Origin of the sequence: Kluyvera genomosp. 3, assembly GCF_011765685.1 — a bacterium.
Lineage (GTDB): Bacteria > Pseudomonadota > Gammaproteobacteria > Enterobacterales > Enterobacteriaceae > Kluyvera > Kluyvera georgiana_A.
On sequence record NZ_CP050321.1, the window covers coordinates 3,716,701 to 3,831,085 of the forward strand.

Below are 114,385 nucleotides of genomic sequence, written 5' to 3' on the forward strand. Positions count from 1 at the left end.
GCTGTTCGCCAGCGTCTCCTCGCTCGTTAATGGCCGCTACGGCTTGCATGGCGCGCTGAATACCGCCACGGTGTCCTATATCGTGCTGCTGGTTGTGCTGGTCACGGCTATCTTCTGTAGCCGGGCTGAGCGCCTGCATACCTCCCCGTCGGCGGCGGTTTGACAAGGCAAAAGGAGGGGGGCATGATGGCCCTCCCTCCCCTTTATCCCGAACGAACCATGACCGACGCTCTGGCCAACAACCGCATTAACATTCGCGCGCTGCGTTACTTTCAGGCTCTTGCTGAAGAACTGCATTTCGGGCGAGCAGCAGCGCGGCTGAATATCTCCCAGCCACCGCTGAGCATGCAGATTAAAGAGCTGGAAGAGACGCTGGAAACCAAATTGTTCGAACGAACCAGCCGGAGAGTGGCGCTGACCCGCGCCGGGCTGGTCCTAAAAACCGAGGTTGACCGCATCCTGAGCGCCACCGAGCAGTCGTTGAACTACGTGCGGCAAATCGGTCGCAGCGAGAACCTGCATATCACCATCGGTATCGTCGGCAGCGCACTGTGGGGCACCCTACTGACGCGGCTGAAAACGTTTAAGGCGAAGAATCCGGGGGTCGACTGGAGTCTGCGCGAGCTGTCGCAGCATCAGCAAATTGACGCGCTGCGCGCCCGCACTATCGACATCGCCATTAACCGCAACGTCCTGCCTTATGCCGAAACCAACATCCGTAACCAGCTGATTGCCCATGAATCTATTGCTCTCGCAGTGCCGGAGAACGATCCGTTGTGCCAGCTAAGCTCGGTTCCCTTAACCGCGCTGGCCGCCAGACCACTGATTTAGCTCTCCTTTGAACAGAGCGACTTCGCTCGTCAGCTGCACGACCGCTGCGTGGAGGCAGGGTTTTATCCGTTGATTACCCATCAGGTAAACGAGCCGCAAACGGCGTTAGCGCTGGTGAGCGCGGGAATGGGGCTATCGCTGTTGCCGGAAACCTGCGGGTTGATTCACTGGCCGGGCGTACGTTTTCTGCCGCTTGCACAAGCGGTACCCGCCGATCTTTATGCATTGTGGTACGACGAACCGCTGTCAGAGCTGATGACGGCGTTTGTGGAGGGGCTACAAGGGCGGGAAACCCCTCTCTCTGGCAGAGAGAGGGGTTAAAGCTTACTTACGGCGCCAGGTTGTGCCCTGCGGGCCATCTTCCAGCACGATGCCCATCTCGTTGAGACGGTCACGCGCGGCGTCGGCCGCTGCCCAATCTTTCGCTTTACGCGCGTCCAGGCGCTGCTGGATTAACGCTTCAATTTCAGCCACTTCGCCGTCGTCTGCCTGCGCACCGCTTTGCAGGAAGGCTTCCGGCTCCTGCTCCAGCAGGCCCAGCACGGCAGAAAGCTTACGCATATGCGACGCCAGCGCGTTCGCGGCCTGCATATCTTCAGCCTTCAGGCGGTTCACTTCACGCGCCATATCGAACAGCACGGAGTAAGCTTCCGGGGTATTGAAATCGTCGTCCATCGCTTCAATAAAGCGCGCTTCGAACGCTTCGCCGCCCGCCGCCGGGACGGATTTGTCGGTACCGCGCAGCGCGGTGTACAGACGCTCCAGCGCGGAACGCGCCTGCTTGAGGTTCTCTTCGCTGTAGTTCAGCTGGCTACGGTAGTGGCCGGACATCAGGAAGTAACGGATGGTTTCGGCGTCGTAGTACTTCAGCACATCGCGCACGGTAAAGAAGTTACCCAGCGATTTGGACATCTTTTCGCGGTCAACCATCACCATCCCGGAGTGCATCCAGTAGTTCACGTACTCGCCGTCGTGCGCGCAGGTAGACTGGGCGATTTCGTTTTCATGGTGCGGGAACATCAGATCCGAACCGCCGCCGTGAATATCGAAATGGTTGCCCAACTGCTTGCAGTTCATCGCGGAACATTCAATATGCCAGCCCGGACGGCCTTCGCCCCACGGGGACGGCCAGCTCGGCTCGCCTTCTTTAGACATCTTCCACAGCACGAAGTCCATTGGGTTACGCTTCACGTCAACCACATCGACGCGCGCGCCGGCCTGCAACTGGTCCAGATCCTGACGCGACAGCTTGCCGTAGTTTGGATCGGTCGGCACCGAGAACATCACGTCGCCGTTGTCCGCCACGTAGGCGTGACCTTTAGCGATCAGCTGCTCGGTGATTTCAATGATTTCGTGGATATGGTGCGTGGCGCGCGGCTCCTGATCCGGACGCAGAATATTCAGCGCGTCGAAATCGTTGTGCATCTCGGCGATCATACGATCCACCAGCGCGACAAAGCTTTCACCGTTCTCGTTGGCGCGTTTGATAATTTTGTCGTCAATATCGGTGATGTTACGCACGTACTTCAGCTTATAGCCGAGGAAACGCAGATAACGCGCCACCACGTCAAAGGAGACGAAGGTACGGCCATGGCCGATATGACAGAGATCGTAAACGGTGATACCACACACGTACATGCCCACTTCTCCGGCATGAATGGGCTTAAATTCCTCTTTTTGGCGGGTCATTGTGTTGAAGATTTTTAGCATCGAGAATTCCATGTTTACGTGTGTGAACCGGGCTTTCGCCTGAAACGGTATATTCTACCCGTAATTCAACCCGGAAGCAGCACACAATGCAAGGTGATCGATGTTCCGGGTTATGCTATAACAGACGCCTATATGCCGCCCACAGGCGGGCTAAAGCACCACTTTAAACGGAACAGGATGCAGAAATGGTTACTTTCCACACTAATCACGGCGACATCGTCATCAAAACTTTCGACGACAAAGCGCCGGAAACAGTCAAAAACTTCCTGGACTACTGCCGCGAAGGTTTCTACAACAACACGATTTTCCACCGTGTTATCAACGGTTTCATGATTCAGGGCGGCGGCTTCGAGCCGGGCATGAAGCAGAAAACCACCAAAGAAGCGATCAAAAACGAAGCCAACAACGGTCTGAAAAACACCCGTGGCACGCTGGCCATGGCGCGTACCCAGGCTCCGCACTCCGCGACCGCTCAGTTCTTCATCAACGTAGCAGACAACGACTTCCTGAACTTCTCCGGCGAAAGCCTGCAGGGTTGGGGCTACTGCGTATTTGCTGAAGTGGTTGAAGGCATGGACGTGGTTGACAAGATCAAAGGCGTTTCTACCGGCCGCAGCGGTATGCATCAGGACGTTCCAAAAGAAGACGTTGTGATTACAAGCGTGACCGTCAGCGAGTAATCGGTGGCGACACTCTTTATTGCAGATTTACATCTGCAAACAGAAGAACCGGCGATTACCGCCGGTTTTCTGCGTTTTTTGCACGGTGAAGCTCGTCAGGCCGACGCGTTGTACATCCTTGGCGACCTGTTTGAAGCCTGGATTGGCGACGACGACCCCAACCCGCTACATCGTGAAATGGCCGTTGCCATTAAATCGCTGGTTGATTCCGGCGTCCCCTGCTTCTTTATTCACGGCAACCGTGATTTCCTGATTGGCAAACGCTTCGCCCGCGAGAGCGGCATGCAGTTGCTGCCTGAAGAACAGGTACTGACGCTTTATGGCCGCCGGGTGCTGATTATGCACGGCGACACGCTATGTACCGACGATCCGGGCTATCTCGCGTTTCGCGCCAAAGTACACACCCCGTGGATCCAGAAGCTATTCCTCGCCCTGCCGCTGTTTATCCGCCGCCGTATTGCGCAGAAGATGCGCAGTGACAGCAAGGCCGCCAACAGCAGCAAATCGATGGAAATCATGGACGTCAACTCGCAGGCGGTGGTGGCGGTGATGGAAAAGCATCAGGTGCAGTGGCTGATTCACGGCCATACCCATCGCCCGGATATCCACACGCTAAGCGCCAACGGCGCGCAGGCGCATCGCGTGGTGCTCGGCGCATGGCATACCCACGGTTCAATGGTGAAAGTGACCGCGGAAGATGTTGAACTGATCCCCTTCCCGTTTTAAATTTTCCGCCGTAATCAGCCGTCCCACGGCGACGCAACCGTTTTCCTTGCCCATTTTCCGTGTTATTCTCTGTGGCCTCTAACGTCGTGTGCAGCACACCCACAGGAGTTTTCAGACGCATGTCTTCCCGCAATAATCCGGCACGTATCGCCATCGTGATGGGGTCCAAAAGCGACTGGGCTACCATGCAGTTCGCCGCAGAAATCCTCGATATTCTGAACGTACCTCACCATGTTGAAGTGGTTTCCGCCCACCGCACGCCCGATAAACTGTTCAGCTTCGCCGAAGACGCCGAAAGCAACGGTTATCAGGTGATTATTGCCGGTGCCGGCGGCGCTGCGCACTTACCCGGAATGATTGCCGCCAAAACGCTGGTCCCGGTATTGGGTGTCCCCGTCCAGAGCGCCGCATTAAGCGGTGTCGATAGCCTCTACTCCATCGTGCAGATGCCGCGCGGAATTCCGGTCGGTACGCTGGCGATTGGTAAAGCCGGTGCCGCTAACGCCGCCCTGCTCGCCGCGCAGATTCTGGCTCAGCACGACGCGGAACTGCATCAGCGCATCGCCGACTGGCGTAAAGCGCAAACCGATGAAGTGCTGGATAACCCGGACCCGCGAGGTGCCGCATGAAGCAGGTCTGCGTGCTGGGCAACGGGCAGCTAGGTCGTATGCTGCGCCAGGCCGGTGAGCCGCTGGGTATCGCCGTCTGGCCGGTCGGTTTAGAAGCCGACCCTGCCGCCGTGCCGTTTCAGCAGAGTGTGATCACCGCTGAAATCGAGCGCTGGCCGGAAACCGCCCTCACTCGTGAGCTGGCGGAGCACACCGCGTTTGTGAACCGTGACGTTTTCCCGATCATTGCCGACCGTCTGACGCAAAAGCAGCTGTTCGATAAGCTCAATCTGGCAACCGCGCCGTGGCAACTGCTGGCCCACGCCGATGAGTGGCCTGGCGTTTTTGACCGTCTGGGCGAGCTGGCGATCGTTAAGCGCCGCACCGGCGGCTACGATGGCCGCGGCCAGTGGCGTCTGCGCAAAGACGACACCGCGCAGCTGCCGGACGAATGCTATGGCGAATGCATCGTTGAGCAGGGCATTAACTTCTCCGGCGAAGTGTCGCTGGTGGGCGCCCGCGCCCACGATGGCAGCACCGTATTCTATCCGCTGACGCATAACCTGCATCAGGACGGCATTCTGCGCATGAGCGTCGCCTTCCCGCAGGCCGACGCCCAGCAGCAGGCGCAGGCGGAAGCCATGCTCAGCGCCATTATGCAGGAGCTGAACTACGTTGGCGTGATGGCGATGGAGTGCTTCGTCACCCCTGGCGGTCTGCTGATCAACGAGCTGGCGCCCCGCGTACACAACAGCGGCCACTGGACGCAAAACGGCGCGTCCATCAGCCAGTTCGAGCTGCATCTGCGCGCCATTACCGACCTGCCGCTGCCACCGCCGGTGGTTAACAGCCCGTCGGTGATGGTCAACCTGATTGGTTCCGATCTGAACTACGACTGGCTGAAACTGCCGCTGGTGCACCTGCACTGGTACGACAAAGAGGTACGGCCGGGTCGTAAAGTGGGCCATCTCAACCTCAACGACAGCGACACGGGCCGCCTGAGCGCGACGCTGGAAGCGCTGGTGCCGCTGCTGCCGGGCGAATACGCCAACGGCATTGCCTGGGCGCAAACGCGTCTGAAATAGGCCTTTCGTGCCGGGGAAAGTATCTAACGCTTCCCCGGCCCCCTCCTTGAAGCGTAAAATCCTGCCCTGACCGCCTTACCCCCACTTTGTTAGAGAAGGATTGCCCATGAAAAATGGGACGGATTACTGCGCTATTCTGCGCGCAGAAACGCCCATCATTGACGTTCGCGCGCCGGTTGAGTTTGCGCATGGCGCGATGCCCGCCGCCGTCAACCTGCCGTTAATGAACGATCAAGAGCGCGCTGCCGTTGGTACCTGCTATAAACGTCAGGGGCCGGAAGCCGCACTGGCGCTGGGGCACGAACTGGTCTCCGGCGAAACGCGCCAGCAGCGCATCGCCGCGTGGCTGGAGGCCTGTCGGCAGGCGCCGCAGGGCTATCTGTGCTGCGCGCGCGGTGGGCAGCGTTCGCATATCACACAAAGCTGGATTAAGGCCGAAGGCATTGACTATCCGCTGATCGTCGGCGGCTACAAGGCGCTGCGCCAGGCGGCGATGCAGGCCACGGAAGAGCTGGTGCGCCACCCGATCGTGCTGATCGGCGGCTGCACCGGCAATGGCAAAACGCCGCTGGTCCGCCAGCAGCCGCAGGGGATCGACCTTGAAGGGCTGGCGCATCATCGCGGTTCATCGTTTGGCCGCACGCTTGATGCGCAGTTTTCACAGGCCACCTTTGAGAACCATCTGGCCACGGCGCTGCTCAAAGGGGCACATCAACAAGAGCGCGTTCGCTGGGTGCTGGAAGATGAAGGCCGGATGATCGGCGCGAATCATCTGCCGGAGTGTCTGCGGGATCGGATGGCCGAGTCGCCGATCGCGGTAGTGGAAGATCCGTTCGATCTGCGTCTTGAGCGCCTGCGTGAAGAGTATTTCACCCGTATGCATCACGATTTCCTCGCCGCCTATGGCGAAGAAAAGGGCTGGCTGGAGTACTGCGAATACCTGCATCACGGCCTGTTCGCCATTCGCCGTCGTCTGGGGTTACAGCGCTTTGCTGAACTGACGGCGACGCTCGACGACGCGCTGGCCGAACAGCAGCGCAGCGGCTCCACCGAGGCGCACTTCGCCTGGCTGGTGCCGCTGCTGAACGAGTATTACGACCCAATGTACCGCTATCAGCTAGAGAAAAAAGCCGACAAGATTGTCTTTCGCGGCACATCGGAAGCGGTCGTCCACTGGCTGGCTACGCACGCTTAAGCTTTAAATAGCCAGCAGGCCGCAAAGTGACGCGGCGCGATCTCCTGCATTGGCGGCTCCTGCTGCTGGCACTGCGGCATGACATGCGGGCAACGGCTGCAAAATCGGCAGCCGCGAATGTCCGCCGTCGGGCTCGGAATCTCGCCCTTCAGCCCGCCTTCCTCCAGTTGCCGCACGCGTGGATCAGGCACCGGTACCGACGCCAGTAGCGCCTGAGTATACGGGTGCGTGGGCCGCTGATACAGTTCTCCGGCAGGCGCGACTTCGACCAGCTTCCCGAGATACATCACCCCAATGCGGCTGGAAATATGCCGCACCATCGACAGATCGTGGGCTATGAACAGATAGGTCAACCCCAGCTCCTGCTGGAGATCCTGTAGGATGTTGACCACCTGCGCCTGTACCGATACGTCCAGCGCCGACAGCGGTTCGTCGCACAGCACAAACTCCGGATTCACCGACAACGCGCGGGCAATGCTGATACGCTGGCGCTGGCCGCCGCTAAACTCATGCGGGAAGCGCGTCAGATGCTCGGATTTCAGGCCGACTTTGTCGAGCATTTCCGCCGCGCGTTCACGCTGGGTCTGCGCATCATAGCCATGAATCTTCATCGGCTCCGCCACCAGCTGCTGCACCGTCATGCCGGGGTTCAGCGACGACCACGGGTCCTGAAATATCGCCTGCATCCGGCGGCGTAGCGGCTTAAGAGTTTTCTCCGACACCTGGGCAATCTCCTGCCCGGCAAAGGCAATGTCGCCGGAAGTAATGTCGAACAGGCGTAAAATGGCGCGCCCCACCGTCGATTTGCCGCAGCCGGACTCCCCCACCAGGCCAAATGTCTCCCCCGGCTGAATATCAAAGCTGACGCCATCCACCGCTTTCACCAGCCGTTTGGGGCCTAACAACCCACCGTTCAGCGCATAGTGTTTACGTACCTCGCGCAGACGAATTAACGGTAACTCGCTCATGCCGATGCCTCCTGTTCCAGCCATAACCAACATGCCACTCGATGCCCCTCACCGCAGGAATAAAACGCGGGCGGACGCGCGCACTGCGGCCGACGATGCGCGCAACGCTCGGCAAACGGGCAGCCCGGCGGCGGGTTTAACAGACCGGGCGGTGAGCCTTCAATGGGCGACAGCCGATGCTCCGGGTCGTCGGCACGCGGTAAAGAGGCCAGTAGCCCTTGTGTATAGGGATGCGCCGGGCGCAGGAAGATATCGTCGACCTTCCCTTCTTCCATCACCTGCCCGCCGTACATCACCACCACGCGGCTGCACATTTGCGCCACCACGCCAAGGTCGTGGGTGATCAGCAGGATAGCGGTCTGCGTCTGTTGCTGTAGCGACTTCAGCAGCCGCAGAATTTGCGCCTGGATGGTCACATCCAGCGCGGTGGTGGGCTCATCGGCAATCAACAGCTGCGGGTGACAGGAGAGCGCGATGGCAATCATCACGCGCTGACGCATCCCGCCGCTGAACTCATGCGGATACTGTTCAAAGCGTCGCGCCGCATCGGCGATACCGACGCTATCGAGCATCGCCAGCGCTTTCGCTTTTGCCGCCCGGCGGTCCAGCCCCTGATTGCGCATCAGAATTTCGCTCATCTGACGGCCAATGGTCAGCACCGGATTCAGCGCCGTCATCGGGTCCTGGAAAATCATCGCAATCTCACTGCCGCGAATCCGCCGCATCTGTTGCGGCGTTTTCTCCGCCAGGTCATCGCCGCGAAAACGAATGCTGCCGCCGGTAATTTTGCCGTTATTACCCAGCAGCTGGAGAATCGATTTACAGGTGACGCTCTTACCGCATCCGGATTCTCCGACAATGCCGACCAGTTCCCCGGCGTTCAACGAAAAACTGACGCCACGCACCGCGTGTACTTCACCCTCGCGGGTGAAGAAAGAAGTGTGCAGGTTGGTAATCTCCAGCAGGTTACTCATCGCGGTTGGCTCCCGGTTCAAAGGCGGTACGGAAAACGTCGCCCAGCACGTTAAAGCTGAACACGGTCAGCAGAATCAGAATCCCCGGGAACATCGCCAGCCAGGATGCTTCGCCAATATACGACTGCGCATTGTTCAGCATGCTGCCCCATGATGCCGCGGGCTGCTGTACGCCGAGGCCAAGGAAGCTCAGCGTCGACTCCATCAGGATTGCCGAAGCGATGTTTAGCGTGGCGGCCACAATAATTGTCGGCAGCACGCCGGGAATAATATGGCGGGCAATAATACGCAGCGGATGTTCGCCGGAAGCGCGCGCGTAGAGGACATATTCACGCTCCTTAATCGACAGCGTTTCCGCACGCACCAGCCGCGACATATTCATCCACGTCAGCAGGCTGATAATCAGAATGATGTTGTCCACGCCCGGCTTCAGATAGGCGTTCAGCACCAGCAGCAGGAAGAAAGCGGGAATCGCCATCAGAATATCAACGGCGCGCATCAGCAAATTATCCAGCCAGCCGCCAAAGTAGCCGCTAATCGTGCCCACCAGCGTGCCAATCAGCGTGGAAAACAGCATCGCCAGGAAGCCGACCAGCAGGGAAATTCGCCCGCCCCACAGCGCACGGGTAAAATAGTCGCGGCCATATTCATCGGTGCCGAACCAATGGCTGGCATCGGGCGGAAGCATCCGCGAGGCCAGTGACATCTGGTCCGGGTCGTAAGGGGTCAATCCCGCGCACAGCGCCGCGAGAATAAAAATAAACAGTACCAACAGCGAAAACTGCGCCGGACGATTGCGGCGAAGCTGATGGCGTACGTTTTGCCAGCGTCTGTTCATCGTGGCTACCTCAATGTACGAATGCGGGGATCGGCGAAGCGATACAGCAGATCGGCCAGCAGGTTGCCAACGATCAGCATCAGTGACGACAGCAGAATAATCGCCATGATCAGCGGGTAGTCCAGCGAGGTGATCGCCTGGATCCCAAGCAGCCCCATCCCCGGCCACGAGAAGACGCTCTCGGTGACATAGGCTCCCACCACCAGTTCGCCAAACGACAGGCCAAACAGCGTAATCACCGGCAGCAGCACGTTTTTCAGCACATGACGGAACAGAATCGTACGGTAGGTCGCCCCATAGGCGAGCTGCGTTTGTACATAATCCGCCGAGAGCTGGCTAATGGTGTTGGAGCGTACGTAACGCACGTAAGTCGAGAGGTTGTAAAAAGTCAGCGCAATGCACGGCAACACGCCGTGGCGCGCCACGTCCAGCCAGCTGTCCTCAATGCCAATAGTGCGCATCCCCATACTGGGAAACCAGTTGAGCTGGACGGCAAACACGGTAATCAGCAGGATACCAAACCAGAAAATGGGTACCGAAATGCCGATATAGGCAAACAGGTTCAGCACGTAGTCCAGCCAACGGTGCTTAAATGCCCCGGCCAGCAGTCCCAGCGGCACCGCCAGCACGATAGCCAGCAGCAGCGATGCTCCCATCAGACCAAGGGTGGCGGGGATCCGTTCGACAATCATCTCCAGCACCGGGCGATGGTATATCAGCGAATAGCCCAGATCGCCACGCAGGATATTTTTCAGCCAGATGAGATACTGGGTGACCAGCGGTTTATCCAGCCCCAGGCTGTGGCGGATATGCGCAATGTCTTCCGGCGACATGCGCGGCGTTATGTAGGCCGCAACCGGGTCACCAGGGGCGAGTTTAACCAGCAAAAACGCCACCAGCGAGATAAAGAAAAGCATCGGCAACAGCTGCAGCAGCCGACGAGTCAACATAGTGTTCACGACATTCCCTTCACAAAAAGCCCCCGCAAGCGGGGGCTAAAAATACTTATTTTTGATAGAGCTTCGATAAATCCTGGAACATATAAACCGGCTTCGGCTCTGCTTTCTGAGTGCCGCCGAAACGTTTATCAACCGCCACCACCGCGTTGGTGTAGGCAATCGGATAGTAGGTCATGTCCGTCGCCACCACCTGCTGGATTTGCTTATAGATTTCACCGCGTTTGGCGCTATCGGTTTCAATGGCGCCTTTATCCCACAGGGCATCGAACTGTGGATTTTTATAGTGCGCGTAGTTGTAGGCTTCGTTGCTCATAAACAGCGATTTGTAGCCATCCGGCTCGGCACCCATGATGTAACCGCCCAGGCTCAGTTCATAGGCGGTGTTGTTCATGTCCAGGCTGCGCTGGGACATAGCGTTGGCGTCCAGCGGCATCAGCTCGACGTTGATCCCCAGCGCTTTCAGCTGCTGCTGGATATACAGCCCCATGCTCTCCTGGGTTTTATTGGTGTTGATATAGGCTAAACGCAGCTTCAGGTCGTTCGGCGCGCCGGACGCTTTCAGCAGCGCTTTCGCTTTATCCAGATCGTAAGCGTACTGATCCACATCGTCAGAATGGTACAGCGTGTCCGGCGTCAGGAATGAGGTTGCCGGTTTAGCGTAGTCCAGCGACGTGAAGGCCGTCGTCACCAGATCGTTTTTGTTGATGGCATAGGCAATGGCCTGACGCAGGTCTTTGCTCTGCATCGCCGGTACGTTCTGGTTAAAGGTCATGTAAGCCAGACGCCCTTCCGGGTAAACCACGAAGTTAAATTTATCGGTTTTTTGCAGGCGGGTGACGTCCTGTGGGTCGACCATCTTCAGGTTGATCTCGCCGTTTTGCAGCGCAAGGTTTGCCGAATTGCTGTCTTTCGCAAAGCGATAGGTCACCGAATCGAGCTTCGCTTTGCCGTTCCAGTAGTCGTCAAAGCGGGTGAGCGCATAGTACTGACCCGCGCGGTACTCTTTGAATTTGAACGGCCCGGAGCCTACCGGCGCATCGTTTTTCGCGCTTTTTTCCAGATCGCTTTCGTTAGCGAACACGTGCTGCGGGATCGGGTAGATCTGCACCAGCGTGCCAACAAACGCGGCGCTGACCTGCGGCAAGGTAAATTTCACCGTTAAATCATCGACCTTGCTCACCTGCACCGGCTTGCCGCCGAACATAAACATACTGCGGAAGAAGCTGTGCTGCTTTTCATCCAGCAGTTTGTTGAAGGTGAAGACCACGTCGTCGGCGGTGATCGGCTGACCGTCCTGCCATTTCAGGTTAGGCTTGAGCTTCAGGGTATAGCTGAGGTTATCGGCGGAAGGCTCAAGGCTTTTAGCCAGGCCCCACTCGACTTTCCCGTCGTTGTAGCTGTAGAGCGGCGCGTACAGCGCCTGCATAATAGTGAGGGTCGTGCGATCGCTGGCATAAATCGGGTTCACCGCCAGCGGATCGCCGCTGGTAATACCGATAATCAGCGAACCGCCCTCTTTCGGCGCGCTGTCGCTGCTGGCCGCGGGAACCGCGGCGGTTTCTTTATTTTTTGCATCATCACAGCCGCTTAAACCCAACGCGAGTGAAATTAACGCCGCGGGAACAAATAAATTACGCATACCTCATTAACTCCTTACCCTTAAATTTTTAATTCTTTCAAAGAAATAAATAACTGGACTGGCGCATTTAAGATATTTCACAAGCTTTTCATTACGCAGGATTTTATTTGCATCCCGTTTTATTTTTAACGCGCTATATTTGCTCGGACAATCATTGCCAGGCAATTGAATTCTATTCACTTTGCCAATCTGTTCACACTTCCAACAGCACGAAAATAAAGCCAGCATTATCAAGAAGATAATTCCGGTAAGAGCCATTAAAAACGAATAAAAACAGGAAAATGAACGTTGGGGATTATAACCAGCTGATGTGTAACAAAAAAGCGGGAAGCGCGGCGAGAGTTAGATGTTATTTAACTAAGGAAAGATAAAAATAAACTAAGCAAAGGGCGGCAAGGCCGCCCTTTTGACGATTAGAAATCGTAACGCAGACGGACCAGGTTCATATCGCCCAGATCGTCGGTGCTGGAGGTAAACACGTGTTCGTAGTCCACGCGGAAACCGTAATCCAGTTGGAAGCTGATACCCACGCCGTTATCGATGCGCTGGTAGTTGCGGCCATTCACGTATTCAATACGGTCACCCATAAAGTAGGGCTGAACGGATTTAAGCGCGTACTGGCCCACCGGGATTTTGTAGCCCGCGAAGTATTCAATACCCCACGCATCGCCCGCGAAGTAATCGTGAACGGAGGATTTTTTGGTGGTCATAAAGTTCTGATACCAGCCGCCGCCAACGGAGAACGTCCAGTTATCCGGCGTCCAGCTCAGCGCCGTACCCACGATGTTCTGATCGTAAGTTTTACCGTCGTTGTTGTAGGTGGTATTCATATCCGCACGGGTATAGTTCCATGCCGTACCCCAGGAGAGGTCGTCGGTGATATGGTAATCCACACCCAGTGAACCGCCGCCTTTACGTTTGTACAGCAGACCGTTGTTGAGGTTCAAATCATCGCTGAACAGATAAGACGCGTAGAGATCAACATCGCCTACCGTTTTCTTATACTTCAGCGATTTACGGGTACGATAAGAACCATCGTAGTCGCCGTTGATACCGTTACCCGGCGCCTGACCAATCATGTCATAGTCCCAGATATCGGTTTTCGCACCAACCACATCGTAGTAGATGCTGTTTTGTTGACCGAAGGTCAGCGTACCCCAGGTATCGCTCTTCAGGCCGGTGTAGAGCATACGACGAGTCGTGTCGTTGGCGCCTTCAGCGTAGTGGTTATCCCAGTCGAAGACTGCCGGAATGTTCACGCCCAGTTCGTAGTAGCTGATCCAGCTAATGTCATCGAACAGGTAGTAATCCGCGGCGAAGCGGAAACGCGTGCCGCCGTCAAAACCGTTACGTTTGTAAGAGCCTTTGTCACCATCGCCGGTCATCATGTTGAACTGCGGACGAATACTCCCGCCCACGGTGAAGTTCAGACGGCTAAGCGGGTTCCCGGCCTGCGGATCCTGCTTGAGCAGGGTAATTTCAGCCTGGGATGCGAAAGACGTTAAAGCCACTGCAGCACCGATCGATAACGCCAGTGCTTTCATTTTTATAGTCATTATTTTTCCTTGATAGATTTATAGCCAACTATCTGGCTAACAAATATTATCGTTTATTAATAAATTCCACCTCGCTGATTTTTAATGAAACGTGCGCTTTAGGTTTCCAGAATTACCGAAAGGTGCCGTAAAACAGGCAACATGATGAAAGGATGAGCGATTTCGACGAAAAACGAGGAAGCGTGATGGCGGTTACCCGGCATTGCTGCGCTCCGCCGGGTAACGTCAGGACAGAATTAGCTTGAGAACTGGCGGAACAGCGCCCGCCCCTTCAGCAGGCGCAGGCCCAAACCGCCGCCGCACAGAGACAGCAGGAACGCCCCGCACAACGGCAACGATACCCACAGACGCCAGTCCGGCGACCACGGGAAATCAAACACGTGAGTTTGCAGCATCGCCAGCGCGGTTTCGGATCCGATGGCTGCCACCAGGCCGGAAATCGCCCCCAGCAGGGCAAACTCGGCCCACAGCGTCATTCGCAGCAGCGACTTTCCTGCCCCGAGGGTGCGATACACCACCAGCTCCTGATGACGCTGACGCATCCCCACCTGCACCTGCGCCAACAGCAGCAGCACGCCGCAGGCCGTCACCAGCACCACCATCACCTCCAGTGCGCGGCTTACTTGGGCCAGCACCTGGCCGATCTGCTTTAATATCGCCCCAATATCCAGCAGGCTGACCGTCGGGAACTCGCGGTTAAGCTGCGTCAACAGCGTGTTGCCGCGATCCCAGCGGAAGCTGGTCAGCCAACTCTGCGGCTGACCGTCCAGCGCGCCGTCGGGGAAGATAAAGAAGAAGTTTGGCCGCAGGCTTTCCCAGTCAACTTTACGAATACTGCTCACCTTCGCGGTGAAGTCCTGAGTGTCGCCGGTAAAAGTGACGTTATCGCCGAGACGAATCTTCAAGCGCTGCGCCAATCCCTCTTCAATCGAGACCTCCCCGGCCTTTGGCGGCCAGATTCCGGCCACCAGCGGGTTATGTGCCGGTCGCTGGCTTTGCCAGGTCAGGTTCAGCTCGCGATTGAGCGACTCATCCTTATTGCCTTCGGTACTCTGACCGTTAATCTGCGTCAGCCGTGCGCGGACAATCGGGTAGAACGCCGCCGGTATCACCTGGTGCTCGGCAAGGAACGTTTTCACCTCACTGACCTGCTCCGGCGCGATATTGATCAGGAAATAGTTCGGACTTTCCGGCGGCAACTGCTGTTGCCAACGATCCAGCAGATCGCCGCGCAGCACCAGCAGCAGCGCCAACAGCATAAACGACAGCGAGAAAGCCGCCAGTTGGCTCAGCGTCGACCACGGTTGACGCAGCAGGCGGTTCACCGCCAGACGCAGCGGCAGCGCGCGCAAGGTCAGGCGTTTCAGAACCTTCAGCAGCAGCCAGCCCACCAGGCCGCACAGCGCCGCCAACACCACCGCGCCGGCCAGCACCGACCACAGCAGCGGGCTGCCGCCCATCAGCCAGGCGAGCAGCAGGACAGTGACCCCGCTCACCAGCGGCAGGTAAATTTTCAGCGGCCAGACGTTGGCGACAATATCCTGGCGCAATACGCGCAGCGGTTGCGTCGCCAGCAGCAATCGGTACGGGCGCAGTCCCACCAGCAGGGAAATCACCGTCATCGACCCCACTGCCCACAGCCACGGCCAGGCGCTGGCGGCGGGCAGCGCCGCAGGCAGCACCGGCTTCAGCAAGGTCAGCAGGATAGATTCAAACAGCAGCCCCATCGCGCCGCCCGCCAGCGCGGAGAGCGCCAGCAACAGCAGCCACTGGCCGATAATCAGCTTACGCAGCTGCGCCCGCCCGGCCCCCAGCGTTTTGAGGATGGCCACCAGATCGTAGCGGCTGCGGCAGTAGTGCCCCATCGCCACCGCCACGGCAGCCACCGCCAGCAGCAGCGTCAGCAATGCCGACAACAGTAAAAATTGCTGGGAACGCTGCAACGATTTGCCCAACGCGCCGTCGTCCTGATCCGGCCCGATCCAGCGGTTCTCAGGTTTGAGCTGCGGTAGCAGCCAGCTTTCATAGCTCGCCAGCTGCGCCGCGTTGCCAGCGAACATATAGCGCCAGCTCACCCGGCTACCGGGCTGCACCGCGCCGGTTTTCGCCACGTCGGCCAGGTTCATCATCAGGCGCGGAGCCATCTGGAACGGGTTAAAGCCGCTGTCCGGCTCCTGCACAATCTCCCCGGCGATACGCAACGTGGCATCGCCAACATCGATATTGTCGCCGGTTTTCAGGTTCAGCAGCGCCAGCAGACGCGGCGCCAGCAGTACCGTGCCGGCGGCGGGCTTCAGGCTGGCCGGGGTGGTTTCCAGAACGCCATACAGCGGGTAGCTATCGTCTACCGCCTTCACATCCGCCAACTGCGGGGTATCACCCGCCCAGGTCATGGTGGAGAAGTTAATCTGCTCACCCACCGTCAGCCCCAGCGCACGGGCTTTTTCCAGCCATTCTCGCGGCACTTCACGCGAGCTGCGCAGCACCCGGTCGCCCGCCATATATTCGCGGCTTTGCTGATTAAGCCCTTTGTCCATTCGGTCGCTGATACTGCCCAGCGCCAGCACGCAGGCCACCGCCAGGCTTAGCGCCAGCCAGACAATCAGCAGCGACGGCGAGCGCCATTCTCGCCAGAACCAGCGTAAAATCATGCTTCCTCCCGGAGCTGCCCGTCGACCAGACGCAGACGGCGGTCACAGCGGGCGGCCAGCTGAGCGTCATGGGTAACCAGAATCAGCGTGGTGCCGTGTTCGCGGTTGAGCGAAAACAGCAGGTCGGCAATTTTGTCGCCGGTATGGCGGTCGAGGTTACCGGTTGGCTCATCGGCGAACAGCAAATCCGGGCGGCCGTTGAACGCGCGGGCCAGCGCCACGCGCTGCTGCTCGCCGCCGGAAAGCTGGGCGGGAAGATGCTGTAGACGTTTGCCAAGCCCGAGCTGTTCCAGCAGCGCTTTTGCCCCCTGTCGGCTTTGCGCGTCGCTTTCACCGCGCAGCAGTGCCGGTAGCTCGACGTTTTCCAGCGCGTTGAGGGTCGGTATCAACATAAAAGATTGAAACACAAAGCCGATATGCTGAGCGCGCAGGCGTGCCCGAGCCTCTTCGTCCATGTTATCCAGCGGCTGGCCTAACAGCTTCACCGTGCCGCTGCTGCCATCGTCCAGCCCGGCAAGAATCGCCAGCAGCGTCGACTTGCCGGAACCCGACTCGCCAATTAAAGCAAGGGTTTGCGCCGGTTTGACAATCAGGTTAACTCCGGTAAGGATGGAAAGCTCATGCTCCCCCTGACCGACGGATTTCTTAAGATGATGCACTTCAAGTACGTTTTCCGCTGGCATTTGCCTTTCCTGTTTTTAATACTGTTTAGCCTTCGCGCCGCGGCGGCGGACACGCTGTTAGTTCTTGGCGATAGCCTGAGCGCGGGCTATCGCATGGCGGGTACTGCCGCCTGGCCTGCCCTGCTTAACGACAAGTGGCAGCCTGATATCACGGTCATCAACGGCAGCATCAGCGGCGACACCGCCCAGCAGGGGCTGGCGCGCCTGCCCGCATTGCTGAAACAGCACCAGCCGCGCTGGGTGCTGGTCGAGCTTGGCGGCAACGACGGCCTGCGCGGATTTCCACCGCAGCAGATTGAACAGACCCTGCGCACCGTTTTGCAGCAGGTCAAAGCCGCTAACGTCCAGCCACTGTTAATGCAAATTCGTCTGCCCGCAAACTACGGACGCCGCTATAATGAGGCGTTTAGCGCGGTTTATCCGAAACTCGCCAGCGAATTCACTATTCCACTGCTGCCCTTCTTTATGGAAGAGGTCTACCTTAAGCCGCAGTGGATGCAGGATGACGGCATTCATCCCAACCGTGACGCCCAGCCGTTTATTGCCGACTGGATGGCGACACGTCTGGCTCCATTAGTTAATCACGACGCCGGAAAGTAAAGCGGTGTCTTCAGGTAAAGTTATGCAAAAATCGGTCTTAATTACAGGATGTTCCAGCGGCATTGGCCTGGAAAGTGCGCTTGAGCTGAAGCGTCAGGGGTTTCGCGTGCTTGCCGCCTGCCGTAAACCTGAGGATGTGAAGCGGATGAACGGCATGGGCTTCACCGGCGTGCTGCTCGACCTCGACAGCCCGGAAAGCATCGATGCCGCCGCCGAAGAGGTCATCGCGCTCACCCATAATCGCCTGTTCGGCCTGTTCAACAACGCGGGCTATGGCGTCTACGGCCCGTTGACCAGCATCAGCCGCGAGCAGATGGAGCAGCAATTTTCCGCCAACTTCTTTGGCGCTCATCAGCTTACCATGCGTCTGCTGCCCGCCATGGTGCCTCACGGCGAGGGGCGCATCGTGATGACCTCCTCGGTGATGGGGCTGATTTCCACGCCGGGCCGCGGTGCCTACGCGGCCAGCAAATATGCGCTGGAGGCGTGGTCCGACGCGCTGCGCATGGAGCTGCGTCATTCCGGCATCAAGGTCAGCCTGATCGAACCCGGCCCGATTCGCACCCGCTTTACCGACAACGTGAACCAGACCAGCGACCAGGCGGTGGAAAACCCGGGTATTGCGGCTCGTTTTACGCTCGGCCCGGACGCGGTGGTAGAAAAGGTGCGTCACGCCTTCATCAGCGATAAGCCGAAATTACGCTACCCGGTCACCCTGGTCACCCATGCCGTATGCTGGCTAAAACGCCTGCTGCCGGGGCGCGCCATGGACAAAATTCTGCAGGGGTAACGTTGAAGCGTGCGCTTTTGCCCCCATCTCGAATACAAACCGACTACAGAGAATGACTCATGTCCGTACAGAATATTGTAAACATTACTGAAGCTAACCTGCACCAGACGCTGGAACAATCCGTTGCCACGCCGGTGCTGTTCTACTTCTGGTCCGAGCGCAGCCAGCACTGCCTGGAGCTGACGCCGGTGCTGGAAAATCTGGCGGCGCAGTATAACGGTCAGTTTATTCTGGCGAAGGTCGACTGCGACGCCGAGCAGATGGTCGCCTCACAGTTTGGCCTGCGCGCCATCCCGACCGTCTACCTGTTCCAGAACGGCCAGCCGGTTGACGGCTTCCAGGGCCCACAGCCGGAAGAAGCCATTCGCGCGCTGCTCGATAAAGTGCTGCCGCGTGAAGAAGAGCTGAAGGCGCAAGAAGCGCTGGCGCTGATTCAGGAAGGTAACCACGCCGAAGCGCTGCCGCTGCTGAAAGACGCCTGGCAGCTTTCCGGCCAGGACAGCCAGATCGGCCTGCTGCTGGCGGAAACTCAGATTGCGCTCAATCGCTCTGAAGACGCGGAAGCGGTGCTGAAAACTATTCCGATGCAGGATCAGGATACCCGCTATCAGGGGCTGGTCGCGCAGATTGAGCTGTTGAAGCAGGCAGCGGATACGCCGGAGATTCAGCAACTGCAACAACAAGTAGAGCAAAACCCGGACGACGCGGCGCTGGCCTCGAAGCTGGCGCTGCAGCTGCATCAGGTTGGGCGTAACGAAGAGGCGCTGGAACTGCTGTTCAGCCATCTGCGTAAAGATTTAGGCGCGGCCGATGGTCAGGCGCGCAAAATGTTGCAGGAAATTCTGGCCGCGCTGGGCACCGGCGACGCGCTGGCGTCGAAGTACCGCCGCCAGTTGTATTCGCTGCTGTACTAACAGCGAGCGTTATCTTGTCGGCCTGATGGCGCTACGCCTGGCAGGCCGACGTTTCACTATGCGCTACGCGCGCTTCTTCAACGACGTCACCACCAGTTGGTGACGGGCGTTATAAAACTTCCGATAGGTCAGATAGCAGGCAATAATGGTCGACAGGCTGGCGGTCGAAAGCAGCATAAAAGTGACCATAATCTGATACTTAATCGCCTTCACCGGGTCGATACCAGCAAAAATCAGCCCCGACATCATCCCCGGTAAGCTCACCAGCCCCACGGTTTTCGCCGAATCCACGGTCGGAATTAACGACGCGCGAATACTTTCGCGAATCAGCCGCGCGGAGGCCATTTTCGGCGTCGCCCCCAGGCTCAGTTTTTCCTGAATTTGCTGCTGCTCGGCGCTAAAGCGCTGGCCGAGGTTGTTGTAGCACAGCCCCACCGCAATCATGGCGTTACCGGCGATCATCCCGGAAATCGGGATCACCTGCATTGGCACGAAGGCAATCGAGCCGGAAAAAACCAGTACAGCCAGCGTCAGCCCGGCCCCGGTGGTAATGGCGATAAACGAGGAGACAAAGGCTTTATCGATATACTTACTGCGCTTTTGCGCGTTATAGGCGGCGTTAAAGCAGATAAACAGCACCATCAGCAGCGTCAACACCGCATGGTTAACGTTGAAAATATACTTCAGCACGTAGCCGACAATGATCAGCTGCACCACCGCCCGGCAGATACTCCAGATGATGTCTTTTTCCAGCGCCAGCTTTTCCCGGTAGCTCACCAGAATCGCCACCAGCACCAGCACCATCGACAGCGCCAGTGATTGGTTCGTAATAATATGTTCGTTATTCATGACGTGACTCCCTGACGCTCTCCTGATGGGATGGCAGTGTAATCACTTCATCCGCATGACTAATTTCATCTTTATCATGGGTGACCCACAGCACGGCGACGTTTTGCTCGCGGACATACTGATGAATAATCTCATTCACGTTCTTTTTATTTTGCTCATCCAGCGCGCTGGTAATTTCATCGAGCAATAAAACCTTGGGCAAAAATTGTAGATTGCGAATCAACGAAACCCGCTGTTTTTCCCCACCTGACAGATCATTAATCGATTTTGACAGCGTATCTTCCGCCAGATCAAAGCGCGACAACTGGCCCAGAAAACGATCGGGATCCGGCTGCTGATTACGGATTTGCCAGGGGAAAATCAAGTTGTCGTAAACCGTATCGCCAAACAGCGCGGGCGTCTGCGCGCAGTAAGAAACCTGCTGGCGATAGGCTTCCGGCGACAGGGTATTGATATCCTGCCCGGCAAACAGAATTTGTCCGCCGCTCGGTGAAAGGAGCGAAGCGATGATTTTTAATAAAGTGCTTTTACCGCAGCCTGACGGGCCGGTGATGAGCTTAAATTCACCGGGGGCCACGCTAAGATTGATATTCTCAAGGACCGTTTTCTCGCCAATATGAAAGCTTACCTGCGTAAGCTGTAGAATCGCGCTATTTTCCTTCATTGCCTTTCTTTGCCCTGTTTTTTCTTTTATCTCTTGTAGTGTAACGCCAATTAATTTCAGGGGGCGAATTTCACCGCCAGAGCCGATATACTTATTGCAGTTACGGACAGTAAAACAGGAGGTTTTATGCTGGTGTTTATTCCTATTCTTATCTTCGTCGCCCTGGTGGTGGTTGCCGCGGGGGTCAAAATCGTGCCGCAGGGTTATCAGTGGACGGTTGAACGTTTTGGCCGCTACACCAAAACCCTGCATCCAGGCTTAAGTCTTGTCGTGCCGTTTATGGATCGTATTGGCCGCAAAATCAACATGATGGAGCAGGTCCTCGATATTCCATCGCAGGAAGTTATCTCTAAAGACAACGCCAATGTCGCCATCGACGCCGTGTGCTTTATTCAGGTGATCGACGCGCCAAAAGCGGCGTACGAGGTCAGCAACCTGGAACTGGCGATCATCAACCTGACGATGACCAACATTCGTACCGTGCTCGGTTCCATGGAGCTCGACGAAATGCTCTCCCAGCGCGATAACATCAATACCCGCCTGCTGCATATTGTCGACGAAGCCACCAATCCGTGGGGGATTAAAATCACCCGTATTGAGATTCGCGACGTGCGCCCACCGGCAGAGCTTATCGACGCGATGAACGCGCAGATGAAGGCCGAGCGTACCAAGCGTGCCTATATCCTGGAAGCTGAAGGGATCCGCCAGGCGCAGATCGTCAAAGCCGAAGGTGAAAAACAGGCGCAGATTCTCACCGCCGAGGGCGAGCGTCAGTCCGCGTTCCTGCAGGCAGAAGCCCGCGAGCGTTCCGCAGAAGCGGAAGCGCGCGCCACCAAAATGGTCTCCGAAGCGATTGCCGCCGGGGATATTCAGGCGATTAACTACTTTGTGGCGCAAAAATATACCGATGCCCTCCAGCAGATTGGCTCGGCGAATAATAGCAAAGTGGTGATGATGCCGCTGGATGCCAGCAGCCTGATGGGGTCTATCGCCGGGGTTGCCGAGCTGATTAAAGACAGCAGCCGCGACCGGAAATCATCATGATCGCGCTGGTGCTGGCGCACCCACATATCTTCTGGCTGAGCCTCGGCGGCCTGCTGCTGGCGGCAGAAATGCTCGGCGGTAGCGGCTATTTGCTGTGGAGCGGCGTGGCCGCCGCGGCTACCGGGCTGATAACCTGGGTGCTGCCGCTCGAGTGGGCATGGCAGGGGACGCTGTTTGCGGTGCTGACGCTACTGGCAGCCTGGCTGTGGTGGAAGTGGCTCAGCCGTCGGGGCGACAGACAGCGCCCGGCGGAAAGTCAGCTTAACCAGCGCGGACAGCAGTTGCTGGGGCAGCGGTTTACCTTAGACAACGCGCTGGTCAACGGACGCGGCCATATGCGCGTCGGCGACAGTTCGTGGCCGGTCCGCGCCGACGAGGATCTGCCCGCGGGCAGCAACGTTGAGGTGATTGCGGTGGAAGGGATCGTCCTGCGTATCAGGCTCTCCCCTCCTCGTTAGTCGTCAAACCTGGGCTTTACGATGGCAGCAGCCGGAAAGATTATCAATAATCGGGCAGTCGGCGCTGTCATCTCCCGGGCAGGATGCCGCCAGTGACAGCAGCTGCTCGCGCATCGCCTGCAGATCGCTGATGTGGCGCTCAATATCCGCCACTTTTTGAAGCGTATAGGCTTTGACGTCGGCGCTGTGGCGTTTCGGGTCGTTAAACAGATTCACCAGCTCGCCGCACTCTTCCAGATTAAACCCAACCTGCCGCGCCTGGCGCAGCAGCGTAAACTCATCCAGATGCTTTTGCGTGTAGCTGCGGTAGCCGTTCTCGCTGCGCAGCGGCGGCGTCACCAGCCCCTTCTCTTCATAAAAGCGAATGGCTTTGCTGGTCAAACCGGTTTTTTTGGCAACATCACTGATATTCACGTTTCCCCCTTGACCTTCCCCTTGCTGGAAGGTTTAACCTTTCTCACTGTAGACCAAAAGATGAATTTGGTCACCCATCAATTGAGGAGAGGAATATGTCTCAAACTATCGATCTGGCGCTGGACGGTCTGTCCTGTGGCCACTGCGTCAAACGCGTGAAGGAGAGCCTGGAGCAGCGTCCTGACGTTGACCATGCGGAAGTGACCATCGATGCGGCGCACGTTACCGGCAGCGCGAGCGCCGAGGCGTTGATTGACACCATCAAACAAGCCGGTTACGGCGCGGAGCTCAGCCACCCAAAGGCTAAACCGCTGGCAGAGTCATCACTCCCGTCGGAAGCACTGACAGCGGCCTCCCCTGAGCTTCCGGCAGCACAGGAACTGGATGACAGCCAACAGCTGCTGATCAACGGTATGAGCTGCGCCAGCTGCGTTTCCCGGGTCCAGAATGCCTTGCAGGCGGTACCGGGCGTGGTCCAGGCACGGGTAAACCTGGCGGAGCGCACGGCCCTGGTGATGGGTCATGCGTCCGCCAGCGATTTAGTCCAGGCCGTAGAGAAAGCAGGCTACGGCGCGGAAGCCATTGAAGACGATATTAAACGCCGCGAACGTCAGCAGGAAACCGCGCTGGCGACCATGAAACGTTTTCGCTGGCAGGCGATCGTCGCCCTGCTGGTCGGTGTGCCAGTCATGGTCTGGGGCATGATCGGCGACAATATGATGGTCTCCGACGACAACCGCTCGCTGTGGCTGATTATCGGCCTCGTCACCCTGGCGGTGATGGTGTTTGCCGGCGGTCATTTTTACACCAGCGCATGGAAAAGCCTGAAGAACCGTACCGCGACGATGGATACCCTCGTGGCGCTCGGTACCGGTGTTGCCTGGCTGTATTCGATGAGCGTCAACCTGTGGCCGCAGTGGTTCCCGATGGAAGCCCGCCACCTCTATTACGAAGCCAGCGCCATGATTATTGGTCTGATTAACCTTGGCCATATGCTGGAAGCGCGAGCGCGCCAGCGTTCGTCCCGGGCGCTGGAAAAATTGCTCGACCTGACGCCGCCCACCGCGCGGGTTGTCACCGACGACGGTGAAAAAACGGTGCCACTGGCCGACGTACAGCCGGGTATGATCCTGCGCCTCGCCACCGGCGACCGTGTTCCCGTCGACGGCGAAATCAGCCAGGGCGAAGCCTGGTTTGATGAAGCGATGCTGACCGGCGAGCCGATTCCGCAGCAGAAAGGCGATGGCGACAGCATTCACGCCGGTACGGTGGTGCAGGACGGCTCAGTCTTATTCCGCGCAAGCGCCGTGGGTAGCCATACCACGCTGTCACGTATTATCAAAATGGTGCGCCAGGCGCAGAGCAGCAAGCCGGAAATCGGCCAGTTGGCGGATAGAATCTCCGCCGTGTTCGTGCCGGTGGTGGTGGCGATCGCCATTTTCAGCGCCGCCATCTGGTACTTCTTTGGCCCTGCTCCGCAGATTGTCTACACCCTGGTGATCGCTACTACGGTGCTGATCATCGCCTGTCCGTGTGCGCTGGGTCTGGCTACGCCGATGTCGATTATTGCCGGTGTCGGTCGCGCCGCAGAGTACGGCGTGCTGGTCCGCGATGCCGACGCGCTACAGCGCGCCAGTGAACTGACGACGCTGGTGTTTGATAAAACCGGTACCTTGACCGAGGGTAAGCCGCAGGTTGTCGCGGTGAAAACCCTTGGCGCGATCGGTGAATCGACCGCGCTGCGCCTGGCCGCCGCGCTGGAGCAAGGTTCGAACCACCCTCTGGCGCGCGCAATTCTGGAGAAAGCCGCCGATAACACGCTGCCGCAGGTCACCGCGTTCCGCACGCTACGTGGGCTGGGGGTCAGCGGCGAGACCGAAGGACACTCGCTGCTGCTGGGCAACCAGGCGTTGATGCACGAACAGCAGGTAGATACCCGCGAGCTGGATAACGAACTGGCTCAGCAGGCGGCTCAGGGAGCCACGCCGGTACTGCTCGCTATCGATGGCCAAGCCGCCGCGCTGTTCGCCATTCGCGATCCGCTGCGTAGCGATAGCGTCGCCGCCTTGCAGCGACTGCATCAGGAAGGCTATCGACTGGTGATGCTGACCGGTGATAACCCGGTAACCGCTAACGCCATTGCCAAAGAGGCGGGCATTGATGAAGTGATTGCCGGCGTACTGCCGGACGGTAAAGCGCAGGCGATTAAAGACCTGCAGGCGCAGGGCCAGAAGGTGGCGATGGTCGGCGACGGTATCAACGATGCCCCGGCGCTGGCGCAGGCCGACGTCGGTATCGCCATGGGCGGCGGCAGCGATGTAGCGATTGAAACTGCGGCGATTACGCTGATGCGCCACAGTCTGGTGGGCGTTGCCGATGCGCTGGCGATCTCCCGCGCCACGTTGCGCAATATGAAGCAGAACCTGCTCGGCGCCTTTGTCTATAACTCGCTGGGCATTCCGATTGCCGCGGGGATCCTCTGGCCGCTGACCGGTACGCTGCTCAACCCGGTCGTTGCCGGAGCCGCGATGGCGCTCTCTTCCATTACGGTAGTGAGCAACGCCAACCGCCTGCTGCGCTTTAAACCTAAAGCCTGACCCACCGCCCTGCCCGAAACGGGCAGGGCGCGTTTGCACCTTTCCCCCCAGCGCGCTAGCATGGAATTTTCCTTCCAGGGAGCGCGGATGAGTCTGTTATATCAACTACAACGTCTATGGCGAACCCTGCGCGGTTCGCCTTACGGCTGGCCAGCGCTCGACGTGTCGCTGCCCGGTGGCCGCCACCTGCATCTGGTCGGCAGCATTCATATGGGGACACGCGATATGTCTCCCCTACCGGCAAAGCTGGTGAAGAAACTGCATCAAGCCGACGCGCTGATTGTCGAAGCCGATATTTCCGGCAATGAAACGCCGTTCAGCAATCTGCCGGAATTCCCGCCACTCGCCGAGCGTCTGAGTGCCGAACAGTTAAGCGAACTGGAAAAACGGGTCAGCGAGCAAGGAATGTCGCTGGCCCGCTTTGATAATCAGCCGTTATGGCAGATAGCGATGGTGCTGCAAGCCACCCAGGCGCAGCGGCTGGGATTACGTCCGGACTACGGCATTGATTATCAGTTGCTGCAGGCTGCGCGCGCGGCGTCGCTGCCGGTTCAAGAACTGGAGGGCGCAGACAGCCAGGTCAGCCTTTTGTGCCAGTTGCCCGACGGCGGCATGGCGCTGCTCGACGATACGCTGACGCACTGGCACACCAACGCGCGACTGTTACAGGTGATGATCGGCTGGTGGCTCGAGCAGCCACCGACGAACGGCAGGACTTCGTTGCCCAATACCTTTAGTCAGTCGCTGTATGATGTGCTGATGGTGAAGCGAAATGAAGCCTGGCGCGACGCGCTGCTGGCGCTGCCGCCGGGGCGCTATGTGGTCGCCGTGGGAGCGCTTCATCTGTATGGCGAAGGCAATCTGCCGGAGATGCTGAAATAAAAAAAATGGCCAATATCTCTATTGGCCCGTCAAAGAGGAATTTCATCATTATTATTATCCCGAAGTAATCACTCCGGATCTTTCGATTGTCGCTCAAAGTTGCTGCAACTGCCAATACCTATTGCGCAAGATTATACTATTTTTTAGTCCGTTTTAGGGCGTATGCTGGCTGCATACCCTGTCTGTAGAAAGAAGGAACGTTATGACTCCCGCGGTTAAGTTACTCGAAAAGAACAAGATCCCGTTTAGCATTCATACCTACGATCACGATCCGAATGAAACGAACTTTGGTGACGAGGTGGTGCGAAAATTAGGACTGAACGCTGACCAGGTTTACAAAACTCTGCTGGTGGCGATGAACGGCGATATGAAACAGCTGGCGGTAGCGGTCACGCCGGTCGCCGGACAGCTGGATTTAAAAAAGGTCGCGAAGGCTTTAGGGGCGAAAAAAGTCGATATGGCCGATCCGATGGTGGCCCAGCGCGTCACCGGCTATCTGGTCGGCGGCATTAGCCCACTGGGGCAAAAAAAGCGTCTGCCCACGGTGATTGATGCGCCGTCGCAGGAATTTGCTTCGATTTATGTTTCAGGCGGCAAACGCGGGCTCGATATTGAGCTGGCGGCGGGTGATTTAGCGAAAATTCTTGGCGCGACGTTTGCGGATATTGCGCGACGGGATTAAACAGACGGTTCTCCCCTCACCTAAACCCTCTCCCCAAAGGGAGAGGGTATTGGACAACGCCCGAGCTTACTGCCAGCTCACTTCCCCTTTCGGTTCGTAAGCATTCACATCCAGCGGCGAGTTCTGCTCAATGTACTGCTTAAGCACCTCGGCATCGATAAACCCGGTATTCACATACCCTGGTTTGTTGTCGATTTTCGGGTAGCCATCACCGCCGGTAGCGTTAAAGCTCAGCGTCGCCAGACGATAGGTTTTCGCCGGGTCGACCGGTTCGCCTTTGATTTTCAGGTCCTGAAGCTGGCCGTTCTTCGCCACAAAGCTGACGTTGGCAAACTGCGGATAAGCGCCGGAATCGGGCTTCATCTGCGCCACGGCGGTCAGATACTCCACTACCTCTTTACCGCTCATATCGGCATACACCACCACGTTACCGAACGGCTGCACCTTCAGCACGCTCTTGTAGGTGATATTTCCCGCTTCAATGGAATCACGAATGCCGCCGCCGCTCATCACGCCAAAGTCGGCGCCGGTACGCGCCATCTGCGCTGCCAGAATCAGGTGACCCATATTGGTCTGCACGAAGCGAACCTTGCTGCGGTCGCCTTCCAGATGCCCGTTCACGCTGCCCACTTTCACTTCCAGCTGCGCCTTGCCTTTACTCTGGAACGGCGTCAGCAGCGAGAGCATCTGCGGGTTTTCCGGAATTTGCGGCGTGTAAAGTACGCGCTCACTCTGCCCGTTATCGTAGGTGACTTTCTTCTTCAGGTTCACCGGGATCAGCTGATAGTGCACCATTTTCAGCTCGCCGTTGCGGAACTCGAAATCGGCGCGGCCCACATATTTGCCCCACTCATGGGCCTGCACAATCCAGATACCGTTCTGTTTATCTGGCGCACACGGGGTGCCCGGCACGTAGTCGACCTGCTTTTTATTCTCCGAAGCCATGCACACCGGATCCTGTGAGTGACCACCCACAATCATCGCTAACGCGCCGGTCGGCAGGCTGCGCGCCATCTCGACATCACCCGGTGCGTTTGAACCGTGTTCGCCGTTATCGTAGTGACCCATGTGGGTCGCGGCCAGAATCAGGTCAGGCTTCTCTTTCTGCTGTAATTCCTGAATCACCAGCTTCGCTTCTTCCGCCGGTTTGCGGAATTCAATATCGGTGAAGTATTCCGGGTTGCCTATTTTGGCGGTGTCATCGGTGGTTAAACCGATAACGGCAATTTTCAGGTCCTGGCGTTTAAAGATCGCCCACGGCTTAAACAGGCGTTCACCGGTACTTTTCTGGTAAATATTGGCGGAGAGGAACGGGAATTTGGCCCATTTTTCCTGCTGACGCAACACGCTCAGCGGGTTATCAAACTCATGGTTGCCGACAGCCATCGCGTCGTAGCCCACCAGATTCATGCCACGGAAGTCTGGCTCGGCGTCCTGCAGGTCTGATTCCGGTACCCCGGTATTGATATCGCCGCCCGACAGCAGCAGCACGCTGCCGCCCTCTGCCGCGACTTCCTTACGAATGCCGTCGACCAGCGTTTTTTGCGCGGCCAGACCGTACTCGCCGTATTCACTGCGCCAGAAGTGCCCATGGTGATCGTTGGTATGCAGGATGGTGATTTTATACGTTTTATCTTGCTGATAAGCCTGTGAAGGCAGGCTGACTAACGACAGTGCCGTCAGCATCGCCAGCGCCACGCCTCGTTTGACGAATTGCATGTTTCTCTCCCTGAGTGAATAACAACCGCAGAAATTACAACGCTATGAAATATTAGTCTAATGTGGACCAGACTTAGATCCCATAATTCGTTGAAAAGAAGGGGTTTAGCTAAGAGTTAATTTTTAGTATCCCCTGTGATACCCCCACCTGCGATCGGATGTGCTGATTTTGATTTGTTACAGAGTAAAAATACAGCGTAGTGCTCAAAAACGAGATATGCCATACAGTTTTTCACATCAGAAACGCAACATTTATCACAGAGTTGCAGATCAGCGAATCATCCCCATGTTTCTGAGCACCCAGTATAGGTTTTTTGCATTGGTTGAGTCGGTTGGTTGAAAAAACTAACAACAAACTACTTATCAAACATATAGTTAATTCATTTATTTACAACCAACCCGCAATTTAGCAGGTTGGTTATTGCATGTAAAACCTCATAACACACTGATTTATCTGATGTCAGGAGTTGGTCATTGAAACCGCAGTTGTTAAATAGCTTATTCTTGTTGTAAGCATTGACAACAACCACGCTTGTTGTCATCATTTACAACACGCAAGGAGGGCGACGAATGCCAGCGACACTTTTCAAGAAATTCACCCGCTACCTGGACGAAAACGAATTTATTCAGGTGCTGATATGGGAGGTCGATCCGGCGGTACTCGGCAGCGACCACGGCTATAAATACAGCATGGCTTATATTGTTTCCGGGGTCTGCGTAATGCGGTACGACAACGAGCGCGGCAAAGGCGATCACAAACACATCCGGGATCAGGAAATCGGCACCAGCTTTGCCAGCATCGAACAGCTATTCGCGGATTTCCTGGCAGACGTTGAAACTATTCGGAATGAGCGGAGGTAACATGAAAACCGTAACGATTAAGATTGAGACAATCAAAGATTTCGCGGCAGACGTTTTGTCTGCCATGAGTGCCGCCGCAAGCAGTGAACGCGGTACGGGTGATGGTGTAATCTCATTCCCTTCCTGGGCCATGATGCATAAAGTTCTGGCCCCAAACCGCATGGCAATTTTGCAGGCGATGACCGGGCACGGAGAGTTAACGATCCGTGAAATCGCGGCACTCGTAGGGCGTGACGTAAAAGGCGTTCATACCGACGTTACCGCGCTACTGAATAGTGGCTTGCTTGAGCGCGGGGATAGCGGGACGCTGTTCCCGTATGATGCGATCCACTTCGATTTCACCATCAGCGCCGCGGCATAATAAATATCCTCCGGCATAGCCGGAGTTTTTTCTTATGCACCTATAAGGCTCTCTTACCAGCCGCGCCTAACAGACGCATACGATCTAACATTTGCATCAAACTTCGTTACTTACCGCCCGTAAAGGGGCTGCCCGGATAACCCATACGATAAATCGGCTGTAAAACCGTCGTGGAGTCATAAATTGCGGTAGTTCAGGAACACGTCGCGATGATCGCCGATGTCCTCATGTAGTTTTCGCAGTAAATCAACCGCCTGGCGGGGTAGTAGTACCAGATTGCGACGCCCCGCAAAATACCCCAAATGGGGATAAGATTTCTGTGGAAATATTTCGGCGTTAGTAGAACGAAGAGAGGCAGAAAAAGCAGGTGGCAAAAGGGGAAATAGTCTTTGATAGACGACAACAGATTTGATTCTAAATGGATAATTTGTTTTCAAAAATGAGACTTCCTTCAAACGTCTTAGACAGGTATCTTAGTCTGATAATTATTATTAAAGCGTTTATCTCCAACATCGCACTACCAAATATAAGTGGAATCTATGGCAATCACTGAAACCAGCCCTACGCGGCCTGGCCCATCTGCGTCTTCACAAAAGGGCCGTACCTCATTCGGTATCCTGGGAGCGATCAGTCTCTCCCACCTGCTCAACGACATGATTCAGTCGCTGATTCTGGCGATTTATCCGCTGCTGCAGTCCGAATTCTCTCTGACCTTCGTGCAGATTGGGATGATTACCCTCACCTTCCAGCTCACATCGTCCCTCTTCCAGCCGGTCATCGGCTACATCACCGATAAGCGTTCGATGCCGTGGTCGCTGCCGGTGGGCATGTGCTTTACCCTGAGCGGGCTGGTGCTGCTGGCGCTGGCGGGCAGCTTCGGTACGGTGCTACTGGCCGCCGCGCTGGTGGGTACCGGCTCCTCGGTGTTCCATCCGGAATCATCCCGCGTGGCGCGAATGGCCTCCGGTGGCCGTCACGGCCTGGCGCAGTCAATCTTCCAGGTGGGCGGTAACTTCGGCAGTTCGCTGGGGCCGTTGCTGGCGGCGGTTATCATTGCGCCGTACGGGAAAGGCAACGTGGCCTGGTTTGTGCTGGCGGCGCTGTTGGCTATCGTTGTGCTGGCGCAGGTCAGCCGTTGGTACGCGGCACAGCACCGTATGGCGAAAGGTAAACCGAAAGCTGCGATTATCAATCCGCTGCCGAAAAACAAAGTGATTCTTGCCGTCTGCATCCTGCTGATGCTGATTTTCTCGAAATACTTCTATATGGCGAGCATTAGCAGCTACTACACCTTTTATCTGATGCAAAAATTCGGATTATCGGTACAAAATGCGCAGATTCACTTATTCGCCTTCCTGTTTGCGGTTGCCGCAGGGACCGTCATTGGCGGGCCGGTGGGTGACAAAATTGGCCGTAAATATGTGATTTGGGGCTCTATCCTCGGCGTTGCGCCGTTTACCCTCCTTTTACCCTACGCGACCCTTTGGTGGACCGGGATTTTAACGGTCATTATTGGATTTATCCTCGCCTCGGCGTTTTCTGCCATTCTGGTGTACGCGCAGGAGCTATTACCGGGGCGTATCGGTATGGTTTCCGGGCTATTCTTCGGTTTCGCTTTCGGCATGGGTGGCCTTGGCGCCGCCGTGTTGGGGCTGGTGGCCGACCATACCAGTATCGAGTTGGTTTATAAAATATGTGCTTTCCTACCACTTATTGGTATGTTGACCATATTCTTACCTGATAACCGCCAAAAACACTAAATTCCGGGCAGCCAAACCTTCATTTTGGCTGCCACCTTTCTCCCCGCAACCGCGCGTCGTCTCTGACTTCTCATATTCAACTTTCATTTTTGTGCCATTTACTCTTAAAAATTCAATTTTTTAGCTAAATTCAAGAATTATTCACAAACAAAATAGTGGAAATTGTCATAAACTATTACGAGGTTTTTTGGTTTTCAGGCTGTTGCGACACTCTGCGCCAAAAATGGGACCACGCATCACGACGAAAGGAGACGGAATGCATCACGCCACACCGCTAATCACCACCATTGTTGGTGGCCTTGTGCTCGCTTTTTTCCTTGGCATGATTGCCAATAAGTTAAGAATTTCTCCACTGGTAGGATATTTGTTAGCGGGCGTACTGGCCGGACCCTTTACTCCAGGATTTGTCGCTGATACCAAACTGGCACCAGAACTCGCGGAATTAGGCGTTATTTTGCTGATGTTCGGCGTCGGTCTCCATTTCTCACTGAAAGATTTGATGGCGGTAAAGTCCATCGCCATACCCGGCGCGATAGCGCAGATAGCCGTCGCCACCCTGCTCGGGATGCTGCTCTCCACCTTCTTAGGCTGGTCCATAATGACCGGCATCGTCTTTGGCCTGTGCCTGTCTACCGCCAGTACCGTGGTGCTGCTGCGCGCGTTAGAAGAACGACAGCTTATTGATAGTCAGCGGGGGCAGATCGCCATCGGCTGGCTGATCGTTGAAGATCTGGTGATGGTCCTGACGCTGGTGCTGCTGCCTGCCGTCGCCGGAATGATGGAAAAAGAAAATATCGGTTTCGCCTCGCTGGCTATCGATATGGCGATAACCATCGGAAAAGTGGTGGCGTTTATCGCCATTATGATGCTGGTTGGCCGCCGCCTGGTGCCGTGGATCCTCTCTCGCAGCGCCGCCACCGGCTCTCGCGAACTGTTCACGCTCTCGGTACTGGCGCTGGCGCTGGGCATCGCCTTCGGCGCGGTAGAACTGTTTGACGTCTCGTTCGCGCTGGGTGCGTTCTTCGCCGGGATGGTGCTGAACGAATCCGAACTGAGCCATCGTGCGGCGCACGATACCCTGCCGCTACGTGACGCGTTTGCGGTACTGTTCTTTGTCTCCGTCGGCATGCTGTTTGATCCGCTGATTCTGATTGAGCAGCCGCTGGCGGTACTGGGAACGCTGGCAATCATCATCTTCGGTAAATCGCTCGCCGCGTTTGGCCTGGTACGTCTGTTCGGCCACTCCCAGCGTACCGCCCTGACCATCGCCACCAGCCTCGCGCAGATTGGCGAATTCGCCTTTATTCTCGCCGGTCTGGGCATGGCGCTGGATCTCCTACCGCAAGTCGGGCAAAACCTGGTGCTGGCGGGGGCGATTCTCTCCATTATGCTCAATCCGGTGCTGTTCTCCGTGCTGGAGAAATACCTCGAGAAAACGGAAACGCTTGAGGAACAGACCCTGGAAGAGGCGCTGGAAGATGAAAAACAGATTCCGGTAGATATCTGTAACCACGCGCTGCTGGTTGGCTACGGTCGCGTCGGCAGCCTGCTCGGCGAGAAGCTGATGGCGCAAGGGATTCCGCTGGTAGTGATTGAAACCTCCCGTACCCGTGTCGACGAGCTGCGCGAGCGCGGCATTCGCGCGGTACTGGGTAATGCCGCCAACGAAGAGATTATGACGCTGGCGCATCTCGACTGCGCCCGCTGGCTGCTGCTAACCATTCCAAACGGCTATGAGGCCGGAGAAATCGTCGCCAGCGCCCGCGAGAAGTATCCGCATCTTGAGATTATCGCCCGTGCGCATTACGACGATGAAGTCGCGTATATCAGTGAACGAGGTGCCAATGAGGTGGTCATGGGTGAGCGTGAGATAGCGAAAACCATGCTGGGGCTATTGAGCGATCCGCCGTTGAGTGAGGCTGTTAGCGGATAGCATCGTAAGCCGGATAAGGCAAAGCCGCCATCCGGCAATGTGCGTGCCTGATGGCGCTACGCTTATCAGGCCTACGCGTTTACGTAGGCCTGAATAACAATATTACCGCTCCCAGTACGCCTCTTCGAGGCTATCTTCTTTCTCCGGCAGGCCGCGCGTCAAACGCGGCGAATGCTGGTTCAGCACCTGATAACTCACGCGGTTAGCATACTTACACACCTGCGCCAGCGACGAGTAGGTCAGCCAGTTATGCTGATGCTTACTGGAATTCGGCACGTTGCTGCGATGGTAAGCGTTAGCGGTAATGTCGTGCAGCAGCGCCGCCAGCGCGCCGTCACCTGCGCCGTTGGTATTCATGATCTTCTCAGGGCCACCCATAAACGGCGCAATGTGCGAGTAGATGCGCAGCGGATCCTGACAGTCTTTATAGCGCACCGCACGGCTGAATTCATACTGGTTAAACTCGGCAATGGCCCCCGGCAGCAGCGGGTGCTGAGTTTTGCGCTTGGCTTCGTTTTCGGTGAAGCCCGCCATATACAGCCCGGTCGGCCCGGCGGTACACAGCACCAGGTCCACCCAATCCAGCGCTTTATCCGCCGCCTGTAACGGGTCGCTCAAGCCGGTCAGCGCTTCCGCTTCTTCTTCATTCATCGCCAGAATCGACACGTGCTCTTTAATAAAGCTCTGCCACCATTCCGGGCTATCGGCAATCACAAACTTGGTGCCCAGCGTCAGCACCACCGGCACATTGTGTTTCTTCGCGTAGGCGATGGCCTGCATCGTGGCGTCCGGCATCGGCTCGCCCGGCTTGCAGCGCACCAGGTAAGAGGTAAGCACCAGCGCAGAGGCGCCGGCAATCACCGATTCCGGCACGCTTTCCGGACGCAGTTTGTTCATGTGTCCTGGGCTGATAGCAAAAGTACGCTCTCCGCTTTCGCTGATCAGCGTAAAGCAGCGGCCAATCGGGCCATCGACGCCCTGCAAATGGTTAAGATCGGTACGGCTGGAGGTATTACACAGGTAACGATAGGCATAGCCGCCAATTTCAATATTGCTGCACATGACGCCCAGCAGTACCGAACGGTCGTCCGCCAGAACCGAATAGTTGTGCATGGTATTACCGATGGTGCCACCGGCAAACTGATGGGTAATCAGGCTCTCGCGTACCAGTTCCTGGTATAGCGCTTCCGCGACATCATCTTCAATCACCAGCGAATGCCCGGCGCTCAGGCCATAGCGCTGAATAAACGCATCGTCGACTTTGGCTTCAATATCCACCAGCGTCTGGTCGATACCGACAACCCAGGCGGTACTGGTTTCACTTTCAGGTTGAATCTGCTGGAGCAGCGGATCGCGAGCGTCCACCGGGAAGTAATGTTTAGATTTGCGTTTACCGGGAAATTTCATGGTGATTTCTGGATGACTAGGAACAAGCGGGGAATAGTAGCACACTCCCCCGCCCGCTTGCGATTAGCGATACGACGCCGTCAGATTCACCATCATTTCGATATGCGCGGCATCGTCATTGAGCGCCGGAATATACTCATATTTCTGCCCGCCCGCCTCGAGGAACAGTTCGCGGTTTTGCACCGCAATCTCTTCCAGCGTCTCAAGACAGTCGGCAGAGAAACCTGGGCACATCACCTGAATATGTTTCACGCCCTTTTCCGCGAGCATCTTGAGCGTTTCGTCGGTATACGGCGTGAGCCACGGTTCGCGGCCAAAGCGCGACTGGAAGGTCATCATCACCTTATCAGGCGAAATACCCAACGCGGAGACCAGTTCACGCGTGGTGTCACGACAGCGCTGCGGGTAATCGTCGCCTTCATTAGCATAACGCTGAGGAATACCGTGGTAGGAAAGCAGCAGGAGATCGGGCTCGCCGTGGCGCTCAAATGACGCCCGTGCGCTCGCCGCCAGCGCCTGAATATAGTGGCGATCGGTCGCGTAATCACGAATAAACGAGACGCCCGGAATCGCGCGTTTGGTTGCCAGAATGCGTGCCAGTTCATCCCACACCGCAGCCACGGTGGAACAGGAATACTGCGGATAGAGCGGCAACACGATGAGCTGGTCAACGCCCTGCGCCAGCAGTTCATCCACCGCGCTTTGCAGCGATGGCGTGCCATAGCTCATGCCCAGCACCACCGGCACATCCGGCAGACGTGCCGCCAGCGCCTGCTGCTGACGACGGCTGTAGACCAGCAGCGGTGAGCCCTCTTCCATCCATACCGATTCATATAGCTTCGCCACTCTCGGCGCGCGGATCGGCAGAATGACGCCGCGCAGCAACGGCCACCAAAGCAGGCGAGGCGTATCCACGACGCGCTTATCGCTTAAGAACTGCTTCAGATAGCGTTTAATGGCTTCAGACGTGGGAGCATCGGGAGTGCCGAGGTTAACCAGCAGGATACCAGGTTTCTTATGATGCATTACCGCCTCTTATCGATTCAAATTGTTGATAATTGTAGCGGAAAAGCGAGGAAGAAAAACTAATTGCTGTGAGAGGTAAAGCGAGAATTTTTGCCTGATGGCGCTGCGCTTATCCGGCCTACAGAACGGCATAGATCGGATAAGGCGTTTACGCCGCCATCCGGCATCGGATGGCGGCACAACATTAGCCGAGAATTTTTTCCAGCTCTGCGCGTACGTCAGCCACGGCCTGAGTGCCGTCAACTTTCGCGTATTTGGTGTTACCCGCCTGCGCTTCTTTGGAGTAGTAGCCGATCAGCGGCGCGGTCATCTGATGGTATTCCACCAGGCGTTTACGCACGGTCTCTTCCTGATCGTCCTTACGGGTGGTCAGCTCTTCGCCGGTCACGTCATCTTTACCTTCAACCTTAGGCGGGTTGAATTTGATGTGGTAAACGCGGCCAGAAGCGGCGTGTACGCGACGGCCAACGATACGGTCAACGATCAGCTCGTCCGGTACGTCGAATTCCAGCACGTAGTCAACGTTGATGCCCGCTTCTTTCATGGCGTCAGCCTGCGGAATGGTGCGCGGGAAGCCGTCCAGCAGGAAACCGTTGCGGCAGTCTTCCTGAGCGATACGCTCTTTGACCAGCGCGATAACCAGTTCGTCAGTAACCAGTTTGCCGGCGTCCATGATGTCTTTAGCCTGTTTGCCCAGCTCGCTGCCGGATTTAACAGCGGCGCGCAGCATATCACCGGTGGAAATTTGCGGAATGCCATATTTCTCCATGATGAACTGTGCCTGAGTTCCTTTACCCGCGCCAGGTGCGCCAAGCAGAATGATACGCATTGCGAAAATCCCCTCAAAGGTTGTCAATATTTTTTAAAAAGCGCTAAAAGATACCACCAGAACGGCGATGGCTCAAGGAAGGCGGGACGGCTGAAACGGTTAATGGTCAGATATTTTGCGTACGGAGCAGTTTGATGCCCTCACCCCGCCCCTCTCCCACTGGGAGAGGGAGAATACCAGCGCCGGGCCAGTCCCCCCTCCCTTTCAGGGAGAGGGTTAGGGTGAGGGTAAGTCTTACGACACCAGCAGTTGGTTCATGCGGCGGATAAACTGGTTAGGATCGTCCAGCGTACCGCGCTCGGCGAACAGCGCCTGGTCGAGCAACAGTTCAACCCACTCTTTAAACTGCCCTTCGTCCTGGGTATCCGCGGTGCGTTTCACCAGCACGTGGTCCGGGTTCAGTTCAAAGATGTACTTCACTTCCGGCGCGGCCTGGCCCGCAGCGGCAAACAGCTTCGCCATCTGGGTGCTCATTTCATCGGCGTCGGTGGTGACGATGGCCGGGGTGTCGGTCAGACGGTGAGTCAGACGCACCTCTTTCACGCGCTCACCCAGCAGGGTTTTCACGCGTTCAACGAACGGGGTCAGCGCTTTTTCTGCTTCTTTAGCGCTCTCGTCCACTTCATCCGCCAGCTTGTCGATGGACTCATCGGCTTTAGCAACGGACTGGAACGGCTTGCCGTCGAACTCGGTCAGGTAGTTCATCATCCACTCATCGATGCGGTCGGAAAGCAGCAGCACTTCGATGCCTTTCTTACGCAGCAGTTCCAGATGCGGGCTGCTCTTCGCCGCGGCATAGCTGTCGGCGGTGATGTAGTAGATCTTCTCCTGCCCTTCTTTCATGCGCGACACGTAGTCGGCCAGCGACACGTTCTGCTCGGAAGTGTCGGTATGGGTAGACGCAAAGCGCAGCAGTTTGGCGATCGCTTCCTGGTTAGCATGGTCTTCCGCCGGACCTTCTTTCAGCACCAGACCAAACTGTTTCCAGAAGGTCAGATACTTCTCGGCGTCGTCTTTAGCCAGCTTATCCAGCATCTGCAGCACGCGCTTGGTCAGTGCGTTACGCAGGTTACGGGTGACGTTGCTGTCCTGCAGAATTTCACGGGAGACGTTCAGCGGCAGATCGTTGGAGTCTATCAGCCCGCGCACGAAGCGCAGGTAGTTCGGCATAAACTGCTCGGCGTCGTCCATGATAAAGACGCGCTGCACGTACAGCTTCAGACCGTGTTTATGATCGCGGTTCCACATATCCCACGGCGCCTGCGACGGAATGTACAGCAGGCTGGTGTACTCCTGCTTACCTTCCACGCGGTTGTGGCTCCAGGTCAGCGGGTCGGTAAAGTCGTGGGCAATATGCTTGTAGAACGCTTTGTATTCGTCGTCGTTCAGCTCAGCTTTATTACGCGTCCACAGCGCCTGCGCTTTGTTGATTTTCTCCCAGGAAACCACGGTTTCGCCGTCTTTCTCTTCGGATTTCTCAATTTCTACCGGCAGCGCGATATGGTCGGAATATTTGCTGATGATCGAGCGTACGCGCCAGTCGTCGAGGAATTCGTCCTCGCCTTCGCGCAGGTGCAGGGTAATTTCGGTACCGCGATCGTCTTTGGTGATGTCGGCCACGGTGTATTCGCCCGCGCCGTCGGATTCCCAGAACACACCGTTCTCTGCGCTATCGCCCGCCGCACGGGTGCGCACGGTGACTTTATCCGCCACGATAAACGCGGAATAGAAACCGACGCCGAACTGACCGATCAGCTGGCTGTCTTTGGCCTGGTCAGAACCCATGGATTCTAGGAATGCTTTGGTGCCGGATTTTGCGATCGTCCCGAGATGATCGATCACCTCGTCACGATTCATACCAATACCGTTGTCGGCAATGGTCAACGTACGCTTATCTTTATCGAAGGAGACGCGTACGCGCAGCTCGCCATCGCCCTCATACAGATCCGGGTTGGACAGCGCGCGGAAGCGCAGCTTGTCAGCAGCATCTGAAGCGTTAGAGATAAGCTCACGCAGGAAGATTTCTTTATTGGAATACAGAGAATGGATCATCAGGTGCAGAAGCTGTTTTACTTCTGACTGAAAGCCACGTGTTTCTTGTCCTTTCATTGCAAAATACCTCAATGGTGATTACAAGGTAAAAAAAGCGATGAGAGGAAAATGGGGATGGGTGGTGAGGATTTCAAGCGAGAGCAGAAAATCCTGCTCTCGTTTGATTAAAAACGAATCTTATGACGACCGGCCAGCGAGTGCGACAGCGTGGTGCCATCGACCATCTCCAGCTCGCCGCCTACCGGAACGCCGTGGGCGATACGGCTGGCTTCAACGCCATATTGCGCGCACAGCTCAGCGATATAGTTGGCCGTGGCTTCCCCTTCCACCGTCGGGTTGGTGGCGAGGATAATCTCCGTGAGCTGCTCCGTTTCCAGACGCTGCTCAAGGCGGTCAAGACCAATATCATCCGGGCCGATACCATCGAGCGGCGACAGATGCCCCATCAGCACGAAGTAGCGGCCGGAGAACTGCCCGGTCTGCTCAATGGCGTAGATGTCCGCCGGACTCTCCACCACGCAGATCTGGCCGTTTTCCTGGCGACGCGGGTTCGCACAAATGTTGCACACCTCCTGCTCGGTGAAGGTGCGGCAATCGGCGCAGTGGCCGATTTCCGACATCGCGCGGGTTAACGCTTGCGCCAGACGCATCCCGCCGCTGCGGTCACGCTGCAGCAGGGTAAACGCCATGCGCTGCGCCGACTTCGGGCCAACGCCCGGCAGGCAGCGCAGCGCTTCCATCAGCTGAGTTAACAGCGGACTGGTTTGCATCAGAACGGCATCTTGAAGCCTGGCGGCAGCTGCATACCGGAGGATACAGAGGCCATTTTCTCTTTCTGGGTTTCATCAATACGGCGCGCCGCATCGTTGAACGCCGCAGCGACCAGGTCTTCCAGCATCTCTTTGTCGTCTTCCAGCAGGCTAGGGTCGATTTCAACGCGACGGCAGTTGTGCGCGCCGTTGATGGTCACTTTGACCAGACCTGCGCCAGATTCGCCGGTGACTTCCAGCTGGGCGATTTCTTCCTGCATTTTCTGCATTTTGTCTTGCATCTGCTGGGCCTGTTTCATCAGGTTACCCAGACCGCCTTTACCAAACATAGGCTTCTCTCTCAGTAGGTCACGTTAAAGAATAACGACCGTAAGCAGCGCTTGCGGTCAAATGGGGCGAATACTCTCTTCATCCAGGTCCGCGTCGAAGAACCGGCGCAGGGTCTGAATGTTATTATCCGCGATGATCGACTCGCGCGCCTGCGCGAGTTTCTCTTCATAAATGGCCTGTCGCCACTCCAGCGGCGTACGCACCGCCGGATTATCATCTTCCACGATGGTCAATTCAACAGGCGCGCCGTATAAACTGCTCATCGCCTCAGCCAGCTTCTGCTTCGCACCGGGGGAATTAAGATGCCGCTGCGTCGGGCGCAGATGCAGGCACACCGTACTGCCGTCCTGCTCTTTCCACGCGTTGAGCGCCACCTGCTCGACCAGCTTCGGCAGCGCCATCTGGCTGACTTCTGCCGCCCACGGGTCGCGCTCTAATGATTCCGCCGCCAGCTTCGCCGACAGTTCCGGCGTTTTTTCATGCTCCAGCGCTTTCTTCAACGCTTTTGGCGTGGCGACTTCTTCTTTTTTGACTTCTTCAACCGGCGTGGTCGCTTTCCAGCGATAAGCCTCTTTTTTCACCGCCGGTTGGGTCAACGCGGACGGCGCCGGGCGCGCCTGAACGCGTTCGGACACCGAAGCCAGTCTTTCCAGCGCAGCGTTATTCACCGGCCGCGCGCGGGAAGCGGCTGCCGGTTCACTCTTTTTTGGGGTGGTTGCTCCCTGACTGCTTTGCTGCAACTGACGTCGCGCGGCCAGCACCTGATGGGTGGACTCTGGCAGCGGCGCGGCCGCTGGCGGCGGCGTCATCGGCGCGGCAGAAGGCATGGGCGCAGGCTGTTGCGTCACCGGGGCATAGGCCGGCGCAAACGTCTGCTGCGGCCTTTCCGGCTCCTTCAGCGGCGCATTCGGATGAAATGCCAATGCGCGCAGCAGCGTCATTTCAATGCCCATGCGGCGATCCGGCGCGAACGGCAACTCTTTGCGGCCAATCAGCAGCGTTTGATAGTACAACTGCACATCGGTGGGCGGCACGGTACGCGCAAGGTTGCGCATCCGTTGTTCAATCGCCGCCATATCGCTGCCCAGCGCCGCAGGCGACAGCTGAACCATGGCAATCCGGTGCAGCAGACTCTGCATTTCAACCAGCAGCGCCTCCCAGTCGACGCCGCGCAGCGCGGCATCGTTAACCAGTTCCATCGTCCGCTCGCCATTCGCGGCCACCAGCGCTTCAATCAGCGACAGCGCCTGATCGTCATCCAGCGTGCCAAGCATTTCGCTGACGGAGACGGTCGTCAGCTGACCTTCGCCGCTGGCAATCGCCTGATCGGTGAGGCTTAACGCATCGCGCAGGCTACCGTCCGCCGCACGCGCCAGCAGCTGCAGGGCGCGAGGCTCGTGGACGATATGCTCTTCGTCGAGGATATGCTCAAGCTGATGGCGAATCTGCTCAACGTCCAGTGCCTTGAGATGGAACTGAAGGCAGCGTGACAGAATCGTCACCGGCAGTTTTTGCGGATCGGTGGTCGCCAGCAGGAATTTGACGTGCCCAGGCGGCTCCTCCAGCGTCTTCAACAGCGCGTTGAAGCTATGGCGGGAGAGCATGTGCACTTCGTCGATCAGATAGACCTTAAAGCGCCCGCGCGCAGGCGCGTACTGGACGTTATCCAGCAGGTCGCGGGTATCTTCGACTTTGGTTCGCGAGGCGGCGTCGATCTCAATTAAATCGACGAAACGCCCCTGCTCAATTTCGCGGCAGTTATCACACACGCCGCAAGGCGTGGCGGTAATGCCGGTTTCGCAGTTCAGCCCCTTCGCCAGTAAGCGGGCGATAGAGGTTTTCCCGACGCCACGGGTGCCGGAAAAGAGATATGCGTGATGAATGCGCCCTAACGATAAGCCGTTCGCCAGTGCGGTCAGCACATGTTCCTGGCCGACGACGTCAGCAAAGGTTTGTGGGCGCCATTTTCGGGCTAAGACCTGATAACTCATTGGCAGGCTCTGAAACGCTGGAAGGTGGATTCACGAAGGGATAATGCTACCACAGCCCCGCCGGATCGGCGAGGCTATGTATCGGGAAATGCTTAGTGCCCCGGGAAATTCACCAGGCTGTAGCTGGTGATGCCCTGTTTTTCCAGGCGCTGTTCGCCGCCCAGATCGAACAGGTTGATGATGAAGGCCGCATCGTGCACTTCGCCACCCAGACGACGGATCAGTTTCACCGTCGCTTCAATGGTCCCGCCGGTTGCCAGCAGATCGTCGACCACCAGCACTTTGTCGCCCGGTTTGATCGCGTCAACGTGGATTTCCAGCTGATCGGTGCCGTACTCCAGCTCGTAGCTTTCGGCGATGGTTTCACGCGGCAGCTTGCGCGGTTTACGCACCGGGACAAAACCTACGCCCATTGCCAGCGCGACCGGCGCGCCAAACAGGAAACCACGCGCTTCGGTACCCACGACTTTGGTGATACCGGCGTCTTTGTACTTCTCGACCAGCAGTTCAATGCTGAGCGCGTAGGCTTTCGGGTCTTCCAGTAAGCTGGTGACATCGCGGAAAAGAATGCCAGGTTTCGGATAATCCTGGATGCTCTGGATGCTGTTCTTCAGATATTCAAGCTGCTGTGCAGTTGCGGTCATAGGTTTGTGCCTGATTGAAACAGTGTTACTCAAGGCGAGCAAAATGGGCTAAAAGTTACATTTGATTAACTTTTAACCAGGCGCGCCTGTGCTCGAAAACGCCAGAATTTACTGGCAAGCTCGCAGAATTGCAACACCATTAATGCGGTTCACGGCTTTTGTTGCTCTGCATCAACGACGGGAATTCGCCATAAAAAAATCAACAATCCGCAGAGGATTGCCAACAGCAGTAGCCGAACCCACAGCAAATTGACCAGCCACAGCGAAACAGCAAAAGTCAACAAAATCACCGCGATGGCGCGCGGCTTCGCGCCCGGCGGCATAGCTTTGTAACGCTGCCAGTGGCGCAGATAGCCGCCAAACCAGGAGCGATACAGCAGCCAGTTATGAAAACGCGGCGACGAGCGGGCAAAGCACCAGGCGGCCAGCAGAATAAAAGGCGTGGTGGGCAACAGCGGCAGCACAACGCCGATTGTGCCGAGGGCTACCGCCAGCCAGCCAATAATGATTAGAATAGTACGCTGCATAATGCGAATCGTTATCAAATGAGCATGCTACTGTAGCATAGCCGATAACAAGAAAACGGAGAATCCGGTGAAAACGGCCCTGCTTTTACAAACGCTGGAACAACAGCTTGCGCGTCTGCAGGCGCGTATCGCGCCGCTTTCCGCGCACGCCACGCTGAGCGCCCGCTTTGACCGTCAGTTGTTCCAGACGCGCAGCACCCAAATGCAGGCCTATCTTGATGAGGCGAACGCCCATTTTCAGGAGTTAAAGCACGCCGTCGAGCAGCAACAGCTACCACAGGTTGCCTGGCTTGCTGAACGTCTTGCGGCGCAAATTGAAGCCATCAATCGGGAAAGCGAAGCCTGGTCGCTGCGTGTGTGGGACAGCGCCTCGCCGGGGTTACGTCGCTGGCAGCGTAAGCGGCTGGAAACACAGGAGTTTGAGCGTCGTCTGCTGGAGATGAAGCAGCAGCGCCAGCAGCAGTATCAGCAGGCGACCACGCTCGACGATCAACAGCGTCTGGCCCGCGAAATTACCGCCTTTGACGGTCGCCTTGCCCGCTGCCGTCAGGCGCTGGAAGAAATAGAACGAGTGCTGGCGCGCATCACGCGCTAAAGGAGAAAGTATGTCGCTGGAAAACGCGCCCGATGACGTCAAGCTGGCGGTCGATTTAATAGAACTGCTGGAGAGCAACCAAATTGCCCCGGAAATTGTGCTAAGCGCGCTGGAGATGGTGCGCAAAGATTACCTCAACAAGTTAAAAAACGCGGAAGACGCCTCGTAAAACGGCGATCGGGCAGCTGCGATTCCGTCATCGTCTGTGGCAGATTTCTCGCCATCGACGGGCAATGCGATGACGGAACATCATGGATATCTTTTCAACAACACCGCATGACGCAATTTTTAAACAGCTCTTACGCCACAAAGCGATAGCGCTCGATTTTTTACAGGTGCATCTTCCCCAGGCGCTTTTATCGCGCTGTAATCTGGCGACGCTACGGTTGACCTCCAGCAGCTTCGTGGAGGAGAGCCTGCGTGCCAGTCATTCTGATATTCTCTACTCGCTGCAGACCTGTGACGGCCCCGGCTATATCTATGTGCTGATCGAACACCAGAGCACAACGGATAAGCTGATGCCCTTTCGCCTGATGCGCTATGCCATCGCCGCCATGCAGCAGCATCTCGACGCGGGTCACGATACCCTACCGCTGGTTATCCCCATGCTCTTTTATCACGGCAGCACCAGCCCATGGCCGTTTCATCTGAACTGGCTTGCGCTATTTGCCGATCCCGAGATAGCAACCCGTTTGTACACGCAGGATTTCCCGCTGATTGATATAACCGTCGTACCGGATAGCGAAATTATGACCCACCGCAGGATGGCGATGCTGGAATTACTGTTAAAACATATTCGCCAGCGCGATCTGGCTACCTTACAGGAGCAACTGGGCGCGCTACTGGTTGAAAATTGGTTAACCGCACCACAGTTAAAGGCGCTGATTAGTTTTATGCTGCAGTCAGGCCGCTCACAGCAAAAGGAGAAGCTCATGTCGACACTGGGAGAATATTCGCCACAGCACGAGGAACAGCTGATGACGATTGCGGAATGGCTTGCCGAAAAAGGACGTAAACAAGGCGAAGCCATGGGCCGTCGGGAGGAAGCGTTCAAAATTGCCCACAATATGTTAAACGCAGGACTATCCATCACGCTGATTACCCAGCTAACCGGTTTAAGCGCCGAAGACCTGGCTACCACCACAGAATAAAAAAGGGCGACCCGTGTCGCCCCTTCTGCTCTCAATCGGCAATCATATCCTTGCCGTCATTTTTACTGTCGCGCTTCACTTCCGTCACTTCATCGCCCTTCTCATTGTGCAGATGCACTTCCAACTGGTTGAAGGCGATATTGATGTCGTTTTCGCGACACAGACGGTCGATGGTGCGGTTCAGTTCATCGACGGTGTAGCTGCGGTCGCGCAGTTCACGCACGTACAGACGCAGTTCGTGATCCAGCGTGCTGGCACCAAAAGCGGTAAAGAAGACCGACGGCTCCGGATCGTGCATCACCTTCGGATGCTCCATCGCCGCTTTCAGCAGCACCTCTTTCACTTTGGTCAGATCCGATCCATAAGCCACGCCAAGGCGGATCACCACGCGGGTGATGGTATCGCTGAGCGACCAGTTGATCAGACGCTCGGTGACAAACGCTTTGTTCGGGATGATCACCTCTTTGCGATCGAAATCAGTAATGGTCGTCGCGCGGATGCGGATCTTGCTAACCGTCCCGGAGAAAGTGCCGATCGTCACCGTATCGCCAATGCGAACCGGACGTTCAAACAGAATAATCAGGCCGGAGACGAAGTTACCGAAAATCTCCTGCAAACCAAAACCAAGACCTACCGACAGCGCGGCGGCCAGCCACTGCAGTTTATCCCACGACACGCCCAGCGAGCCGAACACGGTCATCGCCCCGACGGCGATAATCACGTAGTTCAGAATCGTGGTGATGGCGTAGGAGGCCCCCTGACGCATGTTCAGCCGCGAAAGCACCAGCACTTCCAGCAGACCAGGTAAGTTACGGATCAGCGCCCACGCCACCATCGAGGCGATAATGGCGAACAGCAGGCTGCCCATGGTGACGCTTTTCACCACGCTCGCCCCGGCTTCGGTGCCGTTGTAATGCCACAGGGTGATGCTGTCCAGATAGCTAAAGACGGTAATTAAGTCTGACCAGATAGCCCAGAACATCACGCCAAACAGCGCAATCATCACCAGCATGGTAATACGCAGCGTCTGCTGGTTGATCTGCTCCAGCGCGATCGCCGGTTCTTCCTGCGGTTCGGCGCCTTCGGCCCCCTCTTTCACCATATTCTGCCGACGCGCGACCGCACGACGGTATGCGATGCGTCGCGCCGCGACGCTCAGGCCGCGAAGCACGGTCTGGTAGAGCAGGTTCCAGAAGATCACCAGATAAACGGTTTCAATCCAGCGGCCAGAGAGGCGCAGCGTGGTGTAGAAATAACCGGTGGCGGTAAGCACCATCAGGCCGACCGGCACCAACGCCAGCACGGTCATGGTGATCAGGCGCAGGCTGTGTGATTCTTTATCGCGCCAGCTTTCGCGGCACATTGGCCACATCAGCGTCGCAATCACCAGCAGGTTAAGGAAAATCACGAACTGCCCCAGCACGTCGTCCATCAGGTTCAGCGGCGAAAGCTCGGACACCACCGACCAGAAGTGCAGCGGCAGCAGCGCCAGGCTGATGCGCACAATCTGCCGACGCCAGTGGCTGGTCAGCTGTTCCGGCATATTGAAGTGGCGTACGGCAACGCCGTTTTTCTCCAGCACCTTCCAGCACAAGCCAAACACCAGCCAGAAAATCGCCAGCTTTTTACTGAATGCCCACAGCAGCGCGCTGATGTTGAGTTGCATGGTGAGCAAAATCAGGCCAATCGCCAGAATGATCAGCACCACCGGCAGCGCGCGAATGAGATCGATGAGGATAGCCTTCGGCGTATGCAGTTGGCTGTCGTTACGAAGATTACCCACCTGATCGCCGAGCTTGTCCTGATAGCTGCGCAACCACTGTAGCCGCCAGCGAATCAGCCCGGCAATCAGCAGCAGCGGAAGCCCGGCAAGGAAGGCGACAAACACGGCGGGCCACGCTTTCTCCCAGTTTACGGTGATTTTCATCGACTTAAACTGGTCTTTCAGCGCTTCCGGGAAGGACTTAATCCAGTCCCAGTCCATCGGTTTATTGCTGTTAACCCAGAAAATTTGCTGCGTCAGAATAGATTTCAGGCTTTTTGACACGCTCATCAACTGCTGCTGATTGATTTGCAGGTTGATGGCCATCATCAACTGGGTGCCCAGCTGTTTGTTGATCAGATCCAGCATTTCGCGGCGCGCATCGACAATTTGCAGCAGCGCGTCGTGCACTTCGCTATCCACTTCGCTGCTATGCCCTTCCTCCAGTTTGGCGACGAATTCATCGCTCTGGAACAGGGCATCACGCTGCTGGTTAATCTCAAACTGTTCGAGTCGCAGGTCGGCGATGCGGGTGGTCATATCCTCCAGTTCATCCGCCGACGGCAGCGTCTGCTGCTGTTGATAAAGAATACGCGACAGCAGCAGGCTTCCCTTCAGGACGGCAATCTGCTCTTTTACGTTACGTTCAGATTGCAGCGCGCGGTCGAGCCAGGTTTTCACCTTGATGTTCTGTTGCACCAGTTGGTTGCCGCTTTCGGTGGCGGTAATCAACTTCTGGCTTAACTGATGGTTAACTTCCAGCTCCTGCTTCACCAGCGGATTGCCCTGAATGCGGGCGGTCTCTTCCGGCGAGGCGTTTTCAGCGGCGGTTTTTTCCGTCAGCGTCAGGCGCTTGCTGTTCACCGCTTCCTGCAGCAGTTGAAGCTGGTGCTCCAGACGCGTGCTGTAAGCGGTCACGTAGTCACGTTGTTTTTGCAGGGTATCCTGCAAAGAGGTATTGCTGGCGAGGCTTTTACGCTGTAGCTCAATTTCGGCGTCGAGCAGCGTTTTCTGCACCTGTAGCATCGTCTGCTGGGTCGGCCGCAGCCCGTCCCCGACGGTGTTCGCGTTCAGGCTGTTTCGCACCTGCAGCAGTTGCTGCGAGGCTGAGTTCATGGCGTTCTGTACGCGCTCTGGCTGGGTTTGCAGCGAAACCAGCTGGCTGTTGTAAGTGGCAAGGTCGTTTTGCGCATTTTGCAAATCGTCAACGGCCTGCGAGACGCGAGCTTCCAGCTGGCGCAAGGACAGCGTGCTCAACGTTTTTCGCGTTTCTTCATCACTATCAACGTCGCTCAGCGCATTGAGATTATCGGTGGCCTGACGCAGCTTGAGCGGAGCTTGATCCACCTGTTTTTGCAGCGCCGCGGTTTCCGCCTTCACGTTGTCGATTTTATCCAGCAGCTGCAGAGTCTCCGTGAGGTCCTGCTGAACCAGTTTTTCCTGCGGCGTCAGGTCTTTCTTGTTATTCAACGCCGATAGCTGATCCTGGACATCGGCGCGGTCAGGAATATCGCTACCGTTGAGCGCGCGCGCCTGCGCCGTGGCTAACGAGAAAAGAAAGCAGACAATAATAATGAAAAATGCGGAAATCGTGGCCCGAGGGCGGATATTATGCAGCATAATTTTAACATGAGTGGTTGCTAAAGCCGGTGAAAAACCGGGGATAAATGCCCGCGCAGAATAGCACTTCTGGCTACAGGCGAAAAGTCGCAGAATCCAGGATTATTCCTGGTAATTAAGGAAGGTTCAGGCCGGCGTCTCGCCGCGCAGCGTCGGGCAAAATTGGTACATCTCGAGCAGGATGGCGACATAAGCCTGCGCCTCTGCCCGTAGGTCGAACGAAGTTGGGGCAAACAGCCAGTTTTCCATCAGCCCGGAAATATAGCTGCGGGTGAGAATAGCCGCGCGGCGACTGAGCAAATTAGCCGGTAAGACGTTGGCTGCCACACATTCATTTAACGTCTGTTCAATGCGATCGTAACTTTCCAAACATAAATTACGCTGTGCCTGTTGCACTACGGCCATTTCACCGACAAACTCACATTTGTGAAAAATGATTTCCATCATCAGACGTCGGCGCTCTTCGAGCACGGTAGCTTCGAGAATGTAAACCAGGATTTCCCTCAATACTGAGAGTGGATCCCCCGGGAATTTTGCCCGATACTCAATCTCAAGATCGCTGATGCTGGATTCTGATAACGCCCAGATTTCGTTAAACAGATCCGACTTATCCTTAAAGTGCCAGTAGATTGCCCCACGCGTCACCCCAGCCGCTTTTGCAATCTCGGCAAGTGAAGTAGATGATACCCCCTGCTGTGAGAACAACCGTAGGGCAACATCCAGTATGTGCTGACGCGTAGCTTGCGCTTGTTCTTTGGTTTTTCGTGCCATAGGTCGGTGAAATTGCAGGGGTTAGATTTACATACATTTATGAATGTATGTACCATAGTATGACGATAATACAAACGCAGCAATGGGTTTGTGGACGCTTGTTCCATTGATCAATTTGAAATCGGACACTCGAGGTTTACATATGAACAAAAACAGAGGGTTAACGCCTCTGGCGGTCGTTCTGATGCTCTCAGGCAGCTTAGCGCTAACAGGATGTGACGACAAACCAGCTCAGCAAGGTGCACAACATATGCCAGAAGTTGGCGTTGTGACGCTCAAATCTGAACCTCTTGTAATCACGACAGAATTACCGGGACGTACCAGCGCCTTCCGTATCGCGGAAGTTCGTCCGCAGGTCAGCGGTATTATTCTGAAGCGCAACTTTATCGAAGGTGGCGAAATCACAGCGGGCGAATCGCTGTATCAGATTGATCCGGCAACTTACCAGGCGTCTTATGAAAGTGCGAAAGGTGATTTAGCGAAAGCCGAAGCGGCAGCGAACATCGCCAAACTGACCGTCAGCCGTTACTCTAAACTGCTGGGTACTCAGTACATCAGTAAACAGGATTACGATACCGCCCTGGCCGATGCCCAACAGGCTAACGCCGCCGTTGTCGCCGCAAAAGCCGCCGTAGAAACCGCGCGTATCAACCTGGCTTACACCAAAGTCACCTCGCCTATCAGCGGACGCATTGGTAAGTCTTCGGTCACCGAAGGCGCGCTGGTACAGAACGGGCAAACCACCGCGCTGGCCACCGTTCAGCAGTTGGACCCTATCTATGTTGACGTTACGCAGTCCAGCAACGACTTCCTGCGCCTGAAGCAGGAGCTGGCGGATGGCAAACTGAAACAAGAAAACGGCAAAGCGAAAGTGGATCTGGTGACCAACGACGGCATCAAATATCCGCAGAGCGGCACCTTAGAGTTCTCTGACGTGACCGTTGACCAGACGACCGGTTCTATCACGCTGCGCGCGATCTTCCCGAACCCAGATCATACGCTGCTGCCAGGCATGTTCGTGCGTGCACGTCTGGAAGAAGGTACCAACCCGACTGCACTACTGGTGCCTCAGCAGGGTGTCACCCGTACGCCACGTGGCGACGCGAGTGCGCTGGTTATCGGTGAAGGCGATAAAGTTGAAACCCGCCAGATTGTTGCAACCCAGGCCATTGGCGATAAATGGCTGGTGACCGAAGGTCTGAAAGATGGCGATCGCGTCATCATCAGCGGTCTGCAAAAAGTGAAACCTGGCGTTCAGGTAAAAGCCCAGGAAGTCACTTCTGACGATAAACAGCAAGCCGCAGCAGGCGCTGCTCAGTCAGAACAATCCAAGTCTTAACTTAAACAGGAGCCGTTAAGACATGCCTAATTTCTTTATCGATCGCCCCATATTTGCGTGGGTGATCGCCATCATTATCATGCTGGCTGGGGGGCTATCGATCCTCAAATTGCCGGTTGCGCAATATCCGACGATTGCGCCGCCTGCAATTTCGATCACAGCCATGTACCCCGGTGCTGACGCCGAAACGGTGCAGAACACGGTTACTCAGGTTATCGAACAGAATATGAACGGTATCGATCACCTGATGTACATGTCCTCCAACGGCGACTCCACCGGTACCGCAACCATCACGCTGACCTTCGAATCCGGTACCGATCCGGACATCGCTCAGGTTCAGGTACAGAACAAGCTCGCACTGGCAACGCCGCTTCTGCCGCAGGAAGTTCAGCAGCAGGGTATCAGCGTTGAGAAAGCGTCCAGCAGCTTCCTGATGGTCGTCGGTGTTATCAACACCAACGGCACCATGAACCAGGACGATATTTCTGACTACGTGGCAGCGAACATGAAAGACGCCATCAGCCGTACCAGCGGCGTGGGCGACGTTCAGCTGTTCGGTTCTCAGTATGCGATGCGTATCTGGATGGACCCGAACAAGCTGAACAACTTCCAGTTGACGCCGGTTGATGTCATCAGCGCTCTGAAAGCGCAGAATGCCCAGGTTGCGGCAGGTCAGTTAGGTGGTACGCCGCCTGTACCTGGCCAGCAGCTGAACGCCTCTATCGTGGCGCAGACCCGACTGACGAATACCGAAGAGTTTGGCAACATTCTGCTGAAGGTCAATCAGGACGGTTCACAGGTTCGCCTGCGCGACGTTGCGAAAATTGAGCTCGGCGGTGAAAGCTATGACGTGGTAGCGAAGTTTAACGGACAGCCGGCTTCCGGTCTGGGGATTAAACTGGCGACCGGCGCTAACGCCCTGGACACCGCGAATGCCATTCGCGCTGAACTGGTGAAAATGGAGCCGTTCTTCCCGTCAGGCCTGAAAATCGTTTACCCGTACGACACCACCCCGTTCGTTAAGATCTCGATTCATGAAGTAGTGAAAACGCTGGTCGAAGCGATCATCCTGGTGTTCCTGGTAATGTATCTGTTCCTGCAGAACTTCCGCGCGACGTTGATCCCAACCATCGCCGTACCGGTCGTCCTGCTCGGGACCTTTGCGGTGCTTGCCGCGTTCGGCTTCTCGATAAACACCCTGACGATGTTCGGGATGGTGCTCGCCATCGGGCTATTGGTGGATGACGCCATCGTGGTGGTCGAGAACGTTGAGCGTGTGATGGCCGAAGAGGGCCTGCCGCCTAAAGAAGCGACGCGTAAGTCCATGGGCCAGATTCAGGGCGCACTGGTCGGTATCGCGATGGTGCTGTCCGCAGTATTTATCCCGATGGCCTTCTTCGGCGGTTCTACCGGTGCTATCTATCGTCAGTTCTCCATCACTATCGTTTCGGCGATGGCGCTGTCGGTACTGGTGGCGTTGATTCTGACGCCGGCGCTGTGTGCCACTATGCTGAAACCTATTCAGAAAGGCAGCCACGGCACAACCACCGGTTTCTTCGGCTGGTTTAACCGGATGTTCGAGAAGAGCACGCACCACTACACCGATAGCGTAGGCAACATTCTGCGCAGCACCGGTCGTTACCTGCTGCTGTATCTGATCATCGTTGTCGGCATGGCGTTCCTGTTTGTACGTCTGCCAAGCTCGTTCCTGCCGGACGAAGACCAGGGCGTATTCCTCAGCATGGCGCAGCTGCCTGCCGGTGCGACCCAGGAACGTACGCAGAAAGTGCTGGATGAGATGACCGATTACTATCTCACCAAAGAGAAAAACAACGTTGAATCCGTCTTCGCCGTAAACGGCTTCGGCTTCGCGGGACGTGGTCAGAACACCGGTATCGCGTTCGTGTCGCTGAAAGACTGGAGTGAACGTCCGGGCGCAGAGAACAAGGTTGAAGCGATTACCGGTCGTGCGATGGGCTACTTCTCGCAGATTAAAGACGCGATGGTGTTCGCCTTTAACCTGCCGGCTATCGTAGAACTGGGTACCGCGACCGGCTTCGACTTCCAGCTGATTGACCAGGCGGGTCTGGGACACGAAAAACTGACCCAGGCGCGTAACCAGCTGTTCGGGATGATTGCCCAGCACCCAGACGTGCTGACCGGCGTACGTCCTAACGGCCTGGAAGATACGCCGCAGTTCAAGATTGATATCGACCAGGAAAAAGCCCAGGCGCTGGGTGTATCCATCAGCGACATCAATACCACTCTCGGCACGGCCTGGGGCGGTAGCTACGTCAACGACTTCATCGACCGCGGTCGTGTGAAGAAGGTGTACCTGATGTCTGAAGCGAAATACCGTATGCTGCCGGAAGATATCGGCAAATGGTACGTTCGCGGTAGCGATGGTCAGATGGTGCCGTTCTCCGCATTCTCTACTTCACGTTGGGAATACGGCTCACCACGTCTGGAACGTTACAACGGTCTGCCATCAATGGAAATCCTGGGTCAGGCGGCTGAAGGTAAGAGTACCGGTGAGGCCATGAACCTGATGGAAGAACTGGCGGGTAAACTGCCTGCGGGTATCGGCTACGACTGGACGGGGATGTCCTACCAGGAACGTCTGTCCGGTAACCAGGCCCCTGCCCTGTACGCGATTTCCCTGATCGTCGTCTTCCTCTGTCTGGCAGCGCTGTATGAGAGCTGGTCAATTCCGTTCTCGGTTATGCTGGTGGTTCCGCTGGGGGTTGTCGGTGCGCTGCTGGCCGCAACGCTGCGCGGTTTGACCAACGACGTTTACTTCCAGGTAGGTCTGTTGACCACCATCGGTCTATCGGCGAAAAACGCCATCTTGATTGTTGAGTTTGCCAAAGACCTGATGGACAAAGAAGGTAAAGGTCTCATCGAGGCGACGCTGGAAGCGGTTCGTATGCGTCTGCGTCCAATCCTGATGACCTCGCTGGCCTTTATCCTCGGCGTAATGCCGCTGGTTATCAGTTCCGGTGCAGGCTCCGGTGCTCAGAACGCCGTTGGTACCGGCGTAATGGGCGGGATGGTCACGGCGACCGTACTGGCTATCTTCTTTGTACCGGTGTTCTTCGTGGTCGTGCGTCGTCGTTTCAGTCGTAAAAACGAAGACATTGAGCACAGCCATAAGGTTGAGCATCACTAAAACGCTCTCACCGAAAGGGCCGCGCAAGCGGCCCTTTTTTTTATCCCGTTGCCAACAATCTTAAAACGTCTATTTTTTAATCATTCATTAATAAATGTGAATCGTTGAGTCCCTGTAATAATAAAAATAACGTGGACTGTTAATTTTAAGAATTTGAGATTTATCTTTAATTTATTTCGAATAATCTGGAAAATGCGTATTCTCTTTAAAAAAATTAGGAATTTTCCTAACATAAATGAACGCACCAACCCTGGCAAACCGCTGTCTAAGCTTATGAATCGACATAGCCTGTAACCTCTTCTGAAGCAAAACAAGACGTTAGCTTTTCTCTGCTCATTCATATGGGTGAGAAGAAGAAAAATTTAACCGTCTGAGATTTAATTGTAATTTTTCGTAATAGCTCGGTGAAATCTTTTGCGGAGTAGATTATAGTTACAGCAGATCAGGAACAGGTGCACGTTTCAGGTTGCCAGCAGTACCATCCCACACCGGTATTTGTTATTCGTTGTTTGCACTACGACAAGGGGGATGCGTTATGGACGAATACTCACCAAAAAGACATGATATCGCACAGCTTAAGTTTCTTTGTGAAACCCTGTATCATGATTGTCTTGCCACACTCGAAGAGAGTAACCATGGCTGGGTGAATGACCCTACCTCGGCGGTTAACCTGCAGCTTAATGAGCTGATAGAACATATTGCGACGTTCGCACTTAATTATAAAATTAAGTACGACGACGATAATAAACTGATTGCACAGATTGACGAATATCTGGATGATACTTTCATGTTATTCAGCAACTACGGCATTAATAGCGTCGACCTGCAAAAATGGCGGAAGTCAGGGAACAAACTCTTCCGTTGTTTTGTCAATGCTAGCCGTGCTAACCCTGTTAGCCTGTCTTGTTAAAATTATTACAATCAATGGGTGAATTATGTCTGATAAACCACTAACTAAAACCGATTATTTGATGCGTCTACGCCGCTGTCAGTCTATTGACACGCTGGAACGCGTTATTGAAAAAAATAAATATGAACTCTCTGATAATGAGCTGGCGGTATTTTACTCAGCTGCCGATCATCGTCTGGCAGAATTGACGATGAATAAACTGTACGACAAGATCCCTTCAACCGTGTGGAAATACATCCGTTAATTTTTTCTGTTTCATGCATGACTTCTCCCTGTTATGTGACTGATTGTGTGAATGGCATCACATCGACGAATGGGGAACGTTCCCAAAGCGCTAATCACCTTTTAAGGTGATGGCTCTATTAAAGGGAGACGCCCATGAGCGATGAAAAACGTAAGATGATTGCCGGCGAGCATTATCGCCCGGCCGATGACACGCTAAGAACGGACAGGATCCGCGCAAGGCAGCTGATTCACCGATATAACCATACGGCTCCGGATGAAAAAGCCGAACGCACAGCGCTACTCAACGAGCTGCTCGGCCAAGGTGACGATGCTTATATCGAGCCAACGTTCCGCTGCGACTATGGCTACAATATCTTTCTTGGCGCCAACTTCTACGCTAACTTCGATTGCGTCATGCTCGACGTCTGTCCGATTCATATCGGCGATAACTGCATGCTGGCACCGGGTGTACATATCTACACCGCCACTCATCCCCTCAATGCCATTGAACGCAATAGCGGTATCGAGTTCGGCAAACCGGTGACAATCGGCCACAATGTGTGGATTGGCGGACGTGCGGTGATTAACCCCGGCGTGACGATTGGCGATAACGCGGTGATTGCTTCCGGCGCTGTTGTCGTGAAAGATGTTCCAGCCAATGCCGTTGTCGGCGGCAACCCGGCCCGCGTCATCAAGATGTTAGCTTGATAACAGCAACAGACTGTTATGCTTTTTTGCAACCAATCTGTTACTTTCTGCATGGATTAACGCAACATACAATAGGCTATTCCGCCTAACGTTGCCGAGCAAAAGATGTCAGAGATCCAGCGATTACTCACGCAAACTATTGATGAACTCAACGCCCGCGAAAAGCGCGACAACCGGCCGCGCTTTAGTATCAGTTTTATTCGCAACCACCCCGGCCTGTTCATTGCCATGTACCTCGCCTTCTTCGCCACCCTGGTGGTGATGATGCGTTCCGACACGCTGGCCGATTCGGTTTGGCTACTGTGGCTGCTGTTTGCGCTACTGAACGGCTTCTTCTTCTTCGACGTCTATCCGCGCTACCGCTACGAAGATATCGATGTGCTGGATTTTCGCGTGTGTTACAACGGTGAGTGGTACAACACTCGCTTCGTACCACCGGAGTTGATTGACAATATCCTGCACTCTAACCGCGTCGACGGTCAGTACAAAACGCAGCTGCAAAAAATGGTCACCACCAAGGGCGACCTGTCGTTCTACGACGTCTTCACCCTTGCCCGCGCCGAAGCGGCGCAATAAGCCGCTGTAACGTCCGTATTGCCGGTGCAAACTGTGAGGCGGACGTATTACCATAGCCCAACACCAACCCCGTACGGGCATGCTGACGGTCGAGATAAAATGTGCTGAGCGCGCTGGGCGTCATCTGATGCGCACGCGCCTGGCGCACCAGCGACACGTCATCAATGCCGTCAATAGCGACCGTCATATGTAACCCGCCCTCACCCGCCATTAATTGGTGCGGAACGCTTAATTCCTCTTCCAGCGCCGCGCGTAGCTGCGCCTGACGCTTGCGGTACAGACGGCGCATCGCCGCCAGATGTCGGGCATAGTGTCCTTCCTCAATAAAGCTCGCCAGCGCCCGTTGCTCCGCCCGATGTCCACCGCGCAGCAGCGCACGAATAGCAGGTTGTGCCGCCTCCACCAGCATCGGCGGCAGGACCATAAATCCAATGCGCAGCGATGGGAATAACGTTTTGCTGAAAGTACCGAGGTACACCACCGGCGCGTTGTCGTCCATGCCGCGCATCGCCGGAATCGGCTCACCGCTGAAGCGAAATTCACTGTCGTAGTCATCTTCGATAATCCAGCAGCCATGCTGGCGCGCATATTCCAGCAGCGCCAGCCGTCGCGCCACGCTGAGCACCCTGCCGGTCGGATACTGATGCGAAGGTGAAGTAAAGATCAGCGTCGGTGGCGGCAAATCATCGGCAATTCGCATTCCTTCGTTATCGACCGCCACGCCCTCCAGCACAAGCCCCGACGCCATAAATGCGCTTTTCGCGCCGAAGTATCCCGGCTCCTCTACCCATGCTCTCTGCCCCGGTTCACTCAGCAGATGGGTGCAGAGATTCACGCCTTCCAGCGCCCCTTCCGTGATCACAATTTGCCGCGCATCGCAGTCGATACCCCGCGATAGCGCCAGATGCCGGGCAATCGCCGCCCGCAGCGGCCACTCTCCCGCCGCATCGCCGTAGCCAAGCAGGCTGCTACCCTGTTCGCGCAAAACGCGATCCAGCAATCGACGCCACAGCGGCAAAGGAAAGTAGTTGATAGCCGGCGTGCCGGGGGTGAACAGGAGCGGCGGCGTATCGCGAGGCTGTACCTGCGGCAAATCCAGCAGGCGTTCCGGCAGTGAGACAGGGATACAGTCTGTGGCCCCCGCCGTCTGCGGTAAAGACGCCACCCGGGAGCCACGACGATCGCGACGTAGATAACCTTCCATCGCCAGCTGTTCCAGGGCGGCGTTGACCGTATTACGTGAAATGCTCAGCCGCTCGGCCAACGTCCGAGAACCAGGAAGCCAGCTCTGCGCCTGGAGCTGTCCGCACAGGATGGCGTCTCTGAGCGCCGCGTACAGGCTGCGTTGCAGCGTCTCCGCACCGCGCGCCGCAAGCGCATCATTCAAGAGAGTAAAAAAGGGATCGTCGGGAATATTCATGGCTGCTCCTCATGGCACCATCAAAAGATACTCTGGTGGCACTTTTTATGGAACCAGCAAAGCCCTACGCTCGACGTATTGTTTATTTCCCTAAGGAGAGGTTATGAGTCAGCTCAATCAATTTGGTCAGCTAATTGGCGATGCCCTGCCGGACTGGCAGCCACGCCCGTATCCGCAGCGCGTGGTGCTGGAAGGTCAGTATTGCCGTCTGGAACCGCTAAGTCTGCAACATGCTGATGCGCTCTTTGCCGCCCATCAGCAAGCGGCGGATACCCGCAACTGGACGTGGCTACTGCGTGAGCCAGAGGGATCGGTGGAAGAGTATCGTCAGTGGATCGCCGGCGTGGAATCCCTTCAGGATCCGCTGCACTTTGCGGTAATAGATATCCGCACCCAGCAGCCAGTGGGCTCGCTGGCACTGATGCGTATCGAGCCAAATCATGGGGTGATGGAAGTGGGGCATGTTCACTTTTCGCCACTGCTTAGCCGCACGCCCGCCTCAACGGAAGCGCAGTGGCTGTTGATGCGCTACGCCTTCGAGACGCTCGGCTACCGTCGCTATGAATGGAAATGCAACAGTTTCAATGAACCCTCACGCCGTGCGGCACTACGTTTAGGTTTTCAGTTTGAAGGACATTTTCGCCAGGCGCTGGTGATTAAAGGCCACAACCGCGATACCGACTGGTTTTCCATTATCGACGGCGAATGGCCCGCGCTGGACCGCGCCTTCCAGGCCTGGCTTGCCGCCGATAACTTTACCGCCGACGGCAAGCAGCGCCAGTCCCTGGAGGCCTTTCGTTAACGACGTTTTTTGCGCCCCTGTACGGCTTTAAAGCGGGGGTTGGATTTACAGATCACGTAAAGACGACCTTTGCGCTTCACTATCTGGCAATCCGGATGGCGCTGTTTCGCACTGCGCAGCGAGTTAAGTACCTGCATCAGGCCCCCCTTTTCACATCAACAAAGCGGCCAAAACGCTGGGTAAAGCGCGCGACGCTACCTTCGGCGGAAACGCTGCGCTGCTTCCCGGTGTAGTACGGGTGCGATTTGGAGGAAACATCAATCGTGACATAAGGATATGTCACGCCTTCCAGCTCAATTTCCCGGTCCGTTTTGATGGTGGAACCGACTTTAAAGTACTCGTTAGCGCTGGTGTCGTGGAATACCACGGTACGGTAATGGGGGTGGATGTTCGCTTTCATCTGAGCCTCAACTAATATGTTATAACATAACAATTACGATACGCCGTCAAAAAGCGCTTTGCAACCCTACAGTTTTAAGGGAAATAGCCGAAGTGCAGACTGCACTCCGGCAAGGGAGGTTAGCGGCTAAGCTGATGCGCAATCGCGCGCAGCTGCTCGGCAATCGCCTGCATATCTTTGCCCTGCTCCACCTTCGCACCAGAAGAGTGGCGCACGACAAGGCGAGCAGGGAGAATGGATGAAGTCCGTGACGAGGCGTTGTCGTCACTTTCAAGAATGCGGCGTACCGCCTCTTTGCCCTGCAAGTCCAGGTCTAGCGATACCGTGGTCAGCGCTGGGTAGAAAAATGAGCTTTCATAGGTGTCATCGTAACCAATCACCGACTTTTCGCCGGGAATGGCGACCTGATGCTGATGAAATGCGCTCAGCACCCCTAACGCCATCTGATCGTTCCCCACCAGCACCGCCGAGAAATCCGGGGTCTCGCGCAGCATTTGCAGCGCACAGGCATAGCCGCTTTGTGCATCCCAGTTGCCGTGCAGCACGGTCACCGGCTTCAGTCCGTAGCTATTGAGCGTATCCAGCCAACTTCTCAAACGTAGGTTGGCGGAGACAGAACTCACCGGGCCGGCCAGAATCGCCATCTCACGATGACCCGACTCATACAGATATTTGACGCTGGCACGGGTGCCATCTGCCGGATTAAACGAAACGTTATACACCGAACTATAGGGATCAACATCGAGGAAAAGACAGACGATATCATCGTTGTCATCTGCAATTTTCTGTGCTGTTTCAGTCTCTAATGGTACGTTGATAATCACTTTGCTGACCAGCTGTGATTTCAGTTCGTTGATCGAATCCTGAACACTATGATTGACGTTCTCATCAATCATCGAAATCAGTACCTGATACCCCTCTACATTTGCGTAGCGTTTCACCGCTGCCGCAACCTGAGAAGGCGCGTGCAACGCCAGTGAAGTGGTCACCAGTCCAAGGGTATGAGTGGTCTTGCCAACCAGCTGCTGGGCAAGTCGGTTTGGGACATAGCGGAGTGCCTCGATGGATTTCTCCACCTTGTGGCGTGTGGCTTCGGATACATTGGCAGATTTATTGAGTACCCTGGACACAGTCTGGTAGGAGACGCCCGCATGGCGAGCAACGTCTTCCAAAGTTGCGCTTTTAGACTTCATCGTCCGGTTCCTTATGTTGTTATCGCTAGATTGTAACAGGGGTCATCCCAAAAAACGTCTACCGACCTGATTTATGACATACGATAACATAAAAAAGATATACGCCCACATTTCCATGCAACAAGAAACCCCTTACAAAATGAACATAAAATGGTTAATTTATTTGCAGTTAGTCACATATCAACAATCAAATGTTTGCCAGATTTTACATTTAGGCATTTTATTACACTCGTTATGTGAACGTAATACAAATCAAAACGAGGATAATAATGAAAACAACCCTACGCACGCTTTCAATTGCGTTAGCTACTGCGCTGACTTCATCTTCTCTGCTGGCGGCAACGTCAGTTCCTATTGATTTCCATGGCTACCTCCGCTCCGGTGTAGGCGTTTCTGGCGATGGCGGAATGCAGGAATGGCAAAAAAACAAACTCGGCCGTTTGGGAAACGAAGCCGACACCTACGGTGAACTTGAATTGGGTTCTGAGGTGTATAAGAAAAACGATGTCAGTTTCTACCTGGACTCAATGGTCAGCATGGTTTCCGACGGTTCAAACGATAACGAAACTACCTTCGGCGACGATGCGCAGTTTGGTCTGCGTCAATTAAACCTACAGATTAAAGGGCTTATCCCGGGCGATCCGAATGCGGTTATCTGGGGTGGGAAACGCTATTACCAGCGCCACGATCTGCACATCATTGATACCAAATACTGGAATATTTCCGGCTCCGGCGCCGGGATCGAAAATTATACCGTCGGCCCTGGCGCGGTTTCATTGGCCTGGATCCGCGGCGACGCCAACGATGTCGACTATCGCGTTGACGGTGATAACGACGTAAACATTAACTACATTGACCTTCGCTATGCGGGCTGGAAACCATGGAGCGGTGCCTGGACCGAATTCGGTATCGACTACGCCATGCCGAACGCAACTGACAAACAGAAGGATTACGGCGGCTTGTATGATGCTGATAACGGTGTGATGCTGACCGGTGAAATCAGCCAGGATATGTTTGGCGGCTATAACAAGCTGGTGCTGCAATATGCCAACAAAGGCCTGGCGCAGAACATGGTCTCCCAGGGGGGAGGTTGGTACGACATGTGGAACTACGTCAATGATGCCACCGGCTACCGTGTTATCAACACCGGTCTGATCCCAATTACCGACAAGTTCTCTCTTAACCACGTGCTGACCTACGGTTCGGCGGATAACACCACCGAATACACCGATAAATCACGTCTGGTCTCGTTGGTTGGCCGCGCGCAATATCAGTTCACTGAATATGTACGTTTAATTGGTGAAGTGGGTGGTTTCTATCAGAAAGACTCCTACACTGACGGTAGCCACTATAAGCAGAGCGGCGAGAAATACACCATCGCGTTAGGCCTGGCAGATGGCCCTGACTTTATGTCTCGTCCGGAGCTGCGCGTCTTTGCCTCTTACCTGAATGATTCCGAACAGGGCAATGCCTTTAACGACGGCACCGCCAGCGATACCTGGAACTTCGGCGTGCAGGTGGAAGCCTGGTGGTAATACGTTAACCTGACTGAATCATTGTTTTGCCCTAATTCTATCTTTTGTTATTTGCGCCAATTTTATATTTGCCACTCCATTATTGTTTCTATCATCTGGCCTTGGGGATAATGCTATTATTAGGTTGTCCTCTTTTTTTATCGCACCAATAATAAAAAACCCCGATATCAAATCAGGGTTTTCATATAAAGCTATTATTTCCCAAATAAACGAAGCGCCATCCGGCAGAACCGTGAAAAATTTCCAGATGGCAACATACTAATTTATTTATTACCCGTAAAGTGTTCATCTAACAACTGACGCAGCGCATCAGATTGCTTGCCAAAAATAGCGTGAACCTGCTGCCCCAGAATAATAACCCCCAGCGCACCTTCATTCTGCAACGCCTGAGAATCCACGACAGACAGGTCCTTAACCGTGACGCGCAATCGCGTAATACAGGCATCAACATTTTCAATATTATTCTGACCACCAAATGCGCTAATCAGACGCTGAATTTGCTGTTGCTCATTGGCGCTTAATGGCACCGACGGTTTAGGCTGGGAGAAGTAGTGCAGGAAGGATTTAAGACTGACCATCATCGACGCTCCTTGATTATCTACAGAGGTAAAAAAGCCTGCTCTGATGAGCAGGCTTGGGATTGCAGCGGATTATGCTTTACGGCGAACGATACGGCAGTCCCAGGGTTGCAGCACCAGCTGACCGCTGGCATCAGCGCCTGTCGCGGCATGTTCATAGCCATCCGGCAAGGTAACTGTCTGCGTCTGCGCGGTAAAGTTCTGCACAAAGACAAAGGCGCTTTCGCCATCGGTACGCGCGGTAGCCACCACCCCAGGTGGAAAGATGCTGGCAACCGCTCGCGGCAGCGCCAGCTCATCCATTAACGAGGTGAAGAAATCTCGCTGGAACGCCAGATCGTTGCGCGAAGCAATATGCCACGCCTTGCCCTTACCGACGCTATTGACGGTCACGGCCGGGCGCCCCGCATAGAAATCATCACGATACGCCGCCAGCGTCTGCGCGGTTTCAGGGTGAATCAGTTCACACAGGTGGCGCACCTGGTAAGGCCCTTGCAGTCCAACCATGTTCCCCGCCAGCCCCTGAACCTGGTTACGCTCGCCGTCGTCCAGGCAATCTATCTCTTCCGCCCAGATACCTAACAGCTTGCGCAGCGGGCCAGGGAAACCGCCCAGGTGGCAGAGATCGCTTTCATTGACGATCCCCGTCCAGTAGGTGGTGACCAGGTGGCCGCCGTTAGCGACAAAGGCTTCGGCGCGCTCGGCAAAACCTTCGCGCACCATATACAGCATTGGCGCAATCACCAGCTGATAGGCGCTGAGATCGCCATCGGCGTCAATCACGTCTACGGCGACCCCTTGCTCCCAGAACGGACGGTAGTGTTCGTTCACCGTCAGCTCATACTCCATACCTTTGTTACGTGGCCCTTGCGCATCGTCCATGGCCCAACGGCTCTGCTGGTCAAAGATGATGGCGACCTTCGCATCAGTGCGACAGCCGACAACGTCCGGTAGCTGTCTTAAGATATGACCAAGCTGAGTGACCTCGCGGCCAACGCGGGTATCGAGATGCCCGACATGATCGATAATCGCACCGTGGAATTTCTCCACCGAACCACGGCTCTTACGCCACTGGAAGTACTGCACGGAATCCGCGCCGTGGGCTACGGCCTGTAGCGAAGAGAGGATGTGCATACCCGGTTTCTTCAGCTTGCTGGTCGGCTGCCAGTTGGTCACACTCGGCGTGGATTCCATCAGCACGAACGGTTTGCCGCCCTTCAGTGTACGCATCATATCGTGGTACATCGCGGTATAGCAGGCGAGCGTGGTCTCGTCTTTATCGCGATGCCACATTGGATAGCTATCCCAGGAGATGAAGTCCAGCGGCTCGGCGAGCTGCGAATAATCGTAATCGTAGAAATACTCCATAAAGTTGGTGGTCACCAGCAGGTCCGGGTTCACCGCCTTTAATGGCGCAATTTCATGACGACAAAATTCAGTCACCTGCGCGGTGTTAAAACGTCGCCAGTCGAGGTTCAGGCCATGGATAGACACTTCCCCCTGCGGCGACGGTGATTCAATCTGCTCCCAGTCGGTATAGGTGTGGCTCCAGAAGGTGCTCCACCAGGCGTGGTTCAGATTATCGAGCGTCTTATAACGCGCCTTCAGCCAGTCGCGAAACTTAGCCTGACAACGCGGGCAGTGGCACTCGCCGCCGTATTCATTGGAAATATGCCAGCCCAGCACCGCCGGGTGCTGTGAATAGCGTTCCGCCAGCAGCGTATTGATTTTTAGCGTCTTCTCGCGGTAAACCGGCGAGGTCATACAGTGATTATGGCGACCGCCGTGCAGCGCCGGCACGCGGTCACGCCCCACGCGCAACACTTCCGGATAGGCTTTTGACATCCACGCCGGACGCGCGCCGCTTGGGGTGGCTAAAAAAACATGTATCCCGGCGGCATACAGTTTATCAATAACATTATCCAGCCAGGCGAAATCAAATACGCCTTCTTGCGGCTCAAGTTTGGCCCAGCTAAATATCCCCACCGACATGACATTACAGTTTGCCTGCTGCATCATCGTAATATCCTGGTCGATAATACCGGGATAATTCTCCCATTGCTCCGGGTTATAATCTGCACCATGCAATAGCGCATTAACCTTCGGGCTCAAAGGCGGAAATTTTTTCATAATAAAATCCTGAAAAAGAGTGTTCAAATTAATTAAATACTTTTACCGACGGCAAGACTTTCCCTTTACAGTCAAATAGCGCCTGATTTTCGCGCGCATTACCTTCTTTCCATTCATCATGGATATATTTCATGCCCGCTTTTGTAGCCCAGGTATTTCCCGGAACGGCAATCCAGGTTGCCTCCCAATAAAAAATGCCTTTGCCTCGATTATCGGGAACATCAATAATGGCCTGCATCAAGTCATGAATATAGTTATATTGCCCCTGAACCGTGCCCGGATAACCACCGTCTTTCTCTTCTTTCGCCTGGAAGCTGTTTTCCGCGTTATCGCAGTTCTCCAGGGTATAGCCGTAGGCGGCTTCGACCACGATGACATCTTTGTTGTAGCGTTTGCTGATGTCATCCATGTTGGCCTTCAATGCGCTGATAGGGCCATTCCAGTAGGTATACATCGACAGGCCAATCACGTCATACGACACGTTGCGTTTGCTGATTTCATCAAACCACCAGCGGAAAGTGTCGTTTTTAGTGCCTTCAGCCAGGTGGAGCATAATTTTAACCTGCTCGCCATCCTTCAGATTCTCTTTAAGCCCGGAAATCGCCGCATTCAGCAGGCCGGCTAAACGGTCAAATTCGCCGCCGCCCTGCCCCCAGCTTTTGCCTTCCGGCCAGAGAATACCGCCGTTAATTTCGTTTCCAATCTGCACCATATCCGGCAGCACGCCCTCTTTTTTGAAGCGGGCAATAGTGTCGCGGGTATAGTTGTGAATCTCGGTTTTCAGCTGCGGGTAGTCCATCTTTTCCCAGGCTTTTGGTTTGTACTGCTTGCCTGGATCGGTCCAGAAATCACTGTAGTGGAAGTCCAGCAGCAGCTTCATACCCTGCGCTTTTGCTCGCTTCGCCAGCGCCAGCGTACTGGCGAGATCGTTATCACCACCGCCATACGCGTTGCCGTCGGCATCTTTCGGGTCAACCCACAGGCGCAGACGAACGTAGTTCACGCCGTTGGCTTTGAGAATAGCCAGCGCGTCCTGTGGCTGGTTTTGTTCATTATAGAAACGAGCACCATGCTTCTCGGCATCCAGCAGCGTCGAAATATCCGCACCTTTAATAAAGTCCGCTGGCATCGCGTTAAACGGCTTCGTTTGCAGCGCCTCGGCCGCAAACGACGATGCGGAAAAACTACAGGAGAGACAAACAGCAAGCAAAGCGGGTGCAAATCTTTTCATGTGGTTATCCTTTGGTGCTGCCGGAGGTCAGGCCGGACACGAAGTATTTCTGTAATGTCAGATAGAGAATCGCCACCGGTACGGCAATCAATACGGCTCCTGCCGCGTAGGTGGTGTAACTGGCGCCCATTTTTTGCGCCACCAGGTTGTATAACCCGATAGGCAGCGTGTATTTATCCGGCGTACGCAGGATGGTGCTGGAGAGAATGAAATCCCCCAGCGGGCCGGTGAAGGAAAACAGCGCCACCACCGCCACAATCGGCTTCGACAGCGGCATGATTATCTCGATAAAGATGCGGAAGTTACTCGCCCCGTCCATGCGCGCGGACTCATCAAGATCTTTGGGGATCGCGTCGAGATAGCCTTTCATCAGATAGGTATTCATCGGGATCATCCCCGCCACGTAGATCAGCACCAGCGCGAAGTGGCTGTTAATCAGCCCCAGCAGCTGAGAGAGCACGAAAATGGCGATCAGCGCGGAAAACTGCGGGATCATCTGCAGCAGTAAAAACAGCATCAGCCCGTTCTGCCGCCCTTTAAAGCGAAAGCGCGAGAACGCGTAGGCGGTGAAGCTGACACTGATCAGCGTCAGTACCATGGTCAGGAAGCTGATTTTCATCGAGTTCCAGTACCAGGTCATATAGTTCACCTGGCCGTTAAACAGATCCGCGTAATGCTGGAACGACAGATTCTCCGGAATAATGGAGGTACTCAACAGGCTGTTACCGGCGTTAAGCGACGCGCCAATGGTCCAGATCAGCGGGTAAATAATGATGGTGGAAACCAGCACGATAACCAGCCAGGAGAGCGAGAGACGCACCCATTTTTCACGTTTGATACTTTGTGATTTAGCCATGTGATTCCCTTACGCCATATCGTCATTTTTGAAGGATTTCGTGGCGCGGAACTGCCACAACGCCAGCCCGACGACAAAAATCGACAGCAGGATGGTAATGGTTGCCGCAATGGCGTACTGGGAAGAGGACATAGTCAGCTTATAGATCCACGACACCAGAATATCCGTACCGCCCGCGTTCGACCCAGCCACCGCCGGCCCACCGTTGTTAAACAAGTAGATGATGTTGAAGTTGTTAAAGTTGAAGGTGTATTGCGTGATGATGATGGGCGCAATCGAGTACAGCACCAGCGGCAGCGTAATCGTGCGCAGTTTGGTGGTGGTGCTGGCACCGTCCATCGTCGCCGCTTCGTAGAGATCGTCAGGAATCGCCTGCAATACCCCCGTGGTCATGGCAAACACAAACGGGAAGCCAAGCCAGGTCTGCATCATAATCAGCGCGGTCTTGGTCCAGAACGGATCGGTCATCCACGCTTTCGGGCTGATACCGAAGAACGCCAGAATTGCGTTGTTAATGACGCCGAAAGAGTCGTTAAACATCCCGGCAAACACCAGAATGGTGACAAAGCCCGGCACCGCCCACGGCAGAATAAAGATAGTCCGGATAAGCGGCTTAAAGCGCAGATCCTTCTGGTTCACCAGAATCGCCAGCAGCACGCCCACGGTACATTGCAGCGTGGTAGCCAGCAGCGTCCAGACCACCGTCCACTGCAGCACATCAAAGAAGGTCGAACGCCAGATGGACAGCGTGAAAATATTGACGAAGTTCTTAAGCCCTACCCAGTCCACCAACTTTGCCGGCGGCGTGTGGTAAAGGTTGTAGTTGGTAAAGGCGATGGCAAAACCAAACAGGATCGGGAAAATCACCACGAATACCAGCAGGATGAACCCGGGGGTGATCATGAGATAGGGAAAGCCATCGCTCAGCAGCATCTGATACTGCTTGCGCACGCTGTTCAGCTGCTGGCCTTCATCGCGCTTCTTGCCGTTGACCCACGCATCACGCAAGGAGAGGTAATAGACGGTAACGCCAAAGGCGACAATCAGGACGCTGATAATCCCTTCCGCTAACAGGAAAATAGAGTTATCGCGCGGTACCTCTTCTCCCAACGTGTATAGCCCCCACAGCCCTTCACGCAAGAAATCATAAAACACCCCCATAAAGCTGCTGAGCAGCACCAGGAAGATAAGTCCCTTTAGCCACTGGCGGTGATAGAACTGGCCAAAGCCAGGCACAATGGCCAACAACAGGCCACACCACGCATGGCGACCAGCCCCCTGCGCTCTGTTTACATTTTCGCTTGGATTGATAATCACACACGGCTCCTTCTTAAAACGGGAGGTCCCCCTCCCGTCCGTGACGTCAGCGCTTACTGGTTACTCGCCTGCATGGCTTCGATCTGCATCTTGACCTGTTTTTCGGCGTTATCGAGCGCCGCTTTCGGCTCTTGCTTACCGGTGAGGCTCAGCTCGAGCGCCGCGTTGGCCGGCCCCCACACTTCGCCCATTTCCGGAATACCCGGCATTGCCGTCGCGCGCGCCGCTTGCACCGCAACGGCGCTGGCTTTCTCATCGTTCTTGATAATCGGATCGTCAATCATCGCCTTCTGCGGTGGGATCTCACGCGTCGCGATATAGCGCGTTTTCACATACTGCGGCTGGTTAATAAACGCGATGAACTTCTGCGCCATCTCCTTATCTTTACTCCATGTCGACACCACGTAGCCCTTCACGCCAAGGAAGGAGCTCATCGGTTTACCGTCCGGCAGATTTGGTAGCGGTGCCACACCGTAGTTGATGCCGGCGGCTTCATACGGCTGGAAAGCCCACGGTCCATTGATAACCGCCGCCGCTTTCTTCTCAGTGAACAGCGAATCAATGGCGTTCAGACCGTTGTCGCCAATAATTCCCGCAGGGAAGACGCCGTCGGCATAGAATTTTTTCAGGTAAGTTACCGCTTCCACGGCGCCAGGCTTGTTCAGACCGACATCCTGCGCGTTGTAGCCGCCTTTGCCGTTATCGCCAAAGATATAGCCGCCCATCGGGCCAATCGCGCCCCAGCTGTAGTAAATCTGGTCGAACTTGGCGAGCAGCCCGTATTTGTTCTGCGCACGCTGGGTTTTCGAATAGTCATACCATTCCGGAAGGCTGGCCAGCGGCTTATCGATTAAATCTTTGTTGTAAATCAGCACCAGCGTTTCGACCGCTTTCGGCACACCATACAGAGCGTTGTCCATACGAAAAGCGTTAATCGATGCAGGGGTAAACTCATCAATTTGCTTCTGGTCAAGCTTCAGCGGCGACAGCAGCCCCTGAACCACCGCGCCACCGAGCTGATCGTTTGGAATAACCAGAACATCAGGGCCAATCCCTGCCGGGCCATCAAGGCGCAGTTTTTCCAGCTGCTGCGCGTAGGGCATCTCCTGCACGTTGACCTTAACGTCATACTGTTTTTCGAAATCAGCGATAGCATCCTTAATTCCGGCGGATTTCTTTATGTCTTCCCAGACGTTAAGCTGCGTAGCCGCGTGAGCCTGCAGGCTAATCAACTGCCCCGCGGCCAGAGTGGTAAGGACAAGTGCGGCAATAGTGTTCTTTTTCATTATCAACCTCATGTGAAGGTGTAACAATTTATCGTTTTTGACTACAGGGTACAGAACGCTGTGATACGTATAATGCTTGTTTAGCACCGAGTTACTCGGCCGCCTTTACTTTGTTATACGCTACGCTTTGAGTAATGATAAAACCACTAACAACTGCGAGTTGTGTGATCGTGATTGCAGAAATGAAACATCGATATAGGGCACGTAATTAGCGGAAGTTATAGTCTTTCCAAGATTTTTACGCTGTTGAGCATCGCCTGACTGAATTGTAATACGTAATACACAAATGACATTCAGCGGCCCTCCTCCAACGGCAGGCAAAGGTTAACAACTTCGGGGAACGTCGATGTCTAATATCCGACTGAGGAACGTCACAAAACGCTTTGGCAGCACCGTCACGCTGCATAATGTCAATCTCGATATTGAAGACGGCGAATTTGCCGTGTTTGTCGGCCCATCCGGCTGCGGCAAGTCAACGCTGCTGCGGATGATTGCCGGGCTGGAAGAGGTCAGCGACGGCGAAGTACTGATCGGCGACGAAGTCATGAACGATGTCGCGCCGTCGCACCGCGGTGTGGCGATGGTATTCCAGTCTTACGCGCTCTACCCACACATGACCGTCGCCGAGAACATGGGCTACGGCCTGAAAGTGAACAAAGTGCCGAAAGACGATATTCGTCGTCAGGTCGAAATGGTCGCCAAAACGCTACAGCTTTCTCACCTGCTGGATCGTAAACCAAAGCAACTTTCCGGCGGCCAGCGCCAGCGTGTGGCCATTGGGCGTGCCATCGTGCGTAACCCTCGCGTTTTTATGTTCGATGAACCGCTGTCAAACCTCGACGCCGAACTGCGCGTGGATATGCGTCTGCACATTGCGCGCCTGCACCAGGAGCTGAAAACCACCATGGTGTATGTCACCCACGATCAGGTCGAAGCAATGACGCTGGCCGATAAAATCGTGGTGATGAACTACGGTAAGGTTGAGCAGATGGGTTCACCGATGGATCTTTACTACAATCCGATCAATAAGTTCGTCGCCGGGTTCATCGGCTCACCGAAGATGAACTTCCTGCCCGCTACCGTTGCCGACTGGCAGCCAGGCTCGCTGACCGTGAAACTCGCCCAGCAGCACACGCTGACGCTGGCTATAGAGACCACCCCACTCACGCCGGGCGCCACCGTCACGCTGGGCATTCGCCCGGAGCATCTCTCAACCAACACCACAAGCGGGACGGTACTGGCCTTTAACTGTGAAGTGGTCGAGCGTCTTGGCAACAATACCTATCTGTTCGGTCAGTGCTACGGCCACGATAACGTGAAAATTCTGCTGCCGGGGGACGTTCATTTCCGCCCATGGCAGCAAATTGACCTCGCCTTCGATAACCAGCACTGCATGATCTTTGACGAAGATGGCCTGCGCATCAGCGCAGATATTGCCGCGCCGAATCAGCATTAATCCCCTTCTCGCGCGCACGGCCTTGTGCCGTGCGCTTTAGCAAAATTTCGCAAAAGCTCAGACCCCCACTTCGTCATAAATTAGAAAATAACGTTATTGGTCGCCTCCTCCGCCATCAGGCAGTCTGTCTCCATTAACCCAAAGGAGATATCCCATGCAGCGCTGTTGTTGTCATCCCGCATTCGCACCACCTGAATACCACGGCATTCATCTGCAAAATGGAGAGCACCATGAGTCTGACCACCCTGCCAATCCTCAGCCTGGCCCGCTATCATCAGCCATCTGAGCGCGCTGAATTTCTGCAAGAGCTTCGCCACGCAGCCCGCGACGTTGGCTTTTTTTATCTGACCGATCACGGCATCAACGACGCCCTACAGCAGTCGTTACAGTCTGAATCCCGCCGCTTTTTCGCCCTGTCCGACGAACAAAAACAGCAGGTGGCGATGATTCACTCCCCGCATTTTCGTGGCTACAACCGCAGCGCCGCCGAGCTCACCCGCGGGCAACCAGACTGGCGAGAACAGTTTGATATCGGCGCGGAACGCCAGGCGATTACCCTAAGGGAACACGATCCACGCTGGCTGCAATTACAGGGGCCAAATCTGTGGCCCGAAGCGCTGCCGACGTTGCGCCCGGTTCTACTGCAATGGCAACGCGCGATGACCGAGATGGCCATGACGCTACTGCGCGCCTTTGCCGAGTCGCTCCAGTTGCCGCCGGAAGCCTTCGATACCCTGTACGGCGAAAAGCCGAACGAACATATCAAGCTGATTCGCTATCCGGGCCAGCAGGAGACGCAGAACAGCACCCAGGGTGTTGGCGCGCACAAAGATTCCGGCTTCCTGAGCTTCCTGCTGCAAGATGACCAGAAAGGTCTACAGGTGGAGGTCAGCGACGGTCAGTGGATCGATGCGGTCCCGCTGCCCGGCAGCTTTGTGGTGAACATTGGCGAACTGCTGGAGCTGGCGACCAATGGCTATCTGCGCGCTACCGTCCATCGCGTGGTGACGCCACCAGCCAATCAGCAGCGCCTGTCTATCGCCTTCTTCCTCGGCGCTCAGCTGGACGCCGTGGTGCCGGTTTACTCGCTGCCTGAAACGCTGGCGCGGGAAGCCAACGGGCCACAAAGCGATCCGCAGAATCCACTGCTACGCGATGTGGGCTGGAACTATCTGAAAGGCCGCCTGCGATCCCACCCGGACGTGGCAGAACGCTATTACCGTGATGTGCTGCGCGCCCGCAGCGAACAACTGATTGCCTGACACCAAAACAATAAGGAAACACACCATGAAACATGCCGCATTCAAACTGGCAGGGGTTGCACTGTCTCTTTCTCTGGCCTGGAGCGCATCTGCCGAGCCGCTGCGTATCGCTGCTGACCCGGTTCCACATGCAGAAATCCTTAACTTTATTAAGAAACAGGATCCGAAGCTGGATCTGAAAATCGTCGAACTGACCAGCGGCGTTAACGCCAACGAACTGTTGGCCAACGGCGACGTCGACGCCAACTACTTCCAGCACGTGCCGTATCTGAAAGATCAGGAAAAAGCGTTGGGTAAAACCTTCGCCGTCGCCGCGACGGTGCACATTGAGCCGTTGGGCATCTATTCGCACAAGCACAAAGATCTGCAGTCGCTGCCGGAAGGCGCCACCGTGGCGGTACCGAACAACACCACCAACCTGAGCCGCGCGCTGTTCCTGCTGCAAAGCAAAGGGCTGATTAAGCTCGCGGCCAAATTTACCGACCCGGCCACCACGCTGGCAACGCCAAAAGATATCGTTGAGAACCCGCATAAGCTGAAGATTCTGGAAGTGGAATCGCCGCAGATCCCGCGCTCGCTGGATGACGTCGATCTGGCGGTGATCAACGGTAACTATGCGCTGGAAGCTGGGCTGACGCCGGCGAAAGACGCGCTGGGGCTGGAGAGCGCCGAACATAACCCGTATGCCAATATTCTGGTCACCAACCCGCAGTTGGCTAACGATCCGCGCATCAAAGAGCTGGCTAAAGATCTGACCTCGCCGCAGGTGGCGGAATTTATTCGCCAGCACTATAACGGCTCAGTGATCCCGGTTAGCGCGCCACAGTCATGATCGTTATTGAAGGGCTGAGCAAGCAGTATGCCGGAGGCGGCCAACCGGCACTCAACAACGTGTCGTTTAGCGTTCCGAAAGGGGCGATTTACGGGATACTCGGGCGCAGCGGCGCAGGTAAAAGTACCCTGATTCGTTGCCTGAATTTACTGGAGCGGCCCAGCGCGGGCCGCGTCCTGTTCAACGGAGAAGATATTGCGCAGTACGATAAGGCGCAGCTGCGCGCCCATCGTCTGCGCACCGGCATGATTTTTCAGCACTTCAACCTATTACACGCCCGCAGCGTCGCTGACAACGTCGCGGTGCCGCTGGAAATTGCCGGTATTGCCAAAGCGCAGCGGCAACAACGCGTCGCCGAACTGCTGGCGCTGGTGGGGCTTAGCGACAAAGCTGACGCCTTCCCCTCCCAGCTTTCCGGAGGCCAAAAACAGCGCGTAGGCATTGCCCGCGCGCTGGCGGCGGAACCCGACGTGCTGCTGTGCGATGAAGCGACCAGCGCGCTCGACGCCGAGACCACTGCCAGCGTGCTGGCGCTACTGGAAACCATTAACCGCCAGCTTGGGCTGACGATTGTTCTGATTACCCACCAGTTGGAAGTGGTGAAAAATCTCTGCGATCACGTGGCGCTACTTGAAGGTGGCGAACTCCAGGAGAGCGGTAAAATCGCCGATCTGCTGGCCTCTCCCTGGTCGCGCCTGCGCGATATTTTGCTGGGGGATGGCGACGAAGAACGCCGCTTCCTGGCACGTCATGGCCTCGACAGGAGACAATTATGCATAGTCGCATGAGCTGGGAAGATTTATGGCCGCTGCTGGTCAACGGCACGCTGGAGACGCTGTACATGGTGGGTCTGGCAGCGCTGTTTACCGTGCTGATTGGCCTGCCGCTGGGGGTATTACTGTTCATCTCGCGCCGTCAGGGATTAGTGCCGATGCCGCGCCTTAACGCAGTGCTGGGCGCAGTCATCAATACCGGTCGCTCGCTGCCGTTTATTGTGCTGCTGATTGCGCTGATACCCTTTACCCGTCTGCTGGTGGGCACCACGCTTGGCAGCACCGCGGCGATTGTGCCCATTACCATCGGCGCATTCCCCTTTTTCGCGCGCCTGACGGAAAACGCGCTGGATGAAGTGGACTACGGGCGAATTGAAGCAGTGTTGTCGATGGGCGGGAGCGTCTGGCACGTCATCGCCAAAGCGCTACTCCCCGAAGCGCTGCCCGCGTTGCTGGCCGCCACCACCCTAACCATTGTGATGCTGATTGGCTTTTCCTCAATGGCCGGCGTTATCGGCGGCGGCGGGCTCGGTGACTTAGCCATTCGCTACGGTTATCAGCGGTTTAACGATCAAATTATGGTCGGCACCGTGTTAATTCTGGTACTGATGGTGCAGGCGGTGCAGATGGGCGGCGACAGGCTGGTACGTTCGCTGGCGCATCGGCGCTAGCCTGCTGTCATTTGAACAAACGAGCGATTTCGCGTAATAACCGTCTGGATTGTCAGGTATACTTGTCGTACTTAGCCCAGGATAAGGACTGGCAGTGACAACTCGACATCTGGTCGGTCTGATAACCGGCGTGCTTATTTTGGCCATTTTTTTGCCGATACTGCTGAGTGTCTGGCTCGCCCAACGTGAAGCGCACAATCAGTTTATCGATGAGCAGGAGACCTACGCCTCCAGGGTCTTTATTCGCACCGAACAGGTTATGGAGCAGGCAAAAGGCGCGCTGCGGGAGATGGATTCACTCCAAGTGTCCGGGTGTGACCCGGAACACCTGCAGGCCATGCGCCGTCTCTCCTACTCCTGGCGCTATATCCAGGAAGTGCTGTATCTCGATGGAAATACCGTCCAATGTTCGTCGCTGGAAAGTGACGGCAACGGCTTTACCTTCCCACCGCCGGACCGCATTATCCCCGCGGGCTATCGCGCCTGGTACACCGAGAGAAACGATCTGGGTATTCAGCGTTATATGGCGGCTTTCGCCTCCGAACACCATATGGTGATTATCGACCCGATCTCGTTTATTGACGTCATTCCGTTTACCAACTCGACCACCCAGGTCGCGCTGATCAGCACCCATAACAACCGCGTGCTCGCCAGCAGCGCGCCGCTCGACCAACAGGCATGGCAACGTATCAAGCAGGAGCATCTGTCATCGCTGACCAGCAACAACGTGGTCTACACCGTGCGTCAGTTCCCTGATATACAGGTCACGATCATGACCTGGTCGTCCACCCTCCCGCTGTCGACGCGTTTACGGCATCAGCTGATGATTTGGGTACCGGCGGGCATGGTCATCAGCCTGCTTGCCTGCTGGCTGATTCTGCGGGTGCTAAAACGTCTGCAATCACCAAAACAACGAATGCAGGATGCGTTAAACAACGCCGATATTTCCGTTTACTATCAGCCGATTGTGTCGCTAAGCGACGGTAAAGTGGTGGGCTGTGAAGCGCTCGCACGCTGGAAACAACCGGACGGCACTTATCTCTCGCCGGAGATCTTTATTCCACTTGCAGAACAATGCGGGCTCATTACCGCGCTGACAGAAAGCGTCGTCAAAACGGTCTTCCACGATCTGGGTAAATGGCTAAGTCTGCACCCTGAACTGCACGTGTCGATTAATCTCTCAGTCGCTGATTTTCAATCGGTGGTGCTGCAAACTCTGCTACACCAGCAGCTGCGAATCTGGCAGGTGCAGCCGCAGCAGGTAGCGCTGGAGTTGACCGAACGCGGCTTTGCCGACCCGAAAACCACGCTGCCGGCGCTTAACGCCTACCGCGAGGCGGGACACGCAATCTATATCGATGACTTTGGTACCGGTTATTCCAGCCTGCGCTATCTCCAGGATCTGGAAGTCGATACCTTAAAGCTGGACAAATCCTTCGTTGACGCGCTGGAGTACGCGCAGGTGACGCCCTACATCATCGAGATGGCGAAAACGCTACAGCTGAATATCGTGGCGGAAGGCATTGAAACCACCTGCCAGGAGGCATGGCTGCACGAGCATGGCGTCCAGTTTGGACAAGGCTGGCTCTATAGCAAAGCCTTACCGAAAGAGGCCTTTATTCTCTGGGCGGAGAACAACCTCAGGACGCACGCTACTTCAGATAAGACTTAATCACCTGCATCACCACATCGAGATCGGCCTCACGCTGCGTCTCTTCGGGCTCTTTCACCACGTGATCGGTGAGATGGCCCTGAATCACCTGCATCATCATGCCGTTTACCGCCCCACGAATCGCCGCCAGTTGCTGTAGCACTTCGGCACATTCATGGTCGCGGTTGAGCATTTTTTCCAGCGCGGCGCTCTGCCCCTGAATTTTCTTCAGGCGCGTCAATAACATCTTCTTGTGGCGAACGGTATGTGACATAGCGGGATCCTTTCTTAACTCCTGCGCAAGCATACCACGGGCGCTCTTCACTGGGCATTTTTATACTTGGGGGTAGTATATGGCTACTGGGTGGGAGTATAGTGCATGCACTTTTTGCAAGGATCCTGCCGACAATGACCGACTTCACCACACTCTTACAACAAGGCAATGCCTGGTTCTTTATCCCCGGCGCAATTCTGCTTGGCGCGCTGCATGGGCTGGAGCCGGGGCATTCAAAAACGATGATGGCGGCCTTTATCGTTGCCATTCGAGGGACGCTGAAACAGGCAGTTCTATTAGGGCTGGCGGCGACGCTGTCGCACACGGTGGTCGTGTGGATCATCGCAATGGCAGGCATGTGGTTTGGCCGCGGCTGGGATGCGCAAACCGCCGAGCCCTGGTTTCAGCTGCTTTCCGGGATAATCATTATTGCCATCGCGTTGTGGATGCTGTGGCGCACCTGGCGTGAGTCGCACGGCGCGCACGATCATCACCATCATGACCATGAACATCACCATCATGACCACGCTCACCACCACCACGATCATCATGCCCCTCATCACCCCCACGCAAATCTGGTCGATGCCGACTGGCAGGATGCGCATCAGCGCGCGCATGCCGAAGAGATCAATCGTCGCTTTAAAGGACAGGACGTCACCACCGGGCAAATCGTGATGTTTGGCCTGACCGGCGGGCTAATCCCCTGCCCGGCGTCAATCACTATTCTGCTGATCTGTCTGCAACTCAAGCACGTTGCGCTGGGCGCCACGCTGGTATTGAGCTTCAGCGTCGGGCTCGCGCTGACGCTGGTGGCTTCCGGCGCGATTGCCGCCATCGGCCTCAAGCACGTCAGCAAACGCTGGAGCGGGTTTGGCGAACTGTCGCGTAAAGCGCCGTGGTTTTCCGGCGCACTGATTATTGTGGTGGGAATCTACATGATGGGACACGGCATCAGCGCGCTGGCGTGATGCCGTTTTGTTCAGGAGAGCGGCTCGGCCTTCATCGGCGCGGGCGGCGCTGCGCGGGGTAGCTGGAACCACGGCAGGCAAATCTGGATTAATGGACCAATCGCCAACGCGTACAGTACGGTCCCGATGCCAAACGCGCCGCCCAGCACGATGCCAATCAACAGCACCGAGATTTCGATAGTGGTACGAATCCGCCGGATCGGCCAGCCGGTCCGGGCGTGAATACCGGTCATCAGCCCATCGCGCGGACCTGCGCCAAACCCTGCGCCGATGTACATCCCGGTGGCCAGCGCATTCAGCAGGACCGCCAGCAGCAACAGCACGGCACGTAACCAGAGTGATTCCAGCGGCGGCATCAGCGACAGCGTCGCGTCTGCCGCCAGCCCGAGCACAATCACGTTACTGATGGTGCCAAGCCCCGGACGCTGACGCAGCGGGATCCACAGCAACAGTACCGCCGCACCGGTGAGGATCATCACCATGCCAATATCCATCGATGCCAGTCCGGCAACGCCGAGGTGAAAAACGTTCCATGGGTCGGCTCCCAGGTTGGCGCGCACGTAAACGGCAGTCGAGACGCCGTAAAGTATTAATCCGATATAAAGCTGAATCAGTCGGCGTAACATAAATACCTCTGCCTGTCGTATTGATGCTTTCATCATCGACAAAAATGGCATTATGATTAATGACCAGTTTTTAAAAAGTGGACTGCTCTGATGCGCCGACGTTCCGCCACCCAATCATTAGTTCGCCTGCTCGGTCAGTGGCAGGAAAGCCCCTCTTCCACGCCGCTCTGGCGCCAGCTTACCGATGCGCTGCGGTTGCTGATTCTTGATGGCCGACTGCCGCTGGATACCCGCCTGCCTGGCGAGCGCGAATTCGCCAGCGCGCTTGGCGTTAGCCGTACGACCATTGCCAGCGCGCTGGCGCAGTTGCGTGATGAGGGTTACGTACAGAGTCGCCAGGGCAGTGGCTCGACGGTGAGACTGGCTGGTGAAAACCGCCCGTCCACGCCACGCTTAAATACCGCCCAAACGCTGAATCTCTCTACCGCCGCGCTGGCGGCAGGGGCAGAAATTCACCAGGCCTATAGCCATGCGCTATCGATGCTGCCGGAGTACCTTGCTACGACAGGCTACGATCAGCATGGCCTGCCTGCGTTACGCGAGGCGATTGCCCAACGCTACACCGCTCGCGGTCTGGCTACTCATGCCGATGAAATTATGCTGGTGAACGGGGCGGTCAGCGGGCTGGCGCTGATTCTGCGCTATCTGACCGGGCCGGGCGATCGGGTGGTGGTGGAAACACCCACCTATCCGCTGGCGATTTCCGCCATTGAGGGAGCCTCCTGCCGTCCGGTGGCTCTGCCGCTGCCGGACCGGGGATGGGATACCGATGGGTTGGCGGCGATCATTGCCCAGACGGCCCCGCGCCTGGCGTATCTGATGCCCGATTTTCAAAACCCCACCGGGCAATGCATGGATCACGCCACGCGGCAGACCGTCGCCGATCTGGCAGCCCGCACCTGCACGACGCTGGTCGTGGACGAAACCATGGTCGATTTATGGTACAACGCGCCGCCGCCGCCTCCACTGGCGGCCTTTAACCGCGAGGCGCCGATTATTAGCGTGGGTTCAACCGGCAAAAGCTTTTGGGGCGGATTACGACTGGGCTGGATCCGAGCATCGTCACAAACCATTGCCGCGTTGGTTCAAACCCGGGATACCCTGGATTTAGGTTCGCCACTGCTGGAACAGCTGGCCACCTGCTGGTTACTGGAAAACGAAAGTACTCTCCTGCCCGCAAGACGTCATCAGCTGAAAGCCCGTCGCGACATGTGTGCCTCGCTGATGCAGGAGTATTTCCCACAGTGGAAATTCAGGATGCCGGAGGGCGGACTGTCGTTTTGGGTTGAACTGCCAGAAATGATGGCGACACGTTTTGCCGCGCGCGCGGAAGGCAGCGGAATTCATATTGGCGTGGGGACGCGTTTTGGTCTGGCCGGAAGCGGCGAGCGAAATTTACGTCTTCCCTTCACCCTGGATGATGAAACGCTGCGTCGCGCGTTCACCACGTTGCAGCCAATATGGGCAACGTTAGCAGGCCAGTCCGGGGGAAATAAGATGCGAAAAATAATCTAACCGTGCGCATACCTATCTCGCCACCCAATAACGAAACCGGCCTGGCGCTGATATATTCTTTAAAAAGATAACGCCAAATAAAAGAATATATTAGTGCTGCGGAGGAATCGGAAAGCCTTTCAGTGAAATAACGAAAGATTCGCCCTCTTTCTTAATTTTTGCGCCAGTATCACACCAGTCAGAGGCGATACGAAAGAATTCATCGCTGCCGACGTTCCAGTTGAGAAGAACATGCTTGACGTAGCCCGAGCGTAACAGAGCGCAGGCTTCACTATAGTTACACGCTATTGTCGGTTGCTGTTTCATTTTTTCTTCTTCAGTAATTTACGTAATGCTTTGATTTCTTTAGGTGTAAATGGTGCAACATCCTCTTCCGTATGCTGGCTATCGATGTCGTCTTCACATACACCCGCCTCTTCTTCCGCCGTAAAGCCTGACAGCAGTAGCTTCTCCGCCGCGGCCCCTAAAGTCAGGCCATTGGCCTCAGCATAGTGACGAAGTTTCTCTTTAACGGTCTCATCAATTTTTACGTTCAGCACTGCAATTGTCATGTTTACCTTCCCGTAGCAACGCGTCATCCCGAACGCGTGTGTTAACCACTGAAAAATGGTTTTGTGTATTATTTCTGTAATAACTAATACATGAACTCAACAACACATTCCACAAATATATTTTTAACACAACAGGCAATATAAATACCCAATATTAATTTAAATACAATTTATGACACGTACATGACAGTATTATTACAAATAAATGAAGCTTAATTGACGCGCAGGCGAGAATAACCTTAATAAATAAAGGGATTAATAACGTTACGGAGAATGAAAAAGAAGAGGAAATACAAATGGGTGGGGGCCCTGCCAGCTACATCCCGGCACACGCGTCATCTGCCTTGGCTGCTTCCTTCCGGACCTGACCTGGTAAACAGAGTAGCGTTGCGGGAGAACCAACAGAGCCCCCATTGAGAGCGTTGTTACCCAACGCGCTGGCGCATTATCCCTGCTGAAGCAGGCAATTGCAAGCTATCCGCTTCTACCTGCTGGATTCTTGCGCAATCCTCCCTTCACACGGGACATCAGGCTGATTATGCTAAAGGTTCTGCCTTCAGGAACTGACTATGGATGCTTTAGATTCTTTCCCCCAACGCGTTTGGCAAATCGTCGCCTCCATTCCGGAAGGGTATGTGACGACCTACGGCGATGTCGCCCGGCTGGCTGGTTCCCCGCGCGCCGCGCGGCAGGTAGGCGGCGTGCTCAAACGCCTGCCGGAAGGCTCAACGCTTCCGTGGTACCGGGTGGTAAACCGTCACGGCGCAATATCGCTTACCGGGCCGGATCTTCAACGCCAGCGTCAGGCGCTGCTGGCTGAAGGGGTGCAGGTATCGGGGAGCGGACAAATTGATATGCAGAAGTATCGCTGGCGATATTGAGATTCTGGCGTCGCAGCACCGAAGTCGTCAGTCTGCGACGAACAAAAAAATGCCCTCACGCTGGAGGGCATTTTCATTTACGGCACCTGAACCGGCGTGGTGTCCTGCACCGGTACCGCGGTTTGCTGTACCGGAACCAGGGTCACATCGGCCTTGGTACCGCCGTGGTTGATGACTTCCTGGATAGTATCGGTAATAAACAGCAGCTTACCGTCGAGGGTCACCGCCGCGCTTAACAGGATGCGGGCGTTAGGCTGAATATCTGCCGGGTTATACGGCAGCACAAAGCTAAACGGCGCCTGCTTACCTTCAGTACGGGTCACTTTCTGCGACAGCACTTTTGCCGGCGCATCGGCCAGGGAAGCATCCGACAGCGTGACCGTCAGCACCGCTTCCGGCGGCAGCGCCACTTTCTGGCGAATCCACACGTTACCAGAGACGGTCGGGCCGGTAATGGCCTCAGCCTGAGTTGCTGCTTGCGGCGCAGGCGTCTGATTCTGACTTTGCTGGTGAGTCTGGGCACAGCCCGCGAGGGTCAGCGCAATCGCCAGACCGCTTAAGATCGGCACGAGTTTCATTAGCATTCTCCTTTTCGCTCACTCAAATTAAGGCTGTTTTCTCAATTGAGTGACATCGCCTTAACAACTTTTACCGCTCAAGTGTGGCACATATTTCACATTAATGCCTGCAAATGCCCCATTATTCAGATAATTGAACCCATCGGACCACTGGCGAAACTGCGTTATAATGGAAACATTCACCTGACGCTGTGACAGTAAAAATATAGAGGGTATCAATGAGCCAGGCGCTATCGAATCTGCTGACATTATTAAATCTGGAAAAAATTGAAGAAGGTCTGTTCCGCGGCCAGAGTGAAGATCTTGGCCTCCGTCAGGTCTTTGGCGGGCAGGTTGTTGGCCAGGCGCTGTATGCCGCGAAAGAAACGGTCCCGACCGATCGACTGGTACACTCGTTCCACAGCTACTTCCTGCGCCCGGGCGACAGCCAAAAACCGATCGTTTACGACGTCGAAGTGTTGCGCGACGGCAACAGTTTTAGCGCCCGCCGCGTCGCGGCCATTCAGCACGGTAAACCGATCTTTTATATGACCGCCTCTTTCCAGGCGCCGGAACCGGGCTACGAGCATCAGAAAAGCATGCCAGCCGCGCCATCGCCGGACGGTCTACCTTCTGAAACCGACATCGCCCGTTCGCTGGCGCATCTGCTGCCGCCGCAGGCCAAAGAGAAGTTTCTCTGCGATAAGCCGCTGGAAATTCGCCCGGTTGAGTTCCACAACCCGCTGAAGGGGCACGTCGCGGAACCGCGCCGCCAGGTGTGGATGCGCGCTAACGGCGCGGTGCCCGATGATTTGCACATCCACCAGTATCTGCTCGGCTATGCCTCGGACTTTAACTTCCTGCCGGTGGCACTGCAGCCGCACGGCGTTGGCTTCCTTGAGCCAGGCATGCAGGTGGCGACCATCGACCATTCGATGTGGTTCCACCGTCCGTTCAACATGAACGAATGGCTGCTCTACAGCGTGGAAAGCACCTCGGCCTCCAGCGCGCGCGGTTTTGTGCGCGGCGAATTCTATACTCAGGATGGCGTGCTGGTCGCCTCGACGGTGCAGGAAGGCGTCATGCGTAACCGCAACTAATGCGCTTCACGCACAAAAAAGCCTCCCAAAGGGAGGCTTTTTTGGCTTTGGAGATAACTCATGATCCGTCGAATGAGGCGCAAGCGTCAGTGTCGGCGGATTCCCGGCTTCGCAATGCTCGGCCGGGTGACAGGCGTTATCAGGCATTGTAGGCGTTTTCGCCGTGGCTGTTGACGTCCAGACCTTCACGCTCCTGCTCTTCCGGCACGCGCAGACCCACCGTCAGATCCGCCACTTTATAACCGATGAAGGCCACAACGCCGGACCAAACGATAGTGATGGCGATACTTTCCAGCTGCACCAGCACCTGATGGCTCATGGTGACGCCTTCAGCGTACCCCACACCGCCCAGCGCGGTTGAAGCAAAGATACCGGTCAGAATACAGCCGATGATGCCGCACACCCCGTGGACACCGAACACGTCGCAGGGGTCATCCACACGCAGCCAGCGTTTCAGGGAAGTCACGCCCCACAGACCGGCCAGACCCACCACAATACCCAGAATCAGCGCGCCGCCAACACCGATATAACCGCATGCCGGAGTGATACCCACCAGCCCCGCAATTGCACCGGAACAGGCACCCAACAGCGAAGGTTTGCCGCGCAACGCCCACTCGCCGAAGACCCAGCCGAGGATAGCGGCGGCAGTCGCGACGACGGTGTTCACAAAGGCCAGACCGGCAATTTCATTCGCCGCGCTGGCGGAACCGGCGTTGAAGCCGAACCAGCCAAAATAGAGGATCGCCGTGCCAATAAACACCATCGGCAGGTTGTGCGGTTTGAAGGCTTCTTTACCAAAGCCTACGCGTTTACCAATCAGGTACGCGCCCACCAGACCGGCTACCGCCGCGTTAATGTGCACCACCGTGCCGCCCGCAAAGTCCAGCGCGCCATGGCTAGCCAGCAGACCACCGCCCCACACCATATGGGCAATTGGGATGTAGGAGAGTGTCAGCCAAATCACCACGAAAATCAGCACCGCAGAGAAACGAATACGTTCCGCCAGCGCACCGACAATCAGCCCCACGGTGATGCAGGCGAAGGAGCCCTGGAACGCCACGTGGATGTACTGATAGAAGGAGCCCATCAGATCGGTGATTTTGATATTTTTCAACATGATCCAGTCGAAGCTACCGAAGAAGCTGCCGCCAGTGCCGAAGGCCAGCGAGTAGCCGTAAACCACCCACAGCACGCACACCAGAGCGAAGGTGACCGCGACCTGCGTCAGCATCGAGAGCACGTTCTTACCGCGAATCAGACCGCCGTAGAACAGCGCAATGCCCGGAATGGTCATAAACAGCACCAGCGCGGTACAAATCATCATAAAGGCGTTATCCGCTTTATCCACCGCCGCCGGTGCCGCCATCGCCAGACCCGGCAACAGCGCCAGCGCGCTCAACCCCGTTTTTACCATTGTTTTTTTCATCATCTCGATCCCTATCACTGTGCTGTCTGGGAATTACAGCGCCGCTTCGTCGGCTTCGCCGGTACGAATACGGATTACGCGCTGCAGTTCGGCGACAAAAATCTTACCGTCGCCAATTTTTCCGGTATAAGCGGCTTTACTGATGACGTCGACGACTTCATCGAGCTGATCGTCGGCGATAGCCACATCAATCTTTACCTTCGGCAGGAAGTTGACGCTGTATTCCGCACCGCGGTAAAGCTCTGCATGACCTTTCTGGCGACCAAAGCCTTTCACTTCCGTCACCGTTAAGCCCTGAATGCCAATAGAAGACAGCGCTTCGCGAACGTCTTCGAGTTTGAATGGTTTGATTACCACGGTAACCAGCTTCATAGATCCCCTCCAGTCAGAATTCGGTAGTGGCTGCGAACACACAACAGATAAAGCAAGGGGCGTGCCAGAAATGAAAAAACGGCATTCATGCGGGATAATCAGGGATGGTGTGCGGGAAATCGTGGGACAAAAAAGAAAAACGCACCATGCGAGTGCATGATGCGCGTCACAAATGCATTCTGTTAGAAAAATGCCTGTCTCTGGTGCATCAGGCGGTCAAAGCATCGTCCTGAGCGCTGGCGGCCAGTTCTTCCCCGGCCAACTGTAGTTGATACATCTGCCAGTAACGCCCTTTTGCTTCAAGCAGTTGCTGATGCGTTCCCTGTTCTACCGCCTGCCCACGATGAAGCACCATGATGGTGTCCGCTTCGACGATAGTCGATAAACGGTGAGCAATCACCACCAGCGTGGTGTGTTGACGCACGGCGGCCAGCGCCTGCTGGATAGCGCGCTCGGTGCCGGAGTCGATATTGGCGGTCGCTTCGTCGAGAATCAGCACCTGCGGGGTATCAACCAACACGCGAGCCAGCGCGAGCAGCTGTTTCTGCCCAACCGAAAGGTTATTGCCCTGCTCGCCAAGATGGGTATAGATACCGTCGCTCATGCTGCGCGCCAGCTCCGCCAGTTGCACCGTTTCCAGCACCTGCCAGACCTGCGCCTCACTGATATCACGCCCCAGCGTGACGTTGGCAAAGAACGAATCCGCCAGCACCACTGGGTCCTGCTGCACCACGGCGATCCCCTGGCGCAGCACCTGATGACTCAGGCTCGACAATGGACGACCGCCGAGGCGAATCTCCCCTGCGTTCGGCGGATAATAGCCCATCAGCAGGCTGGCCAGCGTACTCTTGCCGCTGCCAGTATGCCCGACCAGCGCCACAAAGCTCCGCGCCGGAATCGACAGCGAGATATTTTGCAGCACCATTTTGTCGCCACGGTAGGCAAACGACACGTTATCAATATCAATGTCACCGTTGGCTAACGGCGCAATATCCTCGCCGTACTGCTGGCGCGGACGATCCATCAGCTCAAAGACGCGCTCCCCGGCGACCACCGCCTGTTGCAGCATTGACTGCTGGGTGGTCAGTTCAATCAACGGTTCGTTCAGACGCCCCAGGTAGCTAATAAAGGCGTACAGCACCCCCACCTCAATCGTTCCCTGCGCGCTAAAGCCGAACAACATCAGTAGCCCACAGAGGATCAGCGAGGAAAACAGGCTCAGCAGCGGGCGCAGCAGGAAGCCGTCCAGCCGCAGGGTTTGCATACGCGCCAGATAGTGTGAACGGCTGACCTCGCCAATACGCTCGCCAAAGCGCACCTGCTGGCGAAACTGCTGGATCACACTCATGCCGTTGATCACTTCGTTAAAACCATCGTTGATGTCGGCAAGATACGCACGCACGCGGCGTACAATCGGCGTGCTGTAACGCTGATAAATCACCATCACCGTCATGACCGCCGGGAAAATGACAATCGCCACCAGCGCCATGCGCCAGTCGAGGCTGAACATGGCGACCAGCATGGCGCCAATCAGCGCCGCGCTGCGCAGCACCGTAGCCACCACGGTCACGTAAAGGTCACGAATCACTTCGGTGTCGTTGGTTACCCGCGAAATAAGCTGACCAACCGGCTGGGTATCAAATTCGCTTAGCGGCTGGCGCAGCGCGGCATCCATCACGTCGGTTCGCAGCTGCTGCACCACGCCGACCGCCGCCCGGTTAAACAGCAGCGACTGGCTATAGTGCAGCGTCGCGGCCAACAGTTGCAGGCCAATATAGGCCGCCGCAAGACCAGCCACTTTCCCCCACGGCAAAATGTCTTTCGCCACCATATTATCGATAAAATAGCTGATCAACAGCGGCCCGCTCACTTCAGCGGCAGCCGCCACCCACAACATCGCCACGGCAATCGACAGCGGCTTACGCCACGGCGAGCCGTAGGCCAGCAGCCGTTTTAAGGTTGGCCACAGTTGCCCGAAACTACGCATTCACTTCCTCCGGTTTCTCTTCTTCCGGCGCGTCGTTCAGCGCGGCTTCCAGCTGTTGATAACGGTACATATCACGATACCAGCCCGCCTGCGCCGCCAGCTGTTCATGCTGCCCGTGCTGGGCAATATGCCCATGCTGCATCACGATGATCTCGCTGGCGTCAGTCAGCGCCGATAAGCGATGGGCGCTGATAATGACTGTCCGCCCTTCGCCCCACTGACGCAGGTTATGCAATATTTGATGCTCAGTACGGCCATCAACCGCCGACAGCGCGTCGTCGAGAATCAGGATTTCAGCGTCCAGCAGCAGCGCGCGAGCAATCGAAATGCGCTGTTTTTGCCCGCCGGAGAGCATCACGCCACGCTCGCCCACTTCGGTGTCGTAACCCTGTGGCAGACGCAGAATATCTTCATGCACGCAGGCCAGCTTCGCCGCGCGTTCAATTTCTTCCTGCGTGGCGCTCGGGCAGCCCAATGCGATATTGCTGGCCACCGTATCGGAAAACAGGAACGGCGTCTGGCTGACGACCGCCAGACGGCTGCGCCAGGCATCGAGCTGAAGCTGGCGTAGAGGAATATCGTGGAAACGGATCTCACCGTCATCCACGTCGAAGTGGCGCTGAATCAGCGCCAGAATAGTCGATTTCCCAGAGCCGGTCGGCCCGCAGATGCCCAGCATTTGCCCCGGTTTCAGCGTGACGTTAACCTCCTCAAGGGTCGGCTTGTCGGTTTGCGGGTAGCTAAAGCGGTGTATCGCCAGCGCGAGCGTACCGCGCCCTTCCGGCACCGGCTGGACGCCATCGTTAACCACCGGCGCTTCCGCCAGCAAAGTGCGAATGCGGCTATAGGCTGCGCTGCCGCGCTCGACGATGTTGAACATCCACGCCAGCGCCAACATCGGCCAAATCATCAACCCAAGGTACATCATAAAACTGGTCAACTGGCCGAGCGTCAGATCGCCCTGCATCACCATCCAGCTACCGCCGGCAATCGCCAGCAGGTTCGCCATGCCGATAGCAATATAAATCGTCGGGTCAAAGCGCGCGTCGATACGCGCGACGCGCATGTTTTTCACCCCGGTGTCCGCCGCGTCGGCGGCAAACTGCGCAGACTGCCGGTCTTCAAGGCCGAAGGCTTTGATCATGCGAATGCTGGTCAGGCTTTCCTGGGTGCGATCGTTAAGGCTGGAGAACGCCGCCTGCGCCACTTTAAAGCGCTCGTGCAGCAGATCGCCGTAGCGATGGATAACCAGCGCCATAATCGGCATCGGCACCAGCGCTAATAATGTCAGCTGCCAGCTGAGCTGGGTGGACATCACGATCAGCACCGCGCAGCCCATCACCAGCGAGTCCACCAGCGTCAGCACGCCTTCCCCGGCGGCGAAGACCACGCGGTCAACATCGTTGGTGGCCCGCGCCATCAGGTCGCCGGTACGGTGGCGCAGATAGAATTCCGGATGCTGGCGGCTGAGCTGACGATAGAAATCTTCACGTAGTTCGACGGCCAACTGGTAGGATGCCCCAAACAGCAGCACGCGCCAGACGTAGCGCAGCAGATAGACCACCACGGCAATCAGAACCATAGTGCCAATCCACATCATCAGCTTACCGGCGGTGAAGTGGTGTTGCGTCACGCCATCAACCACGATCCCCACGACTTTTGGCGGAATCAGTTGGAGAATGGCAATGATAATTAGCAGGGCCACGGCGCCGAGATAGCGACGCCATTCCCGACGAAAGTACCAGCTAAGTTGAGCAAATAATCGCACGCAGTAAAATTCCAGAGATAGAGTTATTCGATGGGAAGTGCTGTGGTGTATTTAATCTGTTCCATCGCAAAGCTTGAGGTGACGTCCGACAGTCCGGGGACGCGATTCACCAGGCTTTTGTAAAAATCATCGTAGCGTTTCATGTCCGCAACCTGCACGCGCATCAGGTAATCATATTCCCCGGCCATACGCCAGAAGCCGAGCACCTCAGGCATTTGCGTCACTTCGCTGACAAACAGGCTGTACCAGTCGCTGCTGTGATGCTGGGTTTTAATCAGGACGAACGCCGTCAACCCTAAACCGAGTTTTTCCGGATCCAGCAGCGCCACACGCCCGAGCAGCACGCCGTCATCTTCCAGCCGTTTGAGCCGTTTCCAGCATGGCGTGGTGGTCAGATTAACGGCATCCGCTAACGCCTGCAAAGAGAGCGTGCAGTCATTCTGCAGCAAGGAGAGCAGCTTACGGTCAATTTTATCTAACATTACCTTCACCGAGAGAAAAATTTTCTCTCTTAATTGTATTTTAAAGGTCAGATAGCAACAATTTTTTCTGCCGTTTTCGCTAAGCTGGGCACAAAATGACAAACGGAAAAATGATGATGAATAGCACCTGGGTCAAAAATGCCATTAGCGAAATTAACGCCGATTATCAACGCAGCGCCGATACGCATCTGATTCGTTTGTCGCTGCCCGCTTTCCCCGGTATTCAGCTGTATCTGAAAGATGAAAGCACCCATCCCACTGGCAGCCTGAAGCACCGCCTGGCGCGTTCGCTGTTCCTCTATGGGCTGTGCAACGGCTGGATTCAGGAAGGCACGACGATTATTGAATCCTCTTCCGGTTCCACTGCGGTGTCCGAAGCCTATTTTGCCCGCCTGCTGGGGCTGCCGTTTATTGCGGTCATGCCTGCCTGTACGGCGAAACGGAAAATCGAGCAAATTGAATTCTACGGCGGCCGCTGCCATTTCGTGGAGAGCGCCTGTGAAATCTACGCCGCATCGGAAAAACTGGCCCGCGAGCTGAACGGCCATTATATGGATCAATTCACCTACGCTGAACGCGCCACCGACTGGCGCGGCAACAATAATATTGCCGACAGCATTTTCCGCCAGATGTCTCACGAACCGAATCCGGTGCCGTCATGGGTGGTGATGAGCGCGGGCACCGGTGGCACCTCCGCCACCATTGGTCGCTACATTCGCTGCCAGGGTTACGACACGCGACTGCTGGTCGTCGATCCGGAAAATTCAGTCTTCCTCGACTACTGGCAGCACCGCGACGCCAGCCTACGCGGCAGCGTCGGCAGTAAAATCGAGGGTATTGGACGCCCGCGCGTCGAACCGTCGTTTATCCCGGACGTCGTCGATGACATGCTGCGCGTGCCGGACGCCGCCAGCATCGCCACCGCGCAGTGGCTGGAAACCCAGTTGGGCCGCAAAGTGGGCGCTTCCACCGGCACCAATATGTGGGGCGCGATGCAGCTGGCTGCGCAAATGCGCGCCGAAGGGAAACGCGGTTCGATCGTCACACTGCTGTGCGACAGCGGCGAGCGCTATCTCGATACCTATTACAACGCCGAATGGGTGGCGACTAATATCGGCGATATCGCGCCGTGGCGTCGTGAAATCGAGCGGCTGATCGCCCAATAAAAAAAGCCCGACATCATGAGATGCCGGGCTTGCTGGTAAGTCTCTCTATTCGGGGGAATAAGGTAGATTTGGTGTATCCAGCCAATGCGTTAAATAGTGGGAAACCGCCTGGTTGTTGCAGTTTCCGATAACCGGCAGATGAGGCAGCGCCGCTTTAAGCTGCCCCATTGCGTTGCCCATGATCACGCCCCGGCCCACCAGCCCCAGCATTTCACGGTCGTTCATGGCATCGCCAAAGGCCATGCACTCTTCCATGCCGACGCCAAGATGGTCGCTCAGCACCTTCAGCGCCGCGCCTTTATTGCTGCCACGCGGCAGCACCTCCAGACAGTCTATCGCTGAAAAACAGATATCGGCGCGATCATCCAGTGCTTCTGTGAGTTGAATACGCAGGCGGCAGAGATCGTCGTGATCGCCACAGAAACAAATTTTGGTCACCTGATGCGCCGGGATCCGCCGCAGATCGCGCAGTTGGTAGGAGAAACCGCTATACACATGCGCCTTGAGTAATTCCGGGATCTCGCGCCCGGTAAACCAGCCGTTATCGTTAAAAACGTGCATACTGGCTTTGGTATCCCAGTAGGAATGCAGCACCTGCTCGGCGACGTCTGCAGCAAGGTCGCTGCGGTACAGCACTTCGCCCTGTTGGGTATGAATGCGCGTCCCGTTACCGGTAATTAAATATGCGTTCAGCGAAAGCGTGTCGACCAGCGGACGCATCTCCAGCACATGACGTCCGGTAGCAAAAGTCAGCGTAATTTGCCGTTCGCGTAGCCGTTTCAGTACCGCAACGGTTCTCTCGCCTAAACGATGGTCTGGCATCAACAGTGTGCCATCCATATCAAACGCCGCCAGTCTTGCCATGATTTATCCCACCTGTGATCGCTCTCTCTTGTCAGTCAGTATCTGCTGGGATATACGGAAGTAATACTGAATACTTCATTTTTATTGTTCCGGGTTTATATGCGACTGTTAAATCGTTTAAATCAGTTCCAGCGTCTGTGGCTGCCCTCGCAGGGTGACGATCAGCAGGTGACCATTGCCGAGCTGGCCGCCCGCTGTTTTTGCAGCGAGCGCCATGTGCGCACGCTGCTGCGTCAGGCGCAGGAGGCCGGGTGGCTTAGCTGGCAGGCGCAGTCCGGTCGCGGTAAGCGTGGTCAGCTACGTTTTCACACCACGCCGGAGACGCTGCGTAATGAGATGATGGAGACCGCGCTCAACCGTGGGGAACAGCACAATGCGCTGGAACTTGCGCAAATTGCCCCGGTTGAGCTGCGGGCGCTACTGCATCCGTTTCTCGGCGGTCAGTGGCAAAACAACACGCCGACGCTGCGTATTCCCTACTATCGCCCGCTGGAACCACTGCATCCCGGCTTCCTCGCCGGGCGTGCAGAGCAACATCTGGCCGGACAGATCTATTCAGGCTTGACCCGCTTCAATCACGAAGCCTCTCAGCCGCAGGGGGATTTGGCTCACCACTGGTCGGTTTCTCCGGACGGGCTGCACTGGCAGTTTTACATTCGCTCGACGCTGCACTGGCACAACGGTGACGCCGTCGAGACGGAACAGCTACGCCGCCGTCTGCTGATGCTCTTCGAACTACCGGAGCTGGCAAAGCTGTTCGCCAGCGTGAAAGAAATTACCCAAACCCACCCTCAGTGTTTGAGCTTTATCCTGCATCGCCCGGACTATTGGCTACCGCACCGGCTGGCCAGCTACTGCAGCGTGCTGGCGCATCCGGACGACCCGGTGCAAGGGACCGGCCCCTTTATGCTGAAGATCTTCGAGCCAGAACTGGTCCGTATTGAGAGTCACCATCGCTATCATCAAAGCCATCCGCTGCTCCAGGCGATCGAGTACTGGATCACGCCACAGTTGTTCGAGCAAGGACTCGGCACCAGCTGCCAGCATCCGGTGCAGATAGCCATCGGCAAGCCGGAAGAGTTGGCTGAACTACGGTTAGTCAGCCACAGTATTAGCCTCGGTTTTTGCTATCTGGCGTTGCGTCAGAGCCCACGACTGAGCATGGCGCAGGCGCAGCGGGTCATCGCGCTGATTCACCGCTCCGGCCTGCTGCAAAGCCTGCCGCTAGGCGAAAACCTGATAACACCAAGCGAAGAGATGCTGCCTGGCTGGGATATCCCGTTGGTGCCGGAAGACGATGAGGTCACCCTGCCTTCCCGCCTCACTCTGCTCTATCACCTGCCGGTCGAACTGCATACGATGGCAGAGGAGTTGAAAATCGCACTCGCACGGCAAGGCTGCGAATTAACGGTGCTGTTCTATGATGCCAAAAGCTGGACCGGTTGCCCCCACCTCCCCCAGGCCGACCTGTTTATGGGCGACAGGCTCATCGGCGAGATGCCGGAATATGCGCTGGAACAATGGCTACGCTGCGACGCGCTGTGGCCGGCGCTGTTTACCGATTCACAGGCTGCCCGCGTGCAGTCGGCGCTGGATGAAGCGCAGGCGTTGCCGGATGACGGCCTGCGAATTGCCGCGCTGAAGCGTATTTTTACGCGCTTAATGAGTGACGCCATCCTGACGCCGCTGTTTAACTATCAGTACCAGGTTAGCGCGCCGCCGGGGGTTAACGGCATTCGCCTTAACGCCCGCGGCTGGTTCGATTTTAGCGCGGCCTGGCTGCCGCCCACCGTGCGGTGAAGAAGCTGGTCGCCGCGCCGCACAGGCGTTACCATAGCGGCTTTCAGATTCACAGACAGGAAAAACCATGAAACGTGCCGTTGTCGTCTTTAGCGGTGGACAAGACTCCACTACATGCCTGGTGCAGGCGCTGCATCAATATGATGAAGTGCACTGCGTCACGTTTGATTATGGTCAGCGCCACCGCGCCGAAATTGACGTCGCCAGCGAACTGGCCTTAAAGCTAGGCGCCCGCGCGCACAAGGTGCTGGACGTCACTCTGTTGAACGAACTGGCGGTCAGCAGCCTGACCCGCGACAGCATTCCGGTACCGGACTATGAGCCCAGTGCCGATGGCATTCCCAACACCTTCGTGCCGGGGCGCAATATTCTGTTCCTGACGCTAACGGCGATTTACGCTTATCAGGTGCAGGCAGAAGCGGTCATTACCGGCGTGTGCGAAACCGACTTCTCCGGCTATCCGGATTGCCGCGACGAATTCGTGAAGGCCCTGAACCATGCGGTGAGCTTAGGGATGGCGAAAGATATTCGTTTTGAAACGCCGCTGATGTGGCTGGACAAAGCGCAGACCTGGGCGTTGGCGGACTACTGGGGCAAGCTAGATCTGGTGCGCAGCGAGACGCTGACCTGCTACAACGGCATTAAGGGCGATGGCTGCGGCCACTGCGCGGCCTGTCATCTTCGCGCCAACGGGTTAAATCATTATCTGGCGGATAAGCCGGGCGTGATGGCCGCGATGAAACAAAAAACCGGACTGAAATAAGTCTTGAGACATTATCGATAAAACAGGATGCCAGGCCGGATAAGGCAACGCCGCCATCCGGCAACTGCGCTGCGCAGCCTGATGGCGCTTAGCTCATCAGGCCTACGAATTACGCTACCTTCAGTCTCAACACATTACTCAACCATTGCTTCCAGATGCTGCCGCAACTCACCTTCTAACGGCAGCGCCTTCTGGGTTTTCAGATCGATACACACAAAGGTGATCAGCGCATCGGCCACCACCTGGCCTTCCGGATTTAGCGTCACCACCTGGCTGAGTACGCCGCTTTTGCCGTTTAGCTGCTCCACTTTGCTGGTCACCGTCAGCACGTCGCCCAGCACCGCCGGGCGGCGGTAGTTGATGTTGATATTCACCACCACAAAGGCAATGTGGTGCGCGCTCATCCACTGGAACCCCGCGCTATTTTCCAGCCCGTCCCAGCGGGCCTCTTCCAGAAACTCCAGATAGCGGGCGTTGTTAACGTGCTGGTACACGTCCAGGTGATAACCGCGAACTTTGATTTGTGTCTGCATAGCGCCATAGCCTTGTTATTTTAAATTATGAATAGAGTCAGAGGTCACACCACTGGTATGACCTCTTTAGTCTGGCAAATTTTCAGCCGAGTGCAAACCGTCAAAGCAAATTAAAGCGTGAGGTGCGCCAGATTCCTCTCAACCAGCGAGCTGCCCATTCCCGGTACTTGTTTAAGATCGTCCAGCGTTTTGAAGGGGCCATACTCCTCGCGATAGCTGACGATGGCCTGCGCCTTCTTCAAGCCGACGCCATTCATCGCCTGGGCCAGCGCTTCGGCTGACGCCGTATTGATGCTCACCCTGGTACCTTCATCCGCTGCGTTCTTGTTCCCCGACACGGCCTTCGCCTGTGTATCCGGCGCGGCGCTCACGCTGCTCTGCGCTGCTGGCGTTTTTGCCGCCGCTGTCTGGGCGGCCTGCGTGCTGAAACTGACTCCGGCACAGGCCATAACGGCGGCGATAACACACAGTTTGATTCCACGTTTCATATTGATGTCTCCTTATTGGTTAATGACCAGAGCACCATAACGAGCGGCGGAAGACCGTGCAAAAGGCGGATTTTAAATGTGGAAAAGGCCGCGAAAGCGGCCTTTGGTATGTTCATCGCATTACAAATTTATGCGAGGCGAGTTCCGATTATTGCTGCTGGTCGATGATATCGCCGAGCTTAATCTTCGCGGATTTACGCAGGTTGTTCATCATCGCTTCGAAAGCGATCTGGGCATTGTTCTGGGTAATCCCCTGCACCATCGCTTTTTTCTGCGCTTCCGGCATTTCGCCTGCTTTCACTTCGTCCAGCGCCAGCAGAACCACATTGCCCTGCATATCGTTGCCGATACCGAAGCTTGGTTTATCTTTCTGCGGCAGCGGCAGTGAGAAGGCCGCCTGGCTCAGCGGATCCTGACCCGCGCGGCTCAGCGTTTTACTGGCGCTAAAGCTCAGACCCGCCGCTTTCATCGCCTCGTCACCTTTACCGTCTTTCAGCGCCACCAGCAGCTTCTCAGCGTCCAGTTTCGCCTGCTGTTCAGCTTTGTTGTGCTTAACGATATCGGTCACCTGCGCTTTCACGTCGGCCAGCGGTTTCACCGCTTCGGCTTTGTGCTCGCTCACGCGCAGTACGAAGGCGCGATCGCCATCGACGGTAATAATATCGGAGTTGCTGCCCGGCATGCCGTTCTCGCCAACCAGACCGCCGTTAAAGATAGCGTCGGCTACCGGTTTGAAGTTCAGCTCAGCGGGCAGGTTATTACGGTCAAACCAGCCGGTTTCGACAGCTTTAACACCTGCCGCCTGCTCTGCGCCTGCCAGGGAGTCGTTATCGTTGCTCGCCGCGTCGCTCACTTTCTGCTGCAGGGCATAGAATGCGTCGAGCGCTTTTTCCTGCTTCACTTTGTCGGCAATGTCCTTACGTACGTCCGCCAGCGGTTTTACCACCGCAGGCTGAACGTCATCCAGACGTGCGACCAGGAAGCCAACAGAAGATTTAATCACCCCAGACAGCTGGCCTTTCTCTTTCAGCCCGGCATTTTTCAGTTCGTCAGGGGTCGTCGAGGCTTCCAGCCAGCCCATATCACCGCCGTTACGTGCAGAGATAATATCGGCAGACTTGGTTTTCGCCAGTTCAGCGAAGTCAGCGCCTTTGTTCAGCTCGTCCAGCACGGCTTTCGCTTCCGCTTCAGTTTTAGTCTGAATCACGCTGTAGCGGTCACGCTGCGGCTGAGTGAACTGATCCTGATGCTGGTCGTAGTAAGACTGGATATCGTCGTCAGAGACGTCCTGACTCATTGCCGCTGCATCCAGCTTGATGTAGCTAACGCGGAACTGTTCCGGCGCCACGAACTGACCTTTGTTTTGTTCGTAGTAGCTGGAAATTTCCTGATCGCTCACCTGCTGTTTTGCCGCCAGTGCGTTGACGTCGATGGTCGCTTCACGTACCAGGCGCTGCTGGGATACCAGCGCCGCCAACTGGTCGGTTTCGCCCGGCAGCATGAAGTCGGTGCCTGCAACGGCGTTAATCAACTGCTGAGTGGTTAATTGGTTACGCAGCGCCTGAGCATACTGGTCAGGCGTCATGCCCATCTGATTCACCAGCGAGGTATAGCGGGTGTTATCAAATTTGCCGTCGTTCTGGAACGCCGGGGTAGCAAAAATCGCTTTACGCACCTGCTCATCGCTGATGCCAAGACCTAAGTCTTTCGCATACTGGTCCAGCAGCGCTTCGTCAATCAGGCGGTTCAGAACCTGCTGACGCATTGTTTTGATGTAGTTTTCGTTGGCCGCCAGCTCGGAGAACTGATCGCCCAGCTGTTGCTGCATACGGTTACGTTCGCTGGCAACGGCATTTTCAAACTGGCCGCGGCCGATTTCCTGGCCATTCACTTTCGCGGCAAAATTATTGTTACCGCCAATCAGGTAACCACTCACGCCGGTCAAAATGAACGACACGATAATGAGACCGAAAATGACTTTGATCACGACACTGTTAGCTGCCGTGCGTAAATTGTCCATCATGGTGTAACAACACTCCGCTGTAGGTGACTTTTATACCTCGTGCAGCATACCACGTGTGGCCGCTGCGCGTGAGGGCGTATTTTGACAAGAAACCGGGGCGGTTGTCAGCACAGACCGCATATAAACGCTTAAAAGTACGCAATAAGCCATAAAAAAAGGCACATCAGATGATGCGCCCTTGTACTTTGCCACATTCCCTTAGCGGGAAAGCGATCAGTTTACCGCGTCTTTCAGTGCTTTACCTGCACGGAAGCCTGGTACTTTCGCGGCAGCGATAGTGATCTCTTTACCGGTCTGAGGGTTGCGGCCAGTACGGGCAGCACGCTCTTTAACAGCAAAGGTACCAAAACCTACCAGCGCAACGTCATCCCCAGCTTGCAGAGATTCAGTAACAGAAGCAATTAAAGCATCTAACGCACGTCCAGCTGCAGCTTTGGAGATATCCGCGCCAGCAGCAATTTTGTCAATCAGTTGAGATTTGTTCACTGTTCTCTTCCTCTCTTTATTATTTATATCGCACCTGAATCCTTCAGGGTGCGATCGCGGAGCAGTTATATCAGGACTCCCATGCCCTTACAACACCCGTTGTCGACGACACACCTGCCAGCCGTCTAAATTAGCGAGACAAAAAAAGGCTGGCAAGTCAGTTTACGCTTGCCAGCCCGCTTTTTATTAACGCTCTTTGCGCGAGGTCACTATTTTGCGGTTACAACCTGCATGCCGGTCGGCTCATTTTGCAGCGCAAGGGACAGAACTTCCTCAATTCGTTTCACCGGGTGAATGTCCAGATCCGCCAGAACGTTGTCCGGAATCTCTTCCAGATCGCGTTTGTTCTCATCAGGAATCAGAACAGTCTTAATGCCGCCACGGTGTGCTGCGAGCAGTTTTTCCTTCAGACCACCGATCGGCAGCACCTGGCCACGCAGGGTGATTTCACCCGTCATCGCCACGTCTGCACGCACCGGGTTGCCGGTCAGGCAGGAAACCAGCGCGGTACACATCGCGATACCGGCACTCGGGCCGTCTTTCGGCGTTGCCCCTTCCGGCACGTGAACGTGAATGTCGCGTTTTTCGTAGAAATCCGGGTTGATACCCAGTTTTTCCGCGCGCGCGCGCACCACGGTCAGCGCTGCCTGAATGGACTCCTGCATCACTTCACCCAACGAACCGGTGTAAGTCAGCTTGCCTTTACCCGGTACGCAGGCGGTTTCGATGGTCAGCAGGTCGCCGCCCACTTCCGTCCACGCTAGGCCGGTCACCTGACCCACGCGGTTTTCGTCGTCGGCGCGACCGTAGTCAAAGCGCTGAACGCCGAGGTAATCGTGCAGATTGTCGCCGTTAATCTCGATGTGCTTCAGCTCTTTGTCGAGCAGCAGTTGTTTAACTGCTTTGCGGCACAGTTTCGAAATTTCACGTTCCAGGCTACGGACACCCGCTTCACGCGTGTAGTAACGGATGATGCCGACGATTGCGCTGTCGTCCACCGTCAATTCGCCTTTTTTCAGGGCGTTACGCTCAATCTGCTTCGGCAGCAGGTGGCGTTTGGCAATGTTCAGCTTTTCATCTTCGGTATAGCCGGACAGACGAATCACTTCCATACGATCCAGCAGCGGCGCCGGAATATTCATGGAGTTCGAGGTCGCCACAAACATCACGTCGCTGAGATCGTAGTCCACTTCCAGGTAGTGATCGCTGAACGCCACGTTCTGCTCGGGATCCAGCACTTCAAGCAGTGCGGACGCCGGATCGCCACGCATGTCAGAAGACATTTTGTCGATCTCATCAAGCAGGAACAGCGGGTTTTTAACGCCCACTTTGGCCATTTTCTGGATCAGTTTGCCCGGCATCGAGCCAATATAGGTACGACGGTGGCCGCGGATTTCCGCTTCATCACGCACGCCGCCCAGCGCCATACGGATGTATTTGCGACCGGTTGCCTTAGCGATAGACTGACCCAGAGAGGTTTTACCTACCCCCGGCGGCCCTACCAGGCACAGAATCGGCCCCTTGATTTTGTTCACACGGCTTTGGACCGCGAGATACTCAAGGATGCGGTCTTTCACGCGTTCCAGACCGTAGTGGTCGGTATCGAGGATTTCCTGCGCCTGGCGAAGGTCTTTTTTGACCTTGCTGCGCGCGTTCCACGGCACCTGCACCATCCAGTCGATATAGCCGCGTACCACGGTCGCTTCCGCTGACATCGGTGACATCATTTTCAGCTTCTGCAGTTCGGCTTCGGTTTTTTCTTTCGCCTCTTTCGGCATTTTCGCCGCGTCGATCTTACGCTTCAGCGCTTCGTTTTCGTCCGGCGCGTCATCCATCTCGCCGAGCTCTTTCTGAATGGCTTTCATTTGCTCGTTCAGATAGTACTCACGCTGCGATTTTTCCATCTGCTTTTTCACGCGGTTGCGAATACGCTTCTCAACCTGCAGCAGATCGATTTCCGACTCCATCATCGCCATCAGGTATTCCAGGCGTTCGTTGATGTCGGACATCTCGAGAACGGACTGCTTATCTGACAGCTTCAGCGGCATATGCGCAGCGATGGTGTCCGCCAGACGCGCTGGATCGTCGATGCTGTTCAGCGACGTCAGCACTTCCGGTGGAATTTTCTTGTTCAGCTTGATATAGCCTTCAAACTGACCGATTGCCGTACGCACCAGCACTTCCTGCTCGCGCTCTTCAATCTCCGGCGATTCCAGATACTCCGCCTTCGCCGAGAAGTGCTCGCCGTTATCAGACAGCGTGGTGATACGCGCGCGCTGAAGGCCTTCAACCAGTACTTTGACCGTACCGTCAGGCAGTTTCAGCATTTGCAAAATAGAGGCCACGGTCCCGACGGTGAAAAGATCGTTTACACCCGGCTCATCCGTTGAAGCGTCTTTCTGGGCGACCAGCATGATTTTTTTATCATGATCCATGGCCGCTTCCAGACAACGGATAGATTTTTCCCGCCCTACAAATAAGGGAATGACCATGTGCGGATAAACCACCACATCGCGCAACGGCAATACGGGGATTTCAATGCGTTCAGAACGCTCAGGATTCATAGAGCTCTCTCTTAGTTTAGTGTCCGCCAGGTAAACTGGTCATGCGACTGTGCTTCACACAACCATTAACATGTAACCAGTATATGGGGATGTATTCCACACATTCAACGCTATGAATACGGAAAAATAAAAGGGGAGATAAAATCCCCCCTTTTTGATTAACTGATTGTATGAACTGGTGAATTATTCGCCAGATGCCTGCTGCGCTTCCGGCTTGCCGTAAATCAGCAGCGGCTCGCCTTGACCGGCAATGACCGACTCGTCGATGACCACTTTCTCAACGTCTTCCATGGAAGGCAGATCGTACATGGTTTCGAGCAGCGCGGCTTCCACGATGGAACGCAGGCCACGGGCGCCGGTTTTACGCGCCATGGCTTTCTTGGCGATAGCGTCCAGCGCTTCATCACGGAATTCCAGATCCACACCTTCGAGGTTGAACAGCGCCTGGTACTGCTTAGTCAGGGCGTTTTTCGGCTCTTTGAGGATCTGAATCAGCGCTTCTTCGCTTAACTCAGTCAGCGTTGCTACCACCGGCAGACGACCGATAAACTCAGGGATCAGACCAAATTTGATCAGATCTTCCGGCTCAACCTGGCTCAGCAGTTCGCCTTCGCTGGCTTTATCCGTTTTCGATTTCACCGTCGCGCCAAAGCCAATACCCGAACCGGTTTCAACGCGGTTACCGATCACTTTATCCAGACCGGCAAACGCGCCGCCGCAGATGAAGAGGATCTTCGAGGTATCAACCTGCAGGAATTCCTGCTGCGGATGCTTACGTCCGCCCTGCGGCGGAACGGCCGCTACGGTGCCTTCAATCAGCTTCAGCAGCGCCTGCTGTACGCCTTCGCCGGACACGTCGCGGGTAATCGACGGGTTGTCAGATTTACGGGAAATCTTGTCAATTTCATCGATGTAAACAATACCGCGCTGCGCTTTCTGTACGTCGTAGTCGCACTTCTGCAGCAGTTTCTGAATAATGTTTTCAACGTCTTCACCCACGTAACCCGCTTCGGTCAGGGTGGTGGCGTCCGCCATGGTGAACGGAACGTCCAGCAGGCGAGCCAGCGTTTCTGCCAGCAGGGTTTTACCGGAACCGGTTGGGCCGATCAGCAGAATGTTACTTTTGCCAAGCTCAACGCCGTTGTTGGTATCACCGTTACGCAGACGTTTGTAGTGGTTGTAGACCGCAACGGCCAGCACCTTTTTCGCCTGTTCCTGACCGATAACATAGTCATCTAAGTGGTGGCGAATTTCGTGTGGCGTCGGCAGAGCACTGCGTTCACGATGCGGCGCCACTTCTTTAATCTCTTCGCGAATGATGTCGTTACATAAGTCGACGCATTCGTCGCAGATATACACGGATGGGCCGGCGATGAGCTTACGCACTTCGTGCTGGCTTTTGCCGCAAAAAGAGCAGTACAACAGTTTGCCCGAGCCATCTTTGCGTTTATCTGTCATGAGTCAAAACCTCTTTTTAAGTTCTTTGTGCCGCATATGACGACGCAAATGCCATTCTTAAGCGCAAGCTGCTACGCAAGCGTTGTGCCGCCCTTAGTATTATATACCGTGCAGCGGCACGTGCCGTCATGACATTAGTTACGTTGACTCAAAATTGAGTCAACCAGGCCATACTCGACGGCTTCAGAAGCGGACAGGAAGCGGTCACGTTCAGTGTCGCTTTCGATCTGCTCCAGAGACTTGCCGGTATGGTGCGCCATAAGCTCATTCATACGTCCTTTCACCTTCAGGATCTCACGGGCGTGGATTTCGATATCCGTCGCCTGGCCCTGATAACCGCCCAGCGGTTGGTGAATCATCACGCGGGAGTTCGGCAAGCAGAAGCGCTTACCTTTTGCGCCTGCGGTCAGCAGGAACGCGCCCATCGACGCCGCTTGCCCCATACAGATGGTGCTGACGTCCGGCTTGATGAACTGCATGGTGTCATAAATAGACATCCCAGCCGTAATCACGCCACCTGGGGAGTTGATGTACAGGTAAATGTCTTTTTCCGGGTTTTCCGCTTCCAGAAACAGCATTTGCGCCACAATCAGGTTCGCCATGTGGTCTTCCACCTGGCCGGTCAGAAAGATGACACGCTCTTTAAGCAGACGGGAGTAGATATCAAAAGAACGTTCGCCACGGGAGGTCTGTTCAATGACCATCGGCACCAGGGCCATGTGGGGTGCAAAGTTATCTCGTTCGCCACTGTATGACATTTCCGTCTCCTGGATAATAAATAAAATAGCCACAGCTTTCTGATTATAGAGATGCGGCGAGTGATTCGTTCCCCCAGTAATGGGTACGATCTTACCCTATTTCAAGCATAACAATATTTTGTTGTTACGCTAACACCCAAACGGCGTTTTATCATGTCAGCTTTACTTATCGCTGCAATAAAAAAAAACCCGTCACCAAAAGGCAACGGGTTTTTCTCAAAACCGTAAACCGGGAAGCGAAATTACGCCTGCTGGTTCATCAGTTCGTTGAAGGAAGTTGCTTTTTCAGTCACTTTCGCTTTTTCCAGAACCGCTTCAACAGCCTGTTCTTCCAGAGCGACGCTGCGCATGTTTTCCATCAGCTCTTTGTTTTTGCTGTAGAATTCAATAACTTCTTTCGGATCTTCGTAGGCGGAAGCCATTTCTTCGATCAGGGTAGCAACGCGTGCTTCGTCAGCTTTCAGCTCGTGGGTACGAATCACTTCGCCCAGCAGCAGGCCAACAACAACGCGGCGTTTCGCCTGCTCCTCGAACAGTTCGCGCGGCAGTTCCATCGCTTGCTGCTGGTTGCCACCGAAACGCTGAGCAGCCTGACGACGCAGAACGTCGATTTCGCTGTCGATCAGGGCAGCCGGAACGTCGATTTCGTTCGCTTTCACCAGGCCTTCGATCGCCTGAGATTTCACACGGTTACGTACCGCGCCTTTCAGCTCGCGTTCCATGTTTTTACGCACTTCAGCGCGCAGACCTTCTACGGTGCCATCTTCAACGCCGAAACGTTTGATGAATTCAGCAGTCAGTTCCGGCAGCTCACGCTCTTCAACTTTCTTCAGGGTAATCGCGAACTTAGCCGCTTTACCTTTCAGGTTTTCAGCGTGATATTCTTCCGGGAAGGTCACGTCAATGGTGAACTCTTCGCCTGCTTTGTGGCCTTTGATACCGTCTTCAAAGCCCGGGATCATACGACCCTGGCCCATCGCCAGTACGAAGTCAGTCGCTTTGCCGCCTTCGAACTCTTCGCCGTCTACGGAACCGATGAAGTCAACGGTTACGCGGTCTTCAGCGTCAACAGCGCCGTCTTTGTCTTTCCAGTTAGCCTGCTGCTTACGCAGGGTGTCCAGCATGCCGTCAACGTCGGCTTCGGTCACTTCAACAACCGGTTTTTCAACTTCGATAGCGTCCAGACCTTTCAGCTCAACTTCCGGGTACACTTCGAATTCTACTGCGTAGGTGAAGTCTTCACCCTGCTTGTATTCGCCCGGAACGTAGTTCGGTGCGCCAGCGGGATTGATCTTCTCTTTGATGATCGCATCAACAAAGTTGCGGCTCATCAGGTCACCCAGCACGTCCTGACGCACGGAAGCGCCATAACGCTGAGCAACAACATTCATCGGTACTTTACCTTTACGGAAACCGTCAATGCGTACTTTTTTCGCTACGTTGACCAGCTCGCTTTTTACAGCGGTCTCGATGCTGTCAGCAGCGATAGTAATCGTTACACGGCGGCCAAGGCCCTGAGTGGTTTCAACTGAAACTTGCATCTTGTTACCTCAAAAAAATCACAGTGCTCGGTCAACTCTGAATCATGCCTTGCAGTACTGGGACGTTCTCTTTTAATCAGAAACCATTCCCTGTAGCCAGAATCATCCCGAAGACATTCCGAAAAATAAGACGCAGCATTATAGCGGCATCACTTTTATGAGTCGAGAACGGTTATCACACGTTGCTGCGGCATTTTTCACAATTCCCGGCTAATTTTTGTCTGAATACTGTTTTTAGCGCTCAAAATTCAGACAAAACAAAACGGCCCGCAGGCCGTTTTCTCATAATCTGTACGCAACATACTGGAAAAGTTCCGCGTTGCAAATGCCTTTTCTACGCGATAGTCCCCGCGCCGCGACACGGCGGCGAGGCAAAAACGGTATCCTGTAAACCTTCCCACTCTTTACGCGTGTAGGTATGCAGTGCCAGAGCATGTACGGTGGAGGCAAACTCCTCTGTTAGGGTGCCATAGATCATTCGGTGGCGATTCAGGAAGCGTTCCCCGGTAAAGCGATCGCTCACCAGCACAACTTTAAAGTGGCTCTCTGAGCCTGCCGGTACGTTGTGGCGGTAGCTTTCATCGACAACTTCCAGGAACACAGGATCAAACGCTGCCCTTAATTTTTCTTCGATTTGTTCACGCATCATCATGATATTACTCCTCCGACAACGTTAAGATGCCGCCTATCCCTTTAAATGTTAGCCGCTTTTACTGATTCCATTACACAAAGGCAACAAAAAATTAGCGTTCGCCTCATTTTATTTGTCAAGTAGATGAAGTTAACGCCTTTTACAATCCGTTCTCATCTGAAATCCTGCCGCAAACCGCTTCTTGTTGCAGAAAAGCACCAACACGATGAAATTACATGCATTGCCTACTTCCCCTGACCGTTGGCGATGTTATGATGGCGGGAATTTTCAGTAAACAATGCGTTTGAGAACCCTAACATGTTAAAAAAAATCCTCTTCCCACTGGTAGCACTGTTTATGTTGGCAGGATGCGCAACGCCGCCGACCACCGTTGACGTGTCGCCGAAAATCACACTGCCTCAGCAGGATCCGAGCCTGATGGGCGTGACCGTCAGCATTACCGGCGCCGACCAGCGTCAGGATCAGGCGCTGGCGAAAGTCACTCGCAACAACCAGCTGGTAACCCTGACCGCTTCCCGCGACCTGCGCTTCCTGATGCAAGAAGTGCTGGAAAAACAGATGACCGCGCGTGGCTACATGATTGGCCCGAACGGTGCGGTAAACCTGCAGATCATCGTTAATCAGCTGTACGCCGACGTTTCCCAGGGTAACGTGCGTTACAACATCAATACCAAAGCGGATATTGCTATCATCGCGACCGCCGCCAACGGTAACAAGATGACCAAAAACTACCGTTCTAACTATTCCGTTGAGGGCGCGTTCCAGGCCTCCAACCAGAATATCGCCAATACCGTTGATAGCGTCCTGAGCGACACCATCGCCGATATGGCCCAGGACACCGCGATCCACGATTTCATCAAACAGAACGCCCGTTAATCCTGTCTCAGACCCGGCACCTCGCCGGGTCTGAACGTATACGCCTATGTCTGCTCACTATCTGCGAATTTTTCAGCAACCGAAATCAGCCATTCTGCTGATTCTTGGCTTTGCGTCCGGTTTACCGCTTGCCCTGACCTCAGGGACGCTCCAGGCGTGGATGACGGTCGAGAATATCGACCTGAAAACCATCGGTTTCTTCTCGCTTGTCGGACAGGCATATGTGTTTAAGTTTCTCTGGTCTCCGGTCATGGACCGCTATACGCCGCCATTCCTTGGGCGTCGTCGCGGCTGGCTGTTAACCACCCAATGTTTGCTGCTTGCCGCCATTGCGGCGATGGGTTTCCTTGAACCCGCCACACAGCTGCGCTGGATGGCGGCGTTGGCGGTTGTTATCGCCTTCTGTTCCGCTTCGCAGGATATCGTCTTCGACGCCTGGAAAACCGACGTGCTGCCCGCCGAAGAGCGCGGGGCCGGTGCGGCAATTAGCGTGCTGGGCTACCGCCTGGGGATGCTGGTTTCCGGCGGTTTAGCGCTGTGGCTGGCTGATAAATGGCTGGGCTGGCAGGGCATGTACTGGCTGATGGCCGCGCTGCTGGTGCCCTGTATTATCGCCACCCTTCTGGCACCGGAACCAAGCGACGTTATTCCGGTACCTAAAAGCCTTGAGCAAGCGGTGGTTGCGCCGTTAAAAGATTTCTTTGGCCGCAACAACGCGTGGCTGATCCTGCTGCTGATTGTGATGTACAAGCTCGGCGATGCCTTCGCCATGAGCCTGACCACCACCTTCCTGATTCGCGGCGTTGGCTTTGACGCAGGCCAGGTCGGGATGGTCAACAAAACCCTTGGCTTATTCGCGACCATCGTCGGCGCACTGTACGGCGGCGTGCTGATGCAGCGTCTGACGTTGTTCCGCGCGCTGCTCATTTTCGGTATTTTGCAGGGTGTCTCCAACGCCGGTTACTGGATGCTGTCGGTCACCGATAAACACCTCTACTCGATGGCGGCGGCGGTGTTCTTTGAAAACCTGTGTGGCGGTATGGGCACCGCGGCGTTTGTCGCCCTGCTGATGACGTTATGCAATAAGTCGTTTTCCGCCACCCAGTTTGCGCTACTGTCGGCACTCTCTGCCGTAGGTCGTGTGTACGTCGGGCCAATTGCCGGCTGGTTTGTTGAAGCCCACGGCTGGCCAACGTTCTATCTTTTCTCAGTGGTCGCCGCCGTGCCGGGAATCTTCTTACTGCTCGTTTGCCGACAAACGCTGGAGTATACCCAGCAAACCGAGCAGTTTATGCCGCGTACGGACTACAGCGGCGGCTATCGTCTGGCGCTGCGTCTGCTGTTAGTGGGTGTTGCGCTGCTGGGCATCTGGCTGCTGATGTTAATCAGCGATGCGCTGGATTTCTCAGCGCTATCGTGGTCAGCGAGGGTGCTTGAAGCGGGGGTAGCGATTGCCTTTGTTGGCATCGTTGTCGGCTGCCTGCTTGACTATCTGGCTCTGCGTAAAACATCGGTTCCGCTAAATAAGTAAAAAATGCGGCCTATCCGATGTAATCACTACGCGTAATAATAACTCACGCATCGTATATAAAATTTTTTATTTGCGCTTTTGTGCGCTTTAGAATTCTGGAAATTACTGGAACGTTTAAAACAGGCTTTATTTCTTTAACCGATTCAGCAGCAGACCAATTAAATTTTCGTTTTTTAATTGTCTTTTATTTGATGATTAATTGTTAATTAATTGTATATTTTTGACAATGGTTATACCAATTGCCATCCTAACCCTTCCCTTATGCCCCCTTTCGTTATAACGCCCGTCAGATGGGCATTCCGCCTGAAAAATAGACACATTCGGCAACATCTGTGACAAGCACGGCAGAACCCGGTAACACATAACTGACAGAGCCCCAATGATGTTTACAGTAATGTAACCTTCCCGTAAAATGACCCCACACTTTAAACGCCACCAACACCCCGTGGAATTGAGGTCGTTACATGAGACTCAGGAAATACAATAAAAACTTGGGATGGTTGTCATTAATCGCCAGCACTGTATTACTCAGTGGCTGTGATTCTGCACTACTTGACCCCAAAGGACAGATTGGACTGGAGCAGCGTTCGCTGATTCTGACGGCCTTCGGCCTGATGATGATCGTCGTGATACCGGCCGTCTTAATGGCTGTTGGTTTCGCCTGGAAGTATCGTGCGAGCAATAAAGATGCGAAGTATAGCCCGAACTGGTCACACTCCAATAAAGTGGAAGCTGTGGTCTGGACCGTGCCAATTCTTATCATCATCTTCCTCGCCGTTCTGACCTGGAAAACCACTCACTCCTTAGAACCGAGCAAACCGCTGGTTCATGACGAGAAACCTATCACCATTGAAGTGGTTTCCATGGACTGGAAATGGTTCTTCATCTACCCGGAGCAGGGCATTGCTACCGTTAACGAAATCGCTTTCCCGGCGAACGTACCGGTGCAGTTCAAAGTGACCTCCAACTCCGTGATGAACTCCTTCTTTATCCCGCGTCTGGGCAGCCAGATTTACGCCATGGCCGGCATGCAGACCAACCTGCATCTTATCGCTAACGAAGCGGGTACCTACGACGGTATCTCAGCAAGCTATAGCGGCCCGGGCTTCTCTGGTATGAAGTTCAAAGCCATTGCTACGCCGGATCGTGCCACATTCGATCAGTGGGTCGCTAAAGCGAAACAATCTCCGAACACCATGAACGACATGGCGGCATTCGAGAAAGTGGCTGCACCGAGCGAATACAACAAGGTGGAGTACTTCTCCAGCGTGAAACCAGATTTGTTTAAAGCAGTGACCAGCAAATTCATGGATCACGGCAAGAGCATGAACATGTCCAAACCGGAAGGCGAACACGCAGCGCACGAAGGAATGGAAGGCATGGACATGAGCCACGCGGAATCCGCTCACTAAGGGGCCGAGGAAGAATACGATGTTCGGAAAATTGACACTGGATGCAGTGCCCTACCACGAACCCATTATCGTGGTTACGGTGGCTGCCATTATCGTCGGGGGACTTGCTCTCCTGGCGGCCATCACTTACTTCGGTAAGTGGTCCTATCTATGGAACGAGTGGCTGACCTCCGTCGACCACAAAAAACTCGGCATCATGTATGTCATCGTCGCTATCGTCATGCTGCTGCGTGGCTTTGCCGATGCCATTATGATGCGTAGCCAGCAGGTGCTGGCCTCTGCCGGGGAAGCAGGCTTCCTGCCGCCTCATCACTACGACCAGATCTTTACCGCCCACGGCGTTATCATGATCTTCTTCGTGGCGATGCCGTTCGTTATCGGTCTGATGAACCTGGTGGTTCCGCTGCAGATCGGCGCGCGCGACGTGGCGTTCCCGTTCCTGAACAACCTGAGCTTCTGGTTCACCGTTGTCGGTGTGGTTCTGGTTAACCTGTCGCTGGGTGTGGGTGAATTTGCTCAGACCGGCTGGCTGGCCTATCCGCCGCTCTCGGGAATTGAGTACAGTCCGGGCGTAGGGGTCGATTACTGGATTTGGGCGCTGCAGCTCTCCGGTATTGGTACCACCCTGACCGGTATTAACTTCTTCGTGACCATCATCAAGATGCGTGCGCCAGGAATGACGATGTTCAAGATGCCGGTATTTACCTGGGCATCTCTGTGCGCCAACATCCTGATTATCGCCTCCTTCCCAATTCTGACGGTTACCATCGCGCTGCTGACCCTGGATCGCTATCTGGGCACCCATTTCTTTACCAACGATATGGGCGGCAACATGATGATGTACATCAACCTGATTTGGGCCTGGGGCCATCCGGAAGTGTACATCCTGGTTCTGCCGGTCTTCGGTGTGTTCTCTGAAGTTGCCGCAACCTTCTCGCGTAAACGCCTGTTTGGCTACACCTCGCTGGTGTGGGCGACCGTGTGTATTACCATCCTGTCGTTCATCGTTTGGCTGCACCACTTCTTTACCATGGGTGCCGGCGCGAACGTTAACGCCTTCTTCGGTATTACCACGATGATTATCGCCATCCCGACCGGGGTGAAGATCTTCAACTGGCTGTTCACCATGTATCAGGGCCGCATCGTCTTCAACTCGGCGATGCTGTGGACCATCGGCTTTATCGTGACCTTCTCGGTCGGCGGTATGACCGGCGTTCTGCTGGCGGTGCCGGGCGCGGACTTCGTGCTGCACAACAGCCTGTTCCTGATTGCGCACTTCCATAACGTGATCATCGGCGGTGTGGTATTTGGTTGCTTCGCCGGTCTGACCTACTGGTGGCCGAAAGCCTTTGGCTTCACCCTGAACGAAACCTGGGGCAAACGCGCCTTCTGGTTCTGGATCATCGGCTTCTTCGTTGCGTTTATGCCGCTGTACGTGCTGGGCTTCATGGGTATGACCCGTCGCCTGAGCCAGCAAATTGACCCGCAGTTCCACCCGATGCTGGTGATTGCCGCATGCGGTGCTGCGCTGATTGCCTGCGGTATCCTGTGCCAGCTGATTCAGTTCTACGTGTCTATTCGCGACCGCGAGCAGAACCGTGACCTGACCGGTGACCCATGGGGCGGCCGTACGCTGGAGTGGGCAACCTCTTCCCCGCCTCCGTTCTATAACTTTGCCATTGTGCCGCAGATTCACGAACGCGATGCATTCTGGGAAATGAAAGAAAAAGGCGAAGCGTACAAGCAGCCGACACAGTATGAAGAAATTCATATGCCGAAAAACAGCGGTGCGGGCATCGTGATTGCCGCCTTCGCTACGGTGTTTGGTTTCGCCATGATCTGGCATATCTGGTGGATGGCGATTGTCGGCTTCGCTGGCATCCTGATCACCTGGATTATCAAAAGCTTTGACGAGGACGTGGATTACTACGTGCCGGTTGCAGAAGTCGAAAAACTGGAAAATCAGCATTTCGATGAGATTTCTAAGGCAGGGCTGAAAAATGGCAACTGATACTCTCGCGCATAACGCCCACGCGCATGAACACGGGCATCACGATACAGGGCCGATGAAAGTCTTCGGTTTCTGGATCTACCTGATGAGCGACTGCATTATCTTCGCCACGCTGTTTGCCACCTATGCCGTTCTGGTGAACGGCACGGCGGGCGGCCCGACCGGTAAAGATATCTTCGAACTGCCGTTCGTGCTGGTGGAAACCGCACTGCTGCTGTTCAGCTCCATCACCTACGGCATGGCGGCTATCGCCATGTACAAAAACAACAAGAGCCAGGTGGTTTCCTGGCTCGCCCTCACCTTCCTGTTTGGTGCCGGGTTCATCGCGATGGAAATCTATGAATTCCATCACCTGATTGTTGAAGGTATGGGCCCGGATCGCAGCGGCTTCCTGTCAGCGTTCTTCGCGCTGGTCGGGACTCACGGTCTGCACGTCACCTCCGGTCTTATCTGGATGGCGGTGCTGATGGTGCAGATTTCTCGCCGCGGCCTGACCAGCACTAACCGTACGCGTATCCTGTGCCTGAGCCTGTTCTGGCACTTCCTGGACGTCGTATGGATCTGCGTGTTCTCAGTTGTTTACCTGATGGGGGCGATGTAATGAGTCATTCTAACGATCACAGCGGCGCATCCCACGGCAGCGTGAAGTCGTACATGACAGGTTTTATCCTGTCTATCATCCTGACGGTGATCCCGTTCTGGATGGTAATGACCGGTAGCGCGTCGCATGCGGCAATTCTCGGCACCATTCTGGTGACCGCTGTTGTGCAGATCGTCGTACACCTGGTGTACTTCCTGCACATGAACAGCAAGTCTGACGAAGGCTGGAACATGACCGCGTTTGTCTTTACCGTGATAATCATTGCCATCGTGGTGGTAGGCTCCATCTGGATTATGTGGAACCTGAACTACAACATGATGGTTCACTAAGAGCGGCGAGTATGTTTAAGCGATACCTGCAAGTAACGAAGCCTGGCATCATTTTTGGCAACCTGATCTCGGTGATCGGCGGTTTCCTGCTGGCCTCCAAGGGCCACATCGATTATCCGCTGTTCGCCTGGACGCTGATCGGCGTGTCTCTGGTGGTCGCCTCGGGTTGTGTTTTCAACAACTACATCGATCGTGACATCGACCGTAAGATGGAACGAACGAAGAACCGAGTGCTGGTTAAGGGACTGATTGCGCCAAAAACGTCGCTGGTCTACGCCACCTTGCTGGGTCTCGCTGGCTTCATGCTGCTGTGGTTCGGCGCCAATCCCCTCGCCTGCTGGCTGGGGGTGATGGGGTTTGTGGTTTATGTCGGCGTCTACAGCCTGTACATGAAGCGCCACTCCGTTTACGGCACGCTGATTGGTTCTCTCTCCGGCGCTGCGCCGCCGGTGATTGGCTACTGCGCGGTCACGGGTGATTTCGACAGCGGCGCGTTAATTCTGCTGGCTATTTTCAGCCTGTGGCAGATGCCTCACTCCTACGCTATCGCGATTTTCCGCTTCAAGGATTATCAGGCAGCGAACATTCCGGTTCTGCCGGTAGTGAAAGGCATTGCCGTGGCGAAGAACCACATCACGGTGTATATCGTAGCGTTTGCGCTGGCCACATTGATGCTCTCTCTGGGCGGCTACGCCGGGTATAAATACCTGGTTGTTGCAGCGGCAGTGAGCGTCTGGTGGCTCGGTATGGCGCTGCGCGGTTACAAAGTGGAAGATGATAAGGTCTGGGCGCGCAAGCTGTTCGGTTTCTCGATCATTGCCATTACCGCGCTGTCTGTGATGATGTCCGTGGACTTTATGGTGCCTAACTCACAGAGCCTGCTGACTTACGTCTGGTAAGACACACGGTCTGACAAAAAACCTCGCTTCGGCGGGGTTTTTTATTACCTGAAGAAAAGTGCCCGATATTGATGTTTTCCTAAATATTGGCGAGGCTGGCGTTTAAGCGGCTCATTCAAGGGGAAGAGGTATAAAATCGCGGCGGGTGCTTGAGACTATGTGTCTTGAGCATGACGTGAAAGGCAGATAGACAAAAGCCCCAGATAACATTCAGCGTCCGGCAAGACGCTTAACATTAATCTGAGGCCCCTAAATGAAAAGCAACATTAGGTTAGCCTCTTACCGACCTTCGGGTCAAGGAGAAGTAGGCTATGAAGCGGAACAAGGTAGTAATTGTTGCCCTGATCGTCCTCTGTATTACCGTCGTGTTGTCGGTGCTGGTCACGCGCAAAGATCTTTGCGCGGTCCGTATTCGCAGCGGGCATACGGAGGTCGCCGTCTTCACAGACTACGAATCTGTTAAGTAAGAGACCCGGCGGGGAGCAATCCCCGCCACTCTTGAAGTTGCCAGGTATTCTCAACGCACCCAATTCTTTCACTAACTCACCAGCATCGCCTGTGCGCTATACAGCAAATCAAGATGGTCCCGGCATAGCGCCTCCAGCGACGTACGCGACTGATGGCTGGTCAGACTCAACGCCCCCCAGTACAGCCCTTCCCTGTCGGCCAGCGGCACGGCAATCACTAACATGCCAATTTCAAACTCCTGCTCGATGGTGGCGTACCCCTGACGACGAACCTGCGCGATGCGCTCCATTAATTGCGCGACGTCCGTCACCGTATAAGGCGTACGCTGCTCGCGGGTAATCCGCTGGAGTACCGCCTCGCATTCCGCTTCCGGCAACGATGCCAGCCACAGACGGCCCCCCGCCGTGCAATGCACCGGCACCCGCTCCCCCAGGCGCACAGAGGTCGAGTTAAATGGCGTATGTTTGCTGCGGGCGATATAGACCAGCTCGTTGTCATCAATGACCCCAACGGACGCATGTTCCTCGGTGCGGCTGGCGACATACTCAACGATCGGCCGCACCATGCGCGGGAACTGGGCAGAATCGACGTAAGCCTGGCCCAGACGGAGGTTTTTCGCCGTTAACCAGTAATAACGTCCGTCGGTCGCCAGATAACCATCATGTACCAGCGTCAGAAAAAAACGGCGGGCGGCGCTTTGCGTCAGCCCGCTCATTTTCGCCGCTTGCGGCACCGTTAAGCGCGGGTTTGCCTTTGAGAAGAGCTGGATTAGCGCCAGCCCCTTTTGCAACCCGACGATCAGGTCGCGTTGATGAATCTCGTTTTGCATAGTTGTTCACACTTTTGCAACATGGGGAGTCAATTACTGCGATTATCGCACTGTCGGTGCGATTAACAACCAACCTGTCCGAATTCTGCGTTGTCGCTCACCGCTTCCGTTGAAATACTCAAGCAACAGTTTGTTAACAAGTGAGGTGAACTATGGTCAGCGGATTTACTCAGGTCGTCGCCGTAATCGGACATCCCATTACCCAGGTGAAATCACCGGAAAACTTTAACCACTACTTTGCCAGTCAGCATCTGGACAAGGTCATGATCCCTGTCGATATCGCGCCGGAAGCGGTTGCTGACTATCTGAACGCCCTGCGCGGCTGGCACAACATGAGCGGCATTCTGGTTACCGTGCCCCATAAACAGCGCGTCGCTGGATTGCTGGATACCCTGACGCCCCGCGCCCGCCATCTGAATGCGGTTAACGTGGTGCGTAAGTTGGCGGACGGTCGTTTAGAAGGCGACATGTTAGACGGTGTCGGCTTCCAGCGCGCCGCACAGGCGCATGGATTCCAGCCTGCGGGCAAGCGCGCCCTGCTTTCCGGCTGTGGCGGCGTCGGTAGCGCCATCGCCTGGGGGCTATGTGAAGCGGGCATTCAAAGCCTGGCTCTCTACGATCGCGATGAGGCCAGCCGCCAGCGCCTGGAAAATCGCCTTGCCACCCACTTCCCAACCGTCCATCTCACCGCCCTGCCCGAATCACTGGCGGAGATCGATCTGCTGGTCAATGGTTCCCCAGCCGGCATGGCGGGCTTCGATCCGCTGCCGTTAGATCCGACGTTGCTTGAAACATTAACCGCCGCCACCCACGTCGCCGACGTCGTAACGGCCCCAGTCATCACCCCGCTACTGGCCTTCGCCAGCGAGCGCGGATGCCGCACGCAAACCGGCCCGGAAATGGCGCTGGCGCAGATGGAACTCATGGGGCAGTTCATCGGAGCTATGCCTTCATCGCATGAGGCCGCCGCATGAAAAGCTGGGATGTGATCGTCATCGGCAGCGGCGCGGCGGGGTTTGCCGCCGCCGTCACCGCCTGCTGCAAAGGGCTCTCCGTGCTGATGCTGGAAAAAGCGCCGCACTTTGGCGGCACCTCGGCAATTTCTGGCGGCGCGGTGTGGATTAACGACACCGATCAGGCCCGTGCGGCAGGAAAAAGCGGAGCGCCTGACGAGATGAAAACCTACCTGCGCACCATCATCGGTGAGGCCAATTATCGTCCTGAGATGGTTGATGCCTTCGTGAACGCAGGTCGCGAAGCGCTGGCTTTTCTCGAGCAGGAAGGCGCGGTGAAATATAGCCTGCGCCCGCTGTCGCCGGACTACTACCCGGATGAACCCGGCGCGGTCGACGTAGGCCGCGCGCTGGAAGTGGTGGAATATGATGGTCGCGAGTTGGGCGAGCATTTCACCGCCTTACGCTCACCGCCGCCGGGAATGCTGCTGTTCGGCGGCATGATGGTTAATCGCGTCGATATTCAGCATTTCCTCGATATGCGCCGCTCGTGGCGCTCGTTCCGCCACTGCACAAAACTGTTGTTGCGCTATGGTCGCGATCGTCTGCGTCATCATCGTGGTACCCGTCTGGCGATGGGCAACGCGCTGATTGCCCGTATGGCCACGCTGGCGCTGCGCAAAGGGTTGACGCTGGAACTGAACGTCACGGTGAAATCGTTAATTGAACAGAACGGCCGCGTGACCGGCGTGGAAATTGCGCGCGACGGTAAATCACTGGCCCTGCACGCTCGCCGCGGCGTCGTGCTGGCTGCCGGTGGTTTCGCCGCCGGACGTATAGCGCCTCAGTTCCGTCCCGCCACCCAGCAGCACTACACCATGTCGCCCGCGACGAACGACGGGGCAGCGTTTCAGCTAGGGCTGGGCGTGGATGCCCGCCAGGGGGCCGACCTGCCATCGAACTTTTTCTGGGCACCGGTTTCCGTACTGCGCCGTCCGGACGGCAGCGAGGAGCGTTTCCCGCATCTGGTCACCGACCGCGCCAAGCCGGGCGTGATTGCCGTCAACCAGCGCGGTGTACGCTTCGTCAATGAGTCCAACTCCTACCATCATTTTGCCAGCGCCATGCAGCAGCAGCCGGAGAACGCCCCCTGCTATCTGCTATGCGATGCCCAGGCGATGAAGCGCTATGGACTGGGGCTGGCGCGCCCGGCACCGGTCAACAACGACGCGCTGGTGAGCGCCGGTTATCTGCATCAGGCGCAGAGTCTGGGCGAACTGGCGCAGCAGTTAGGCCTTGACCCGCAGCAGCTTGAACACACCGTCGCCCGCTATAACCGCGACGCCGCCAACGGCAGCGATCCGCAATTTCACAAGGGTGGAAACAGCTATAACCGCGCTATGGGCGATGCGGCGCATAGCCCAAACCCTTGCAACGCGCCGCTATT

General features: G+C 55.6%; 107 protein-coding genes, 1 other RNA gene, 2 pseudogenes and 1 other annotated feature (2 of these 111 running past the window's edge). Of the genes and pseudogenes, 54 read left to right on the forward strand and 56 right to left on the reverse strand.

Annotated features, from left to right (window positions below; translation table 11 throughout):
- Both tsgA and GY169_RS17450 read left to right on the forward strand, forming a co-directional pair.
- Nucleotides 1-163, forward strand: the final stretch of a protein-coding gene (gene tsgA / locus GY169_RS17445; RefSeq protein ID WP_167576446.1) for an MFS transporter TsgA. The gene continues 1,043 nt to the left of window position 1, outside the view; the window shows 163 of its 1,206 coding nt (coding positions 1,044-1,206); its start codon lies beyond the left edge, outside the window; its stop codon occupies nt 161-163.
- Between the two features lie 56 nt (nt 164-219).
- A pseudogene (locus GY169_RS17450) lies at nt 220-1,152 on the forward strand (LysR family transcriptional regulator).
- 3 nt (nt 1,153-1,155) lie between these two features.
- On the opposite strand, the gene cysS reads toward GY169_RS17450, so the two are convergent.
- On the reverse strand, nt 1,156-2,541 hold the full coding sequence (cysS, locus tag GY169_RS17455) for a cysteine--tRNA ligase (protein ID WP_163445983.1): 1,386 nt from the start codon (nt 2,539-2,541) through the stop codon (nt 1,156-1,158).
- A gap of 185 nt (nt 2,542-2,726) precedes the next feature.
- Between cysS and ppiB the strand changes: the two genes are divergently transcribed.
- The 5 genes from ppiB to mnmH all read left to right on the forward strand — a co-directional run bounded on the left by ppiB (nt 2,727) and on the right by mnmH (nt 6,835).
- Nucleotides 2,727-3,221: a peptidylprolyl isomerase B gene (gene ppiB / locus GY169_RS17460; RefSeq protein WP_064548074.1), complete on the forward strand. Its 495-nt coding sequence runs from the start codon at nt 2,727-2,729 to the stop codon at nt 3,219-3,221.
- Nucleotides 3,222-3,224: 3 nt separating this feature from the next.
- On the forward strand, nt 3,225-3,947 hold the full coding sequence (gene lpxH, locus GY169_RS17465; protein ID WP_167576447.1) for a UDP-2,3-diacylglucosamine diphosphatase: 723 nt from the start codon (nt 3,225-3,227) through the stop codon (nt 3,945-3,947).
- Between the two features lie 119 nt (nt 3,948-4,066).
- Nucleotides 4,067-4,576 (forward strand): 5-(carboxyamino)imidazole ribonucleotide mutase, encoded by a 510-nt coding sequence (purE, locus tag GY169_RS17470; protein WP_163445981.1) that lies wholly within the window; start codon nt 4,067-4,069, stop codon nt 4,574-4,576.
- Nucleotides 4,573-5,640, forward strand: coding sequence for a 5-(carboxyamino)imidazole ribonucleotide synthase (gene purK, locus GY169_RS17475; protein ID WP_167576448.1), 1,068 nt, complete (start codon nt 4,573-4,575; stop codon nt 5,638-5,640). The genes purE and purK overlap by 4 nt, the downstream gene beginning before the upstream one ends.
- A gap of 106 nt (nt 5,641-5,746) precedes the next feature.
- A complete protein-coding gene (gene mnmH, locus GY169_RS17480; protein WP_163445979.1) occupies nt 5,747-6,835 on the forward strand; it encodes a tRNA 2-selenouridine(34) synthase MnmH in 1,089 nt (362 codons plus the stop codon).
- Here the strand turns inward: mnmH and GY169_RS17485 are convergent.
- The 8 genes from GY169_RS17485 to ybbA form a co-directional block, all read right to left on the reverse strand.
- Complete coding sequence (locus GY169_RS17485; protein ID WP_167576449.1) at nt 6,832-7,803, reverse strand: ABC transporter ATP-binding protein; 972 nt, start codon at nt 7,801-7,803, stop codon at nt 6,832-6,834. The genes mnmH and GY169_RS17485 overlap by 4 nt on opposite strands.
- Nucleotides 7,800-8,777, reverse strand: coding sequence for an ABC transporter ATP-binding protein (locus GY169_RS17490; RefSeq protein WP_167576450.1), 978 nt, complete (start codon nt 8,775-8,777; stop codon nt 7,800-7,802). The genes GY169_RS17485 and GY169_RS17490 overlap by 4 nt, the downstream gene beginning before the upstream one ends.
- A complete protein-coding gene (locus GY169_RS17495) occupies nt 8,770-9,615 on the reverse strand; it encodes an ABC transporter permease (RefSeq protein WP_167576451.1) in 846 nt (281 codons plus the stop codon). Before GY169_RS17495 ends, GY169_RS17490 begins: the two co-directional genes overlap by 8 nt.
- 5 nt (nt 9,616-9,620) lie before the next feature.
- The gene (locus GY169_RS17500; RefSeq protein WP_223804155.1) at nt 9,621-10,565 is read right to left on the reverse strand and encodes an ABC transporter permease; all 945 of its coding nucleotides are present in this window, start codon (nt 10,563-10,565) and stop codon (nt 9,621-9,623) included.
- A 55-nt stretch (nt 10,566-10,620) separates the two neighbouring features.
- Nucleotides 10,621-12,213 carry an ABC transporter substrate-binding protein gene (locus GY169_RS17505; RefSeq protein WP_167576452.1) on the reverse strand — a complete coding sequence of 531 codons (1,593 nt, stop codon included), beginning with the start codon at nt 12,211-12,213 and terminating at the stop codon, nt 10,621-10,623.
- Between the two features lie 413 nt (nt 12,214-12,626).
- Entirely contained in the window at nt 12,627-13,769 is a 1,143-nt protein-coding gene (locus tag GY169_RS17510; protein WP_163445973.1) for a porin, read from the reverse strand.
- Nucleotides 13,770-14,005: 236 nt separating this feature from the next.
- Complete coding sequence (gene ybbP, locus GY169_RS17515) at nt 14,006-16,420, reverse strand: putative ABC transporter permease subunit YbbP (RefSeq protein WP_167576453.1); 2,415 nt, start codon at nt 16,418-16,420, stop codon at nt 14,006-14,008.
- Complete coding sequence (gene ybbA / locus GY169_RS17520; RefSeq protein WP_064548049.1) at nt 16,417-17,103, reverse strand: putative ABC transporter ATP-binding protein YbbA; 687 nt, start codon at nt 17,101-17,103, stop codon at nt 16,417-16,419. Before ybbA ends, ybbP begins: the two co-directional genes overlap by 4 nt.
- Here ybbA and tesA point away from each other — a divergent pair.
- From tesA to GY169_RS17535, 3 genes are read left to right on the forward strand one after another with little or no spacing between them, the layout of a single operon-like run.
- Entirely contained in the window at nt 17,071-17,703 is a 633-nt protein-coding gene (tesA, locus tag GY169_RS17525) for a multifunctional acyl-CoA thioesterase I/protease I/lysophospholipase L1 (RefSeq protein WP_191091009.1), read from the forward strand. The two genes, ybbA and tesA, sit on opposite strands and share 33 nt — an antisense overlap.
- Before the next feature lie 22 nt (nt 17,704-17,725).
- The gene (locus tag GY169_RS17530; RefSeq protein ID WP_163445971.1) at nt 17,726-18,493 is read left to right on the forward strand and encodes an SDR family oxidoreductase; all 768 of its coding nucleotides are present in this window, start codon (nt 17,726-17,728) and stop codon (nt 18,491-18,493) included.
- Between the two features lie 59 nt (nt 18,494-18,552).
- Complete coding sequence (locus GY169_RS17535) at nt 18,553-19,407, forward strand: co-chaperone YbbN (RefSeq protein WP_167576454.1); 855 nt, start codon at nt 18,553-18,555, stop codon at nt 19,405-19,407.
- A 63-nt stretch (nt 19,408-19,470) separates the two neighbouring features.
- Here GY169_RS17535 and fetB read toward each other — a convergent pair whose 3' ends face one another.
- Nucleotides 19,471-20,256, reverse strand: coding sequence for an iron efflux ABC transporter permease subunit FetB (fetB, locus tag GY169_RS17540; protein ID WP_167576455.1), 786 nt, complete (start codon nt 20,254-20,256; stop codon nt 19,471-19,473).
- Nucleotides 20,249-20,920 (reverse strand): iron efflux ABC transporter ATP-binding subunit FetA, encoded by a 672-nt coding sequence (fetA, locus tag GY169_RS17545; RefSeq protein WP_163445968.1) that lies wholly within the window; start codon nt 20,918-20,920, stop codon nt 20,249-20,251. Before fetA ends, fetB begins: the two co-directional genes overlap by 8 nt.
- A 126-nt stretch (nt 20,921-21,046) precedes the next feature.
- Between fetA and GY169_RS17550 the strand changes: the two genes are divergently transcribed.
- On the forward strand, nt 21,047-21,964 hold the full coding sequence (locus GY169_RS17550; RefSeq protein ID WP_064548038.1) for an SPFH domain-containing protein: 918 nt from the start codon (nt 21,047-21,049) through the stop codon (nt 21,962-21,964).
- Nucleotides 21,961-22,422: an NfeD family protein gene (locus tag GY169_RS17555; protein WP_167576456.1), complete on the forward strand. Its 462-nt coding sequence runs from the start codon at nt 21,961-21,963 to the stop codon at nt 22,420-22,422. The genes GY169_RS17550 and GY169_RS17555 overlap by 4 nt, the downstream gene beginning before the upstream one ends.
- 3 nt (nt 22,423-22,425) lie before the next feature.
- Here the strand turns inward: GY169_RS17555 and cueR are convergent, their stop codons facing one another.
- Complete coding sequence (cueR, locus tag GY169_RS17560) at nt 22,426-22,836, reverse strand: Cu(I)-responsive transcriptional regulator (protein WP_065356834.1); 411 nt, start codon at nt 22,834-22,836, stop codon at nt 22,426-22,428.
- A gap of 95 nt (nt 22,837-22,931) precedes the next feature.
- Here cueR and copA point away from each other — a divergent pair, with 95 nt between their 5' ends.
- The 3 genes from copA (at nt 22,932) to ybaK (ending at nt 26,997) form a co-directional block, all read left to right on the forward strand.
- Nucleotides 22,932-25,433, forward strand: coding sequence for a copper-exporting P-type ATPase CopA (copA, locus tag GY169_RS17565; protein ID WP_167576457.1), 2,502 nt, complete (start codon nt 22,932-22,934; stop codon nt 25,431-25,433).
- Nucleotides 25,434-25,520: 87 nt separating this feature from the next.
- A complete protein-coding gene (locus GY169_RS17570) occupies nt 25,521-26,315 on the forward strand; it encodes a TraB/GumN family protein (protein ID WP_167576458.1) in 795 nt (264 codons plus the stop codon).
- A 202-nt stretch (nt 26,316-26,517) separates the two neighbouring features.
- Nucleotides 26,518-26,997: a Cys-tRNA(Pro)/Cys-tRNA(Cys) deacylase YbaK gene (ybaK, locus tag GY169_RS17575; protein WP_035891819.1), complete on the forward strand. Its 480-nt coding sequence runs from the start codon at nt 26,518-26,520 to the stop codon at nt 26,995-26,997.
- 66 nt (nt 26,998-27,063) lie between these two features.
- Here the strand turns inward: ybaK and ushA are convergent, their stop codons facing one another.
- Nucleotides 27,064-28,716, reverse strand: coding sequence for a bifunctional UDP-sugar hydrolase/5'-nucleotidase UshA (ushA, locus tag GY169_RS17580; protein WP_163445962.1), 1,653 nt, complete (start codon nt 28,714-28,716; stop codon nt 27,064-27,066).
- Between the two features lie 570 nt (nt 28,717-29,286).
- Between ushA and GY169_RS17585 the strand changes: the two genes are divergently transcribed.
- The 4 genes from GY169_RS17585 (at nt 29,287) to ybaL (ending at nt 33,631) form a co-directional block, all read left to right on the forward strand.
- The gene (locus GY169_RS17585) at nt 29,287-29,577 is read left to right on the forward strand and encodes a DUF6516 family protein (protein WP_167576459.1); all 291 of its coding nucleotides are present in this window, start codon (nt 29,287-29,289) and stop codon (nt 29,575-29,577) included.
- Between the two features lies 1 nt (nt 29,578).
- Entirely contained in the window at nt 29,579-29,938 is a 360-nt protein-coding gene (locus tag GY169_RS17590) for a glycosyl transferase family 1 (protein ID WP_167576460.1), read from the forward strand.
- A gap of 539 nt (nt 29,939-30,477) precedes the next feature.
- Nucleotides 30,478-31,698, forward strand: coding sequence for an MFS transporter (locus GY169_RS17595; protein ID WP_064548026.1), 1,221 nt, complete (start codon nt 30,478-30,480; stop codon nt 31,696-31,698).
- A gap of 256 nt (nt 31,699-31,954) precedes the next feature.
- A complete protein-coding gene (gene ybaL / locus GY169_RS17600) occupies nt 31,955-33,631 on the forward strand; it encodes a YbaL family putative K(+) efflux transporter (protein WP_167576461.1) in 1,677 nt (558 codons plus the stop codon).
- A gap of 102 nt (nt 33,632-33,733) precedes the next feature.
- On the opposite strand, the gene GY169_RS17605 is transcribed toward ybaL, so the two are convergent.
- A complete protein-coding gene (locus GY169_RS17605) occupies nt 33,734-35,038 on the reverse strand; it encodes an inosine/guanosine kinase (protein ID WP_163445961.1) in 1,305 nt (434 codons plus the stop codon).
- Nucleotides 35,039-35,101: 63 nt separating this feature from the next.
- A complete protein-coding gene (gene hemH, locus GY169_RS17610; protein ID WP_167576462.1) occupies nt 35,102-36,064 on the reverse strand; it encodes a ferrochelatase in 963 nt (320 codons plus the stop codon).
- An 84-nt stretch (nt 36,065-36,148) separates the two neighbouring features.
- Between hemH and GY169_RS23645 the strand changes: the two are divergent.
- Nucleotides 36,149-36,229 (forward strand): annotated as a pseudogene (locus GY169_RS23645) (hypothetical protein); the annotation flags it as partial.
- 19 nt (nt 36,230-36,248) lie between these two features.
- Here the strand turns inward: GY169_RS23645 and adk are convergent.
- The 7 genes from adk to GY169_RS17645 form a co-directional block, all read right to left on the reverse strand.
- On the reverse strand, nt 36,249-36,893 hold the full coding sequence (gene adk, locus GY169_RS17615) for an adenylate kinase (RefSeq protein ID WP_014069168.1): 645 nt from the start codon (nt 36,891-36,893) through the stop codon (nt 36,249-36,251).
- Nucleotides 36,894-37,127: 234 nt separating this feature from the next.
- Nucleotides 37,128-39,002, reverse strand: a complete 1,875-nt coding sequence (htpG, locus tag GY169_RS17620) for a molecular chaperone HtpG (RefSeq protein ID WP_167576463.1) — start codon at nt 39,000-39,002, stop codon at nt 37,128-37,130.
- 107 nt (nt 39,003-39,109) lie between these two features.
- The gene (gene recR / locus GY169_RS17625) at nt 39,110-39,715 is read right to left on the reverse strand and encodes a recombination mediator RecR (protein ID WP_064548015.1); all 606 of its coding nucleotides are present in this window, start codon (nt 39,713-39,715) and stop codon (nt 39,110-39,112) included.
- Nucleotides 39,715-40,044: a YbaB/EbfC family nucleoid-associated protein gene (locus tag GY169_RS17630; RefSeq protein WP_064548013.1), complete on the reverse strand. Its 330-nt coding sequence runs from the start codon at nt 40,042-40,044 to the stop codon at nt 39,715-39,717. Before GY169_RS17630 ends, recR begins: the two co-directional genes overlap by 1 nt.
- Nucleotides 40,045-40,101: 57 nt before the next feature.
- Complete coding sequence (dnaX, locus tag GY169_RS17635; RefSeq protein ID WP_167576464.1) at nt 40,102-42,036, reverse strand: DNA polymerase III subunit gamma/tau; 1,935 nt, start codon at nt 42,034-42,036, stop codon at nt 40,102-40,104.
- Nucleotides 40,708-40,772 (reverse strand) — a sequence feature (DnaX frameshifting element). Its footprint overlaps the gene before it by 65 nt.
- A gap of 92 nt (nt 42,037-42,128) precedes the next feature.
- On the reverse strand, nt 42,129-42,680 hold the full coding sequence (gene apt, locus GY169_RS17640; protein ID WP_052283817.1) for an adenine phosphoribosyltransferase: 552 nt from the start codon (nt 42,678-42,680) through the stop codon (nt 42,129-42,131).
- 149 nt (nt 42,681-42,829) lie between these two features.
- Complete coding sequence (locus GY169_RS17645; RefSeq protein WP_167576465.1) at nt 42,830-43,207, reverse strand: DUF454 family protein; 378 nt, start codon at nt 43,205-43,207, stop codon at nt 42,830-42,832.
- A gap of 67 nt (nt 43,208-43,274) precedes the next feature.
- On the opposite strand from GY169_RS17645, the gene priC reads away from it, so the two are divergent.
- From priC to GY169_RS17660, 3 genes are all read left to right on the forward strand, one after another.
- Complete coding sequence (gene priC / locus GY169_RS17650; protein WP_163445956.1) at nt 43,275-43,802, forward strand: primosomal replication protein N''; 528 nt, start codon at nt 43,275-43,277, stop codon at nt 43,800-43,802.
- 10 nt (nt 43,803-43,812) lie between these two features.
- Nucleotides 43,813-43,971, forward strand: a complete 159-nt coding sequence (rsmS, locus tag GY169_RS17655; protein WP_167576466.1) for a pleiotropic regulatory protein RsmS — start codon at nt 43,813-43,815, stop codon at nt 43,969-43,971.
- Between the two features lie 82 nt (nt 43,972-44,053).
- The gene (locus GY169_RS17660) at nt 44,054-44,953 is read left to right on the forward strand and encodes an Rpn family recombination-promoting nuclease/putative transposase (RefSeq protein ID WP_167576467.1); all 900 of its coding nucleotides are present in this window, start codon (nt 44,054-44,056) and stop codon (nt 44,951-44,953) included.
- Nucleotides 44,954-44,984: 31 nt separating this feature from the next.
- On the opposite strand, the gene mscK is transcribed toward GY169_RS17660, so the two are convergent.
- The gene (gene mscK, locus GY169_RS17665) at nt 44,985-48,335 is read right to left on the reverse strand and encodes a mechanosensitive channel MscK (RefSeq protein WP_163445954.1); all 3,351 of its coding nucleotides are present in this window, start codon (nt 48,333-48,335) and stop codon (nt 44,985-44,987) included.
- Between the two features lie 126 nt (nt 48,336-48,461).
- A complete protein-coding gene (gene acrR, locus GY169_RS17670; RefSeq protein WP_167576468.1) occupies nt 48,462-49,106 on the reverse strand; it encodes a multidrug efflux transporter transcriptional repressor AcrR in 645 nt (214 codons plus the stop codon).
- A gap of 142 nt (nt 49,107-49,248) precedes the next feature.
- Here acrR and acrA point away from each other — a divergent pair, with 142 nt between their 5' ends.
- The 6 genes from acrA to GY169_RS17700 all read left to right on the forward strand — a co-directional run bounded on the left by acrA (nt 49,249) and on the right by GY169_RS17700 (nt 56,033).
- Nucleotides 49,249-50,445, forward strand: coding sequence for a multidrug efflux RND transporter periplasmic adaptor subunit AcrA (gene acrA, locus GY169_RS17675; RefSeq protein ID WP_163445952.1), 1,197 nt, complete (start codon nt 49,249-49,251; stop codon nt 50,443-50,445).
- 22 nt (nt 50,446-50,467) lie between these two features.
- Entirely contained in the window at nt 50,468-53,614 is a 3,147-nt protein-coding gene (gene acrB / locus GY169_RS17680; protein WP_064547999.1) for a multidrug efflux RND transporter permease subunit AcrB, read from the forward strand.
- Between the two features lie 535 nt (nt 53,615-54,149).
- Complete coding sequence (gene tomB / locus GY169_RS17685; RefSeq protein ID WP_064547997.1) at nt 54,150-54,524, forward strand: Hha toxicity modulator TomB; 375 nt, start codon at nt 54,150-54,152, stop codon at nt 54,522-54,524.
- Nucleotides 54,525-54,549: 25 nt separating this feature from the next.
- A complete protein-coding gene (locus GY169_RS17690) occupies nt 54,550-54,768 on the forward strand; it encodes an HHA domain-containing protein (protein ID WP_064547995.1) in 219 nt (72 codons plus the stop codon).
- A gap of 134 nt (nt 54,769-54,902) precedes the next feature.
- Nucleotides 54,903-55,457 (forward strand): maltose O-acetyltransferase, encoded by a 555-nt coding sequence (gene maa / locus GY169_RS17695; protein ID WP_163445951.1) that lies wholly within the window; start codon nt 54,903-54,905, stop codon nt 55,455-55,457.
- A gap of 105 nt (nt 55,458-55,562) precedes the next feature.
- On the forward strand, nt 55,563-56,033 hold the full coding sequence (locus GY169_RS17700) for a YlaC family protein (protein ID WP_163445950.1): 471 nt from the start codon (nt 55,563-55,565) through the stop codon (nt 56,031-56,033).
- On the opposite strand, the gene GY169_RS17705 is transcribed toward GY169_RS17700, so the two are convergent.
- The gene (locus GY169_RS17705; protein ID WP_167576469.1) at nt 56,002-57,453 is read right to left on the reverse strand and encodes a PLP-dependent aminotransferase family protein; all 1,452 of its coding nucleotides are present in this window, start codon (nt 57,451-57,453) and stop codon (nt 56,002-56,004) included. The two genes, GY169_RS17700 and GY169_RS17705, sit on opposite strands and share 32 nt — an antisense overlap.
- 103 nt (nt 57,454-57,556) lie before the next feature.
- On the opposite strand from GY169_RS17705, the gene GY169_RS17710 reads away from it, so the two are divergent.
- A complete protein-coding gene (locus GY169_RS17710) occupies nt 57,557-58,255 on the forward strand; it encodes a GNAT family N-acetyltransferase (protein WP_167576470.1) in 699 nt (232 codons plus the stop codon).
- Here the strand turns inward: GY169_RS17710 and ykgO are convergent.
- The 3 genes from ykgO to GY169_RS17725 form a co-directional block, all read right to left on the reverse strand.
- Nucleotides 58,252-58,392, reverse strand: coding sequence for a type B 50S ribosomal protein L36 (gene ykgO / locus GY169_RS17715; protein ID WP_003859006.1), 141 nt, complete (start codon nt 58,390-58,392; stop codon nt 58,252-58,254). The genes GY169_RS17710 and ykgO overlap by 4 nt on opposite strands.
- A complete protein-coding gene (locus GY169_RS17720) occupies nt 58,392-58,655 on the reverse strand; it encodes a type B 50S ribosomal protein L31 (RefSeq protein ID WP_167576471.1) in 264 nt (87 codons plus the stop codon). Before GY169_RS17720 ends, ykgO begins: the two co-directional genes overlap by 1 nt.
- A gap of 119 nt (nt 58,656-58,774) precedes the next feature.
- Nucleotides 58,775-59,848: a LacI family DNA-binding transcriptional regulator gene (locus GY169_RS17725; RefSeq protein ID WP_065356850.1), complete on the reverse strand. Its 1,074-nt coding sequence runs from the start codon at nt 59,846-59,848 to the stop codon at nt 58,775-58,777.
- Between the two features lie 269 nt (nt 59,849-60,117).
- On the opposite strand from GY169_RS17725, the gene GY169_RS17730 reads away from it, so the two are divergent.
- Complete coding sequence (locus GY169_RS17730) at nt 60,118-61,383, forward strand: maltoporin (RefSeq protein WP_065356851.1); 1,266 nt, start codon at nt 60,118-60,120, stop codon at nt 61,381-61,383.
- A 263-nt stretch (nt 61,384-61,646) separates the two neighbouring features.
- On the opposite strand, the gene GY169_RS17735 is transcribed toward GY169_RS17730, so the two are convergent.
- The 6 genes from GY169_RS17735 to GY169_RS17760 all read right to left on the reverse strand — a co-directional run bounded on the left by GY169_RS17735 (nt 61,647) and on the right by GY169_RS17760 (nt 68,781).
- Nucleotides 61,647-61,961, reverse strand: a complete 315-nt coding sequence (locus GY169_RS17735; RefSeq protein WP_167577332.1) for a glucose PTS transporter subunit EIIB — start codon at nt 61,959-61,961, stop codon at nt 61,647-61,649.
- A 72-nt stretch (nt 61,962-62,033) separates the two neighbouring features.
- Nucleotides 62,034-64,091, reverse strand: a complete 2,058-nt coding sequence (locus tag GY169_RS17740; RefSeq protein ID WP_167576472.1) for a beta-galactosidase — start codon at nt 64,089-64,091, stop codon at nt 62,034-62,036.
- 28 nt (nt 64,092-64,119) lie between these two features.
- Nucleotides 64,120-65,322, reverse strand: a complete 1,203-nt coding sequence (locus GY169_RS17745; protein WP_167576473.1) for an arabinogalactan endo-beta-1,4-galactanase — start codon at nt 65,320-65,322, stop codon at nt 64,120-64,122.
- A 4-nt stretch (nt 65,323-65,326) separates the two neighbouring features.
- A complete protein-coding gene (locus GY169_RS17750; protein ID WP_167576474.1) occupies nt 65,327-66,178 on the reverse strand; it encodes a sugar ABC transporter permease in 852 nt (283 codons plus the stop codon).
- Between the two features lie 9 nt (nt 66,179-66,187).
- Entirely contained in the window at nt 66,188-67,495 is a 1,308-nt protein-coding gene (locus GY169_RS17755; RefSeq protein WP_163445944.1) for a carbohydrate ABC transporter permease, read from the reverse strand.
- Nucleotides 67,496-67,548: 53 nt separating this feature from the next.
- Nucleotides 67,549-68,781 (reverse strand): extracellular solute-binding protein, encoded by a 1,233-nt coding sequence (locus GY169_RS17760; RefSeq protein ID WP_167576475.1) that lies wholly within the window; start codon nt 68,779-68,781, stop codon nt 67,549-67,551.
- 346 nt (nt 68,782-69,127) lie between these two features.
- Here GY169_RS17760 and GY169_RS17765 point away from each other — a divergent pair, with 346 nt between their 5' ends.
- The 6 genes from GY169_RS17765 (at nt 69,128) to GY169_RS17790 (ending at nt 75,447) form a co-directional block, all read left to right on the forward strand.
- Nucleotides 69,128-70,237: an ABC transporter ATP-binding protein gene (locus GY169_RS17765; protein ID WP_064547968.1), complete on the forward strand. Its 1,110-nt coding sequence runs from the start codon at nt 69,128-69,130 to the stop codon at nt 70,235-70,237.
- A gap of 230 nt (nt 70,238-70,467) precedes the next feature.
- Nucleotides 70,468-71,499: an isopenicillin N synthase family dioxygenase gene (locus GY169_RS17770; protein ID WP_163445943.1), complete on the forward strand. Its 1,032-nt coding sequence runs from the start codon at nt 70,468-70,470 to the stop codon at nt 71,497-71,499.
- 25 nt (nt 71,500-71,524) lie between these two features.
- On the forward strand, nt 71,525-72,331 hold the full coding sequence (locus GY169_RS17775) for a MetQ/NlpA family ABC transporter substrate-binding protein (RefSeq protein WP_167576476.1): 807 nt from the start codon (nt 71,525-71,527) through the stop codon (nt 72,329-72,331).
- A complete protein-coding gene (locus GY169_RS17780) occupies nt 72,328-73,119 on the forward strand; it encodes a methionine ABC transporter ATP-binding protein (protein ID WP_074416812.1) in 792 nt (263 codons plus the stop codon). The genes GY169_RS17775 and GY169_RS17780 overlap by 4 nt, the downstream gene beginning before the upstream one ends.
- Nucleotides 73,116-73,775, forward strand: a complete 660-nt coding sequence (locus GY169_RS17785) for a methionine ABC transporter permease (protein WP_167577333.1) — start codon at nt 73,116-73,118, stop codon at nt 73,773-73,775. Before GY169_RS17780 ends, GY169_RS17785 begins: the two co-directional genes overlap by 4 nt.
- A gap of 94 nt (nt 73,776-73,869) precedes the next feature.
- Entirely contained in the window at nt 73,870-75,447 is a 1,578-nt protein-coding gene (locus tag GY169_RS17790) for an EAL domain-containing protein (protein ID WP_167576477.1), read from the forward strand.
- Here the strand turns inward: GY169_RS17790 and GY169_RS17795 are convergent.
- Nucleotides 75,428-75,700: a metal/formaldehyde-sensitive transcriptional repressor gene (locus tag GY169_RS17795; protein ID WP_065356860.1), complete on the reverse strand. Its 273-nt coding sequence runs from the start codon at nt 75,698-75,700 to the stop codon at nt 75,428-75,430. The genes GY169_RS17790 and GY169_RS17795 overlap by 20 nt on opposite strands.
- 134 nt (nt 75,701-75,834) lie before the next feature.
- Between GY169_RS17795 and GY169_RS17800 the strand changes: the two genes are divergently transcribed.
- The gene (locus GY169_RS17800; RefSeq protein ID WP_167576478.1) at nt 75,835-76,668 is read left to right on the forward strand and encodes a nickel/cobalt efflux protein RcnA; all 834 of its coding nucleotides are present in this window, start codon (nt 75,835-75,837) and stop codon (nt 76,666-76,668) included.
- A gap of 11 nt (nt 76,669-76,679) precedes the next feature.
- Here the strand turns inward: GY169_RS17800 and GY169_RS17805 are convergent, their stop codons facing one another.
- Entirely contained in the window at nt 76,680-77,294 is a 615-nt protein-coding gene (locus GY169_RS17805) for a YczE/YyaS/YitT family protein (RefSeq protein WP_163445940.1), read from the reverse strand.
- Nucleotides 77,295-77,381: 87 nt separating this feature from the next.
- Here GY169_RS17805 and GY169_RS17810 point away from each other — a divergent pair, with 87 nt between their 5' ends.
- The gene (locus tag GY169_RS17810; protein ID WP_167577334.1) at nt 77,382-78,809 is read left to right on the forward strand and encodes a PLP-dependent aminotransferase family protein; all 1,428 of its coding nucleotides are present in this window, start codon (nt 77,382-77,384) and stop codon (nt 78,807-78,809) included.
- Nucleotides 78,810-78,899: 90 nt separating this feature from the next.
- Here GY169_RS17810 and GY169_RS17815 read toward each other — a convergent pair whose 3' ends face one another.
- From GY169_RS17815 to ffs, 3 genes are all read right to left on the reverse strand, one after another.
- The gene (locus GY169_RS17815; protein WP_065356864.1) at nt 78,900-79,115 is read right to left on the reverse strand and encodes a hypothetical protein; all 216 of its coding nucleotides are present in this window, start codon (nt 79,113-79,115) and stop codon (nt 78,900-78,902) included.
- Nucleotides 79,112-79,360 carry a hypothetical protein gene (locus GY169_RS17820; protein ID WP_163445939.1) on the reverse strand — a complete coding sequence of 83 codons (249 nt, stop codon included), beginning with the start codon at nt 79,358-79,360 and terminating at the stop codon, nt 79,112-79,114. The genes GY169_RS17815 and GY169_RS17820 overlap by 4 nt, the downstream gene beginning before the upstream one ends.
- 307 nt (nt 79,361-79,667) lie before the next feature.
- An RNA gene (gene ffs / locus GY169_RS17825) (signal recognition particle sRNA small type) lies at nt 79,668-79,764 on the reverse strand.
- 165 nt (nt 79,765-79,929) lie between these two features.
- Here ffs and GY169_RS17830 point away from each other — a divergent pair.
- The gene (locus GY169_RS17830) at nt 79,930-80,241 is read left to right on the forward strand and encodes an MGMT family protein (RefSeq protein WP_065356865.1); all 312 of its coding nucleotides are present in this window, start codon (nt 79,930-79,932) and stop codon (nt 80,239-80,241) included.
- Between the two features lie 77 nt (nt 80,242-80,318).
- Here GY169_RS17830 and GY169_RS17835 read toward each other — a convergent pair whose 3' ends face one another.
- Nucleotides 80,319-80,819 (reverse strand): YbaY family lipoprotein, encoded by a 501-nt coding sequence (locus tag GY169_RS17835; RefSeq protein ID WP_167576479.1) that lies wholly within the window; start codon nt 80,817-80,819, stop codon nt 80,319-80,321.
- A 218-nt stretch (nt 80,820-81,037) separates the two neighbouring features.
- Between GY169_RS17835 and tesB the strand changes: the two genes are divergently transcribed.
- Nucleotides 81,038-81,898, forward strand: coding sequence for an acyl-CoA thioesterase II (gene tesB / locus GY169_RS17840; RefSeq protein ID WP_065356867.1), 861 nt, complete (start codon nt 81,038-81,040; stop codon nt 81,896-81,898).
- Nucleotides 81,899-82,037: 139 nt separating this feature from the next.
- Here the strand turns inward: tesB and amtB are convergent, their stop codons facing one another.
- The 5 genes from amtB to GY169_RS17865 all read right to left on the reverse strand — a co-directional run bounded on the left by amtB (nt 82,038) and on the right by GY169_RS17865 (nt 87,933).
- The gene (gene amtB, locus GY169_RS17845) at nt 82,038-83,324 is read right to left on the reverse strand and encodes an ammonium transporter AmtB (protein WP_064548126.1); all 1,287 of its coding nucleotides are present in this window, start codon (nt 83,322-83,324) and stop codon (nt 82,038-82,040) included.
- A gap of 33 nt (nt 83,325-83,357) precedes the next feature.
- Nucleotides 83,358-83,696, reverse strand: a complete 339-nt coding sequence (gene glnK / locus GY169_RS17850) for a P-II family nitrogen regulator (RefSeq protein ID WP_004858743.1) — start codon at nt 83,694-83,696, stop codon at nt 83,358-83,360.
- A gap of 208 nt (nt 83,697-83,904) precedes the next feature.
- Nucleotides 83,905-85,683: a SmdB family multidrug efflux ABC transporter permease/ATP-binding protein gene (locus GY169_RS17855; RefSeq protein WP_167576480.1), complete on the reverse strand. Its 1,779-nt coding sequence runs from the start codon at nt 85,681-85,683 to the stop codon at nt 83,905-83,907.
- Entirely contained in the window at nt 85,676-87,451 is a 1,776-nt protein-coding gene (locus GY169_RS17860; protein ID WP_163445936.1) for a SmdA family multidrug ABC transporter permease/ATP-binding protein, read from the reverse strand. The genes GY169_RS17855 and GY169_RS17860 overlap by 8 nt, the downstream gene beginning before the upstream one ends.
- Nucleotides 87,452-87,474: 23 nt before the next feature.
- The gene (locus tag GY169_RS17865) at nt 87,475-87,933 is read right to left on the reverse strand and encodes an Lrp/AsnC family transcriptional regulator (RefSeq protein ID WP_065356870.1); all 459 of its coding nucleotides are present in this window, start codon (nt 87,931-87,933) and stop codon (nt 87,475-87,477) included.
- Nucleotides 87,934-88,046: 113 nt separating this feature from the next.
- Here GY169_RS17865 and GY169_RS17870 point away from each other — a divergent pair, with 113 nt between their 5' ends.
- Nucleotides 88,047-89,099, forward strand: a complete 1,053-nt coding sequence (locus GY169_RS17870) for a PLP-dependent cysteine synthase family protein (protein WP_223882181.1) — start codon at nt 88,047-88,049, stop codon at nt 89,097-89,099.
- A gap of 45 nt (nt 89,100-89,144) precedes the next feature.
- Here GY169_RS17870 and cof read toward each other — a convergent pair whose 3' ends face one another.
- Nucleotides 89,145-89,963, reverse strand: coding sequence for an HMP-PP phosphatase (gene cof / locus GY169_RS17875; RefSeq protein ID WP_167576481.1), 819 nt, complete (start codon nt 89,961-89,963; stop codon nt 89,145-89,147).
- Nucleotides 89,964-90,062: 99 nt separating this feature from the next.
- Here cof and GY169_RS17880 point away from each other — a divergent pair, with 99 nt between their 5' ends.
- Both GY169_RS17880 and queC read left to right on the forward strand, forming a co-directional pair.
- Complete coding sequence (locus GY169_RS17880; RefSeq protein ID WP_167576482.1) at nt 90,063-91,763, forward strand: SgrR family transcriptional regulator; 1,701 nt, start codon at nt 90,063-90,065, stop codon at nt 91,761-91,763.
- 67 nt (nt 91,764-91,830) lie between these two features.
- Nucleotides 91,831-92,526 carry a 7-cyano-7-deazaguanine synthase QueC gene (queC, locus tag GY169_RS17885; RefSeq protein WP_167576484.1) on the forward strand — a complete coding sequence of 232 codons (696 nt, stop codon included), beginning with the start codon at nt 91,831-91,833 and terminating at the stop codon, nt 92,524-92,526.
- Nucleotides 92,527-92,660: 134 nt separating this feature from the next.
- Here the strand turns inward: queC and GY169_RS17890 are convergent, their stop codons facing one another.
- The 9 genes from GY169_RS17890 to bolA all read right to left on the reverse strand — a co-directional run bounded on the left by GY169_RS17890 (nt 92,661) and on the right by bolA (nt 103,029).
- Nucleotides 92,661-93,059 (reverse strand): YbgC/FadM family acyl-CoA thioesterase, encoded by a 399-nt coding sequence (locus tag GY169_RS17890; RefSeq protein ID WP_163445932.1) that lies wholly within the window; start codon nt 93,057-93,059, stop codon nt 92,661-92,663.
- Between the two features lie 110 nt (nt 93,060-93,169).
- The gene (locus tag GY169_RS17895) at nt 93,170-93,547 is read right to left on the reverse strand and encodes a helix-hairpin-helix domain-containing protein (RefSeq protein ID WP_167576486.1); all 378 of its coding nucleotides are present in this window, start codon (nt 93,545-93,547) and stop codon (nt 93,170-93,172) included.
- Nucleotides 93,548-93,695: 148 nt separating this feature from the next.
- The gene (ppiD, locus tag GY169_RS17900; protein WP_167576488.1) at nt 93,696-95,570 is read right to left on the reverse strand and encodes a peptidylprolyl isomerase; all 1,875 of its coding nucleotides are present in this window, start codon (nt 95,568-95,570) and stop codon (nt 93,696-93,698) included.
- 213 nt (nt 95,571-95,783) lie between these two features.
- Nucleotides 95,784-96,056 (reverse strand): nucleoid-associated protein HU-beta, encoded by a 273-nt coding sequence (hupB, locus tag GY169_RS17905; protein ID WP_002444653.1) that lies wholly within the window; start codon nt 96,054-96,056, stop codon nt 95,784-95,786.
- A gap of 209 nt (nt 96,057-96,265) precedes the next feature.
- Nucleotides 96,266-98,620, reverse strand: a complete 2,355-nt coding sequence (gene lon, locus GY169_RS17910; protein ID WP_163445929.1) for an endopeptidase La — start codon at nt 98,618-98,620, stop codon at nt 96,266-96,268.
- Nucleotides 98,621-98,803: 183 nt separating this feature from the next.
- Nucleotides 98,804-100,078: an ATP-dependent protease ATP-binding subunit ClpX gene (gene clpX / locus GY169_RS17915; RefSeq protein ID WP_064547924.1), complete on the reverse strand. Its 1,275-nt coding sequence runs from the start codon at nt 100,076-100,078 to the stop codon at nt 98,804-98,806.
- A gap of 134 nt (nt 100,079-100,212) precedes the next feature.
- Nucleotides 100,213-100,836, reverse strand: a complete 624-nt coding sequence (gene clpP / locus GY169_RS17920) for an ATP-dependent Clp endopeptidase proteolytic subunit ClpP (RefSeq protein ID WP_035894303.1) — start codon at nt 100,834-100,836, stop codon at nt 100,213-100,215.
- Between the two features lie 242 nt (nt 100,837-101,078).
- Nucleotides 101,079-102,377 (reverse strand): trigger factor, encoded by a 1,299-nt coding sequence (gene tig, locus GY169_RS17925; RefSeq protein WP_064547922.1) that lies wholly within the window; start codon nt 102,375-102,377, stop codon nt 101,079-101,081.
- A 334-nt stretch (nt 102,378-102,711) separates the two neighbouring features.
- A complete protein-coding gene (bolA, locus tag GY169_RS17930; RefSeq protein ID WP_064547920.1) occupies nt 102,712-103,029 on the reverse strand; it encodes a transcriptional regulator BolA in 318 nt (105 codons plus the stop codon).
- Between the two features lie 297 nt (nt 103,030-103,326).
- On the opposite strand from bolA, the gene GY169_RS17935 reads away from it, so the two are divergent.
- From GY169_RS17935 to GY169_RS17970, 8 genes are all read left to right on the forward strand, one after another.
- Nucleotides 103,327-103,905 carry a lipoprotein gene (locus GY169_RS17935; RefSeq protein WP_167576491.1) on the forward strand — a complete coding sequence of 193 codons (579 nt, stop codon included), beginning with the start codon at nt 103,327-103,329 and terminating at the stop codon, nt 103,903-103,905.
- Between the two features lie 46 nt (nt 103,906-103,951).
- Nucleotides 103,952-105,436, forward strand: coding sequence for a muropeptide MFS transporter AmpG (ampG, locus tag GY169_RS17940; protein WP_167576492.1), 1,485 nt, complete (start codon nt 103,952-103,954; stop codon nt 105,434-105,436).
- Nucleotides 105,437-105,900: 464 nt separating this feature from the next.
- On the forward strand, nt 105,901-106,848 hold the full coding sequence (cyoA, locus tag GY169_RS17945) for a cytochrome o ubiquinol oxidase subunit II (protein ID WP_163445926.1): 948 nt from the start codon (nt 105,901-105,903) through the stop codon (nt 106,846-106,848).
- A 19-nt stretch (nt 106,849-106,867) separates the two neighbouring features.
- Nucleotides 106,868-108,859, forward strand: coding sequence for a cytochrome o ubiquinol oxidase subunit I (cyoB, locus tag GY169_RS17950; RefSeq protein WP_064547912.1), 1,992 nt, complete (start codon nt 106,868-106,870; stop codon nt 108,857-108,859).
- Nucleotides 108,849-109,460 carry a cytochrome o ubiquinol oxidase subunit III gene (locus tag GY169_RS17955; RefSeq protein ID WP_064547910.1) on the forward strand — a complete coding sequence of 204 codons (612 nt, stop codon included), beginning with the start codon at nt 108,849-108,851 and terminating at the stop codon, nt 109,458-109,460. Before cyoB ends, GY169_RS17955 begins: the two co-directional genes overlap by 11 nt.
- On the forward strand, nt 109,460-109,789 hold the full coding sequence (locus GY169_RS17960; protein ID WP_064547908.1) for a cytochrome o ubiquinol oxidase subunit IV: 330 nt from the start codon (nt 109,460-109,462) through the stop codon (nt 109,787-109,789). The genes GY169_RS17955 and GY169_RS17960 overlap by 1 nt, the downstream gene beginning before the upstream one ends.
- Before the next feature lie 11 nt (nt 109,790-109,800).
- Complete coding sequence (gene cyoE, locus GY169_RS17965) at nt 109,801-110,688, forward strand: heme o synthase (protein ID WP_064547906.1); 888 nt, start codon at nt 109,801-109,803, stop codon at nt 110,686-110,688.
- 311 nt (nt 110,689-110,999) lie between these two features.
- Nucleotides 111,000-111,155 (forward strand): Hok/Gef family protein, encoded by a 156-nt coding sequence (locus GY169_RS17970; protein WP_163445925.1) that lies wholly within the window; start codon nt 111,000-111,002, stop codon nt 111,153-111,155.
- Nucleotides 111,156-111,226: 71 nt separating this feature from the next.
- On the opposite strand, the gene GY169_RS17975 is transcribed toward GY169_RS17970, so the two are convergent.
- Nucleotides 111,227-111,985 (reverse strand): IclR family transcriptional regulator C-terminal domain-containing protein, encoded by a 759-nt coding sequence (locus GY169_RS17975; RefSeq protein WP_163445924.1) that lies wholly within the window; start codon nt 111,983-111,985, stop codon nt 111,227-111,229.
- A 152-nt stretch (nt 111,986-112,137) separates the two neighbouring features.
- Between GY169_RS17975 and GY169_RS17980 the strand changes: the two genes are divergently transcribed.
- Together GY169_RS17980 and GY169_RS17985 are read left to right on the forward strand one after the other, a co-directional pair.
- Nucleotides 112,138-112,959: a shikimate dehydrogenase family protein gene (locus GY169_RS17980; RefSeq protein ID WP_167576494.1), complete on the forward strand. Its 822-nt coding sequence runs from the start codon at nt 112,138-112,140 to the stop codon at nt 112,957-112,959.
- Nucleotides 112,956-114,385, forward strand: partial view of an FAD-dependent oxidoreductase gene (locus GY169_RS17985; protein ID WP_167576496.1) — the 5' portion only. 265 nt of this gene lie beyond the right edge of the window; the window shows 1,430 of its 1,695 coding nt (coding positions 1-1,430); it begins with the start codon at nt 112,956-112,958; the stop codon falls past the right edge of the window. Before GY169_RS17980 ends, GY169_RS17985 begins: the two co-directional genes overlap by 4 nt.

What these genes read in the sequence shown, in the direction of transcription:
- cysS (WP_163445983.1), bottom strand. Translation starts at nt 2,541, where the DNA reads ATGCTAAAAATCTTCAACACAATGACCCGCCAAAAAGAGGAATTTAAG.
- ppiB (WP_064548074.1), top strand. Translation starts at nt 2,727, where the DNA reads ATGGTTACTTTCCACACTAATCACGGCGACATCGTCATCAAAACTTTC.
- purE (WP_163445981.1), top strand. Translation starts at nt 4,067, where the DNA reads ATGTCTTCCCGCAATAATCCGGCACGTATCGCCATCGTGATGGGGTCC.
- purK (WP_167576448.1), top strand. Translation starts at nt 4,573, where the DNA reads ATGAAGCAGGTCTGCGTGCTGGGCAACGGGCAGCTAGGTCGTATGCTG.
- mnmH (WP_163445979.1), top strand. Translation starts at nt 5,747, where the DNA reads ATGAAAAATGGGACGGATTACTGCGCTATTCTGCGCGCAGAAACGCCC.
- GY169_RS17485 (WP_167576449.1), bottom strand. Translation starts at nt 7,803, where the DNA reads ATGAGCGAGTTACCGTTAATTCGTCTGCGCGAGGTACGTAAACACTAT.
- GY169_RS17490 (WP_167576450.1), bottom strand. Translation starts at nt 8,777, where the DNA reads ATGAGTAACCTGCTGGAGATTACCAACCTGCACACTTCTTTCTTCACC.
- GY169_RS17495 (WP_167576451.1), bottom strand. Translation starts at nt 9,615, where the DNA reads ATGAACAGACGCTGGCAAAACGTACGCCATCAGCTTCGCCGCAATCGT.
- GY169_RS17500 (WP_223804155.1), bottom strand. Translation starts at nt 10,565, where the DNA reads ATGTTGACTCGTCGGCTGCTGCAGCTGTTGCCGATGCTTTTCTTTATC.
- GY169_RS17505 (WP_167576452.1), bottom strand. Translation starts at nt 12,213, where the DNA reads ATGCGTAATTTATTTGTTCCCGCGGCGTTAATTTCACTCGCGTTGGGT.
- GY169_RS17510 (WP_163445973.1), bottom strand. Translation starts at nt 13,769, where the DNA reads ATGACTATAAAAATGAAAGCACTGGCGTTATCGATCGGTGCTGCAGTG.
- ybbP (WP_167576453.1), bottom strand. Translation starts at nt 16,420, where the DNA reads ATGATTTTACGCTGGTTCTGGCGAGAATGGCGCTCGCCGTCGCTGCTG.
- tesA (WP_191091009.1), top strand. Translation starts at nt 17,071, where the DNA reads ATGATGCACTTCAAGTACGTTTTCCGCTGGCATTTGCCTTTCCTGTTT.
- ybbA (WP_064548049.1), bottom strand. Translation starts at nt 17,103, where the DNA reads ATGCCAGCGGAAAACGTACTTGAAGTGCATCATCTTAAGAAATCCGTC.
- GY169_RS17530 (WP_163445971.1), top strand. Translation starts at nt 17,726, where the DNA reads ATGCAAAAATCGGTCTTAATTACAGGATGTTCCAGCGGCATTGGCCTG.
- GY169_RS17535 (WP_167576454.1), top strand. Translation starts at nt 18,553, where the DNA reads ATGTCCGTACAGAATATTGTAAACATTACTGAAGCTAACCTGCACCAG.
- fetB (WP_167576455.1), bottom strand. Translation starts at nt 20,256, where the DNA reads ATGAATAACGAACATATTATTACGAACCAATCACTGGCGCTGTCGATG.
- fetA (WP_163445968.1), bottom strand. Translation starts at nt 20,920, where the DNA reads ATGAAGGAAAATAGCGCGATTCTACAGCTTACGCAGGTAAGCTTTCAT.
- GY169_RS17550 (WP_064548038.1), top strand. Translation starts at nt 21,047, where the DNA reads ATGCTGGTGTTTATTCCTATTCTTATCTTCGTCGCCCTGGTGGTGGTT.
- GY169_RS17555 (WP_167576456.1), top strand. Translation starts at nt 21,961, where the DNA reads ATGATCGCGCTGGTGCTGGCGCACCCACATATCTTCTGGCTGAGCCTC.
- copA (WP_167576457.1), top strand. Translation starts at nt 22,932, where the DNA reads ATGTCTCAAACTATCGATCTGGCGCTGGACGGTCTGTCCTGTGGCCAC.
- GY169_RS17570 (WP_167576458.1), top strand. Translation starts at nt 25,521, where the DNA reads ATGAGTCTGTTATATCAACTACAACGTCTATGGCGAACCCTGCGCGGT.
- ybaK (WP_035891819.1), top strand. Translation starts at nt 26,518, where the DNA reads ATGACTCCCGCGGTTAAGTTACTCGAAAAGAACAAGATCCCGTTTAGC.
- ushA (WP_163445962.1), bottom strand. Translation starts at nt 28,716, where the DNA reads ATGCAATTCGTCAAACGAGGCGTGGCGCTGGCGATGCTGACGGCACTG.
- GY169_RS17585 (WP_167576459.1), top strand. Translation starts at nt 29,287, where the DNA reads ATGCCAGCGACACTTTTCAAGAAATTCACCCGCTACCTGGACGAAAAC.
- GY169_RS17590 (WP_167576460.1), top strand. Translation starts at nt 29,579, where the DNA reads ATGAAAACCGTAACGATTAAGATTGAGACAATCAAAGATTTCGCGGCA.
- GY169_RS17595 (WP_064548026.1), top strand. Translation starts at nt 30,478, where the DNA reads ATGGCAATCACTGAAACCAGCCCTACGCGGCCTGGCCCATCTGCGTCT.
- ybaL (WP_167576461.1), top strand. Translation starts at nt 31,955, where the DNA reads ATGCATCACGCCACACCGCTAATCACCACCATTGTTGGTGGCCTTGTG.
- GY169_RS17605 (WP_163445961.1), bottom strand. Translation starts at nt 35,038, where the DNA reads ATGAAATTTCCCGGTAAACGCAAATCTAAACATTACTTCCCGGTGGAC.
- hemH (WP_167576462.1), bottom strand. Translation starts at nt 36,064, where the DNA reads ATGCATCATAAGAAACCTGGTATCCTGCTGGTTAACCTCGGCACTCCC.
- adk (WP_014069168.1), bottom strand. Translation starts at nt 36,893, where the DNA reads ATGCGTATCATTCTGCTTGGCGCACCTGGCGCGGGTAAAGGAACTCAG.
- htpG (WP_167576463.1), bottom strand. Translation starts at nt 39,002, where the DNA reads ATGAAAGGACAAGAAACACGTGGCTTTCAGTCAGAAGTAAAACAGCTT.
- recR (WP_064548015.1), bottom strand. Translation starts at nt 39,715, where the DNA reads ATGCAAACCAGTCCGCTGTTAACTCAGCTGATGGAAGCGCTGCGCTGC.
- GY169_RS17630 (WP_064548013.1), bottom strand. Translation starts at nt 40,044, where the DNA reads ATGTTTGGTAAAGGCGGTCTGGGTAACCTGATGAAACAGGCCCAGCAG.
- dnaX (WP_167576464.1), bottom strand. Translation starts at nt 42,036, where the DNA reads ATGAGTTATCAGGTCTTAGCCCGAAAATGGCGCCCACAAACCTTTGCT.
- apt (WP_052283817.1), bottom strand. Translation starts at nt 42,680, where the DNA reads ATGACCGCAACTGCACAGCAGCTTGAATATCTGAAGAACAGCATCCAG.
- GY169_RS17645 (WP_167576465.1), bottom strand. Translation starts at nt 43,207, where the DNA reads ATGCAGCGTACTATTCTAATCATTATTGGCTGGCTGGCGGTAGCCCTC.
- rsmS (WP_167576466.1), top strand. Translation starts at nt 43,813, where the DNA reads ATGTCGCTGGAAAACGCGCCCGATGACGTCAAGCTGGCGGTCGATTTA.
- GY169_RS17660 (WP_167576467.1), top strand. Translation starts at nt 44,054, where the DNA reads ATGGATATCTTTTCAACAACACCGCATGACGCAATTTTTAAACAGCTC.
- mscK (WP_163445954.1), bottom strand. Translation starts at nt 48,335, where the DNA reads ATGCTGCATAATATCCGCCCTCGGGCCACGATTTCCGCATTTTTCATT.
- acrR (WP_167576468.1), bottom strand. Translation starts at nt 49,106, where the DNA reads ATGGCACGAAAAACCAAAGAACAAGCGCAAGCTACGCGTCAGCACATA.
- acrA (WP_163445952.1), top strand. Translation starts at nt 49,249, where the DNA reads ATGAACAAAAACAGAGGGTTAACGCCTCTGGCGGTCGTTCTGATGCTC.
- acrB (WP_064547999.1), top strand. Translation starts at nt 50,468, where the DNA reads ATGCCTAATTTCTTTATCGATCGCCCCATATTTGCGTGGGTGATCGCC.
- tomB (WP_064547997.1), top strand. Translation starts at nt 54,150, where the DNA reads ATGGACGAATACTCACCAAAAAGACATGATATCGCACAGCTTAAGTTT.
- GY169_RS17690 (WP_064547995.1), top strand. Translation starts at nt 54,550, where the DNA reads ATGTCTGATAAACCACTAACTAAAACCGATTATTTGATGCGTCTACGC.
- maa (WP_163445951.1), top strand. Translation starts at nt 54,903, where the DNA reads ATGAGCGATGAAAAACGTAAGATGATTGCCGGCGAGCATTATCGCCCG.
- GY169_RS17700 (WP_163445950.1), top strand. Translation starts at nt 55,563, where the DNA reads ATGTCAGAGATCCAGCGATTACTCACGCAAACTATTGATGAACTCAAC.
- GY169_RS17705 (WP_167576469.1), bottom strand. Translation starts at nt 57,453, where the DNA reads ATGAATATTCCCGACGATCCCTTTTTTACTCTCTTGAATGATGCGCTT.
- GY169_RS17710 (WP_167576470.1), top strand. Translation starts at nt 57,557, where the DNA reads ATGAGTCAGCTCAATCAATTTGGTCAGCTAATTGGCGATGCCCTGCCG.
- ykgO (WP_003859006.1), bottom strand. Translation starts at nt 58,392, where the DNA reads ATGCAGGTACTTAACTCGCTGCGCAGTGCGAAACAGCGCCATCCGGAT.
- GY169_RS17720 (WP_167576471.1), bottom strand. Translation starts at nt 58,655, where the DNA reads ATGAAAGCGAACATCCACCCCCATTACCGTACCGTGGTATTCCACGAC.
- GY169_RS17725 (WP_065356850.1), bottom strand. Translation starts at nt 59,848, where the DNA reads ATGAAGTCTAAAAGCGCAACTTTGGAAGACGTTGCTCGCCATGCGGGC.
- GY169_RS17730 (WP_065356851.1), top strand. Translation starts at nt 60,118, where the DNA reads ATGAAAACAACCCTACGCACGCTTTCAATTGCGTTAGCTACTGCGCTG.
- GY169_RS17735 (WP_167577332.1), bottom strand. Translation starts at nt 61,961, where the DNA reads ATGGTCAGTCTTAAATCCTTCCTGCACTACTTCTCCCAGCCTAAACCG.
- GY169_RS17740 (WP_167576472.1), bottom strand. Translation starts at nt 64,091, where the DNA reads ATGAAAAAATTTCCGCCTTTGAGCCCGAAGGTTAATGCGCTATTGCAT.
- GY169_RS17745 (WP_167576473.1), bottom strand. Translation starts at nt 65,322, where the DNA reads ATGAAAAGATTTGCACCCGCTTTGCTTGCTGTTTGTCTCTCCTGTAGT.
- GY169_RS17750 (WP_167576474.1), bottom strand. Translation starts at nt 66,178, where the DNA reads ATGGCTAAATCACAAAGTATCAAACGTGAAAAATGGGTGCGTCTCTCG.
- GY169_RS17760 (WP_167576475.1), bottom strand. Translation starts at nt 68,781, where the DNA reads ATGAAAAAGAACACTATTGCCGCACTTGTCCTTACCACTCTGGCCGCG.
- GY169_RS17765 (WP_064547968.1), top strand. Translation starts at nt 69,128, where the DNA reads ATGTCTAATATCCGACTGAGGAACGTCACAAAACGCTTTGGCAGCACC.
- GY169_RS17770 (WP_163445943.1), top strand. Translation starts at nt 70,468, where the DNA reads ATGAGTCTGACCACCCTGCCAATCCTCAGCCTGGCCCGCTATCATCAG.
- GY169_RS17775 (WP_167576476.1), top strand. Translation starts at nt 71,525, where the DNA reads ATGAAACATGCCGCATTCAAACTGGCAGGGGTTGCACTGTCTCTTTCT.
- GY169_RS17780 (WP_074416812.1), top strand. Translation starts at nt 72,328, where the DNA reads ATGATCGTTATTGAAGGGCTGAGCAAGCAGTATGCCGGAGGCGGCCAA.
- GY169_RS17785 (WP_167577333.1), top strand. Translation starts at nt 73,116, where the DNA reads ATGAGCTGGGAAGATTTATGGCCGCTGCTGGTCAACGGCACGCTGGAG.
- GY169_RS17795 (WP_065356860.1), bottom strand. Translation starts at nt 75,700, where the DNA reads ATGTCACATACCGTTCGCCACAAGAAGATGTTATTGACGCGCCTGAAG.
- GY169_RS17800 (WP_167576478.1), top strand. Translation starts at nt 75,835, where the DNA reads ATGACCGACTTCACCACACTCTTACAACAAGGCAATGCCTGGTTCTTT.
- GY169_RS17805 (WP_163445940.1), bottom strand. Translation starts at nt 77,294, where the DNA reads ATGTTACGCCGACTGATTCAGCTTTATATCGGATTAATACTTTACGGC.
- GY169_RS17815 (WP_065356864.1), bottom strand. Translation starts at nt 79,115, where the DNA reads ATGAAACAGCAACCGACAATAGCGTGTAACTATAGTGAAGCCTGCGCT.
- GY169_RS17820 (WP_163445939.1), bottom strand. Translation starts at nt 79,360, where the DNA reads ATGACAATTGCAGTGCTGAACGTAAAAATTGATGAGACCGTTAAAGAG.
- GY169_RS17830 (WP_065356865.1), top strand. Translation starts at nt 79,930, where the DNA reads ATGGATGCTTTAGATTCTTTCCCCCAACGCGTTTGGCAAATCGTCGCC.
- GY169_RS17835 (WP_167576479.1), bottom strand. Translation starts at nt 80,819, where the DNA reads ATGAAACTCGTGCCGATCTTAAGCGGTCTGGCGATTGCGCTGACCCTC.
- tesB (WP_065356867.1), top strand. Translation starts at nt 81,038, where the DNA reads ATGAGCCAGGCGCTATCGAATCTGCTGACATTATTAAATCTGGAAAAA.
- amtB (WP_064548126.1), bottom strand. Translation starts at nt 83,324, where the DNA reads ATGAAAAAAACAATGGTAAAAACGGGGTTGAGCGCGCTGGCGCTGTTG.
- glnK (WP_004858743.1), bottom strand. Translation starts at nt 83,696, where the DNA reads ATGAAGCTGGTTACCGTGGTAATCAAACCATTCAAACTCGAAGACGTT.
- GY169_RS17855 (WP_167576480.1), bottom strand. Translation starts at nt 85,683, where the DNA reads ATGCGTAGTTTCGGGCAACTGTGGCCAACCTTAAAACGGCTGCTGGCC.
- GY169_RS17865 (WP_065356870.1), bottom strand. Translation starts at nt 87,933, where the DNA reads ATGTTAGATAAAATTGACCGTAAGCTGCTCTCCTTGCTGCAGAATGAC.
- GY169_RS17870 (WP_223882181.1), top strand. Translation starts at nt 88,047, where the DNA reads ATGATGAATAGCACCTGGGTCAAAAATGCCATTAGCGAAATTAACGCC.
- cof (WP_167576481.1), bottom strand. Translation starts at nt 89,963, where the DNA reads ATGGCAAGACTGGCGGCGTTTGATATGGATGGCACACTGTTGATGCCA.
- GY169_RS17880 (WP_167576482.1), top strand. Translation starts at nt 90,063, where the DNA reads ATGCGACTGTTAAATCGTTTAAATCAGTTCCAGCGTCTGTGGCTGCCC.
- queC (WP_167576484.1), top strand. Translation starts at nt 91,831, where the DNA reads ATGAAACGTGCCGTTGTCGTCTTTAGCGGTGGACAAGACTCCACTACA.
- GY169_RS17890 (WP_163445932.1), bottom strand. Translation starts at nt 93,059, where the DNA reads ATGCAGACACAAATCAAAGTTCGCGGTTATCACCTGGACGTGTACCAG.
- GY169_RS17895 (WP_167576486.1), bottom strand. Translation starts at nt 93,547, where the DNA reads ATGAAACGTGGAATCAAACTGTGTGTTATCGCCGCCGTTATGGCCTGT.
- ppiD (WP_167576488.1), bottom strand. Translation starts at nt 95,570, where the DNA reads ATGATGGACAATTTACGCACGGCAGCTAACAGTGTCGTGATCAAAGTC.
- lon (WP_163445929.1), bottom strand. Translation starts at nt 98,620, where the DNA reads ATGAATCCTGAGCGTTCTGAACGCATTGAAATCCCCGTATTGCCGTTG.
- clpX (WP_064547924.1), bottom strand. Translation starts at nt 100,078, where the DNA reads ATGACAGATAAACGCAAAGATGGCTCGGGCAAACTGTTGTACTGCTCT.
- clpP (WP_035894303.1), bottom strand. Translation starts at nt 100,836, where the DNA reads ATGTCATACAGTGGCGAACGAGATAACTTTGCACCCCACATGGCCCTG.
- tig (WP_064547922.1), bottom strand. Translation starts at nt 102,377, where the DNA reads ATGCAAGTTTCAGTTGAAACCACTCAGGGCCTTGGCCGCCGTGTAACG.
- bolA (WP_064547920.1), bottom strand. Translation starts at nt 103,029, where the DNA reads ATGATGATGCGTGAACAAATCGAAGAAAAATTAAGGGCAGCGTTTGAT.
- GY169_RS17935 (WP_167576491.1), top strand. Translation starts at nt 103,327, where the DNA reads ATGTTAAAAAAAATCCTCTTCCCACTGGTAGCACTGTTTATGTTGGCA.
- ampG (WP_167576492.1), top strand. Translation starts at nt 103,952, where the DNA reads ATGTCTGCTCACTATCTGCGAATTTTTCAGCAACCGAAATCAGCCATT.
- cyoA (WP_163445926.1), top strand. Translation starts at nt 105,901, where the DNA reads ATGAGACTCAGGAAATACAATAAAAACTTGGGATGGTTGTCATTAATC.
- cyoB (WP_064547912.1), top strand. Translation starts at nt 106,868, where the DNA reads ATGTTCGGAAAATTGACACTGGATGCAGTGCCCTACCACGAACCCATT.
- GY169_RS17955 (WP_064547910.1), top strand. Translation starts at nt 108,849, where the DNA reads ATGGCAACTGATACTCTCGCGCATAACGCCCACGCGCATGAACACGGG.
- GY169_RS17960 (WP_064547908.1), top strand. Translation starts at nt 109,460, where the DNA reads ATGAGTCATTCTAACGATCACAGCGGCGCATCCCACGGCAGCGTGAAG.
- cyoE (WP_064547906.1), top strand. Translation starts at nt 109,801, where the DNA reads ATGTTTAAGCGATACCTGCAAGTAACGAAGCCTGGCATCATTTTTGGC.
- GY169_RS17970 (WP_163445925.1), top strand. Translation starts at nt 111,000, where the DNA reads ATGAAGCGGAACAAGGTAGTAATTGTTGCCCTGATCGTCCTCTGTATT.
- GY169_RS17975 (WP_163445924.1), bottom strand. Translation starts at nt 111,985, where the DNA reads ATGCAAAACGAGATTCATCAACGCGACCTGATCGTCGGGTTGCAAAAG.
- GY169_RS17980 (WP_167576494.1), top strand. Translation starts at nt 112,138, where the DNA reads ATGGTCAGCGGATTTACTCAGGTCGTCGCCGTAATCGGACATCCCATT.